The following is a 115343-nucleotide window of genomic DNA, read 5'->3' as shown; positions in this document are numbered from 1 at the left end:
CCAGCACTGCCTTGTTCAATTTCCGCAATTTGCTGTTTAATATCTTTCATTGTAGACAGTAACTTTTCTGCATATTGATAGAGCACTTCCCCAGTTTCAGTCAGCTCCCATTTTTGACGGTACCGATGAATTAGTATGGTACCAAGTTCTGTTTCCAATTTTTTTAGTTGCTGACTTAAGGGTGGTTGTGCAATATGAAGGACTTCTGCTGCTTTCGAAATACTTCCTTGATTCACAATTTCTCGGAAGTAATGAAGCTGTCTTATATCCATACTCATCTCTCCATTATATGTTTTTCATATGTCAACCCACTTTATTATATATTATTAGTATCAGAATTCCCATGATATGATGGATGTAGACAATTAACGAAAGTAGAGGTTTTATCACATCTATGAAAATCATCACAAAACGACTTACCCTATATATAATAGGGTTATTTTTATTATCGTTAGGAGTTAGCCTCTCTATTCAAGCAAGTCTTGGAGTTTCCCCAGTATCTTCATTGGCCTATGCTATTTCCTTATCATTTGGCTTATCTATAGGGATCACAACGATCCTCGCAAATATATTATTCATCACAGTTCAAGTAATTTTAAGTAAACGAATTAATTTACGAGAATTTGCTGTACAGCTGATTATCGTATTTTTATTCGGATTCTTTATGGATGGAACATTATTTTTAGTACAGTTGTTTCCTGCTCCTGAAAACCTTCTAATTAGATTTGTCTTGCTGGGTATTAGTTTCTTTATAATTGCAATCGGTGTATTGGCCTATTTCACAGCAAAATTACCCGTGATGCCATACGACGCATTAACATATGTCGTCAGTAACCGCTTCAAAATGAAATTCAGTAAAGCCAAAATCACCAGTGACTTGCTTAATGTCGCAGTTGCCGGCATCGTATGCTTAGTCTTTATTCATTCATTTGGCTCAATTGGAATTGGCACAATACTTGCGGCGTATTTTATTGGAAAAATTCTTGGTCCAATGATGCCACGTTTTCAACCATCGCTTCAACAATGGGTTTATAAAGGGAAAAAGGATTTGACAGTAGAAGAAAAGAAGTAGTAAGACCTTTCAAACAGAAAACTGAGAGGGATAGAAATGAAGGTGGAACAGTAAGTGAAGCTATAGGAAGAGGCACCAAATCGTTCAAGCTTAAACGATTTGGTGCCTCTTTGTTTAGATATGCAGGTTATTAACTTACAGAGCCTAAGTTTTTTTTGTGGACACTTGTAAAGGATGTTGACTTTTTCAGGTGGTCAAATCCGTTTTGTAATTCCAATAGATGTCCAATTCAAATGAAACAGTGACATAGGTGTAATCGAAATACAGTGATACTATAGTTGAACCGTCACCACAGTTGGCTACTTTACCAAAGTGGTTCTCCTAAATACTAGCGAAGAAGAATGACGAGACCCACAGTACAGTCAGTTTAAAGGATTTGAAAGGCAATTGTTTGTTGAGAAGCTGAAGAGAAAGAATGGATTTGCCTGTTACTTTATGTGGTGCAGTATCTTCTATACTGTTTAGGTTGTTAAGCAAGTTGCTCATGTAAGTGTAAGAGTCATTGATTGGCTTTTAATGGACATCTTCACTGTATGGGGTCCTTCGTAGAAACTGTATACACTTTGGATCCACACCAATGGATCTAATTATATAAGCATACACTTACCGCCAAAATAATCCTAAACGTTATCCTAAAGTCCCCTGAGGCTCTGGAATGTTATCTATGTCAAGGGCATTCATTTTACAGAAGTATTCCAAGAAACTTTTAACTTGATCGATTTGCGCTTCATCCGTTTTTAATGCAATGATATCTTTCAAGATTTGAGCAGTCCAAACGTTATCAAAATAACGGAACTTCCCGGAATTCCATGAAGTTCTTTCAGGATAGTTCTTATTTACATAGTATTTCCAGAAGAGCATTTGCTCGGCTTCTTCTTCCGAAAGCTCAATTTTAAATTCTGCATGAGAAGGTACCATTCCATCAGTGCCAAGTGTACCGGTGAACATTTCATTTATCATATAGAGTCCAAGAATCTTTCTAGCTGTTTCTGGTTGATCCGGCTCTCTCCAAGTCAGAAGACCTGCACTGTTCGGACGTAAACGAGCTACACTGTTTGGCTGACCTTTATTTTTACCACTTTGAACGTTGCCAGTCGATACTTGCCAGTCAGTGAAAATATCTTTTTGGTCTTCTTCGTCCAGCCAGAAAGCAATTTGTGAGCTTTCATGGATTTTATGATTTTTCAGTATCTCCAAACGTTGCTGTTCTAGCATCTGGATTTCTTTTTCTTCTTCACGTTCCCTTTCCAGTACTTCTTCTTCCTCTTTCCTTTTCAAAAATATTTCCTTTAAAGATTTAGCAGTTCTTTTATCCTTTAGTGTAATAAACTTTTCAAACGCATCTGGATAAACAAACTTTTTAATATCTTTATTAAAATCAATAGTGATGCTGGATTCCTCATGTTCTACAATATTTCCTTCACCAAACACTTTATGAGTTACTTCTTCATTTATTAAATTCACAAACACACGCTCCTCATATACATATTCCGTCAATTGTTACGATTACTATTATTCCCTAAAAGCCTTCTTTTAAAGAATTTTTTTGTCCGAATCCAATGAACAAAGTTTTAGATTCAAAATATGCACTCAATTCCTTTCCAAAAGATGTTGCTCATAACTATCGAATGCTGTCTCAATCACTGTTATAACTAAATAATACCGTATAATCTGAAATTTTACAAATTTTTGTTTGACAATGATTGATTGTTTATCATATAATGTAGGATTTTAATTTCCTTAATGCCTGTCAGGGAACTATCCAAGGAATGATAAAACCAAAATGGTAGGTAGCAGTTCTTATACACGGACTCCCCCCCTTTACCGAAACTGATAGTACTTATCGTTGAATTAGCTATATTAAATAGAGATCCTGAACCTTAAGTACAAGCGATGCATTGTCTTCTTTTTGTTTATTGTTAGATTTTCACACTTTGGGGAATATCTAAATTAGGCATCCGTATAATTACTCCAAGATCCCCTCATTTTCTCGTTGTTTAAACTATATAACTGCTAAAGAAATGTCATGGTATACTCAATTTTTATCCAACTAAATACGGATATAGTATGTTCAATCCCCTTTTGGAAAAACAGCATCTACCTCATTAAAATTGTCATATAATTCAACCATTTAGACTCTACACATCGGAACTGTTAAACGCTTCATGAAATTTTTTCACACGGATAGATAAAAAAGCGTTTCAATCATGTAGTATTTAAATTCGTGAACTGGAAGTTTGAAGTTTCTATTTCTTGTTTTCATCCTAAAGTTAATAATCCATCCATCAAGTACAACTATTCTCGATATGCAGAAAGGTGTTGTCCCCATGTCAACTCGTAAAACTGTACTCATCATTGGAGGCGGGCTCGGAGGTTTGTCCGCTGCCATCTCACTCGCTCAAAGCGGATATAAGGTTTCGTTGTATGAAAAAAATAACCACATAGGCGGTAAATTGAATCGTCTGGAACAAGATGGATTCGGCTTTGACCTTGGCCCTTCGATCTTGACAATGCCAAAGGTCTTTGAAAAATTGTTTGCCGGTAGCGGAAAACACATGAGTGATTACGTGAAGACAGTAAAACTGAATCACCAATGGCGCTCTTTTTTCCCTGACGGAAATGTCATTGACTTATATGAAAATCTTGAAGATATGGAAAATAAAAATCCTTCCCTCAAGAAAAAGGATATCCGGGAATTCAAGCAGTTACTCAACTATTCACAAAACCTATATAACACCATTGAAAAAGGGTACTTTAATAAAGGACTTGACAGTACGAAAGAAATTGGAGAATTCCACGGCGTAGCCAGTACGTTTAAAAACTTTGACTTATTTTCAACCGTTCACCAGGCAATTGATAAACGTATCAGCAACAAACAATTCCGAGATATGCTATCTTATTTCAGTAAATACGTTGGCTCTTCCCCCTACGATGCCCCTGCCCTGTTGAACATGATGATCTATATGCAGCAAGATCAGGGTGCTTGGTATGTACCTGGAGGTATGCATCATCTAGCCAAAGGCTTGGTCCAGCTTGCAGAAGAAATCGGTGTTACCTTTCATACTGGACAGGCTATTACACAACTATCTAAAAAAGACGGAGAAATTACTGGAGCAATTTTGAGCAATGGAACCCTATTGACTGCTGATTATTACATTGCCAATATGGAAGTTATTCCAGTCTATGAACATTTGCTTCGTGAGGACAAAAAGTATGTTAAAAAGCTAAAAAGGAAGTTTGAACCTTCTAGTTCAGGTCTGATCATGCACTTGGGTGTTAAGAAAAGTTATCCCCAGCTCAGCCATCACAATTTCTTTTTCGCGAAAAACCAAAAACGTCAAATGAAAAAGATATTCCATCATCACAAACTTCCAGACGATCCCGTGATCTATCTCGTAAACGTCAACAAAACAGATCCAGCTCAAGCGCCTGCAGGTCATGAGAATCTCAAGATCTTACCGCACATCCCCCACATCCAAGAAAACCCGTTTACACAACGGGATTACGATAAATTTGCTGAGCGAGTATTGATCAAGCTGGAGAAAATGGGCTTGACGGATTTGCGTAAGCATATCGTGACACAAGATATTTGGACACCCGAAGATATTAAGCAAACGTATTGGTCTGATCGGGGAGCAATCTACGGTACTCTTTCAGACCGTAAAATGAACAAAGGATTTAAGCATCCCAAACATAGTGAAAGATATAACAATCTCTATTTTGTAGGAGGGACAGTCAACCCAGGCGGTGGCATGCCTATGGTGACGTTAAGCGGACAGCAAGTTCGAGACAAGATTGTTGCGAGAGACAGAAGATTTGACTGACCAATAAGTGTAGCCGATAGAATGGTCTCATTAAAAATATGTTTTTGTATGATGACTATTCTTGAGAAAAAAATAATGCATTCTACGAAAAGAGGAGAAAATCATTGGGTAAAAAGGTGATTGTGGTCGGTGCGGGAGTGGCCGGCCTTGCCAGTGCAATCCGGTTACAGCATGCTGGATATCAGGTGGACTTATATGAAAAAGAATCGACTCCAGGTGGAAAAATGAATCAAATCGAAATGGATGGCTATCGATTTGATTTAGGTCCAAGCATTGTCATGATGCCCGATATATATCGGGAACTCTTTCAGCTTTGCGGGCGCAATCCAGATGATTATATTCCAATGGAAAAGTTGGATCCGATGTACCGGGTTTATTTTAGTAATGATCCAACCAACCCCATTAATGTTTCCAGCAATCTTGTTGAATGGACACGAACACTTGAATCTTTCGGTGAAGAGGAAGCCGCTGGTTTTTTAAATTATCTGAGTGAAATTTATAAAGGCTATACTGTTGCAATGGATAACATCATACAAAGACCTTTCCGTAAAAAGAGTGACTTTTATAATCTATCCATGTTAAAAAAAGGAATGAACATGAAGGTTAGTGGTAGTGCCACTCAATTTATAGGCAACTATATAAAAGATGAGCGATTAAAACAGATTATAAGCTTTCAAACGTTATACATAGGGATTTCGCCAATCAAAAGCCCTTCTTTTTACACGATGATTCCTATGATTCAATTTCTATATGGGATTTGGTTTATCAAAGGCGGTATGTATACGATGGCCACCTCAATGGAGCGGTTATTTCAAGAACTCGGTGGAACGGTTCATTACAACGCTCCTATTGACGAGATTCTAATAGAAAATAAACAAGCGATTGGGGTACGAATGGATGAGGAAACAATCAAAGCAGACTATGTTGTGTGCAATGCCGATTTCCCTTATGCGATGAAACACCTTATCCAAAACAAACAAGCAAAAGGTAAATACACAGACCACAAGATCGACAACATGAAATATTCTTGCTCCTGCATGGTGATGTACTTGGGGATGGACCGCAAATATGAGACAATTGAGCACCTTCATAACTTTGTGTTTGACGAAAACTTAGAAAAAAATATGCATGATATCTTTTCCGGAAACAAACTCACGAAGGCTTCGTTTTATGTCTACATCGCATCGAAATTGGATTCCTCACTCGCTCCGCCCGGTAAAGATGGGCTATACATCATGATGCCTGTTTCCAATGTGGCCACCGCCAACTATGAATGGAATGATAAAACAATTGCCGAATACCGCACTTATATTTTAAATACACTGAAATCCATAAAGGGATTCGAAAATATCGAGAATGAGATTGTCACTGAAAAGTGCTTTACTCCTCTCGATTTTGAGACAAAATTCAATGCTTATAACGGAGCCGCTTTCGGTTTGCTCCCCACCCTTACCCAAAGCAGTCACTTACGACCTCAAAGCAAGGCCAAAGACTGTTCGAACCTTTATTTTACGGGAAGTAGCACGCATCCCGGTGCGGGGGTTCCGATTGTATTAATGTCTGCTAGAATTACTGCTCAAGAACTCATGCATGATGAAAAAGGCATCCTTTTTGGTTATTAAAAATTATCACTTTAAAAACTAGATTCAGTTTGAGGGGAAATTTCTTTTTAGAGATTGATATGTCCACATGTATAGGAGGTCAAGATGACGATTTCAGATGGCATTAATCTTAGCATTGGCTTGCTGGCTATAGGGATTGGCATTCTTATGTTTTGGAAGTTGCCAGTTCCTTTGTCCCGTAAATCAGGTCAAATTCCACTGCCGCTGGTATCCATTATTATACCTGCACGAAATGAAGCCGGACGGATCAAACCGTTATTACGTTCCTTGCAGCAGCAAAACTTTCAGTCATTTGAGCTTTTGGTGGTGGATGATGATTCATCTGACGGTACGGCAGCCATTGCGACTGAGTACGGCGCAGAAGTGATTCGTAATCGAACTAAGAGTTCTGGCTCAGGCAAGTCGTTGGCGTGCTGGCATGGTGCAAAACAATCAAGGGGTCACTGGTTATTGTTTCTAGATGCAGATACGTTTTTTACAGATGAGGATAGCTTGGAAAGACTGTTACTCTTCTATCAGCGGAAAGGAGCTGCAGGGATTTTGTCATTGCAGCCTTATCATACCGTTTTTCGCTTGTATGAAAATCTATCGGCCGTATTTAATATCATTGTTATTGTGGGAATGAACCTCTTTACGGTTGGAAAACGACCATTTAAAACTGCTGGCTCATTTGGCCCTTGTATCGTATGTAACAAGGGTGATTACTTTTTGACGGGTGGACATAAAAAAATCCAAAGCGCTATTATGGATGATTTAGCCCTTGGTCAGGCTTTTCTAAACAAGAATCTCCCTGTTACTTGCTTTGGTGGAAAAGGGACCATTTCCTTTCGCATGTATCCTGAAGGGTTCAATAGTATGGTGGAGGGCTGGTGTAAGAGCTTTGCAATTGGATCCAAATCCACACATCCTGTCATTATGCTGATGGTCATTGTCTGGATTTCCGGCAGTTTCATCAGTGTTGGAGAACTAGTCTCTTCTATTGTTGTAGGAGATCCCGTACACATATTCCTGAGTGCATCGTTATATGCACTCTATGCTATACAAACAGGTTGGTTTTCACGCAGATGTGGTAGTTTTAAGTGGTGGATCTTTCTTTTCTACCCTGTTCTTTTTATATTTTTCACAGGGGTCTTTTTATATTCTTTGTTTCGCGTGCATATTTTACGTTCGGTCAAATGGAAAAATCGTAAAATTGATATTTGAAAACGTTGCACCCCTCTCCCTAAAATAGTGACCTTTAGAGAAAGTACAATTTCCCACAATTACTTCTGTTGCACTAATAATAGTTACATTTTTATCTAGGAAAACAATTAAAATAGGCCTCACCATTTATAATGTTTGGAGAACAGTGATAAACCATTTCTCCTACGCCAATCTACTCTTTAATTAATAACCCTTGGTAGCGGAATACATTTTCCGCGTTAACCAATTGAAACAACATCTCACATACTAGTTGAAGAGAACCTAATTCACAAAAAACAAAAAAGAGCACATCATCCGCTTTTGACGAATGATGTGCTCTTTTTTAAAATTAAAAACAAGGACTCCGACTCTTTGTTCGACAACCTCACCAGAAAGAAGGTTTGGCAACCATTAGATAGAGCATAATGAGAAGTAATCCTATGTACCGCCAAGATGTGTTCAGTAACTTCTTTAACAGTTCTTCCCGATTCTCGGGTTCTTTTGGGAACCGTTCCAAGACAACGGAAAAACCGCTAGCCAGAAATACAATCGATAGCATCATGATGCCCAGTGTGACAATCACCCAAGAAGTATACCAAGGCCATGGCCCAATTAAGATCAGGATAACACCAGAAACTACAAGCACGTGACCCGAATGCATCACAAAACGAATTGTCCATTTGAATAACGAAAGAAGAGTTGCTTCCTCACTCAAAACGGCTTTACGGACACGTGAAATAATCGGGAATAACAGAAATAGTGGACCTACTGAGGCTACTGCTGATAATACATGAATGTACACGATGACTGTATATAAGAAGCCCATATGAATTCCATCAATTCTTTACGGGAGAAAACTCATGCACCCATACTTTCATTGTTGGAATCCATTTCATTCCTTCATGCATATCAAGGATTGACTGTTTGTAACCGTCCAAATTCTCAAAACCTTCTTGGTGAGCATGTTCTTCTGTAACTTCACCAAGTGACTGCTGGTAAAGTGAATCCACTTTAAATTCTTTACCATTTAACTCCATAATTTCACCAGGATATGCGTAAACACCATTTCTTCGAGTTGACGTCTTTTTACCTTCCAATACTTTTTCTACGTCTGCAGGTACGGTGATAAGTCGTTCAACTGAACATGTTTTTTCTGGATAATTCATTATATAATACCCCATTTCATCAATTTCCTTAATTATATATGGTTCACGATGAAATTTCGAATCAGACACTCTATTTATTCAGAAATAGTTATCTTATGAGTTTCGTGCTCATGCAAACCTTCATCATTTTCCACATGCACGGTAACACTTGCTGTTCCAGCAGGTTTAAACGTCACTTCTCCTGTGTATTCGCCAGGTTTCTCTTCCGTTAACTTCACCCACTGTGCTTCATCACTTTTATCATTCACTACAACTTCAAGTCGTACGCGAGCCTTTTCAAGTGGATTTTCATCTTGTTGCAAGTGGACCATCATCATTGCAGGTTCATTCACTTTCACATTTTCAGGTTCCATGAAGTGCATTGAAAAGCCTTCTGTCGCATGATGACCATCATGATGGCCCTCATGACTTCCTTGATGCTGACTTTCATGACTTCCTTCATGATGACCCTCAGTAACCGCAGCTGCTTCACCCTCAGTAGTTCCTGCGCCAATTGTGATTTCTTTCATTGGCATGGTATGCATATCTCGCGCTGTAACGTGTACTTGAACATGGTACAAGCCATCATGCTCAAATTTAGCTTCTGCTTCGTAAACACCATCTGTTTTTTGATCAGATTTGACTATCCAGCTATCTTCTTTTTTTCCATCTTCCCAGATCTCATACTCTACATCATTAGCATCTGTTACTTTTTCATCGCCTTGTGTGACTGCAGCGGATAACTGTACCGCGGCATTAGCTTCCCCTGTTTCAGGAACAGTCAGGTCTACAGATATCGGTACTAACGAAACTTCCTCGTCTGTGCTCGCATTTGTATCCTCATCATTTTGCCCACATCCTGTTGCTAAGAGTGCCACAAGTGCTGTACTAATTGCCAAATGTCTTCTTTTCAATTGAACCTCGCTCCTTTTTGCTTAACGGTTTGACCGCTTTCAAGTATCATTAGCGTATAAGCATCATTGTACTAAGTAAATTCGAAGGAACTATGAAGTCTGGAAACTTCATGGAATGTTCACTTTTTTTTGAGAAACTTAGCAGATTATTGATGGATGAAATGAGGAAAGCAAATGACTTCGTATACAATTATGGTAATTGATGATGAAGCAGAAATGAGAAAACTAATCCGTACATTTTTAGAAGGTGACGGATATCGCGTTGTTGAAGCAACAGACGGAGTCCATGCGCTTTCGATTTTGCATGAAGTCCGTGTAGACTTATGTTTAGCTGATGTCATGATGCCTTATATGGATGGCTTCCTATTCGCGCAAGAAGTGAAACGGACCATCGATCTACCTATCATCTTCTTATCAGCAAAGGGGGATGAATTGGACAAAATCAAAGGCCTCAAGCATGGTGATGATTACATTGTGAAGCCATTTTTACCTGGGGAATTACTTGCAAGGGTTGCTTCCGTTTTACGCAGATCCTACCAAAGAAAAGAGTTGCACAGCGCACTGACATTTGGTCCGCTGGAAATCGATAAAGAAGCGCACCGCGCGACATTAAATGGAACCGCATTGTCACTTACGCTAAAAGAATTTGGTATTCTTTACGTTCTCGCTAAACATTCCGGTCGTGTTTACTCACGGGATGAACTACTCCAAATTGTTTGGGGAGGCGACCACGACAGTAGTGTTCGTACTGTTGATACACACATTAAAACGTTGAGGTTAAAGTTGGGGGACGAAGGACAAAAAATAGAAACTGTCTGGGGTATCGGCTACAAGTTCGAGGTCTAAGCCTATGAAATTGACATTGAGTAAAAAAATCTTATCTCTATTTTTCTTAAGCCTTGCATTTACGATTTTATTTTCTTTTTTCTTCATTCACTTTTTGTATTCAAAATTGTATTTGGAAAGCATTGAAAAATCGATTGTCTATCAAGGGAAACGAACCGCTGCTCATTACCACTTCGGAGAACTTAGCGATGATATTATCGAAAAGATTCAATGGTATAACGTGGTTTCTGAATATGAAATTGTCGTTGTGGATCAGTTGGACGACTTATCTTCTTACTTCCCTTATCAAGTGAACTACGAAAATTTAGTGGACAGTTCAGATCGTAAAATCCTTGAAAAAGGTTCATACGTTGTAAAAAAAGGATACGTGGAGGAATTTAATCGTGAAATTCTAGGGGCCATCTTCCCGATTCGCGGAAAAGATTCACTGATTGGTTTTATTTACATCTACGTGCCTCTTGCTGCAATCCAAGATGTCTTTAAGGAAAGCATTCCATTATTAATCGCTGCAGGCTCCGGTTTTTTCATAATCCTATTCTTGCTAATCAATCGAGTGTGGAGCACGCTATTCAGTCCTCTACGTCAATTAGAAGGGCTTGCCGCCAACATCTCTCATGGGGACTATTCAGGCAGAGTAAAAACTGAACGTTCCGATGAAATCGGACAGCTGGCTCGGACATTCAATACAATGAGCTCATCACTGGAAGCACAAGAAGAGAGAAAACGAGAATTTACGAGCAATTTAGCACACGAAATGCGGACACCTCTTACCTATATTAGTGGGTATACCCACGCTTTGAAACAAATTACTGAAACCCAAAATCCTGATCCGAATTCTGAGAACTACCTGAATACCATTGAAAAAGAAACAGCTCGACTCAGTAAATTGATCAACGATTTAACGGATTTAAACCATCTCCAAGAAGGTCTATTCACGGTTGAAACTCAACCTATCGTTGTTGCACAAGTGCTAGTCGATACGGTGGAATTGTTCCGTATCCATTTAGCTGATCGATCGATTCAGCTAAACCTCGATATAGAAGAAGATTTGATCATCCTTGGAGATCCTGATCGGATTCAACAAGTATTTTATAATACGATTGATAATGCGGTGAAGTACGTATCTGACGGTGGAGTAGTTCAAATTGGATTACGTGAGCATGGCAAAAGTATACGGTATGAAGTCCAAAACGAAGGACTAACAATATCCAAAGAAGATTTAAGCCGAATGGGAGAACGTTTCTTCCGCACTGACAAAGCTAGAACACGAACTACAGGCGGAACCGGTCTTGGATTGTCCATTGTAAAAGAAATCGTCCGATTGCATCACGGCACATTTAACATGGATAGTGATCCAGCTACTGGTACGACTGTCACAATAGACTTGCCAATGTTTACTGAAGAGGAGGAGGCAACATGAAAGCAGCTCGACTCGTCCCTATTATGATTGTCGTCATCGTTTTTCTGTCAGCCTGCTCTTCACCTAAACAACCGATCAGAGAAATCTCTTCTTTTAGTTTTATTGATCAGCAAGGAGACGCATTTGGATTCAATCAATTAGAAGATACAGTATGGATTGCAGATTTCATATTTACAAAGTGTGAAACCGTCTGCCCTCCAATGACATCCGAAATGGCAGATTTACAAAAAGAATTCAAGAAGCATAACTTAGATGTACAATTCGTTTCTTTTACGGTTGATCCAGACGTGGATACACCAGAAACATTAAAAGCGTACGCTAGACAATATACAGACGATACGAGTAATTGGCATTTCCTAACTGGCTACTCTCCTAACGAAATTACAAGATACGCTATGGAAAACTTCCAAACAATTATCCAGAAACCTGAAACATCTGACCAAGTCATTCATGGAACAAACTTTTACCTGATCGCAAAAAATGGTCAACTGGTCAGTGAATTTAATTATGTGGATGAGGATTATGTACATGATTTACTAAAAACAGTGAAAGACTATACGAAATAAAACGATTTAGGAGGGTTTTTTTGGACTCAGAAGCAATTGCAACCTTGTCCTATACGGTGCCACACAAGTCAGTGGGTTGGATTGAACAGACGGTTTCTACAGCAGTTTGCACACTAGCTCTGCATGAAAGCAAAATTGTCTCGCAGCAAAGTTCTTTTCCGATCCATGCGGTTCTTGACTGCTCCTATCGACCATTTTCAGATGGAAGTTGCTTGTTTTATCTTCATACAAATCAAGGCGTTCGGTCTTTTCATGTCAATGTCGATCCAACCTTTTTCTTAAAATCATTTAAACGCTTAAGAAATGATCTATATCTTTAATTCACCCCTTTGTCTTCGTTTTCTCGTAACTGTTTCCATCTCCATATTATAAATAATTGTTTAACCTGGTTGGAATGATGGTATACAAATACTAGAGCAACAAAGAAACAATTACTAATCTGTAAAAGCAATTACTAATTGGAGGGATTCACAAATGGTTGAAAAATTTTATGTAGAAAACGCAGTACAAGCAAAGGCAAAAGTAGATGAACTTGAAGCGAAAGGTTATACAAATGACGAAATTTATGTTTTCGCACATGACAAGAAACGCGGAGATCATATTACAGACGCATTGGATACTGAAAAAGCCGGGATGAAAGAACAAGGCTTCCTTGACTCCATGAAGAACATGTTCAGCTCACGCGGTGACGAACTTCGTAGCAAGATGCACGGCGCTGGACTCACTGAAGAGGACGCAGCAGCTGCAGAAAGCGAACTCGACAAAGGAAAACTTGTCGTTATTGCGAACAAATAAAACGAAATGTCATCCGCACAACCTCGGTCGTTCACGAGGTTGTGCTTTTTTTGTGTGCAGAGATATGTTATTTTCGGTATGATGGTGGATGGAAAGCAGGTGCAACGTATGGATCGGCAGTTAGGGAAAATTGGTTTGTTTACAGGACTATTGACGTTAGTACTCTTGATCGTCGGCGTCCGCACAATCAGTGGGGTAGAATTAGGATGGAAAAGTTATTTAGCCTTTTCGGTATTCGGGTTAACAGTTGGCCTCATTGCGTTTTTGCTATTGTTTTATAAATTGCGTATCGCGTTTTGGTTCTTTATGGCCGGGATGATCATCAGTTTCGAAGAATTCTTCCGGAGTATCCTTACGATTGAAGGAGAACTAGGTCAATCCATTGGCGTTCTATCTGTCTACATCTTCTCCTCATTCAGCCTAGGAATAGGCTTAATCATACAATTCGTTGTTATCCTCATAGGGAAGAATAAATAGAAGACCCAAAAAAGCAGAACGAGGAGTTAACACTTCCCGTTCTGCTTTTTATATGCAGGTTCAATAACTTACACTGCTTTTTCTTTCTTGATTTGCTTACTACGTAATTGTCCACATGCCGCATCGATATCGGTACCTTGCTCCATGCGAACCCCACAGTTAATGCCCTTCTTCTTAAGCGTCTCATAGAATTTTTTAATATTCGCAGTCTCACTTCTCGTATACTGGTCATGCTCATCGACAGGATTATAAGGAATCAGGTTAACATAAGACAAGTGACGTTTGTTGTAGAGCAACTTTGCAAGTTGTTCTGCTTCAGCAACATGATCGTTCACATCATTCAATAAGATGTACTCGAATGTGATTCGGCGATTTGTTGTCTCCAAGTAATAGTCAATGGCATCCATCAATTTTTCAATTGGGTACGCTCGATTGATTTTCATGACGCGTGTACGTAACTCATTATTTGGCGCATGCAATGAAACTGCCAAATTGATTTGGATGTTTTCATTGGCAAAGTCACGGATTTTAGGAGTAAGTCCACTTGTCGATACGGTAATATGACGTGCTCCAATCATTAAACCTTTTTGATCGTTTACAACACGCAAGAAGTCCATCAAGTTATCGTAGTTATCAAATGGTTCACCGATTCCCATAACAACGATGTGGCTTACGCGCTCTTCGTTGCCTTTCATATCTAAGTGATGTTGGACGTTCATGATTTGTTCAACAATTTCTCCTGAGTTCAAATCACGGTTCTTCTTCAACAATCCACTTGCACAGAAACTACAGCCGATGTTACAACCCACTTGTGTTGTTACACATACGGAATGTCCATACGGAAACTTCATCAATACAGTTTCAATCAAGTTACCATCTTGCATTTTAAATAGAAACTTAATTGTACCATCTTCAGATTCTTGTTTAACTTCCTGGACCAGTGACTGAATGACAAAGTTTTCTTCCAGTAGCTCCACACAGTCGCTGTTAATATTTTTCATCTCCGAAAACTGGGTAACCCGCTTTTTATATAACCAATCCCATACTTGTGCAGCACGGAATTTCTTTTGTCCATTTTCTATAAGCCAATCCGTAAGTTGTTCAAATGTAAGACCATATATTGATTTTTTCATTAGACATCCTCATTTCAGATAATGCATTTCATCCGTCCATTGTACAGGATTGTTTAACAACACACAACAGGTTTGCAAGATATTGGCCTAAGTTGAAAGAAAACAGATTTCTACTGAATCTTACGCTGGTGATGTATTTAAAGAAATTAATCAAGAAAAAAAAGACCAGAACAGAAGTCCGACATATGGAATTCAATCCTTTTCAATTCTTCTTAACCTCAATAACTCGGTAACAACGATTCCAATAATGATGTAGGCAACCATCCACCACATAAACTGCCGTTCAGATAATGGTGGTGTGAACTGGTTGAGCGTGAATGCAAGTAATACCCCAATTACTAAAAATGGCAAGCGAAATAGGACTTTTTTCTTCATACAACCACCTTTCCTTTTACACTATAATTATCTATTCCTCCCGAGTTGAGTTTTAAACTACGCTGTACTTTCCATCCATGTAAAAAAGAAAAAACAGCGCTCTATAGTAGAGTCGCTGTTCGTCACTTCGTTTGGTTCACTTTTTTCTCGATCTTCAGTTTTGCAATGAATGCGACAATATTTAGCACTGCCACAACGACTAATAGGATGGCAACCCCTGTATGACCATCAGCATATCGATTCCACGCAAAATAACCGAGTAGGACTGCAAAGATGATATCGACTGTTTTAGAGTTAAATATCTTCATAATCGATTAACCCTTCTTGACGAATTCGGATTTCAATTTCATCGCACCGAATCCAGTAATTTTACAATCAATGTTGTGATCGCCTTCTACAAGACGAATCCCTTTTACTTTTGTCCCGATTTTCAATACAGATGAACTGCCTTTCACCTTCAAGTCTTTGATGACTGTGATAGTATCACCATCTCGCAATGGATTTCCATTTGCATCTTTGATATCCAATTGCTCCGTTTGAACGAGTTCTTCACCTGCTGTCCACTCATACGCGCACTCTGGGCAGACGAACTGCAACCCATCTTCATACGTGTAAGGCGAACTACATTGAGGACAATTTGGTAGTTGTTCTGTCATCATATTTCCCCCATTCTCTATCTGACTCCACTATACCAAACAATAGGAGTGAAGTGAGAACTATTTCAGATGTCAATATACCGAACTTTTATCTGTCCACGCGTTGACTACGTCAAACAACTGCTGAAAGAACTGTTCCATTTCATCATCTGATCCGATGGTTATACGCAACCATTCTTCTGTCTCGGGTTTAGAAAAATGACGCACGAGAATTTGTTTGTCTTTTAAGCTTTTGTGTAGTTGTTTTGCTGGTATCTCCGGGTGATGGACAAATAAGAAGTTTGCTGCAGAAGGCAAGACAGTGAACCCAACGGATTCGAATACCTTTTTCGATTGTTCACGTGTCTGAATGATCGCGTCTACGATTGTGTTGAAGTACTTCGTATCCTTAACAGCAGCTACGCCAGCAGTTAACGCTAATTGGTCAATTGTATAGGAATTGAACGAGTTTTTAATACGATTCAGCGCTTCAATCGCCGTAGTTGAGCCGATTGCATAACCAATTCGGAGTCCTGCCAACGAACGCGATTTAGACATTGTACGGGTGACTAGCAAATTGTCAAAACGCGTGATGAGTGGAATGGCTGTTTTTCCGCCGAAATCGATGTAGGCTTCATCTACGATCACTATACGCCCCTCATTTTCGCTAACAATTCTTTCAACCGTTTCAAGCGGTAATACAATTCCAGTAGGTGCGTTCGGATTCGGGAAGATCACTCCCCCTTCGGACTTATAAAATGCTTTTTCATTCAATGTAAAGTCTTCTTGAAGAGGGATGGGGTCATATGCAATATTGAACAACGCTGCGTACGTTGGGTAAAAGGAATACGTGATGGCTGGAAACACAATCGGCTTACCTGGAGTAAAGAACGCCATGAACGAAAATGCCAGTACTTCATCAGATCCATTCCCGATGAACACTTGATCCGCAGACACTTGATGCAATTCAGCGAGAGCATATCGAAGCTTTTCAGGGTCGGATTCAGGGTACTTACGCAAATCGGATGTCAGTGCTTGCTGCAACGCTTTAAACACACGTGGACTTGGTGGATAGGGATTTTCATTTGTGTTTAATTTAATCCAATCTTCTCCATTTGCTTGTTCTCCTGGTGTATAAGGCTCAGTTCGTTGGACCATGTCACTCCATAACTCATTCACTGACTCCCCTCCTCTTGCAGTCTGCGCGACTTCAATATAGCTTTAACATTTTCGATTGGCAGACTCAATTCTTCCATCAACACTAGAATATGGTACGTCAAATCTGCGAGTTCATTTGCAGTTTCGTTCAAATCATTATTTTTAGCCCCAATTACTACTTCCGTGGTTTCCTCTCCGACCTTTTTCAAGATTTTATCGATTCCTTCACGGAACAGGTACGTGGTATACGAGCCTTCTTGGGGGTTATTTTTTCTAGTTTGGATTTGCTTGGCGACTTGCTGAACGATTGTACGACTTATTCGGATGTCTTCAGAATCTACACGAGAAAAACAGCTTTCCGTTCCTAAATGACACGCAGGTCCTACCGGATCGACTTGGATGAGAACGGTATCCTGGTCGCAATCGATGTCCACTTGTTTCACGATTTGTCGGTTACCCGATGTCTCTCCTTTGTTCCAAAGTTTGCTCCTCGATCGACTATAGAACCACGTTTCACCTGTCTCAATTGTTTTTTGGAAAGATTCCTCATTCATATAGCCAAGCATGAGGACAGTACCGGTCTTAGCGTCTTGGATGATAGCAGGGACTAGGCCTTCGCTGTTATAGCGAATTGAATTATTTTCCATAAGAGGCCTCTTTAGCAGCTTCTTGGAGGTCTTCTAAGGAGACGATTCCAAAGTGTAAAACAGATGCAACGAGCGCAGCTTGAGCTTTCGTTTGTTCGAACACTTCACGGATGTGCTCTGCACTACCTGCCCCCCCGCTTGCGACTACTGGTATTGACACAGAATCTGCAACCAATTTTGTCAGTTCAAGATTATACCCATTTCTCATCCCGTCTTCATCGATACAGTTTAAAACTATCTCCCCTGCACCAAGTTGCTCACCCTTTTTCGCCCATTCAATGGCGTCTATCCCCGTATCTTCCATACCTGCCTTTGCAAAAACGGTCCATTGTCCGGATCCAGATTGACTGACGTCCATGGACAACATGATTCTGCTAGAACTGTAGCGTTCAGATGATTCACGAAGTAAATTAGGATTCTTTAGAGCTCCACTATTTATAGAAACTTTGTCCGCTCCCGCTTCGATTGCAAGTTCAACATCAGAAAGTGTTTGGATTCCTCCTCCAACGATGAATGGAATTTCAATGCTCTCCCCAATCAGGCGAATCAAATCCAGAAACATGTCGCGTTGTTGAACAGAAGCAGAGATATCGTAAAATACTAATTCATCCGCACCTTCTGCTTCATACTTTTTTGCAAGCTCTAATGGGTCTGCAAGCTCTTTTACATCTTGGAACTTCTTCCCTTTCACAACACGTCGATTATCAATATCCAGGCACGCAATAATTTTTCGTTTTGTCATTTATAGGACCTCCATCATTTTTTGGAATCGTGATTCATTTTCATAGATTGCTTTTCCTACAATGGCTCCATAAAGGGAGTCCTGCCGAAGTTTCTCAATATCTTCTACAGTGGTAACTCCACCTGAGGCAATAATATCCATTTTAGATTCATCCTGTAACTTATGAAGTTCTTCGAAATTGGGTCCCATTAACATCCCGTCTTTCGCAATGTCTGTATAGATAATAGTTTGTACACCCATACGTTCCAGCTTGTTTACTAACGTCGACACATCGGTTGTTGAATCTTCTGTCCATCCAGCTGTCGTTGGCTTGCCATTTTTAGCATCTACAGAGACAGCAATCCGCTTGCCATATTGGGTAATCGCTTGTTGCAGTAAATCAGGATCTTCTATTGCAGAGGTCCCGAGAATGACTCGTTCTACTCCATTTGTTAAGTAATCTTTTATGGCTTCCATAGTACGAATTCCGCCACCGACTTGGATGGGTAGCTGCACGGTAGATGCCAGTCCGATAATCGCATCACGATTCACCGATTGTCCGGTTTTAGCACCATCCAGATCCACTATATGCAGCCAAGACGCACCTTGTGCTGCCCACATTTTCCCGACTTCTAGTGGGGAATCATGATAAATTGTTTCTTGTTTAAAATCTCCTTGCACTAAACGTACACATTTACCTTTTTGTATATCAATCGCTGGAAACAAAATCATTTGCTTTCTCTCCTATCCTTTTCCTTCGTTACAACATTCCTTTGGTTGAAGGAATTCCTTGACGATTAGTTTTAGCAATGGCAACACGGATTGCACGACCGAATCCTTTGAAAATGGATTCTAAAATATGGTGGCTATTTTTACCATACTGTAAATTGATATGTAACGTAACTCCTGCATGACGGGTAAATGCGAGAAAGAACTCTTCTGCTAGTTCAGTATCAAATACTCCTATTTTCTCCTTTAATCCCGAAACGTTATAAACGAGAAAGGATCTCCCGCTAATATCCATCGATACTGTAGCTAGCGCTTCATCCATCGGAACTGTTACAGATGCATACCGTTCAATGCTTTCCTTCGTACCAAGAGATTCTCTAAACGCAGTCCCTAGAGCGATTCCGACATCTTCTACACTGTGGTGTTGGTCCGTTTCAAGATCTCCTTTACACGTAACTTGTAAATCGAGACCGCCATGCATGGTTGTGAGAACGAGCATATGATCGAGAAACCCAACTCCAGTATGGATGTCACTCTTTCCTGATCCATCTAACGCTACTTTCATGGAGATTTCCGTTTCAGCAGTTTTCCGTTCAATTGTCGAAGTCCTCATCGTAATTCCTCCTCAGTCCTAACTCGAATAGCTTGTGCATGACCATTCAATTGTTCTGTTTTTGCAAGTTCGATTATTTGCTCCGAGACTTTTCCAAGTGCCTTCTGGCTATAGCGGATAATGCTTGTTTTTTTCATGAAATCATAGACTCCTAGAGGCGATGAAAACTTTGCAGTCCCGCTCGTTGGTAGCGTATGGTTTGGCCCTGCCATATAATCGCCAAGTGCTTCTGGCGAGTAAGCACCTAGAAAAATAGCACCAGCATGTTGAATATCGTCAAGTCTTCCTTCTGGGTCAACCGTCATGATTTCTAAATGCTCGGGTGCGAGGTCATTAATAATTTCAATCGCTTCGTCATCACATTCAACAACCGCAATCCAGCCATTTGTTTGAATGGATTGTTTCGCAATTTCTTTTCGGTCCATAAACTCCAATTGTCTGTAGATTTCTATAGAAAGTGCTTCAGCATACTCTATAGAAGGTACTAGACAACAAGCTGATGCATCTTCATCGTGTTCAGCCTGCGCTAGTAAATCTGCAGCAACAAACGCTAGATTCGATTGTTCGTCTGCCCAGATACAGACTTCGCTCGGCCCGGCAATCATATCAATTGAGACATCGCCATACACGAGTTTCTTAGCACATGCGACATAAGCATTTCCAGGGCCCGTGATTTTATGTACGGGTGGAATTGATTCAGTACCGTATGCTAGAGCTGCAATCGCTTGTGCTCCACCGACTTTGTAAATCTCATCTACCCCACAGAGATCCGCCGCCACAAGGACTGATGCATTAACGCAACCATCGGCTTGAGGTGGTGTGGTGAGGACGAGTCGTTTCACACCTGCTATCTTTGCAGGGATCGCATTCATCAACACTGTAGATGGATACGATGCCTTCCCACCAGGGATATAAATGCCTGCTGAAGTAAGCGCCCGGACTTGTTGCCCTAGATAGACACCTGCTTCCGGTTCCATCCGCCAACTTTCTTCCTTCTGCTGTTCGTGAAAACGTAGAATACGTTCTCTTGCGTCTTTTAGTGCTTGAAATAATGCGGGTGAAATTTCGTTATAGGCATCCTTGATTTCTCTTTTAGTTACGCGAAGCGTTTGTAGCTGAACGCCATCGAAACGTTCGGTTAACGCTAGAAGTTCCGCGTCTTTAAACTGTTTGACCCGGTCAAGAATTGTTCTGACTGCTGGCTCAACAGTCGACACGGTCGTCCGCCGTTCCATCCGATGTTTTAGCTGTTCACGTGTTGTGATAATCTGCACGGCGTTCATCCACTCCTTTCTTCAACAGCTCCATGCACTTCTTAACATTTCCTGTTTTCGTTGCATAGCTAGCTTTGTTCACGATGACGCGAGTGCTCACTTTTGCGATTTCCCGTAAGACGACCAAGCCATTATCCCGAAGGGTCGATCCAGTTTCGACGATATCCACGATGACATCTGAAAGCCCCGCTATCGGTGCTAGCTCAATCGATCCATTCAATCGACTAATTTCTGTACGAATACCGGCTTTATCGAAATAAGCTTTTGCTATAGCTGGATACTTGGTTGCAACCGTCAGTGATTTCGTATCTTCCGGGAAACTATCTGGGAAACCAGCAACGACCAGCTGACATTGCCCGAATCCTAAGTCTTGTAACTCATAGACGTCTTTACCATCTTCCATAATCGTATCTTTACCAACGATACCGATATCTGCTGCCCCTTTTTCAACGTAAGTCGGGACATCTGAGGCTTTGACAAATAGCAATTGAAAGTCCCCATCGTTACTCGAAATAACTAATTTCCGTTCGTCATACAGCGTATCCGGAAAAGAGATTCCACCTTCAGACAAAAGCTCTCTCGCTTTTTCTGCAATTCTACCTTTCGCGACTGCGATCTTCATTGGGTCCAAAATGGTTCATCCCCCTCCTTCAATTTGTCTTCAAACTGTTGTTTTTAGCTGTAAAAATCGCTTCCACATCACTCGCAAAACCAATCGCTGGTAACTGGGCTCCAAATTTTCGACTCACCTCGTCATAACGCCCTCCCATGAGCAAGGGCTTTCCAATGGTATTGCTGAATCCCTGGAATTGAATCCCTGAATAATAGTCCATGTCGTTGACCATCCCAAGGTCGACGGTCACATGACTCCCGTATCCTAATGCCACTACTCGTTCATAAACCTTTTCAATATGTTGAATGATAGAGGTCATTTTCTCGTTCAAAGGAGTTTCTCGTAGACGGTTGAAAACCGAAGTTGGTTCGCCATAAGAAAAGGCTGTTTCAAGTAGCAATTTCCTTGTTGTTTTGTCCACATTATTTTGTATTAGAAAACTTGCTAGCTCGCTGCTATTTTTCATTTGAATGAAAGACTTTACTTGAAGTTGTTCATCCTCTGTCAAATGAAGAAATCGATTCAGTTCTTGTAAAATTCCCGCATGCCCAAGTTCAATTTTAAAATCTTTAAGTCCTAACTCAGTAAGTGCTAGACAGGCAAGGACAATTACTTCCGCGTCATTTACCGCAGATTGTCTACTGAATAACTCAACACCTGCCTGCCTCCGTTCAGTGGGAATGGTGTGATCATCAGATTGACGGAAGACGGACTGCACATACCAGCACCTGAGTTCTTCACTTAAGTTTTTAGAAGACGTTGCAAGTTCACGCATAAGCGGTATCGTCACATCAGGTCGCAACACAAGAATATCTCCTGCATGATCGATTAGCTTCAAAAGACTTTTACGACTTTGATTGGACTGGAGCGATTCATATGTTTCATAACTTTCGAGGACTGGCAAATTGACTTCCCGATATCCTTTCGGTGAGAAGGAGTTTCGAAAGACTTCTCGTATTTCAAACTCTTCTTCCGCCGATTGAAATAGATTTCTCAAACTAGCACCTCTTCCACTTTATCGCTTTACTATGATGAAGTTATCTAGTACTATAAATAGATAATTAAGAAATGTCAACTAAAAAGGAGTTTGATAGGAATGTTCGATTATCACATGCACACATCATTTTCAGCCGATTGCGAAGTGCTCCCAGAGGAAATGGTTCGCGCTTCTATTCAAAAAGGGCTAACTGAAATTTGTTTTACAGATCATGTTGACTATGACTATCCCGATAAGAATTTCATTTTCGATTTTAATCAGCAAGCTTACAAAGAGTCAATTACACACTTACAAGACCGTTTCGGAAATGAGATTCGAGTGAAACGAGGAGTGGAAATTGGAGTTCAGCCTCACTTACTGGATACGTACAAAAAGCTAATTCAAGACGAAGAGTTCGATTTTGTAATTTGTTCGCTACATACTGTCGAAAAGAAAGATTTACACTTCGGAGCTATTTTTGAGAATCGAACAATTGACGAAGCATTCGATGCATACTTTCAGGAGTTGCTTCGCTGTATTCGTAAGTTTGGGGCCTACAGTGTTTTGGGTCATGTAGACCTAATAAAACGGTACGCCAAAAAAGCATCGTCCCATGATTTCCATGACTGTTTGAAAGAACTATTCGCAGAAATCATTCCTAGAGGAAAAGGAATAGAGATTAATACATCAGGTGTACGCTATGGGTTACCTACTGCAATGCCAAGTATAGATATCCTCAAACTTTATAAGTCAAGCGGTGGAGAAATTTTAACGATTGGCTCAGATGCCCACAAACCGCTTGAAGTCGGTTTCGACATTCGAAAGAATTTACAACTCGCTTCAGATATCGGATTCCGGTTCGTAGCGACTTATGACAAAGGAGATCCTCAATTCCATTCTATTGAGCAACTACTCCGCTAATTTGAAAAGGACCTTCCCACTTGCAGGAAGGTCCTTTCTACTATGCTTTCGTCGTAACGAGTTGCTTGTTCACAGCTGCATGGACTTCTGTTGGCAGCCCCCAAAGTTTAATGAATCCTACTGCTGCGGCTTGGTCGAATTCATCATCAGACGTATACGTCGCTAGCTTTTCATCGTATAGCGAGTTGTCTGACTTACGGCCTTCTACAATCGCATGCCCTTTAAATAGCTTCACACGCACCGTTCCATTTACAACTTGCTGAGTGTCTTTGATGAACGCTTCCAATGCACTACGTAAAGGAGAGAACCAAAGACCATTGTAGATCAGTTCACTCAACTTTTGAGAAACGATTGGCTTGAAATGAGCCGTCTCTTTAACAAGAGTAATATCCTCCAGCTCTTTATGTGCTTTTATTAATGTCATCGCACCAGGACATTCATATACTTCACGTGATTTAATGCCGACGAGACGATTTTCAACGTGGTCAATACGGCCAACGCCATGTTTTCCAGCAAGCTCATTCAAGTGAAGGATGAGCGCATCTAGCTCAAATGCCTCTCCATCTAAGCTCACGGGTACGCCTTGTTTGAAAGTGATCTCAACGATATCTGCTTGATCAGGTGCTTCTTCAATAGATGAAGTGAGTCCATATGCATCTTCAGGTGGTGCTGCCCACGGATCCTCTAGAATCCCACATTCATTACTACGTCCCCATAGGTTTTGGTCAATTGAATACGGACTATCTAGCACGATAGGAACTGGAATGTTATGCTCTTTCGCATAGGCAATTTCTTCCTCACGCGACCAACTCCACTCACGAACAGGTGCAATTACTTCCAACGTAGGATCCAGCGCTTTGATACCTACTTCAAAACGAACTTGGTCGTTTCCTTTTCCTGTGCAGCCATGGGCTACAGCTATTGCATTTTCCTTATGGGCAACTTCTACAAGTTTTTTTGCGATAAGTGGACGGGATAACGCAGAAATCAGTGGGTATTTTTCTTCATACATCGTACGTGCTTGAAGTGCTAACAGTGCATAATCTTTTGCGAATTCCGCTTTTGCATCAATAACATAGCTTTCGATAGCACCTACTTGAAGTGCTTTCTGTTGGATGAAATCCAGATCTTTTCCTTCTCCTACGTCCAAACAACATGCAACAACTGCATATCCCTGCTCTGTTAACCATTGAACCGCAACTGATGTATCGAGTCCTCCTGAATACGCCAATACCACTTTTTTCTTTGTCATTATAAAAACCCCTCTCGCAAGTTATGTATCTTTATACATTGTGAAGTATATTTATAATAACATGTTACCTAGTAATTGCAAGAGAAAATACTGACTCTTTAAATAGGTGAAATATTCAGTCTTAAATATCAAACACAACTAAGTTTTTGGGCAACAAAAAAGCACACCTTAAAAGATGTGCCTAGTGGTCTCCATTAACTTAACCCATGTGCTGCCATTGCATCTGCAACTTTCAAAAAGCCCGCTACATTTGCACCCATGATGAGGTTCCCTGGTTTACCAAAGCGATCTGCGGCATCTATGCAACTTTCATAGATCGAGCGCATCACTACTTTCAAACGCTCATCCACTTCTTCAGCAGTCCATCGGAGTCGCATGCTATTTTGGGACATCTCCATTGCTGAAACGGCCACGCCCCCTGCATTAGCAGCTTTAGCCGGAGCGAATAGGATCCCATGTTCCTGGAATATCGTAAGTGCTTCGTTTGTACAAGGCATGTTAGCGCCTTCACCAATTGCCGTCACGCCATTTTTAATCAAGAGATGAGCGCTTTCTTCATCGAGTTCATTTTGAGTAGCACAAGGAAGGGCAATGTCACAAGGAACTGTCCAGACACCTGAGCAATCTTCAAAATAACGAGCATCAGGGTATGTTTTTAAATACTCTTGAATTCGTTTGTTATCAACTTCTTTTAGTTGCTTCACACACTCCAAGTCAATGCCTTCTTCATCGACAATATATCCTGAAGAGTCACTGCATGCAATGACTTTTGCTCCTAATTGCTGAGCTTTCTCAATCGCATAGATGGAAACATTCCCTGAACCTGACACAATTACAGTCTTACCATTGAATGACATGCCATATTCCTTTAGCATTTCTTCCACGAAGTAAACCGTTCCATACCCTGTCGCTTCTTTTCGGCCTAGACTTCCACCATGACTCGGATCTTTACCGGTTAAAACTCCCGCTTCATATCCACCTTTTAACCGTTTGTATTGACCAAATAAGTAGCCAATTTCACGCTTTCCGACACCGATATCACCAGCAGGAACGTCAATATCTGGACCGATGTGGCGACTCAATTCCGTCATGAAACTTTGGCAAAAACGCATGATTTCACGATCTGACTTCCCCTTCGGATCAAAATCAGAGCCACCTTTTCCTGCACCAATCGGTTGACCTGTTAATGCATTTTTAAAAATCTGTTCAAACGCAAGGAATTTCATAATACTGCTGTTCACAGAAGGATGAAAACGCAGTCCACCTTTATAAGGTCCTAGCTCACTGCTAAATTGAACACGATACCCTCTATTTACGTGTACTTTACCAGCATCGTCTTCCCAAGCGACACGGAAGGTCACGATTCTTTCCGGTTCAGTCAGTCTTTCCAAAATTCCGCTCGTAATATATTCAGGATGTTGTGCGAATACGGGGCGGAGTGAATCGAATATTTCACGTGTTGCCTGGAGAAATTCAGTTTCATTTGCATTTCTTCGTTTAACTTGCTCATAAACTTGATGCACATAATCATTTGAACGCTTTTGTACATCCACATGTTCTACATTTAAATTCGTCATATTCTTCCTCCTTAAACCCGAATCATACGTGTTGTATTAAATTAGTATACGCTAGAATTAATATTTTTGAAAATACATTTTAATCTACAAACAAAAACAGAGGTTTAAATCACCTCTGTTTTCACGGCATATTATAGGAGGAAACTATTTTTTCACTATATTAAAATTACTCTCTAGCAGTAGCCAATTTTGAGGAAATGCTAAGCCTAACTTCCAGTACATGATGCCACGAAGACTGTATTTTTTCAATAAGTCGAACTTGGCTTGAATGCTTCTCGCGTCTTCAAACCAAACTTCATGTTGAACATTATTGTTGTCGATATACGTGAAAAATGGGGCTTGTGCAACATAGTCATAGGAAATGGCTTCGTTCTCACGTATTGCAAGTTCCGTTGCTTGTTTAGGACTCAGCGCTTTTGCTGGTTTCCCTCCTTGTGTAGGATAAGGTTTTGACCAGTCATAGCCGTATAAATTTTGTCCTAAAAAGATTTTGTTTCTAGGAATTTCTTGAACCGCATACTTTACCACTCGCTCCACTTGAGGCAATGGACTTACTGCTTGTGGCTCACTATATGTGTACCCCCACTCATAAGTCATAAGAGAAACGAAATCGACAATTTCCCCATGGGCTTTATAGTCATGAGCCCCATAAATACCTGTTTTGACATCACTCACTTTAGGCGCAAGTGCAGTGGAAAGCGTTAGTCCTGCTGGGTGGAAGCGATCTCTAGCTCTTCTTAGGAAGGCATTGTATAGCTGGCGATCCTCTGGGAACAATAACTCAAAATCGAAGTGAATATCTTTGTATCCCACTCGTTGGGCCACTTCCAAAATGTTTGTGAACAATAAATCTTGAACTCCTTTGCTCATGAAAATATCACGAGCGAGACCAGCACTAAATGCGAAATTCTCCAAGTTACTAATTACCATGGCGTTTACGGCGCCAGCATTAGCAGCAATCGTAGGCAGATTCGCAATGGAAGGTGCTTTCAGAGTACCGTCCCGTTGCACTTCATAACTGAACATGGCCAGATACGTTAATGCACCGACTCTTTTTTCTGTTTCAGTAATCATAACCTGTGTCACCGGTGTTCTTGGCTCTACGTAAAGTAATGATTGGGCTGGAGTTTTAGGAGCAGGTGGTATATATAATCGCTGACCAACCGTCAAAGGAGCAGAAAGAGAAATTTTGTTAATATTCGCCAGCTCTGAAATGGTCATCTTTTCTCGACGTGCGATCTCATATAAAGTATCCCCTGGCTGCACCCAATAATAACTTCCTACTATTGGAATTACAATTGCTTGACCAACAGCCAGTTTCCCTGCATTCCCCAATTCATTTGCGTCAGCAATTTCTTGCCATCCAATTCCATATTGTCTCCCGATTGTAAATAGGCTTTGACCTTTTTGAACAACATGTATTTGCACTATTATGCACACCTTTCCATACAAATTCGTAGTCCATTGTATGAAAACAACTCTTCCGCTATTCATACAAATCATTCCACTGGTTAGAAAGATAATGCAAGCACATACTACGCACGAACGAAAACACGATATGTTAGGGAGGAAAAAAATGACTACAAATCAAAATGGAGTGACCCATCAAAACATGAACACCGGTACGGTCCCACCATCCATGAAGCATGGCGGACATGAACTTTTCGATGTTCACGAAGTATTATCCAGCATGATTGGTGCCCTTAACCAGGCGATTTTGCTTCGCCCCCACGTGAAGGATCCTGAACTATTGGATATACTCGATCGACAATATCGATTCACATTGGACGAGTACAATATCACGGTCGAGAGCTTCAAATCCGGACATGATCCGTCCCATCCAACTCAAAGCTATAAAATGAAGGAAGGAAATGACTTCATCTATGGTATGAAGCCAGGACAACCGAAAAAGCCGATGATGAATGCTGCTGAAATAACGGATGAAATCATTTCAGGATTCTTATTAGGTTCCGCTAAAGCAGGAGCATCCATGAAAGCAATGGCTTCATGTGAAGTATGTAATCCAGTTGTCCGAAGGGTACTAGCTGATTCAGTTCCGAACTGCATTGAAATGGCATATGAATTAGCCATTTATCAGAACAAACATCATTACTATCAGGTACCTCAGCTCGATTCACAGGACATGAAAGAGTTGCTCAATGCATTTGCACCGGCACAAGGACAACCAGGTATGCCTCCTCTACAGTAATTCATGTTGTAACTAATGGTGTACTTAATAAACCTTGTATGCAATACCCCAGAAAAATAACCGCGAGCGCCTTTTGGCGCTTGCGGTTATTTTGACTTCTTATAAAAAGATGTCGGTGGATCTGATATGAAGGTATGTTGTTCCTTCGTTATTGGATGGATTATCGTTAACTTGACCGCGTGAAGACCCAAACGTTTAATTGGGTTTGTAGTGGCACCATATTTTTTGTCACCAACAACGGGATGCCCCATTTCTTCCATGTGTACACGGATCTGGTTTTTACGACCCGTTTCCAATCTCAATTCGAGCAATGAAAACTGGGCACTCGATTGAAGCAACTTATAACGCGTGATCGCTTTTTGCCCGCCATTATCGGTTGGGTTGGAATAGACTTTAAATGTTCTGGTTTCTTTTAACCAAGAAATGATTTCACCAGTTTCGTTTCGTACTTTCCCTTCAACAAGTGCTATATAGCCTCGTTCTTGAACGGATTCTTCCCAGTTATCTTGAAGAAGCTTCTTTACTTCTTCAGTTTTAGCAAAAAGCATAACTCCAGAAGTTTCACGGTCTAGACGATGGACAATGAACACACGACTGCTTCTATTCGCTTTCCGTATATACGTAGAAAGCTCACTGAATGCAGTCATTTCTTTTTTATCTTTTGCGGCCATTGACAATAAGCCTGCTTCTTTGTCGATCACGATGATGGCATCATCTTCATACATTATAGATAGACCTGTAAGCTCACTGTCACTTTTTGCTGCTTGATTGGTCATAATTTCAACCTTATCCCCGACATTCACTATTTGGTCATGTCGCGTAGTAGGTTTTCCATTGACAGACACTTGCCCTCTGGAAAGAATGCTCTTCACTGCATTTCTACTCTTCGATATAGATTGCAACAAAAAAGGAAGCAATTGCTGTTCCTGTACTACTTTATATACCGCTGCTTGTGGGGTTGTTGGTTTTGAGTTATCTCGCATAGTCACGTCTCCTTATTCATTCATTATGCGCAACCTTTAACGAAATATCAATCCTGATTTAAGACAATGCTTTTAGACCAATGACTCCAACGATTATCAATGCAAGACTTGCTATTCTTGCAAAGCTCTTCGATTCTCCAAAAAAGATCATATTCAGTAAGACTGCACCTGCTGTTCCGATTCCAATCCATACGGCATACGCTGTACTTACTTGCAAATATTGGAACGATGTATATAAAAATACAAACGATAATCCTAATCCACCATAATACAATAAGCCACTAGGAATAGTTTTCTTTTTACTATATTTGTTCAATCCGATGACTCCTGTAAATTCAAAACCGGCTGCTAATGCTACATATAACCACCCCATATTAACGTTTCCCTTCTGCTGCAATTTTTTCGTCGTGGCCATCCGCAAGTTTCAAACCGATGACTCCTGCTACTAAGATGACGATGAAGAGAATCTTCCCACCGCTCAATGTCTGTCCAAAGAAAAAAACGTCCATTAATGCAGTACCAATTGTTCCGATTGCTGCAAATATGGCATATACAGTGCCTGTTGGTAATGTCGCGCACGCTTTAGATAGGTAGTGAAAATCAACGAAGATGAATAGAACAATCGGAATCCAGTGCCACCATTCGGATGCTACATTAAAACCGAAAATCCATACAAGTTCAAAAAAACTAGTCGCTGCAACATAAAGCCATTCTTTTCTCATTAAAAATACTCCTTCTCTTAGGTGACTGACTGTCATTCATTTCATACCGTGATGGTTCGAACATAAAGGATCACACATCGACTACCAATACCTTGTTGGCTGTCGGTGTGAATCCTTACTTTCTCTTCACTTGCTTTGAATATCCAAGAGCATTGGTTAAAAACAAGAGTGTTTCCCGTTTTTGCTCTGATGCACGAATTTCTTGGTCAATCTCTTCATCGTATAAGTAAATCTGTTCTGCTGCTGATTCAGTCAATCCAATAATGAGTTTTGCTAATTGATCTGGATGACTGTCACCGCGGATGGCTCCTTGTTCCTGCCCCTTAGCAACAATTGAACTGACCCACTGATACATAGGAGCGTAAACACTTTCCCACTCTTTCAAGTGTTCCGTAGATGCCAGGCCTGAATAGATCATTGCTTGAATCTCGTGATGCTCCTCGCTCACTGCAAATATCGCATCCACAAACTGCTTCAGCTGCTCATCGAATGATGCGGATTCTTCCACAGCCTTTATGACCGATTTCAACGTTAGTTGTACCATCACTTCAGCAATTGCTGGCATGAGCGCTAATTTGGAAGGAAAGTATAGATAAAAAGTTCCTTGAGCAATCCCTGCTACTTTTACAATATGAGAGACTGTCGTTTTTTCCACGCCTTTTTCAGTAAACACTTGAATCGCAGACTGAACAATTCTTTCTTTCTTGTTCATATGATCCCTCCAGAAAATGACTGACTGTCATTCATGATACGATAATCAGCTGAGAATGACAAGTTCTTCAGCTAAGTTAACTCAATTATTACATGGTTTTTATTACTTCCATTCAAAAGGTGTCTGTTGGTATACATAGTAATTTAACCAATTTGAGAACAATAAATGCGTATGCGAGCGCCATGTATTCGGTGGTTTCAATGTAGTGTCATCGTTCGGAAAATAGTGTTTAGGGATATCAATATCAAGTCCTTTAGCAGCGTCACGATTATACTCTTCCTGCAACGTGTCTGCATCGTACTCCAAGTGGCCGGTAATCATAATGTTTTTAGCATCATTGGATAAGACAATGAAAGGACCCACTTCGTCAGAATATGCGAGTGTAGTCAACTTGTCATGAGCTTCGATTTCTTCTATTGAAACTCCAGTATGCCTTGAATGTGGAGCCGGAAACAGATCATTGAATCCTCTAGCAAGATTTACTGTTGGATCTGTCACGATATGATCAAAGATGCCAAAACACTTGGCAGATAGCTGATGTTTATTAACCCCATAGTAATGATAAAGTGCTGCCTGAGCGCCCCAACAGATGTGCATAGAAGAAGTAACGTGCTCCGCTGCCCAATCCAGAATCGCCTGCATTTCTCTCCAATATTCAACCTGTTCGAATTCCATTTGCTCAACAGGCGCACCGGTTACGATCATTCCATCAAACTTTTCGTTTTTCACTTGAGGAAATGTTTTATAAAATGTATCCAAATGATTTTTACTCACGTTTTTCGAGACATACGTTTCTGTATGTAAAAAAGTGACGTCTACTTGAAGTGGCGTGTTACCTAGTAAACGAAGAAGCTGAAGTTCCGTTTTTTCTTTTTGGGGCATTAAGTTCACCACTAGTATGCGCAATGGTCTGATATCTTGAGAAGTAGCCCGGTCTTCATCCATCACAAATATTTTTTCATGCTTTAGTAATTCACCTGCAGGCAATTGCTTAGGTATCGTAATTGGCACAATTCTCCACTCCTATTCAGCCCATCAAAAAACTTCCCCTCTCTCCGAAAGAGAAAGTGGAAGTTAGTAGCCGTTCCTCTTATCTCTCAAGACAAAGTCTTGTGGAAGTAGCACCTTCCTGATTCTGTCAGGGGTTGCTGAAACGTCATCGGGCCATTTCCCTCGGTTTCTCTTGATAAGCGTATTCAATTACTGAACAGTATACCATTTCTGAGTTGTTTGTATAGTCTAATCATAAACAAAAATGGTTTTCCTAACAGGCAAGCAATTCCTCAGTCGTCATATTGGGCTCTAGAAAAGCCTCGTCCTAGAATTTCTGATGCATTCAAGAAAATTACGAAAGACGTCGGCTCTTGTTCCTGTACAATCTTTTTAAAGTAAATCGCTTCGGATTGTTCTACGACACAGAGGATCATCGTTTTCTCCTGATTCGAGTAACCTCCTAGAGACTTCACTTTTGTCAACCCTCGATTGAGCTCACTACTAATGAGAGCTTGAACTTTTTCCTCATGGTCCGTAATAATCAGGATGAGCTTCGTAGGCGATGTTTGAAGCTGTACAAAATCGATTACTTTACTCGTCACATAGATTGCCATCATGGCATAAAGTGCGAGTTCCAAATCAAAGACAAAAGCCGAGATGATGACGACAGCACCGTCTACAATCAGCTGAGCAAATCCACTGGAAAAGTTGGTATATTTCTTCAGAACTTGAGCAATTAATGCCGTTCCACCAGTGGAGCCGTTCCCCCGATAAACGATTCCGAGACCGATACCAAGCATAATCCCACCATAAATAGAACTTAATAACGGGTTATGAATGGGAACGTTAATATCCGTCGTTAGGAAAATGAAAAATGGTACAAAAAATGTCCCCACAATAGTCCGCCAACTGAATTCTTTTCCCACAAGGACAATGCCTAAAATGAGTAAGGGTATGTTAATGAGCCACTGTACATACGCGGGGTTAAATCCGTACAGTTCATAAACAATCGTGCTTATTCCTGAAACACCACCTGCAGCTATTCGTGAAGGTAATAGGAAAATAGTAAATGCCAGTCCGACAAACGCCGAACCCACAATAATTTGTAGATAGTCAAAAATTGCTGATTTCTTAAATTGAGTAAAAGTCATCGTGTCCCTCCGTTCGTGCCAACTGTACTATTCTATCAAATTACACGTCAGTTGTGACGATCGACAAGAAAAAGAAGGAGAAGTTCATTCATTCTAAATATTCACCATTAATGAACTTTCGACAAAAAATCGACCATTTTTTTGCATTTCACTACATGTAATTGTATGATTATAGAAGAAATCAGGTACCATCGAAGGAGGTTCTCTTATGAGGAGCTTAGGAGTTGTAAGAAAAGTTGATCATCTAGGGAGAATAGTTATCCCAATTGAATTACGTGAGACAATGAAACTTCCTGAAGGACAACCACTTGAATTTTTTACGGAGGATGAGATCATTATTCTCAGAAGCTATAAAATCCGCGAAGCATGTGTGATTACCGGAGAAATCACTTCCGATAATTTTGAACTGTCAAACGGCATGTTCGTCAGCCCAGCAGGTGCAAAAATTATACTTGAAGAGGTAAAACAGGAATTCAGTATGTAAATGGAAAAGGTTGCTGCGATTGAAGTCTCTATGACCTCTCAAGCAGCAACCATTTTATTGTTCTTTTACGCTTCTGGATGATCCAGAAATGCGGTAATTTCTTCACGAGTTTTTCTATCCTTACTTACAAACCGTCCTTTTTCTTCACCACCGCTATAGACAAGAAAACTCGGAATACCAAAAATATCGTGTTCTGCACAAATGTCAATGAATTGATCACGATCTACATATATAAATTCATATTCCGGATAGTCTGCTTCAATTCCTGGTAGTAGTGGGTCGATGACTCGACAATCTGGACACCAATCTGCGGAGAACAAAAACACCGTGCGTTCCCCTTGTTTAAGTTCTTCAAATTGCTCTTCTGACTGTAATTTTTGCATCTAAATCTCCCCCTTATCGGATTTAGTATATCATTCTCTATGTAGTGACATGTCGATTTTGCTCGACTCACCTATAAAAAAGCAGCGAAGAATACAACATGTGCTCTTCGCTGCCCTAATATTTTTATTGGCTAATTTGGCCAATCCTACTTTTATTCTTTCGACTGTTGGCCATTTAAGTGCATGGGTGGGGGGAGAATCCATCCTTTTTCTTTATTTAGTTTCAATAACTTTGCACCAAACATGACTTTATCATTATGGAACTTGGCAAACATCATTGCAATGTCCTCACGCAAACATTGGCCCATCACTTGACTACAGGATACAAGCGCCTGACCAACGTTTATGGAGACTGCACCACTGATTTCAGGATCCATGAATCGTGCTCCAGGAGGGATATCATCAGCAGAACAAGTCGGACGGTCCGGAAGAGTTGGTGGAGGCATGATGCCATTTTCTTTCAATACTTCTTCGATTTGCTTATTGTGATCTCTCATCATATCCACCGCTTCTTGCAGTAGCTTTTTAAGCCCTTCATCGCCCGCATGGTTAATAAAGGTCTGATACCCGCTGATCAATCCTTTGTTCGCGCCCACATATGCCCAACAACCGATAACTTCTCCATAATGCATCGGCTGATCTTTCGGATTACCACTTAGAATTCCCAATCGTTTCTCCTCATTTCTTTGAATGTCTGTGTTCATTCTTAGGATGAGGAGAATTTGAAAAGTTATTCATTTGAATAACTAATAGGCACGACAAGCCTATTATTAAAAGATGTTTCTTTCCCAAAAGCGTTGTTTTGCTAACGCTGTTATATAGGCTTGGTTAAAGTCAGCCTCATTTTTCTCAACAATGATTCCTGGACCTTCATGGACAGATGTCTTCGGGATATACCGTGATCCATTTTTTGTAAAGGCAATCGGTTTGAAATGCTTCCATGGCTGTTCAATATAGTTTTGCATGTTACTGTCAAATTCTGCTGGATTACTCGATGAGCCACCGCCTACTAAAATACTGTCATACAAAACAGGGGATGTAGTTAAAAATGTCTGATTTGCAATAGCAGTTTTCCCTCCTGTACCTTTAACTGTACCTAGAGTTCCACTAACAATATCGATTGTGACGCCTGCGTTACGGAGTGATCTAGCAGCACTTCCAATGACTGTGCTATCAAATCCTTCACCTATCAAAATTGCTACTTTCAATGTTGCTGGAACGAAAACCGTGTTCTTCATGCTCAGTGCTGGAGATGATGCCGTCATATCAGTCGGGGTACATTCTGGACGTTTAACTCCTACAGCAGTTGCAATTGCGGCTGAGAGCCCACTATCGACGTTACAAAACATATCTACAACTTGTTGTCGCACAGATTGACTTTTCACTTTACCTACTTCGAAACTGAAGGCGTCAATGATATGTTGTTTCTCATAAGGCGCCATGCTGTTCCAGAATAACCTCGCTTGGGAGAAATGATCTTCAAACGTTGGACTGTTCGCACGGATGACATGCCCATCTACTTTTTCTTGATAATGTCCATATCCACCTTTTTCTACTGGCGTGGGGGATGGTGTATTATCCGCGAGGGAGTTTTTATGATAACTGACTTGACCAACGTCGATACGCTGTCTACTGAACCCATCTCTCTGATTGTTGTGAAATGGACATACTGGACGATTAATAGGAATTTCCGCGAAGTTTGGTCCGCCTAGGCGAAGTAATTGTGTATCAAGGTAGGAAAACAATCTACCTTGCAATAAAGGATCATTCGTAAAATCGATACCTGGCACCACGTTACCTGGATGAAATGCCACTTGCTCAGTCTCTGCAAATACGTTATCGACATTTCGATTCAACGTCATCGTACCGATCAATTGAACTGGCACGATTTCCTCTGGCCATAGTTTTGTTGCGTCTAAAATGTCAAAGTCAAACATGAACTCATCTTCTTCTCGTATAAGCTGGACGCCTAGATCATATTCAGGGTAGCTTCCGGCATTAATGGTGTCCCATAAGTCACGACGTTGAAAGTCTGGATCTTTGCCGCCAATTATTTGAGCTTCATCCCATACAAGCGAGTGCATACCTAATTTGGGTTTCCAATGAAACTTTACGAAATGCGCTTTCCCCTCAGCATTGACAAGACGGAAGGTGTGCACACCGAAGCCTTCCATTTTCCTTAAGTTTACAGGAATGGCCCGATCGGACATGAGCCACATAATCATATGAGCAGATTCTTGGTTGTTTGCAACAAAATCCCAAAAGGTATCATGGGCTGTTGCGGCTTGAGGTATTTCGTTTTGCGGTTCAGGTTTTGCTGCATGTATAAGATCAGGGAACTTTACTGCATCTTGTATAAAGAAAACGGGCATATTGTTACCAACTAGATCATAATTTCCTTCTTCTGTATAAAACTTCACAGCAAATCCTCTAACATCCCTTGCTGTATCAAGTGATCCTTTGCTCCCTACAACATTTGAAAATCGTGTAAAAAGGGGCGTTGTGTTGCCAACACCTTGCAAGAATTTCGCAGTCGTAAATTCTTTCATACATTTGTGTAACACAAATTCACCATGTGCAGCATAACCACGGGCATGAACAACACGCTCCGGAATCCGTTCATGGTCGAAATGAGTGATCTTCTCTCTAAGATGAAAGTCTTCCAACAAAGTTGGCCCACGTACTCCTGCTTTTAAAGACTGTTCGTCTCCTGATACTTTAAGACTCTGATTTGTTGTCAATGGTTTCCCCAAATTATTGACACGATATTCTTCTAATTGTCGCTGTTTAGCATTTTTGATATTCATGTCAGGCTGTTCACCATATGATTGTTTCACGAAATCCCCTTCCGTTCATTCGTTTCTCGCTCCTTGATAGTGTATGCAGCGAGACTCGGGCGGGTTACCTATCACATACCTGCATTCTTTTCTTGCTATACTAAGTAACAAGAAAGGAGAGTATACCTATGACACATTATTTTGCAGCTATCTCTGTTCCATTTGACCTTGTCAAAGAAAAAATCACTGCCAGTAGCTTACATTATGAATTATCTACCCATTATAAGGTCATTCCACATCCGGATGACTTACACATCACACTACTCTTTTTCGGCGCTCTCAACCATACCCAACTTGAATTTGTAAAACAAGAAATGCATGCAATAGCAACTAACACGGATGCATTCACGATAGCGTTAAACGGCGTATCATCTTTCGGAAATCCAGCTGGCCCTCGTGTTGTTTATCTTTCTGCTCAACCCACACTTTTGTTAACTGAACTTTATCAACAACTCTCAAAACGGCTGAAATCAGTTTTACAAAAACCGGCGTCCACAGCATACACTCCACACGTTACAATCGCTAAAAAGAAAAAGGATAATTGCTCAGTTCCAATTGAACAAGAACATTTTGAACCTTTGACTTTGGACGTATCCGCGATGATTCTCTATTCGATTACCCCTACAGAGTCTCCTAAGTATTCCCCTGAATCTACATTTTCATTTGTCCATTCTTCTCGTATCGTTGACTGAATTCTGCACATACTTCAGAGGATGAAACCAGATGAAAGGAGCATGATTATGGGACGCGATGAACATACAAAGGGTGGAAATAATGCGGCCTCTCTGCCTCAAACACCAAAAAACCAGAAACTCTCTGCTTCAGAAATGAGAGCAGAAATGGCACGTGAACTCGATAATATCGAGTCGTTAGTGAATCAACGTAAACCAAGTAAAAAACGCACTTAAAAAATCGGCCTCCTATTTAACTAGGAGGCCGATTTTGTTATACCGTAAACTGGTTCATATTTTGCTGCAACTTCTCCGCAAGTTCTGCAAGGACTTGCGCACTCGTTGAAATCTCTTCATTGACTGCAAGTTGTTCGGCTGAAGAGACTCGTGCAGATTCGGCTTCATCCGCAGCCTGTTGGGCTAACGCTTCAATTGAAGTTGCATGATCCACAACATTTTGAATCATGGACTTCATCGTGTCAATTGAAGTTGAAACCATACTTACACGCTCATCCACATCAGATGCGGCTCGTTCGATCTCTTTAAATACTTCACTCGTTCTGCTCGTTACATCGAGCCCTTCTTGCATCTGATTTGCGCTTACTTCTGTTTGTTCAACAGCTTGTTCCACATTTTCAATCATGACCGTAATAAGCTGATCGATTTGAGCTGATGATCGCTTCGATTGCTCTGCCAAGTTCCTGACTTCTTCAGCCACAACTGCAAATCCTTTTCCATGCTCTCCAGCACGTGCCGCTTCAATTGCTGCATTCAGTGCTAGTAGATTGGTTTGGTCCGCTAAAGCTGTAATCATAGATGTCACTCCACGGATATTCTCAGAGTGCCCTGCCATTTCCGTAATCGTTTGTGAGGAGTTCTTCATTAAAGAACTGATAGATATCATTTTAGTAGAGAACGTTGTCAAAGAAGCCGATCCTTCTTGTACTAATTTTGTTACTTGTTCAGAAGAACGTAGCATCTCTTCATTATCAGAAGAAATCGTATCTACAGTGTAAAGAACCTCGCCAATTGCTACATTCGATTCAGATACAAGTAATTGCTGGTCCGTACTGGCCTGGAGACTTTGCTTTGAGATACTTGCAACCGTTTCTGATGCTGCCAAGCTTTCTTCTGCTCCTGCAGATAGTTGTTCAGCTTGTGACGCAAGCTGATGTGCAGAATCTCTTACATGAGTCATAACGGATCTTAAATTGCTTGACATTCCATTAAATGCAGTTGCCATATCCCCAATTTCGTCTTTGTTTTTAACAGTTACCGGTTCAGCCGATAAATCACCTGATGCGATTTGCTGAAACGCTTCGGTCATTTTGCCAACAGGACGAGCAATCATCCGACTAATTATCCGTGCAATAACAATTCCAGCAACTACTGCGAGAACCGCCATTCCGATAATCAGAAGTTTTACTGTTTGAATGGATTTCTCTAATTCTAGCTCCGCCTTGCTGCGCGCTTTTTCTTGAGCAGTGATCAATTCAGAAATCTGGCCAGCCATCACATCCTGATAGAGGGAGGCTTGTGAAGAAATCTCGATTCCCCGCTCTTTTGACTCGACTTGATAGCCTTTTATGGCTTTATCCGTTAACTCATCATAACTTGTCGAGGAGCTAATGATATCCGCAAGCAGTTCTTTGTTTTTCTTGGTATGTAGCATCTTCTCTAGTGTTTCCGACTTCTCTTTAAACTCTTTAATGAGTGTTTCTCGGCTTTCTAAATACGAGAGCTGATCAAAAATCATATAACCACGAATTTCGTTTGACTTTTGACTTTGTATCGCATTCAGTTGTTCCAGTAGCATCACTTTCTGGATACGATCGTTAATAAGCACTTTATACTCACGATCCAAAGTGGTTAGCGCCCAAAAGCTAGCTGTTCCCATGAACGCCATAATGATCAATACAGCTAGAAAACCAAACCACAGTCTTTTCCCAACAGTCATTCTCATAATATATACCCACCCGCCTATAGTCGAATAGATTTAGTATATCGTACTTATAGATAGGCGTATAGGTCTACTTAGGAAAATGAAAAATAATTCATATAGTCCTAATTATATCATTTTTCTATAAACCACGGTATATCCTTCCTCACATGCTTGAATAGAAGTTCCAATCCAACCGGATTGTAAAAGTTTCTGCTGCTCTTCGTTTTCTCCCATTCCTACTTCAATTGAAGTGTCATCTGAAACCATCACTTCAGTAACTAGACTTTTCATCATAATATAACGGGTGAGCGTCTCGTATTTCACACTAAGGGCTGCAATATGCATCCCAAGTTCAAATTTGTCTTTAATGCTCGCAATATTGAAAGGGGCAACTGTCGTGCAGACAAACTTATACTGATTTGTATCGATTTCTTCCATCACGATTTTACCGAGCTGTCGCTGTAATCCGTTCCCTCGAAAAGCTGGATCGACATTCGTGATTTCTGAATACAGCACGGAACTCCACAGTTCATGTGGAATGCCTGCATCTTTTCCTAAGTGTTCTGGATCTTCACCTGGATCGAGTAGGGCGCGAAAAGCAATAAGATTTCCTTCAGCACGTACCCCGACAAGCACTCCGGTTCCTTCTAAAATATATTTAAAATCCTCGTTTGTTAGCGGTTGCAAAAATGTTTTCTCGGATAAATGCTCGATGACTTTCGTTTGCAACTGCGTGATTTCAGGTAAATCACTCTCCGTTAACTTGATGACTGGTAGTGAGGTTCCGTCTTTCAGTGTTACCTGTTTCATACTGACACCACTTTTTCACTGAACACAGTAAGTTCTGCCAACACTGATTCATCGATTTCAATACCGAGACCTGGCTGTTCGTTCAAACGAATGAATGGAACATCGTATTGTAGATTTCCAACATCTTTGCTAAATTTCAGAGGTCCCGTCAATTCAACACTGGACATCGCTTTTTGAGAGAATGCGACGTGGAACCCTGCTGCTGATCCGATAGATGACTCGACCATTGAGCCTACTTGACAATCGATTCCCGCCATTTCTGCCATGTGTGCGAGTTTCATAGCAGGATACATGCCACCACATTTCATCAACTTAATATTCACTTTGTCTGCTGCGCGTTTTGCGATGATTTCACGCATTTCACGTACGCCGCGTAGGCCTTCATCTGCCATCAATGGGGTTGCACACTTCGATTTCACTTCGACCAATCCATCGATATCATCTGCTTTAACGGGTTGTTCTAGCCAATCAAGATGACAATCTTCTAGTTGTTTCATCGCTTGAAGCGTCGTGGAACTGTTGACCCAACCTTGGTTCACATCCACTCGTATGGCGATAGAATCTCCAACGCGATCTCGAACTGCTTGAATGCGTTTCACGTCTTCGGATGGATTTGTTCCGACTTTCATTTTAAACGACTTATAACCCGCTTCCATGCGTTGAGCTGCCTCTTCCGCCATCACTTCAGGCTCTCCGATGCTTAACACGTGTGTAATTGGGAATTCCTTATGATAACGGCCACCAAGTAACTGATAGGCTGGTATTCCAAGATCTTTGCCAACGGCATCGAAACATGCGATGTCGATCGCCGCTTTCGCAGTGGGAACTCCGTAAATTTCTTTGTCCATCGCTTCATGAAGTCGTTCAAACTCACCCGGATTGAGTCCGATAACTGCTGGAGCTAGTGTATGACGGAGCACAGCAAACGTGCCTTCCCAACTCTCTCCTGTGACATGGTCATCCGCGACCGCCTCCCCATATCCAACAACTCCAGTGTCAGTCGTAAGTTTCACAATAATCGAAGGCATGTCATCATACGTTGCATAACTAATGACGAATGGTTCGTGAAGTGGCAGTCTAATAGCAAAAATCTCAATTTCTTTAATTTTCATATAAATTCCCCTTCCTGCTTGGCAAGTACTAGTTTTCATTGTATCATTGTCGTTAATTAGTCGCTAATTAAAAAGGTGGTAGAAGATGAGAACAAAAGTCGCGATATTTGGATCAGAAGAATTTTGCCAACGTGCTTTACAGTTTACCGAACAACGCAGTGATATCATTTTAGATTTGTATCCATATACCATTCCTAGTGAAGCACCTGACCTTTTGAAAAAGTTACTTCCTTGTGACGCTATCCTTTTTTCGGGATCTCTTCCTTATGTCGCTTCGACTGACGTCCTGCAATCGATTCCTGTACCTGCCATCTATCTCAAACAAGATGAAACTGAAATTACAACTACCTTACTTGCAATTTCAATACACCACTCGTTGGAACTAGAAAAAATGTCCATAGACGTGCGTGATTGTAGCGTTTTAGAGAACGTTTTAGCAGATATTAAGGCTGATGAACAACGCCCTCTAACTTATCAGTTAGAAAAAAATTATGTGCTAGAAGAAGTTGTACAATTCCATGCATCGGCTTATGCAAATTCCCCTTCAAATGTGGCTGTTACAAGTGTACACGCGGTTTACGATCGCTTAACTGAACAAGGAATTCCTGTTTTTAAAATGATCAGTGTGAAAAGTTCTTTTTTAAAAACGATTGACCGTGTTTGCCAAGAAGCACTTTTACAAAAAAGCGAGACGTCAAAAATCGCTGCAGGTATTTTAGATAATTCTATTCTGACAACTGAAGTGAAGGACATTTATAAAAGGCTCGCACAGGTGTTGCACGCTCATTGTATCCATTCAGAAGAGGGGTTCTTGTTTTACACAACTCAAGGTGCTATACAATCTGCGCTCCACACCCCTCTATTTCAACAGCTCGCTGTCCAAGTGAGCGGACAATTGGCTTTCGGTAGTGGCCGGACACTTACCGCTGCGAAGGAAAACGCTGTCAGTGCCCTCCGATATATGCAAACCGAACACAACGCTGGGCCCTATTTGTTGGATGAGAAGAAAGAGCTACATAATCTCATTCAAACCAATGGTAGCGCAATTGAATTGAGAGTGATTGAACCTATCCTCACCGAAATTGCTGAAAAAACAGCTCTAAGTCCGGCGGTCTTATCCAAACTTGTTACATTCGGACAAAGCCAGCAGTCTACTCAATTCACTGCTAACGATTTAGCGAGTCACCTTGGTGTTTCCCGTCGGACGGCAGAACGAACGATTAAAAAATTATTAACTAGTGAATATGTAAACACAGTCGGTGAAGAGATGACGTATCGTCAAGGGAGACCCCGCGCTGTCTATGAGCTGAACTTTCCGGTATATTAACGAAAAGGCTGTCCAGTGGATCAGTTATCACCTGATCTACTGGACAGCCTCTCTTTTTAAGAATGGACGGGCACTTGTTGCTCTTCTTCTAACGAATTCCCTTGTAATTTCTTTTCTTCCTCATCCACGCGTTGTCTTTCTTCTGCGGACATTTTCACAATAGAGAATCCAGTTAACGCATAAATAATGGACAGAATCGGTACGACAAAGTTAATGATTGCGTATGGTCCGTATTCTGTCACTCCAACACCCAATGTTCCGAGGATGAAGACACCACACGTGTTCCATGGGATGAATACAGACGTTAATGTTCCCCCATCTTCAAGTGCTCGGGATAAGTTTTTCGAACTGAGACCTTTGTCTTTATAGGCTTTACTGAACATACGTGAAGGGACAACAATCGAAATATATTGTTCAGAACACGTTGCATTCGTCATAACACATGCACCAATCGTTGAGATGATGAGGGATGATGTCGACTTCACAACTTTCATAAGCTGATCCATAATCGCTTTCAACATGCCGGAATACTCTAAGATTCCGCCGAACGTCATCGCAACAATAGTCATTGAAACGGTATACATCATCGAGTCCAAACCGCCACCGTCAAACAAATTATCTACAAGCTCATTCCCGGTTTTAATAGAGAACCCTTCTTGTAGAGCCACCAATGCTTCTGTAACTGATCCGCCTTGAATGAAGATTTGACTTACGAAGCCCATTACAATCCCGACGATCAAAGCTGGAACGGCTGGAACTTTTAACGCTACCATAACGATTACTGCGAGAGGTACGAGTAACAGCCAAGGTGAAATCAGAAAGCTCTCTTTCAAGACTTTAGAAGTTTGAGCGATTTTTTCCATATCAAGGTTTCCATCAGCAAAACGCCTGCCGAGCACAGTAAATACACCGAATGCAATAATGAGCGCAGGGATAGTTGTATACAACATGTGTTTAATATGATCAAAAAGATCCGTACCGGTAAGGCCGGAAGCTAAGTTTGTCGTATCTGAAAGCGGTGACATTTTATCACCGAAATAAGCACCTGAAATGACCGCTCCTGCAACCATACCCGCTGGAATTCCCATGCTGAGTCCGATTCCCATTCCTGCAACACCGATCGTCGCCATGGTAGACCAAGAACTTCCGATTGCGAGAGATACGATCGAACAAATAATCATGATTGCGACTAAGAACCAAGCAGGAGTAATTAACTTTAGTCCATAAAAAATCATCGTTGCGACGATTCCTCCACCCATCCAAGCACCGATTGTGAGTCCGACCAGCATGATGATAACGACTGCCGGAAGTGCTAGGCGAATTCCTTTATACATCATTTCCTCTATTTCTTTCCAATTGAAACCATATTTCCAAGCGACAAGTGATGCAATCGAAGTACCAACGATTAACGGCATATGAGGGCCTTGTTCGAGCCAAACCACTGTGACAAGCATAACGCCAATCATAATGACTAACGGTAGGATCGCCATCCAAAAATTAATCTCCCGTTTTTCTCTAGTTTTTCTCTGTTCCATTTGGAACCACCCCCAGTAAAATGTCAGACTAGCACTAACTGTCGCTTAATAGTCGTTAATGGAATAATAAACTCGCTTTTCTGCATTGTCAATAGTTTTTCTGTAAACGGTTACAATGGTATACTTATTAAATCAGAATGATTCTACACATATCCGCTCCCTCCTTCCCAGATATTGATAATAATCCGGGCACAACTCTATAGAACAAAGGTGGTTACTTCCTATGAAAAAGGAGCATAAAAAGGAGACATTCTGGCACTTTATACTTCGATATTTATTTATCGCGTTTGGCGCTGGCCTAGCCGCAGTTGCATTGGAACTATTTTTAATACCTAACTCTGTCATTGACGGTGGGATTATCGGGATTTCACTGATTATCAATTACTTAACTGATATCCCATTCGGAATTTTGATCCTAATTATTAACTTACCGTTTGTATTTTTCGGGTACAAGCATATCGGGAAAAACTTCTTCCTCTCTTCCACTTTTGCCATCGTATTTTTGGCAGTCATTGAATTTCCATTGAAAGCAGTCGGCCCCTTTGTGACAGACCCCCTACTTGCAACAGCATTTGGAGGAATACTTCTTGGCGCGGGTGTAGGAATTGTCATTCGAAATGGTGGTGCACTGGATGGAACTGAGATATTAGGGATTTTATTGACTAAAAAGATACCTTATTCTGTCGGAGAATTTGTAATGTTCCTGAACATCTTTATCTTCGGCTGGGCAGGTTTTGTTCTCGGGCCTGAAAAAGCAATGTACTCCATTTTGACTTATTACATAGCGGCTAAAGCAATCGACGCGGTAATTCAAGGATTTGACGAGACAAAAGCAGCCATTATCGTTTCGGATGAATTCGAAGAATTAGCTACTGCGATTGGTAAGCGTTTAGGACGGTCTGTGACAAAGTTGCACGGTAAAGGTGGATATAGTGATAACGAAAAAGATGTCATTTATGTAGTGGTGACTCGCCTTGAATTGACCAAGTTGAAAGAGATCGTACACGATATAGACCCTTCCGCATTTACGACCATTATGGATACGCAAGAGACTCACGGTTCCCGGTTTAAGTCCGCAATCCATTGATGCAAAAAAGGGCTGTTCCAAGAAGTCAGAGGAATGACTCTTGCGACAGCCCTTTTATTTTTTTCTACCTATATATAGCAAGTGAGAAGATATACCGAGAACATAAGGATCTGCTGCTCTATCTTTAATTAAAGTAACTATTTTTTCCACCTCTTCTTCCCCCTTATCTCTCCAGTAACTCCAGCTATCATTATTTAATATAGCCCCTACATTTGATCCTATTAATTCCAAAGTTTCAAATCCTTGTTCCTCCATGAAAGGATTAATGTCCTCAATATTAAAGTAGTATGCACCTGTAAAACGTCCTTCATCTGCGTGATTAAAGCAACCTGTCTGGGAAAATTGAATAATGCTATCCATGTTATCATTTGGTTTCCAGTTTAAAGGAGATAAAAGTGATGTAAGTATATGGCGAACTCTTGGCATAAAGGCGACAAAAACAAGTCCGTTCTTTTTTGTAACCCTTTTTAATTCTTTAACTGCTTTTATACGATCCATTTCTTTCTGTAAATGATACATAGGGCCAAGCATTAATGCCGCATCAAACTGTTCATTTTTAATCATATTTAGTTCTTTCGCATCTGCTACATAAAAACCATGAAATTGTCTTTCTAAATTGAGTTCTTTTGCCTTATGTTGTGCAATTTCAACTGACCTTGGTGTAAAATCGGTTAGAGTTACCTGATAACCTTCTTTAGCTAGCTCGATTGAGTATTTCCCTGGCCCAGCACCGTTATCCAGCACATGGCCCGTTTTAGGCATATATTTTTTTATAAATTGCCAGTTTACTTGGAATTCAATTGGTTCTCGATCCAGTCTTCCCCACTCATCAAATTGATTATAATAATTAATTATTTCACTCATAATTTCACTCCTATATTCAATGTTCTATTACTCCAATTCAATAATAAAGGGATAAGTCCTTCTTAATCAAAGTAGCCCTGAGTGAAGTTAAGCGCTTATCCATTAGACGCCCACGTTTCATAATATTAATTTTTATCAGCCAGTTACTTGAAGAATTATAGTACTTAAAATGAAAGCTTATAACACAGAAACTCAAAACTATGTACAGACTGATCACTTATTTATACAAGTGATCAGTCCTTTTCACTAGGCAACTCTTCTGCTTAACCATTGAAACACTAAGAAGTTGATCGTTAGAAATACGATTACTGTTACTGCTAATACACCTACTCCTGACTCAAACGAGAAGGCTGGATTAAACGCTTCTGCAGCAAGCGTTCCATTTAAAACACCATGAATATCTAAGTAGGTGAATGGATTGTATGGAGATGTCTTTAAGAGTATCCATCCAACTGCTGCGGTCCCCCCCGTCAACACCAATGTGCCAATAGCTGATTTTATAAGTAATGAGTAAAGCGTATACAACCCGAGCAAAACCAGCGTTAGTAATACTCCAAGAACAAGCGCTTTCAGAAAATAAGTTTGAAAAGGTATGAAGTGGAACAGATCCGTTTCTGGATTCAGAGCATTAAACTCACTGCCGAATGGATTTTCCTTACCACCTTCATACACAAGCACAGGAAACTGAAAACTTCCAATCCCTTTTGTTAAAAGACTACACAAAAATGGAAGTCCCGTAAGGAATAAAAAGAAACCGACAACCGATATAATTGCACTTCCATAGTTCGCCGTGAACAGCGTAGTTTTTCGTACAGGTTGGGTCATCGCGAAATGCAATCCCCGTTCTTTCCGATTCATCTGTGAGGAAAAACCATTTCCAAACACAAAACAGGAAATGAGCCCAAGCAACGGTAAGTAATATTTAGACATCATCGTATACGTAAAGCCAACGCCTGTTTCAGCATACCGTGTAGTGATTTTCTTCCACTCTTCCACAGCTTTTCCAGTGAACGTATCATAGATTGTCGGCAAATAGGCTGTATAAACTGTTTGTTGAATTAGTGGATCCAAATTCCTCTTCAGCAACCACTCTTTTTCTATCTTGGTTGCACGCAGTGTAAAGTCATTAATTGGTTGTTCCTCGATAATCGTACTTCCTTTTTCATTTATTGCGATCTCCAGGAAATCTAGATCTTGTTGGTAAATTCTTTTCCAGGAACGATTTTGAAAATCAGAAATCAGCTGCTCATAGTTCTCTTGAGATTTCTCCGCGCGGACAATTGCTTCTTTCAATCCCTTGACTGCGCTATCATCCCCTGTACGTTCTGATCGTGCTATTTCTGTACGCGCCTCTTCGGACATTGATGTGAATACGTTTTTGTACTGTTCTGCTTTCAGACTATTTACAGACCGGATGCTTTCAGCAGTATGATAGAAAAAGAGGTACAGAACGATAATTGCTGCTGAGGTTAAAATCGCTGCCGTCCATACCTTTCTTTTCCTAAACAGTTTTTTGCATTCGAACAAGAAGGTTTTCATGAGAGTGCCCTCCTTTTGTCTGCGATGCACGCAAGGATTGTTCCAACGATAGAAAGTCCAGATAGGATCAGTAAACTAATTGGAGAAAGGCTTTTTTGCTGCTCTGCTACCTGAATCGGCTGTTGGTACGTAAACGGATCCCAGACAGATATCACACCGACTGAGGTTACGATCCATCCTCCGATAAAAACCGCTGATACCAGTAGCACAGTTATAATAGCATTTCGCAACATGCTCCCAACAAGTAAAAAGATTGTAAATGAAAACAAGAGGAACAATACACTGTAGATACCTGAATTTACGAGGAGTCCACCTGCCTCATTGAACTGTCCATTAGAATTAGCAAATGGGTAACTGAACAATGACTGTTCTGTACGACCACCTGCATAAGGAAGAGAGAACGAAATCCCATAGATAATTATTAGCCAGACAAACGATGCGAGCCAGTAACTGAAGAGACGACCTATTATTCTCTCTGCCGATGAAACCGGGAGCACACGATTGAACTGCATTGATTTATCATCCCATTCTTTTGTGAAGGCATTACCAATCAGTAAGGTGGCTATTAAGAAGCCAACAGGGCTTAACAGCAAATGAGTCACCTTTTTCATGAACAACGGCTGGGCAATCGATAAATCAAAATCTTCTTTTATCAAGTTGCGCTTTTTTAATTCCTGATTGACTTGTGTGATGTGATCCATTTCTTTTTGGCTCAGAGAAAATGTTCCTAATGCTGATTTGTACTCCGTGGCTATTTGATACACGGTATTTTCGAAACTCAGTTCAGCATTTCCTTCCCTGTTTTCAATGGCATCTTGCAATTCTTTCAATGCTCCAACCAACGCCATACCAATCTCAAGACGCATTTTGGTTTCTGGATCTTCACTCTTTTGAAGAGTTTGCTGATCAGTATCATTTTGCTGGGAAACTTCTGTGAGAAACTTTGAGAAGTACTCAATCTTTTTCGCTGGAATCAAATCTTGTTGTACGACATTGTGTATATACATCCCGGTTATCAGTAAAAAAGTGGCTGCTGCCAATGCCACAAAAAGTTTAAGCCTTCGGATCTTTTTCCATTCAAACATACTGGTTTTCATACGGGTTCTCGTACGTTAAACAGTTCTGCATAACGTTTTTCAGTTCCTGAGATAACTTTTTGAATATCCTGTATACTGATTGTCGCGGCAGCAACTAGATTGAGTAAATCCTGAAATGAGTGGTGTGCCAGCTGAATGTCATACCCTTTGTCCACTTTTTCAAAAGGAAAACTAAATGTCTTCAGCCTTGTTTCCCACTCCTCATTTTGCAACATGGTGAACTGATAGGAGATCATTTCATAGTGTGCCATGTTCTCTTCTAGTAGTTTCCCATCTTTTAGAAACAGCACCTGTCGAGTAACCCGATCAATTTCACTCAAGTTATGCGATGAGAGGATGATTGTTGTACCTTGAGCAGCCAATTCCTTCAAAATATTTCTCACAAGAATCGCACTGGAAGGGTCGAGCCCATTCAAGGGTTCATCCATCAGTAAAATCTTAGGTTTGGAAAGGATGGAAGCCGCGAGCAGCAAATGCTGCTTCATACCAAGCGAATAACTACCCACTCGCTTCTTTAAATAACCTTCCATCCCGACGTAAGCTGCGGTTTCTGCAATTCGATTCTTTGGGAGTTTTTGGACATCACAGACATATTTCAAATGATCGTACCCCGTCAGATAGTCGAACAATACCGAGTTATCCTGTAAATAAGAAACCTCCTTAAAAATCCGATGATCCGTATTGGTTTTTCCAAATAACGTCACCTTTCCAGAACTCGGTTTCAGCAAATTCGCGACAATATTGAGTAATGTCGTCTTACCCGCTCCATTAGGCGCAACTAATGCCCAAATGCCAGCTTCATCAATTGTCAATGAAATCGAGTTTAGGACTACATGGCTTTTATAGGTTTTGGAGATATCCTTTATTACGATTCTGCTCAAATCTACACCCCTTCAATTATATTATTCTGAACATTCTACCTGCAATTATAACAAACCACTATTGTTAATCAATAGTCGATATTGAATAAAAAGGAAATACAAATAGGACTGACTATAAAATATAGCCAGTCTCATTTTCATTCATTGTAATTTTTCCGTATCATTCATGATTCAAATAATTGAATAAGAATTGTCCGATTGAAGAGAATATAAATAAATTTTATCGATAATCATCGTGATTAGGTATAAATAAATCTTCACTCCCATTTCTAACTACTGAAAAATTATCAACATTGTAATGCCCATGCAGGACTTCATTATGATGGTCGATAATCTGCTCGGCAGTGATAGATTGGGAATCTGTTGTTGAGTGACCATCTCCAACTAAGGTCACGTCGAAACCATTGACTGTTGCTGTTCTAATTGCTGTATCGATACAATGCTCCGTCTTGCAACCCATTACAACCAGGTGTTCAACCCTATTAACTTGTAAAAAACCCAATAATGGAGTGCCGTAAAACGAATTTGTTGCCTCTTTATCAAATATCTTTGCCCCTTTAGGTATATCAATATCGGGATGAATCTCGAATCCTTTCCCCTGGCCTTCTGCAACATCTTTATCACGTATGAAAACAACAATACTTTCCGAGACTAATGCCTTTTTCAACACTGAATTAATAGTATCCAACAGATTATCTTTATTGAAGACGCTCATCTCTTTTTCATTACCATCAATTAATTCTTGTTGTGCATCAATGACTAGTAAGGCTTGTTTCAATAAAAAGACTCCTTTTTTATTTAGTATTTTATTTCCACTTACTTTCAAGAATGTTCCCCTTTTACTGAATAGGCGCAATCGCTTATAAAGCTATTTCATCCATTGGTTAAAGAAGCAATTAAAATCAAAGGTGATATTTTCATTCAATTCGATAGTAAGCATCAATAAGCTTTTCTACTGGAACATCATCTATTTTCATACCTGTCACATCACTATTTTGTATTTCTACAATTCTAAGATTACTGTTACTAAATTTACTTCCTTCTAGGTCACACCTATCAAATGAGATTGGCATTTTTCCTTCTCCAAGATTTGTATCAATGAAATTAACCCCACCTAAAGTGCCAAAGATCATCTCACTGTTAGAAAAAAATTTAAATCGGCATATACTGAATTGCTTAGTTGTTTCGATACGTTTTGGTCTGGTTGCGTAATAAAGAAGAATATCAATTGACGATTTCATGTAGTTCAACAAGCGCTCCCATTTGTTGAGGCCTTATTTGAGTGAAGCTATCCGTTTGTAAAAAATATAAAATTAAATGTTTTTTTGCATCACTTATCTTAGACCTTAATTGTAGAAATGCTACTAACTCTTCTCCACTCGATAATAACCTCTGCAAAATACTGAGTTTTTCGGTTTAATGGCAATTAACAATGAATTTATGATATCAGATGCTGAGATTATTAAGTTTATCCAACTTACAAACAATAAAATCGATTTAATATTTCCTGATACAAAGACTGATACAATGGCAGGCATTACGGACAATGCAAAGAAGGGAAGGCTCATGAAGAACCAAAATCTCATTTTAGATAAGACTGCATTTGTATGTATCCAAAAGAATGTACCGCTAAATGTTAAGCTAATATCGCCTTTATTATTTATCACAAGAATGTGAAGGGATTCATGAATGATGAAAACAAAGAGACCTATTAAGATCAGAGAATACGTATCGATACGACTAACCCACGCATCAAGTAATAGAGACATCAGAAAAATAATTATCTGGAGTAAATAAACAAACTTCATATAGTACCTTCGAAACCACTTACTCTTTATGAAAGGAATCCATTCTACCATATCCATACTTATTTTCGGTAAGTGGCGAAACCATATTATCATAATTATCCACTCTCTCTTTTAGTTTGTTCCAACTCAAATTCCTTACCTTATTTTTTCATTCCCCTATGGATAGGTAACAATGAGACACATTAGAATTAAACAAACCGCTATTTTTCTAATTTTATATACACTCCGTAAATCTAACGGTTTGTATAACTTAATAGTTCATCATCCCAGTTAAATTGTATCAAATTCCCAATGAATCTCCTAACCTTATTCACAATATTTAATTTTCACCTTAAAAAACACTTTTGCTAATATGCGAATTGAGTAAAACAGTCTATCTTTTTATTAACACGCATAAGATATTGTATTAAATTTTCATCTCTGCAATAAATTACATTTAAGTTTAGAACCACATAATTACCTATGCTGCCATCTGTTTCAGATAAGCGCATATCTGAGGGATAGAATTTCAGCTCCTTGTATAGACGATCTTTTTGTTATGCATGCTACTAGCAATGCCTATCAGAATGGGGAGTTTCTATGGAAGATGTGAAAAGAATTGAAGGTTTTATTTCAGTTGGTTCGAATCGCTTGCTTTGGCTGCTGTTAGGAATGTCTCTATTCGATGCGCTGGCTACCGATTTCGGATTACGTTTTGAGCTGATTGAGGAAGCGAATCCAGTGATGGACTATGTGTATGAATATAGTGTTTTGGGATTTTATTTTGTAAAGGTTGTATTTCCATTAGTCCTATTTACTTTTCAACCGGTTGTTGCTCGTTCAAGGATCGTGCAAAGACTTCTTCAATTTACAGTTGGACTTTATGCAGTCCTATCTGGATTTCATGTTTTTTGGATATGGTTACACTTGCGATAAAAGACATTCCGTATTTCATCTGAAATCGTGTTGGTGCTATACTGTCCATACAACGACTTAGTGAAATGGCGGGTACATAGATGAAACAAACAATAGGAATTCTTGCGCATGTGGATGCGGGGAAAACAACTTTTTCAGAACAACTTCTTTTCTTGACGAAACAGATACGGGAACGTGGTCGGGTGGATCATCAAGATACTTTTTTGGATAATCATTCGATTGAACGCGCACGTGGAATTACTGTGTTTGCGGAACAGGCGGAGATTGAGTATGAGGGAAGCGCATTTACATTAATCGATACTCCGGGGCATACCGACTTCTCCCCTGAGATGGAACGCGCTGTTCAAGTAATGGACGCTGCGATTATATTAGTGAGTGCTGTTGACGGTGTCCAAGGGCATACAGAACGGGTCTGGCAATTGCTGCGAGATGCAAAGGTTCCCACATTTTTATTTATGAACAAGATGGATCGGGAAACAGCTGATGAAGCTGCCATTATGAACGAACTGCAAGAAGCGTTGTCTGTAAATTGTTTCGACTTGGGACAAATCGCAAATGATGGAACAATGTCTGAAGAATTGGTGGAATGGCTTGCGGAGCGAGATGAAGTGTTACTCAATCAATATTTAGAAACAGGCTATGATGAAACGATTTGGATGGAAACGTTGAAGACACAAGTACAGGACGGAAGAGTCTTTCCGACTGGTAAAGGCTCCGCATTAAAGGACATCGGCATCGAGCCTTTCTTTTCTTCTTTTGTAAATCTCATAGATCGACCAGATACGGACGATGATCGTAAGCCCTTTACCGCATCCGTCTATAAGATTCGCCATGATGAAAATGGACAACGTATTACGTATCTAAAAGTTTCAACCGGAACTCTACACGTACGAGATGAGTTAACGGTGGGTGGCCTTTCTGAAAAAGTGACACAAATCAGGGTGTATAGCGGATCTAAGTTTACAGCAATCTCTGAAGCAACTGCTGGTGATTTGGTTGCTGTAACAGGACTAACAAATGCAACTGCTGGTGACATGATTGGTCTTCAAGACGAACGAAATTCATTCAATTCGATTCCTGCACTTAAAGCCGCTGTCCAGCATGATTCATCCTATTCTAGTAAAGACGTTTGGAACGTATTCAACATGCTCGATGCTGAAGATCCAACACTACATGCGGTATGGAATGAGCATAGCCAAGAAATTGAAATCCGGGTTATGGGTGTGATCCAACTTGAAGTATTGCAACATATTGTCCTTGAACGGTTCAATATGAAAATTACGTTTGGAACTCCCACTATTCTTTATAAAGAAACAATAACTTCGACAGTCACAGGATACGGTCATTTTGAACCGCTAAAACATTATGCCGAAGTACACGTCAAAATGGAACCTGCTGAGCGCGGTTCAGGCATTCACTTTACGTCACGTTGCCATACGGACGCCCTATCCCCTGGTCACCAACGTGTGATTGAAAAGCATTTGTTTGAACGCGACCATCACGGGATCTTAACAGGTTCCCCCCTTACCGATATTTCGGTTACGTTATTAACAGGACGTTCCCATAATGAGCATACCTCTGGTGGCGATTTTAGAGAATCTCTGTTTCGTGCTCTTCGACAAGGTTTGGAACAAGCTGAGAATCTCCTTCTTGAACCTTATTATAAATTTAAGATGAAAATTGATAGTGATCATATTGGACGTGCATTGACAGACATTCAAACGGCTCATGGGAATTTTGATGCACCTGAAACTTCTGGGAACCATACGATTGTAACTGGTCGTGTCCCAGTTGCAACATTCATGAATTATAGTACAGAATTTGCTTCATACACTGGCGGCAAAGGAGTTCTTATTCTGACAATGGATGGATATGGCCATTGTCACAATCCAGAAGAAGTAGGAGAACGCATCGGGTACGACAAATCGGTCGATCCTGATTACTCGTCTTCATCGGTGTTTTGTGCAAAAGGCAAAGGGTACGCGGTCCCCTGGCGAGAAGCTAAAGATGCCATGCATTGTGAAGTCGAGTAGAAAGGAAGAGTTTTTATGAAACGAGTAATTGTTACTGGCTATAAACCCCATGAGCTTGGTATTTTCGATGCCAAGCACCCTGGCATTGCTATTATAAAAAGAGCATTAACAGACAGGCTTCAGGGGCTCGTTGAGAACGGATTGGAATGGGTTATTATTAGCGGTCAGCCTGGGTGTGAAACGTGGGCTGGACAAGTCGTGGATGAGTTAAGAGATACTTTTCCTAGTCTTCAACTAGCACTCATTACCCCCTTTTTAGAGCAGGATAAAAATTGGAATGATGTGAAAAAGCAAGATTACGAAGAGCTTCAGCTTATAGCAGACTATCAAGTGAGTTTGACGAAACGTCCTTATGAAGCGCCATGGCAATTCATCGAGCGGGATAAGTTTTTACTGAGAAATTCGGATGGTTTGCTTGTCGTTTACGACGAAGAGAACGATGGATCGCCGAAGTTCATGAAGCGGATGGCTGAACAATTTGCGGAGCAGCAACCGTATGAAGTCTTAACGATTTCTGCAGATGATTTGCAACTGATTGCAGAAGATATCCAGCGTGCTGAGCAAGATTCCTTTATGGATTTTTAACAAACACAAAAGGCAGAGCGCGTATGCACTCTGCCTTTTCTCTATCTAGTTAAAGAATTGAAGTAGTCATGAGGATCATGGACATGAAGAAAATGGTCATGTAATTGACGGAATATAGGAACAACCATTGTGCCCATTTGTAATCGTCTTTCATGAATAATCCTGCGAGAGCTAGGATGAAGAAACCGATGTTCATAACCGTAGTTAGCACGATGAAACCTGTGCCGAATGCTGCTAAGAAGAAAGGAAGTGGTAAAAGACACGCGGTATAGACGATCGACTGACGCTTGGTCATCGGAATTCCTTTAACTACCGGTAGCATCGCAACACCTGCTGCACGGTACTCATCCACTTTCTTAATCGCAATTGCGAATGTGTGCGGCATTTGCCAGATGAACAGCACAATTGCCAAAACAATCGGTACCATGTGATAAGACGGTCCTACCGCTGCCCATCCGATAAGCGGGGTGACCGCGCCTGATACACTCCCGATAACCGTATTTAGTGTGTACTTCCGCTTCGACCACATCGTATATAGGACGACATACGTAAACCAACCTATAAACCCATAAATGGCTGCGCTTGGTGCAGCAGCATATAACAGGAGTACACCTACTATCGATAACCCAATCCCGATTTTCAGAATGGTCGCCATAGAAATATTCCCGGTTACAGTAGGTCGATTTTGAGTACGAGCCATCACTCGGTCCAGGTCAACTTCGTACCAGTTATTTAACGTAAGTGCCCCGGCCATAAGCATCGTGCTGCCTGCCATTGTTAAGAAGAAAAGTGAAATGTATTCAGCAAATGTGCCACCATAGAAATAGATAGCAAGCCAAAACCCTGCAAAAACAGGAAGAATATTTGCAATTAACACAGGACCTTTAAATAAATATTTAAGATCATTAGCAAGCGTCGACGATTGCTGGTCTTTTTCGAGCGTTCGCTCCATTGTTTTTTGCATAAGTTCGCATCCTTTAAAGAATGATAAGAAGTGAGAAGACATATTTCCTTCATTCTACTATATCATCTTTTGGACAGAAACAGTAAGACATGAAATGAAGAAAATGTGACATTTCTCTAGAACCCCAGTATCCCCAAGGGGTTTGTAATATATTCCAAAGAATTTTTAGCGATAACTAAACGTTACTGTAATAGTTGCTTGGATTTCTAATGCCCCCGGATCAATTCGCGGAACAGCGCTCATTTTTGTCATTTGAACCGCGAATGGTCTAGCTTCACTTTTTATACCTTCATGGATATTCACAGGTATCTGATTCAGTACAACGTCAGCCGCTTGTGCTAACGCAAGAGCATGCGCTTGTGCATTATGGAACGCTTCACTTAGTGCCTGTTCATAAAGTTCTGATGAATTTTCAATTCCGAACTGAATAGAAGATACTTCAGTTGCACCTGATTGCACTGCAGCGTCAATGATTTCTCCGATTTTCGGAATATCCTTCACAATTACATGGAGCTGATGCTGGACTTCGTATTCTCGAAAACGCTGCTGTCCATCGACGTAATCATATTGGGGAGAAACTGTATAAGATGATGTCTGAATTTCGTTGTTTCGGATTCCTAATGTGGAAAGGTGATCTATTACTGACTGCGAGCGTTTAGTATTCTCAGCCTGGGCATCAGCTAATTGTTCTGCACGTGTCGTAATGCCTAGCTGAATCGTGACCAAATCTGGTTTCCCGGTTACATTTCCAGTCCCCGTGACAATCATTGTCTGACGTTGTTGTTCGCTCAGTTCTTTCACCCTTTCTGTTTCTGTGCTTATTTTCACCTTTCACCTTATCCTATTCATCTCAGGTAAGATCCGTTTTACCGTTTCGAATCAGCGAATAAGAACACAACTGGAAAAACCCTCCTTCAGCCCAACCCTCTTTTGTATTTCCAATTGCCTGGACTTCTTGATATGGATTGGTGGGGTATGCGAAGTATCGAGCAGAACTGCAAAAAATCCTGACTCCTTATGAACTCCAATTAGGATTAAACTATATATGCTCCTTTCTCTTTTTTAAATGGAACCTACGAGGAACTGCGCTTATTGAGATGACTGCTCTGTTTGCCAAGATCTCGTTAACCGCTTATGAATTTTACAAGGTTGACAAAGTGGCCGGAAAATTACTTATCCCTTACATGGGCTGGTTTTCGTTTACATGGACGTTGAATTATTCCATCTAGAAACTGAACAAACACTGAATCACAAGCTTTTTCTACTAGCAGGATACGTTCGCTCCAATTATGGGTATATAACGCTTAAGAACTACTGCACTCATTATTGAATACAAGGGGTTATGCTTATGAAATGGCGCGGACGCAGAGAAAGTACAAACGTTGAAGATCGACGCGGAAGAGGCGGAACAGCTATTGTCGGAGGAGGAATCGGAACCATTGTCATTGCACTCGTTGTTCTATTTCTAGGTGGCGATCCGTCTGAGTTACTAGGTTCAATCTCTGGGGAAGATACAGCTCAAACCCAACCTTATGAAGAAACGGCAGAGGAACGAGAGCTGGCAGACTTCGTCTCAGTTGTTCTTGCAGATACGGAAGATGTGTGGTCTGAAGTGTTTACAGAAGAAGGTATGACGTATGAAGACCCAACACTGGTCATGTATACGGGCAGTGTGCAATCTGCTTGTGGTTCAGCAAGTTCAGCAGTTGGCCCCTTCTATTGCCCAGGTGACGAGAAGTTATATATTGATTTAAGTTTTTATGATGAACTTAAATCGAATTTCCAAGCCCCTGGTGACTTTGCCATGGCTTACGTCATTGCTCATGAAATCGGGCACCACGTGCAAAAACAGCTTGGAACTAGCGATAAAATGAATGTATTACGCAACCGTTTGAGCAAAGAAGAATACAATAAATATTCCGTACGACTTGAATTGCAAGCTGATTACTATGCCGGCGTATGGGCAGGTCGTGCGAAGCAAAAGAATTTACTCGAAAAAGGTGACTTGCAAGAAGCGTTGACCGCAGCGAGTGCTGTCGGTGACGATACGATCCAAAAACGTTCCCAAGGATATGTTGTACCTGAAAGCTTTACACACGGAACTTCCAAACAGCGCCAAGATTGGTTTTATAAAGGTTTTGAAACTGGAACAATTGAAGGCGGCAATACATTCGCAGGATTGAATTTCTGAAATCTAACTAAAAAACGTTCGAACTAGTCATAATAATGACAGGTTCGAACGTTTTTTATCGACTCGGCCGGACAATGTGTGCGTATGGATTAGGCGTCCCGTCAAGTAAATCCTGAATGATTGAAGCACCTGCCATTGAATAACATGTCCCATTCCCTTCAAATCCAAGCAAATAGTAGACATTGTCTTGATGAGGCGAAGCCCCCATGAAAGGCAATCCATCTTTAGAAATACCAAATAACGAATTCCATGCATCGTCAATTTCCACATCTAACCTCGGAAACATTTCTTTAATCTCATCTAAAATTTCCTGACCTTTTCGTTGGATCAATTCTGGATCATCGTACAAGTCACTCGATTCTTCGTCTAATCCACCTGCAATCATTCTGCCTCCTGGTGCCGTTCTGAAATATAAATATGGCTTCTTGGTTTCCCACACCATCACATTATCTTTCCAAAACTCACCTTCTATCGGTTTTGTCGCAATCGCAAATGTCTGATTCATTTGCGCTTTGCCGTTCAGCTCGCTGTATAGCTTACTGTACCCTGTTGCGATTATAATCGATTCGAAGGAAACCTTCTTACCGCAATCCGTCATGATTGCGGTTTCAGTCAATGAGTCCATATCGACAGCAGTATGTTCAAAATACGTAACGCCCATTTTTAAGTTTTCTGCAGTCAACGCTTGTATGAATTGATAAGGGTTCACTTCAGCGTCGTGCCACGTACGCAATGCTGCTGGCTTTTCGATTCCATATTCCTCAAACAACTTTTGATGATCTAAATACTCTGCTGGAAAATCATATTTTTCTAAAAAACTGTATTCCCTTTTTAATTTATCCACATCATCGGGCGTAGACGCATAGTAAATACTGTCACGTAATCGATAACCTGTAGTTTCAGGTAATTTTGATGCAATTTCTGTTAATTCATCCATCGACTCCAGACACATTTTATAAAATAAGAACGCCTCTTTTTCACCAATCTTATCTACAAACTCAGAGAACATCGTGTCACTCGCATACTGAAGAAGCCCAGTATTGGCTGAGCTACTCCCTTTCCCCACTTCAGCACGGTCGATGACTGTTACTTTTTTTCCTGTAGATGCTAATTTAAATGCAGCTAGTGTTCCAGACATTCCACCTCCTATAATTAAAATATCTGAATGGTAGTCATTTTCAAGTGATGGAAAACTTGAAGTTGGTTTAACTGTTTTATCCCAATATGTTTGTCCTGTTGTCAGCTTCATAAGTATCTCCCTCTCGTTTCACGTTCAACTCTAACGACTATTCCCGTTAATGGAGTGAACACAAACATGGAAAGAAAAAGATTATAACTGATGCTTACTTCGTCGAAGAGACAATTGTTCCACGACAATTCCTACAATTGTTCCTGTAATTAACCCGTTAGATAATACAGAAGCAAGAACAGCTGGTAATTGAGCAAAGCTTGCTGAAGGGACAAACATAATTCCGACTCCCGTCATCAAACCAATCGCAACTGCTTTTCTCGCACGTTCTTTTTCTGGATCTTCATCAAGTTCTGAAAACGCCATAGACACCATCTTCGTGAATATCGCAAAGGTTACAGCATATGCAACAGGTGCTGGCAACGCAGCAAAAACAGCCATAATAGCTGGGAAAAACGTAATCACAACAATCAATGCACTTCCAACGATGAAAGGCAGGATAGAGACAATACCAGTTGTTCCAACAAAACCTGCAGCTCCTGAAATCGGAACCGGACCAATTGCAGAGAATACCCCAGATAGTAAATGGTTGATACCTGAAACAAAAGAACCTTGGCGAACACGATCCTCCACTTTTATGGAAAACTTCTGTTTAAGTAAATTTTCCATGACCCGAATAGACGCTAACATATTTGCGATTAACAACAGTGTTATGAAAACAGTAGTCACTGCAACACCGCTATCCCAAACAGGCGGGCCGTAGACAAACATTTTGGGTAGTGCAATGATAGAATCGGAGATGCTTCCTACACTAGGTGCACGTCCAAGAACTGCAAAAATTGCCCAACCTAAAACAATGGATAGCAATACAGCGTATTTAGATATCCATTTTCTTTTGTTGCCCATCGCACCAAATGTGATAATTAGTACAAGTAAGCTACCCGTTACAACACGAAGGTCGATCACATCTTCTGCATTTTCCACACCTACCATGCCTTTTATAAATGTTCCGCTCAATTGCAAAATCAGCAACATTAAATACGTGAACGTAATAGCGGGCGTAAACAGTTTCTTCATTTTTGTTATGACCCCTGCCGCTGAAAGGATAATAAACAATATCCCACTGTATAGCATGCCACTTTGAAGTGCCTGTAACGCATCATGGGGAGTGCTATAAAATACACCCACCATTCCCGCATATACGACGAAGATTCCCCACCACAAACCAGCAGGGCCTTCATTGATCGGCAACTTATGGCCGAAGAATGCCTGTAACAGACAGGCAACTCCTAATACAAAAATGGTCCGTTGTAAAAACAGGGCAGTATCCCCCGAATCCATTCCAAATACATGCGCGATTGCAATCGGTGCAGCGATGGATGAAGCCATTAAAAATACTGCCCATTGAATGCCTCCTGCAAGTTGTTTCATATGCAATTCCTCCAATAAATCCGCTCGAATTTTTCGTTTCTTAGTATACCATGCAATTTACCATTGCGTTAGGTACACTTTAGATAGGTATAGGGAGGTACCGCTTGAAGTGAAGCGGTTGTGGGTACAAGATAAGTACAGAACATTTGAGAGAGGATGTGCGCTCATGGGATCCCAGTTTGACGAAATGCGCCAGCGACTTCAACACATTGGTAATTTGTCCAATTACATTGAAGAGCTATTTACAAAACTTCCCGGGAATTTAATTTCCGAGAAACAACGGAAGAAAATGATGGAAATCATGATGGATGATGACGAACTACAGAACTTGTTGGATGGACTTAAAAATCCACGTCCCCCGCGTTTTGTGTTAGTCGGCAGGACAGGCGTTGGAAAAAGCAGTCTTATTAACGCACTGAGTGGTCGCTATCTTGCTGAAGTGAGCGAAGTGGAGATTGGCACGAAGGAAGCAAAGCGCTATACCTACGAGGCTGAAGGGCATGTTTACTTTGAAGTGATTGACACACGAGGTATAGGGGAATCGGAAACGTTCGATACAAAAGCAGAGGATACATTGAAAGACGTTATTCAGTCGTTCGAGCCGGATGCGGTGCTATTCTTACAAAAAGCGACGGAACGGGCTCATATCGATAAAGATGTTGCTGTGACGAAAAAGATTATGAAAAAAGCAGCGGAAGGACTTCCTTTGATAGCTGTCATTACACAAGTGGATGACTTGAACCCCTCTCGTGTGAAAGAGCCTGAAAACTATCCTGCTGGCAAAGTTCAATTGATCACCGAAAAGATAGAGCAGCTAAAACGAATCTTTGAACAGAATGATTTGGATGCGTCCGCGTTTCTGCCTGTGTCATCTTACATTGAATGGTCTAATGAAGAAGATTCCAATCGCTCCATCGAGTTTGATGGTCGATATGGGATCGAGGAACTGATCGATTTTTTAGAAGGTAGCCTGGACATCCGGGCGGCGATACATCTCGGGTTATCGATCCGACTAAACACCATTTCCGAACGAATTGCCTTGCGCTTCATAAAAGTCTTCACAGCGTTAGCTGGAACAGTCGCACTGAGTCCATTAATCGCCACGGACATTGCGGCTTTACTTGCACTACAATCTATTTTGCTCATGATTATCGCGTATTTGTCAGGTCGTGAACTTGACTTCAAAACGGCACGCGAAGTTCTCGTTTCTTTAGGAGGTATCGGTGCAACCGGTTTTACATTGCGTATGATTGCTCAGCAAGGGAGTAAATTTGCGAACCTCGTCATTCCAGGTGCCGGATCCGCAATTAGCGCAAGTATCGCAAGTGGCGGAACGTATGCAATTGGAAAAGCTGCGATAGCCTACTTTTTACGTGGAGCTGATGAAAAAGAGTTAAAGGCCATCGTGAAAGATGCACGGAATGAATATGAAAAAGAACTATAAAAAAGGATGAGCATTATGCTCATCCTTTTTTGTTAAAATGTAATGGTTTGAGGTTCTTCACCTTTTTTGTTCATCACTCGAATGGAATCCGGTACCACTTTTAAAATGACGAAGTCCGGATCTTCCGGACCCTCGAACCACGGTTTCATATGATCGTTCCAAACCTTTTCCTTAAGCCGCTTTTCATCCGAAATTGTGACGGTTCCTGCTATTTCTAAAAAAGCATCTCCAAATCCTTCGTCATTGTATCCAAGTAAAATATGAGTGTTTGGATTTTTCTCGAGTTCGTCCACTTTTTCAGTTTTTTTAGATGTCGCGGTATACAGAGTGAACTCCTCATGAACAAATGTCATATATCTGCTAAAAGGCTTGTTTGCCTCTACAGTTGACATCGTTCCAACACGACTATTGTCCAGAATACTTTGTGCAGTTTCTTTTGCATTCATGATACCCTCTCCTTTTTGTTTAGCTAACGTTAGTCTTCCTTCAAACGACCAAAACTAAACATGGAGTGGTAGCAGTTGTTACTGTTTTGAGGTTGATGCTGGTGCTATTAAAGTGATGACATAACCGATCCCAGCACCAATAATTGCGGGTAAAAGCCAGCCAATTTGTTGCTCATGCAATGGTAAATGTTGAAGGATGTTAACAACTGGTTCGATCACGATTCCGCCACCTGCAAGACCATCAAATATACTTACGAGTGCAGTTCCGAGTAACGCAAGCACGTAAACAATCGGTTTTCTGCCAAATGCGTTATCTACGAAAGATAACAGCATGAGTACAATGGCAAGTGGATAGATCATCAAAAGAACTGGGATAGAAAGTGAAATCAATTGCGTCAGCCCAACGTTCGCAACCACCGTACTGAACACAGCAAAAATCACGACAAATTTTTTATACGATAGAGCCGGCACAATTTGCGTGAAAAATTGAGCACAAGCAGATACGAGACCCACTGAAGTGGTCAAACAAGCGAAAAGAATTGTAATTGCTAATATAATGGGACCAAAGGAGCCATACAACAATTCTGAAGCAAGGGATAAGACAATCCCCCCATTTTCCTGAAGACCAATTTTCTCAAGGCTTGTCGCCCCAATGAATCCTAAAGATATGTAAACAAAGCTTAAGCCGATAGCAGCCACACTTCCAGCTACAACCATGGACTTCATAAGACCTTTTGATGTTTTTACACCCTCAGCTTGAATGGCCGTTGTAATAACACTACCAAAAATTAGTGCAGCTATGACATCCATCGTTAAATATCCTTCAACAAAGCTCTTGAAGAAAGGATGGGCGCCAAATGTTTCATCTGGACGATTAATGTCTCCAATCGGATCTACAAAGCTCTTGATGGCAAGGAGTGCAATTACTAAAAAAAGAACCGGGGTTAAAAACTTTCCAATACGGTCCACGAGTTTTGCAGGATTGAGAGCCAACCCTATAGTAATCGCAAAAAACAGAATACTGAACACAATAAGTGGCCATTGCGCATTGGCTACTTCACCAGACAAAAATGGTGAGATTCCAATTTCGTACGAAACAGTTGCTGTCCGTGGAATTCCAAAAAACGGACCAATTGCCATATACACAATCATACTGAATATTAGTCCAAAAACTGGGTGAACACGATCTGCAATTGAGCGTAAGTCACCTCCAGCGTGCGCTATCGCTAAAATTGCTAAAAGGGGTAAGCCAACACCAGTAATTAAGAAGCCAAACATCGCTACCCCCAAGTCACTTCCTGCGAGTTGACCTAGTTTCGGTGGAAAAATAATATTTCCAGCGCCTAGGAATAATGCAAACAGCATAAGACCGATAATGAAATTCTTTTTAAACGTCAATACAGTTACAACTCCTCAAAAAACGTTAAATAAATGGATTAGACCTTAATTTTCTCACTTTAGAGCTTAACAAACATTGTTCGAATTATAAAGGACTTTGTCGATTTCTTTTTGGGTAAAGCTAAAGTGGAACCAATTTAGTTGCCTTCTAGAACCAGGCTCGTTAAAATGCATAATTGGGAAAACTATTATGGAGGTCATTTAAAATGAAAAAATTACTACTAGTAGGTGCATTGTCGATCATTCTCTCGGGTTGTACGAGTAATGAACCTGCACAAGAGCCAGATGCACCTGACGAGGACACGAATTCCTTGGAAGAGAACTCGGCAAACACCGCTCCAGAGGACAATAGCGAAGCGGAAGAACAAGCTTCTGAAACAGATGCAGAGAGTAGTGAGCTTGCAACTTACGAGGAGTACAGCACGATCACAGAAGTTGCGGATGTTGACCGTCTGAACGGAATCGTAGAGACTGATAACCCAGGAACGCGTGTCATTCTTTTTGAAGATGAAAGCGGGAAAAAGACCGTGAAAAGCGTCTATGTGAAAAAAGAAAATCGTTTAAAAGTGATTTCTTTAGATGACGATGGATTGTTATATAATGACATCCTGAAATAATAAATAGTGAAGCCCATTCGCTCTAAAGTGCGAATGGGCTTTTTGCATCCTTTTTCAAATACCTTCGAGCTCCTGAGAATTCACTACGATATGGCTCTGCATCTATCGATAGGATTTCGACAGTTTTCTTTGGATTTGGGGAATGAATCATTTTCCCATTTCCAATATACATTCCGACGTGGTGTACGGACCCTTTACCTTTATTGTAAGCAAAGAACAGTAGGTCACCAGGTTGAAGTTCACTCTTTTTCACAGCTCTTCCGTGTGTAGCCTGGACACTCGCATCTCTAGGAATATCGATACCATGCTGTCTATAGACCGAATATGTGAATCCAGAGCAATCCAATCCAAACCCAGAAGTACCGGCCCATAAGTATGCCAACCCATTAAATTGTTTGGCAGTTGTCAAAATATCCTGTGTTGTTGGAGTAGGAATTTTACTCCCTTTTTGAAGCACATTCACGTCTTGCTTCCGTACATATTTAACTCCATCAGTTGCAGTCTGCACTTTGACCCAATCCCCTTGTTCATCGAGTACCGGCAAAATCGTGTTGAAACTGATTTCCATAAACGGTCTAGCTGTTGTCTCAGCATTGTACAATTTTGCAATCGGCGCTTTCACCATTGCAGTTGAACATTGGCCATAATCCGAATACGACTGTTTAATATGGGATGCTGGAACCCATCCTGGATAGCCTGATTTGTTTTTAGGAGAATACTGATCTTTCACAGCTACTTGCATCCAGTTTCCAGAAGTCTTCAGCACAACTACTTCCTGTCCATAAAGTGCTTGAGTTTCTGTTTTACCGACTAACCATTGTTTTTGTGGAATGGTCATCGTTTTCGTCCATTTACGAATATCAGTTGGTGCTGAAATAGCAGGTCTATCAATGACTCTAGCTACATTAGGTGTTGTCCATAGAGTTGTAACTGCAACATTCACATGATATGACTTCTTTGCTACAGGGTCAAAACATGTTAATGCTTCACGAAACTCCGGATTCAGAATTCGCGAGAGAAAAATCCCAAAATGGGCACGCGTTAGTGTCATCGAAGGCTTGAACGTATGATCCGGGTAGCCGAATGTAATGTTGTTTGCAAATAGAATACTGATTGACGGTGCAGCAAAGCTTTTCACATTCACATCTACAAAATGAAACTTATTTGCATTTACAGGCTGTTGTAAATCGAATGCACGAACTAAGATTGCCGCCATTTCAGCCCGTGTTAACAATGCCTTTGGATTAAATTCTTTTTTCAAATTACCTACCATAATGTTCTCATCTACGATAGTTGCAATGATGTCATAGCCAACGGAACCTTTTTTTACATCTACTACTTGTGGGTCAGGACGATTTGTTGTGTCGAGTTTCAGCGCACGAACTAGCATTTCAGAAGCTTCTAATCGTGAAATAGATTGATTGATACCATAAGCAATAGATGGACCTGAAGTCACAATACCTTGTTCAGCTAGAAATTCAAGTTCAGCCTTTGCTGTATACTGCTCACCAACATCACTAAATATTTTTCCTGCTGAAGCTGGATTTGCGATTGAAAATATGAGTGCAACGATAAGAAATGGGAATAAAATTTTCTTGATCATTTAGAAGCCTCCTGATAGGTTTTATACCTATACCGTACATGAACCAGAGGCTTCTGTATAGACATTTTTCAGAAAATAATCATTTCATTTTTCATTCTAAAATTGCAAGCAGACGATTCACTTCTCTTACTCCGATTTCCTGCCATTTGGATTTGTCTGTAATTCTTCCGTCCTTATCGAGAGGCTCTTGAAATTGGTTGAACGTAGATGTCAAAAGTGAATTTGCTTCCGAGTCAAATCCGATGTTGACAACATGTTTTATAATGTAGGGAGTTTTAAATTGGATGGATGCATTGTCTTGATCCAACATGCCGGCAATGACGTCAAATGGTGCACGGATATAAATGGTCTCCCCTTCTTCTTGATTCAAGACCCTGTCAAAGTAACCGGTGTGGTAGTCCCAGTTTCCTCCGAGATGGTAGCCGCATTCTTCAAGACGGTCTTGCATGACACCAAATTGTGTTTTTCTACCTTCTAGCCCTGTCTTTAAACGGATCATTATGAGCACTCCTTTTTTCGCAAGTTCCTCTTAGTGTCACCTTCTCGCTCCATTTCATACTCACGATGGAACTGTAAAAAGAATCTGTGCTATAATTATTTTGTGACCAGGTATTGATACTGACTGCTAACTAAAAAAATTATAATAGAACCATTTCAAGGGGGCCTCTGAATAATGGAAGATTTGTTGAAACTTAAAGGGAAAAACATTGTTGTCATGGGTGTAGCAAACGAGCGTAGTCTCGCTTGGGGAATTGCGAAAACACTATATGCAGTAGGTGCAAACGTTATTTTCACGTACCGTAAAGAGCGTTCTCTTGCAAAACTTGAAAAGGCACTAGAAAAGAATGAATTGACAGCTCGTTTAGTTGCAGAATGTGATGTGAACGAAGACGAAAGCATTCGTTCTGCATTTGAGAAGATCGGTTCTGAAGTGGGCGTCATTCATGGTGTCGTTCACTCTGTCGCATTTGCACACGCGGAAGATCTGCATAATGATTTTGTGGAAACTTCACGTGACGGCTATGCGTTTGCACAAGATACGAGTTCGTATTCACTTGTTGCAACTGCTCGTGAAGCGCGTCGTTATATGACGGAGGGCGGTTCAATTATTACGATGAGCTATCTTGGAGCTGAACGAGTTCTGGATGGCTATAATGTGATGGGTGTTGCTAAAGCAGCGCTTGAAGCGTCTATGCGTTATTTAGCACACGATCTTGGAAAAGAGAACATTCGTGTGAATGCGGTGTCCGCTGGAGCGGTTCGCACTTTGTCAGCAAAAGGTGTCCCATCGTTTAACACGATTCTTCATACGATCGAAGAGAAAGCTCCGCTGAGACGTAATATTACGTTAGAAGAAGTAGCGAAGATGAGTATGGTGATGTTGAGTGATTTGTCTAGTGGTGTGACTGGCGAAGTGGTTTATGTGGATGCCGGTTATAACATTATGGGATAATCTAGAAATTAAAAAGGCTGTTCAGATGTCAGTTTTACTGATTCCTGGACAGCCTTTTTCTTAAAAAGAGTAAAATTAGACGGTATTGATTTCCGTTACAGGTGGACGCGGGCCTGCAGGATGCAGGTCATGCAACCGTTGCCGCACGATGCGGCGAACTTAGGTTGTTTCCATTTGAAGTCCCTCCGGAGTCGCCACCTTTCACTCCAATCAACGGAGTGTTAGAGAAATCATCTAGTTCATTATCACTTCAAAGAGGGCATGAAGATAAACTCATTGACCCACTTTCATAAATTTCTTTGTGCCTTTGTTTAGGATTTCGTCGTAGTCGATGTAGGCGTATAGGTCTTGGTCTAGGGAATCGCTGAAGTTTTTTAGTTCGGCAAGGGTTAGTTCTTCGATGCCTTTTTTCTCTTGTTCGCAATAGATGATAAGGCGTCCGACGATGCTGTGGGCGTCTCGGAATGGTGTGCCTTTGCTGACGAGGTAGTCGGCGACTTCTGTTGCGTTCAGGAATCCGGCTTTAACGGCGTTGCGCATTTGTTCCGCATTGACTTGCATTGTGTCGATAATACTAGACATGATATCTATGCAATCGATGACGGTGTCCACTGCATCGAAGAACTGTTCCTTGTCTTCTTGCATATCTTTGTTATAGGCAAGTGGTAATCCTTTAAGTGTTGTTAATAACGCAAATAGTGAGCCATAGACACGACCTGTTTTTCCTCGGATCAATTCAGCTGCGTCTGGATTCTTCTTCTGGGGCATGATGCTGCTGCCTGTTGAAAATGCATCGGACATGGTGACGAACTTGAATTCTTGGCTGCTCCAAAGAATCAGTTCTTCGCTTAAGCGGCTTAAGTGCATCATGATAATGGAGAAATCAGACATTAGTTCTAATAGATAGTCTCTGTCACTTACGCCATCGATATAATTGTCCACTGGCTTTGCAAAGTGAAGTAGTGCTGTGGTTACATCACGGTCGATTTCATGTGTTGTTCCAGCTAATGCACCACAACCTAGCGGGTTTTCATCCATAAGCTCTGCAGCGTTTTCAATCCGTTTCTTATCACGTGAAAACATTTGGACATACGCCCCTACATGATGACTAAATGTAATCACTTGAGCCCGTTGGAGATGTGTATATCCAGGCATAATGACGTCATTTGCTCGTCCCTTTGCAGCCAAGGAATCCATTAAGTTTTGAAGCAGATCTGAGACTTCTTTCGCTTTAGCTTTTGCATACAATCTCATATCGACTGCAACTTGGTCATTCCGGCTTCGTGCGGTATGCAGCTTCTTCCCCGTTTCTCCTATACGTTCTGTTAGCTGTACCTCAACGAAAGAATGTACATCTTCATAATCCCCTTCCACTAGTAACTTTCCAGTAGCGATATCATTTTGAATATCTTCCAACCCATTAATAAGAAGTTCTCCTTCTTCGGGTGTCAACAAATCACTGTGCACAAGCATTGCCACATGGGCAAGACTCCCAGCGATATCTTGTTCAATCAATCGGTTGTCTACAGGCAATGACGTATTAAACTGTTCCATGAGCTCGTGTTCTTTAGAAGAAAACCTTCCACCCCAAAGTTTCATGTAGTTCATCCTCCATCATTATGTATATTTATTATATTGCATGAATTATAATGCATTATAACGCTTTTTGCAATCTTCTCTACCCAGCTTCTCAGCTTGTATTGTGTTTGTCAAAGAGGTATACTTATTGGTACGCAACTACTGTGAAGCGAGTGATAGCTATGTATACTATGATGATAAATGACCAATCCTATAAATTTTCAATCCAAACCCCTGACAAAACTACGTCAGGGGTTTTTGTTTCCTCTCTGCAACTTTATAAATTGGAGGTTATCTGCTCATGACAAACACAAAACACTCTTTGTCGTCCCTCATTGCAATCTGGGTTAGTCTCATTAGCAACATCTTTCTCACCATCATGAAAATCATTGTCGGTTATCTTTTCCACAGTCCAGTTTTACTTGCAGATGGATTTCACAACGCCGGCGATGTGGTAGCTTCCGCTGCAGCGTTGACTTCGATGAGATTTTCCAAACGTCCGCCCGATGAGGATCATCCATATGGACACGGTAAAGCAGAAGTTATCAGTTCTGCGCTCGTTGGACTCATTTTAGGTGCAGCTGCCATTTATATTGCAATAGAAGCCATTTTTGCGATTTTTGAACAGCCCGCTAAAGCAAGCGTCCTTGCATTGCTCACCGCAATTATTTCAATGATTTGGAAGCAAGCCCTTTATTTCTATACGATGCGAATCGGCAGACTAGAAAACAGTAAAGGCCTTATTGCAACGGCTTATGATCATTTAGCTGATGTCTATGCTTCCTTAGCTGCAGTTATCGGTATTGGACTCGGATTAATCGGTTTTCACTTCGACATCCCTATTCTCTTATATGGGGATCCGCTTGCTGGACTAATTGTTGCGATTCTCGTTATGCGGCTTGCGATTCATATCGGAAAAGAAGCGCTAGATATTTTGATGGAAAAGACCGTTAGTGAAGAACGATTGCTGGCGTTTAAACAATTAATCGAAGAAATTCCCGATGTCAAACGGGTTGACCGGTTACGCGCGCGTGAGCATGGACATTACGTTCTAGTGGATATTCGTATCAGTATTCCTGCGGAGCTCACGATTCAACAAGGCCATGACGTAACAAGTACACTTAGAAATGCTATCAAGCAAGCAAATCCTGATGTCGGTGAAGTCTTGATCCATCTAAATCCATGGTACGAGGAGATCGAGTGACTGGCAGTGTTCATATAAGGTATACTGAAAGGTATTGAAGGAGTTGGATTGAATGATTACTAAATGGATGAAAAATTATATCGCAGAACACGAGTCACAAGAAGGACTTCCGTTAAATCCACAGCAAAAGGAATTTCTAGAGAAGAAAGAGTTGCTTTCACCAGATATGAAAGTAATTGAAGCTCAGGCTTTCTCACCGATGTATAGTCTATCGAACAAAGAAACAGATGAGCCACTAGAAACACCTGCAAATACAGGGGATCTCGCTGTATCGTTAGTGAAGACTCAACCTACTTCTTATCTATTTGCCGAAGACCCATTATTTGCGACAATTGGGATTGATGGCGTTGTTCTTGAAATGGATGATGTCTTCGAAACCGTCACTGCATTATTTGGACTCCAGGTTCAGAAAAAGCATGGTGAATGGCTTAAGAAGTATATTGATGCACAACTCGGAACAGCACCTGGAACGCGCAGCCTGATGTTTTCAGCGGATGATGGACTTTGGGATGTAAATATCGCACTTGACTATGTAGATGGATTTTCCGATACGAACACATTCGACGAAACGCTGGCACTTGTTTACAATTTCGTGTTCACGATGCTCGTTGCATTAGAGGATGAAGCATAATCATGGATCAAGCGAAACATTTATATACGTTTAGTCGGCATGACGATGAGTACGAGTTATGCCGTCTTGAAATGCGTTCTTTTTTTGAAACGGATACGGATGCGAATTTCATTAGCAGCAATGTGGAAATAGATCCTAGCAGAAGTGCATTCATGAAAGAACGGCTTGATGTTTTAATCGAATGTGATTCCATTGAAGAAGTCGCAACCTTCGTTTCAACATTTGAAGAGGATGGACGAAGTTTCTTGATTCGCTGCCTCAATACGATGTCACTAGGCGGCACCGCTAAGATTGCCCATCCAGATCGTAGAAAGATTGAACGGCAAATTGGACTCGTTATGCCCGGTTACGCGGATTTGGCACAACCCGAAATTTTGTATGGCATTGTTCAGCTTGGCCAGAAATATCTTTTTGGGCATTTGACAGAAAGTATTTCCGTATGGAGACAACACGTGAAAAAGCCAGAAATGTATTCCACTGCTCTCAGCACACGTGTCGCTCGAGCGGTTTCGAATATCGCTGTTCCTCATCCTGAAGGTATAAAAGCCATTGACCCGTGCTGTGGTATTGGCAACGTGCTAGTTGAAGCGATTTCTATGGGTATCGATATGGATGGCCGCGATATTAACCCGCTCGCTGTTCTGGGATCCCGGAAAAATCTCGAACATTTCGGACTAACCGGAACCGTAACGCCAGGACCTATAGAAGAAGCGCCAGGACATTATGACGCTGCAGTAATCGACATGCCTTATAACTTGTACACCCACGTCACCCGCGAGCAACAGGCCTCTATTTTACAGGCAGCCCGCACATTGACAGACAAGCTCGTCATCGTGACGATTGAATCAATGGATGATTTACTGATAGATGCAGGTTTTGAAATCCTGGATCGATGTATTGCGAAAAAAGCACACTTTGAGCGGGAAGTTGTTGTGTGTCGGTAAGACAAGATGCAGTTATAATATCGGATAAAGGTAAAAACGAGCACACCTGATAATTTCCAGGTGTGCTCGTTTTTTGTTTTATGAAAGAGGAGATGATTCATTCACATTAAAATCCTCATCCACTAATGGCTTCCCATCCGGCCCTTGCATAACCGTTAACCCCAGACCATATCCGGCACTGTGGGATAGATACAGCACGCCAGTCTGATTATCACGGATCACTTGAAATACTTCCATCTTTCCCTGCTTCTCAATCACTTCAAATCGTTTTTCCTTCATTGTTTCACTCCCTTTTAATTACTTCAACCAATGTCAGCAATTTAATGACAGAAGTTAGATTATGCTGTTTGGCCATCTTATTCCATTGCCCCGCGCTTCAGCCATTTAGCCGTCAACGTATCTGCATGCATCATTTGTTCAGGTGTTCCTTCAAAAAGTACATGCCCTCCTTTTTTCCCTCCTTCAGGCCCCATTTCAATTACCCAATCACTAGCTCCGATAAAGTCGAGATTGTGTTCGACGATTATTACAGAATTCCCTTTGTCTACAAGGTTCTCGAATACAGCTAATAGTTTGTCGTTGTCCCTTGTGTGTAATCCTAACGAAGGCTCGTCTAACAGATAAATCTGGCCTTCATTTTTTAAGTAACTCGCTAATTTCAGACGCTGCACTTCGCCCCCGCTTAGAGAACTTGTTGTCTGACCTAATGTTAAATACTCCAATCCAACATCTTTTAACGTGTTCACCTTTTTCACGATTTTCGGCATGTCAAAAAAGGTGTTTGTTTCATCAATGGTGAGTTCTAACATCTCTACAATATTTTTCCCTTCATATTTATAAGAGAGGGCTTCGTCTGAATATCTCGTTCCGCCACATGATTCACAAGTGACAGTTACTGGATCTGCAAATGCGACGTCCGGTGTTGTGACGCCTTTTCCGTCACATACCGGGCAGGCTCCCAATGAGTTAAAGCTAAATAATCCTGGTGGCTGTCCTGTTGCTTTCGAGAAAATCTTACGAATATCATCCATGATTCCCATATAGGTAGCGAGTGTGGAACGGCTTGATGTTCCAATACTGCCTTGTCCAACCGCAATCGTCTCGGGATACTTTTTGGAGAAGGCTTCAAATAGTAAAGAACTCTTACCCGAACCAGAGACACCGCATACAGACACTAAAACATTTTGGGGAATCTCAACAGTTACATGTTTAAGGTTATTATTTGCGGCATCTTTTATCAAGAAATAATTCTCTGCGGCTCTTGGATTTTTATTAATCGTAAGCTTATGGTCCAGTCTAGTTATGCTTGAAGCACATTTCAAACCTGATAATTCTCCCTGATAGATCACTTCCCCGCCTTGCACACCAGCCCCTGGTCCCATTTCTATTATTTCATCCGCCACTTTAATTACAGCTAAATTGTGTTCAATTACAACAACAGTATTATGATTCTCTTTTAAGCTTTCTAGCATCTGTATTAACATGCTGATTTCTTCAGGGTGAAGTCCTGCGCTTGGTTCATCGAAGATGTATGTGATGTTATTGAGACTGCTTCCTAAATGACGCGCAATTTTTACCCGCTGGGCTTCTCCGCCAGAAAGGGTACCCATTTTCCTTGATAAACTCAAATAGCCCAAGCCTAAGTCAACAAGCTGTTGCACATTTGGAATCGCCTGTTGTGCAATGGACTTTCCGACAGGGTCTTTAATTTTCTTCAGTTCGGTAAGTAATTCTGTCAGTTCTAACTGATCGTATTCTGCGATATTAAAACCGTTAATTTTACAATCCAACACTTTTGGATTCAAGCCAGACCCATGGCAAGTCGGACATAATGTATGAGTAGACATGGCCAGGACATCTTCTTGTGATGTTTGTTTTAACTTGGATACATCTCTATTTATATAAAGACGTGTAAATCTTGGCAGTAATCCATCCCATTCATGATCATGCGGACCGTCTTTTGTATGGAATGGCGCAAATACTCGTTCACCTTCAGGGGGACCGTATACCAACAGGTCATATTGTTCTTTCGAATAGTCTTTGATTGGCTTATCAGGATCAAATAATCCGCCAGTCATCATCCAATTCCCTTGCCATCCTGACGGAGATAGAGGCTTAAAACGTACCGCATACTCCCGAAGTGACTTATCAAAGTCAATCATTTTATTCTTATCAGGGGCAATCACTTCCCCATACCCGTTACATTCAGGACATTTGCCAAATGAACTCTGACTTGAAAAGTCTGTAGCTGATCCTATCGGCGGGCTTCCAATCCTAGAAAACAAAAGACGTATTAAAGGATGAATATCCATATAAGTGCCTACGGTTGAACGCGAGTTGCCGCCAACTGGCTTTTGTTCCACTACCACAACAGGACTCAAGTGCTGCATCAAATCAGCATTCGGCCGTTCGTATCTTGGCATTTGGTTTCTGACGTATAGCGGATAGTTCATTGTCATTTGACGTCTGCTCTCTGTTGCTAATGTATCAAAGACCACCGAGCTTTTTCCTGATCCTGATAGTCCAGTAAAGACATTAATCTTTTCTTTCGGTATGTTTAAATCGATATTTTTTAAATTATTTTCTCGCAGTCCTCGTAAAATGATCTCATCTTTAGTTTCTTTCATAACAGGAACCTCCCTAACTCATATATGTATGAATTGCCTTCCAACCTACATTAACGGTTTTTCTGCATTCAATGAAGGTGAACTTCTTCTAGTAAAGGTTTTCCCTGTTTTCAAAAAATCACACCGAGAAAATTAAAAACTACTACTTCAAGTTGTAAGGCGATTCTATTTTTCACCCTGGATTCAATAAAATAAAAACCCACTTTGATAAAGTATCAAAATGGACTTTTATATAGAATGCTCAATTAGTTACGTAAAATTTTCTCCATCGCTTTCCCTTTTGCCAATTCATCAATCAGCTTATCTAAGTAACGAATTTCCCGCATTGTCGGTTCTTCGATATCTTCTACTCTGACTCCGCACACAACGCCTTTGATCAATGTACGTGATGGATTAAGCTGTGGTGCATGAGCGAGGAATGTCTCAAAGTCTGTCTGATTCTCCAGTTCCTTCTCTAGTTCTTGTTGGTTAAATCCAGTCATCCAGCAAATGATTTCATCTACTTCTTCTTTTAAACGACCTTTTCTCTTTGCCTTATTCACATACAGTGGATAGACTTTTGCAAAGCTCATCGTATAGATCTTATGGTTAGTCATTAAAATCTCTCCTTTCTTTTACATGGAGAAAATATGGGTCCTCACACGTTTACACTTTTTTAGGGACACTTAATTTTCCTATTCTGAAAAACTCCCATACCCCACAGATACACAATAAAGCGCCAAAAATCGTAATAAAGACCACTGGCGAAATAATTTTAACAAAGCTAAAACCGATCATCATGAAGCCGACAATCATATAATGGTGAACCGCGTGTAAATGGTACGTGTCCTGTTCAGAGTGCCAGGCTCGGAAGTACCCCTGCAATACTCCAAGTATGACCTGCAATGGCAGTACAACGTATGGAAGGTATTCATACGAATTTTTAATGAATCCGATCACGATGTACACGACTCCCATGCCTACAAAAATCATAAATAGCAGAGAGCGCTCCTTATTCTTTTTGGTCTGATAGATCCGATATCCCCAAGCAGCCGCAAAAGAAAAAGCTGCAAAGAACCAGGCAAACAACGTGAATGTTAACGATACTTGCTTCAGCCAAATTATATAATAAGGGAAAATTACAACTTGCCCAACTGTGACAACAAGCGGCAAATACCTAGTACTGTTAAACTTCATAATGCGCACCTTCACTTTACGTAATACTCATAGAACATATTTTGGAAGACATGATTCGGATCCTTCCGTAACTTTTCTTCCTGAAAGTCTTGCCAATTAGGATAGGAACTTTTAAATTGTTCTTTTGTCTGATATCGGTAATACGGCAAATAATAAGTTCCTCCATGCTCAAGTGTTAAATTAGTCCAACTTTGAATTAATGATTCAGCATTCGTAATATCTTCTTCTTTTAATCCATGCTGGATCAAAACAACTAAACCTAACATGTCCTCTTTGGCATAGTTCAACGTTGTAAAGTTATCTTTAGCGGCGTATCGAACGGTTATATTATGAACTTTAAAATCATGTCTTTTATCATTAGCCGGGATAATGTCCTTTAAATCAGTTAAGTATTCATCATAGGAATCGACCGGGACAAAAAACTCTTGCAAGACTTCAACTCGCCCCGGCTTGGTGTATTCCATGAACGTGGATTCTGAACGCATCGCATTATTCCGGGTAATTTCTTTTCGATTGAGTGAAGCAATGTATCGCTTTTGAGCTGCCCAGAACAGGTTTTCTAAAGTTCCCCCTTTGCGTCCTGCGTCAAGCGCCATCTTGGATATACGAACACCTTCTTCTTTTTTCAGAACCGATTTATGATCTGTGTTTTCTGTGTGATCGTAATTAATAACAACCATTTCATCTAAAAATGAGCTTGGTGCGACGCTCACTCTCGCATAGTGCATCGCTGTATCTGGTTGTTTTAAAACTCGATTAAAATAAGACGCGTATTCGTTTGTTTTCAATTTTTCTGTATGGATTGTGTACAAGTCATTATCGGTCAGTTCAAGCCTCACATCTAAAATCACTCCGAACAGTCCATATCCGCCAAACACGTATTTCATCCATTCATCGGAGTCATCCCGATTTACTTTCTTTATTTCGCCTTCAGGAGTTAATAACGTTATTTCTTTTACGGTTTCTGCCATCGAGCCGAATCGGATATCACGCCCGTGCGCGTTTACCGAAAGAGAGCCGCCTATTGTAAAAATGGATTGGGATTGAGTCACTTTCAAGGCTAACCCGTGAGGCTGTATTGCTTCTTGAACATCTTCCCAGGTTGCGCCCGCTTCCACACGTATCGTTTTTTCCTGTTCATCAATATCCAGTATTCGGTTGAATGTCCTCATATCGAGAACAACACCATTTTTGTAATAGGTGTGACCTCCCTGCGAATGTTGTAATCCAGCAATCGAGATCTTCTGTCCGTTCTCGTTTGCTTGTTTTACAATTCTTTGCAGATCGTTTCGATTTTCCGCTGTAACGACGCGTTCTATGTGTTCGGGAAGAAGTCCCGTGTAGTCTGTAACTAAACTCCCTTGAGAGAGTCCATATTTTCTTTTCTCGATTGGAATGTTCCACATGACGACAGCCATAAAAATAATAACCAGACAGCCTAGAAACCACGGATTTTTCACTAGTTTTGTTATAGAATCCATATGTACTCCCTTTTTATAATCGTAGTGTTAAGTAAAAGTGCAATGCCTCTAGTATACAATGTGGATACAGGAAAACATCAATCTTTTTATATTTTCTATCTAAAAAAAGGACACCTCTATAGATTTTGAGTGTCCTATGTCGGGCTAAATGATTCAGTTCTCTTTGTAGAACTCGTGATTTAACTCACTAATAAGTAGTAATAATATTTCGCATCGTGCAAAAAACGACTTAACTTAATTGCTGCTTCAAACGCAAAATAACATGCAAGTGAACTTGCAAGCACAATAGTCATGATACTGATGCCTTTCAGCAACTCTCTCTTTTTCTTGTATAAGATAGATGTAATTATAACTACTACTAGTAAATAAGAGAGTGCTATCACCAATGTGGCCAGTTCTAATTGGCTGTTGTTGACACTGTTCATGAACTTCTCTAGATCCTTTTCATTTTCCGAATTCTCTTCCAGGAGTATATGTTCTCTTTTATAACGAAGATCCCAAGAGATTGTTTCCCCTTCTTTAACCACAATGTACTGATAGCCCATAGCTGCTCCACTGCCAATGACTCCTGAGTAGCCTTCTGCTTTTTCTTTATCACCTGTAGAACAAGCAGTTAAAAGTAACACCGCAGTGAGTAGTATAAAAAGAAAATACTTTTTCATTTAACCTTCATGCTCCTTTCAATATTTTTAAAAATTCCGCACCCCATGCGGAGCTGTATTAGGCTCAAGTTTTTTACTAAGGCAGTAGTTTTAGCAGAGCACCAATTGTATAGTCAATTAATACAAGTAGCAGTAACAAGCGGACTCCTGCAATATCGACATAGCAATGTAGATAGAAGCAGGATACCCAAAAGCGCTAGATACTTGTTCATTCGAATTCTAAAATCCGAGACTGCTGGTTCTTTTTCGTACTCCAATCTATGGAAGAGTATCAAGCTTCTTTCAAGAAAAATAAATACCAAAATTAAAATTACATAAAGAATGATAAGAAGGTGATTGGCCATATTTCAGCACATACCTTATGCGAGAAATACCTCCGATTATGTAAGCTTTCATCTGTTGTTATCAGTCAATTCTTCAATAACTCTTTAATTTCTTCATTTTGCGTTGTACCTTTTCTTAGTTGAGTGTAGATTGTCCATAGGGAAATTATTTTAATAGAAAAACCTATAAAAAAACCCACTACAATTTCCTCGTCTATACTTTAACGATCAATTTAGCCCTTTTGTTGAATGTTTGGGAATTTATGTTCTAGAATTGCCCCCGAATTTGGATTACCGTTAAACCCGTTCGCTGTAGAATACATTTTATAACTGCAAGTTCATAGTAACTGTCCTGATCTTAAAACCCATTTTTTCGTACAATTTAATAGCTTTATTACCTGAAAAAGCACTAAGGCGCACTTCTGTGTATCCATCTTGTCGTAAATGTTCAATAGCTTCTTCGATTAGCTTTTTGGAGATTCCATTTCCTCTAAATTCTTTAATGACAAAGAGTTCATAGAGAAATCCATTCAATATATCAGTAAACTGATCTTTATTCACTCCTAACAGGATCCACCCCAGTATCCTTTCGTTTTCTACAGCAATTAAGTAATAGCTTCCGTTCTCGAGCAAAGGTTTCACTAGTTGGTCAATTTTTTCATCAGTCGGACTTACTTCGCCCAATGTACCATCAAAAATTGCTTTAGGAGAAAGAGCTAAAACCTTTTTAAGTTCCAAATCCGTTGGCTTCCGTATATCCATTTCTTGATCCAATCCCTTCTAGATCGATATTATACTTTTCAAACTAACCTAATGGCGGTATAGACTCAATCGCTTACAAAGTAATTGCCTTTATAATTGAACATACTTCGTTCATTCTTCAAGGTTGTTATTAGATTTATTAATTTTCAGATGGTTCAAACCAATCAACACTTTAATCAACAACCTAAAAATTAAATAAAAGAATACACAATTAAACAAAAAACCCAGCCACTTAAAACTAAAACCACCATACTTGTATAGACCTAACCACTCCGCCGGAAATCCAAGAAAACGAGAACCTTCCTCGATTCTGAATCCAATGTTAGGGACGAATGAGATAGCTATAACACTTATAATACTTAAAATTAAAAGTAGCTTTCTATTCTTATTTTCGTTCATAGAATTACTCACTCCCTAAAAATTCCACAACCTAATCTGGCTCTATTTTAGATCATGGCTGTGATTCAAGTTCAAATTCTTGAAGTAGTGACAATGTCGCCTCTTAGAATTGAATACATATATAAATCATCGAATTTACCACAAGTAAATTCATAATGTCTTAATAACCCTTCTTTTTTAAATCCTTTTTTATCCAACAATTTCAATGATGCTGAATTAGCAGGTTCGACTAATGCTTCAATTCGTTCTAATTGCAAGTGTTGAAACCCATATTTAATTACCGCTTCCAATACTTCGCTCGCAATACCTTTTCCCTAATACTCTTTGCTTAATTCATAACCGATTTCAGTTTTAGAATGCCTGGACTGCATATTTAGAAAACCACAACTTCCTATAACCCTTCCATCATCCTTGTTTGTAATCCCCCATCTAATTCCTGTACCATCTTTATAGATCTTTTGGTACCATTCTATTTCTTCGAGCACCTCTTTCTCTGTCTGAAAAGGTTCTAAACCCATATGTTTCACAACATCTTTGTCAGATAAATATGTGAACATATCATTTGAATCCTCATTTTGTACCTCTCTTAAAATCAATCTATCCGTTTCAATAAGCGGGAATTTCATTTTCACTATGGATCTCCGCCTTCTTAAGTTTTATAGCTCTCCCAAGAATGATTTCACTAGTAGTTTATGTAAGTAAATGGCCAGATTGAAGATGAAGCTTTTATAATAATATGCTCCGTTGCTTGGAATGGGTTGGAAAGCAGCCGTATTTAGCGTCAGTTATTTGCTACTTATCATTCATCGCTTTTTTAATACAAGGTTCGATTCAAAGAATAGTGTTTGGGCAATAATGAATAATTCCGAGTTAGATAACACTTGAGGTCATGCGCATAATTTTCTTAATAAGTCTAATTTGCCCCCGGTGGTTCAATTCATCCTCCATGACATGAAACCATTTGAAATAGTTGTTTGCGGGTTCCCCGTCCCAAAATGGAGCTTGTTCGAATAGCCAAGTGTCCGGTAATTTGCTGAACGTCTCGATTGTCTTTTCTCTGGTTTGTTCCAATTGCTCTAAATAGAATTCAATAGGATTCCCTTTAATCTGCTGCCTTGCTGCTTCCCCCAGTTCCAGCCCGGGATTAAGCACCTGAATGTCCTCTTCCGTGTATTCACGTTTCTCAAATGTATCGATCTGATAGGCCTTTTCAACAGAATTCATATGCTCTAGCAGCATACCAATGGAATTTGCATCTTCATTCACTAAGAAATCCAGTTGTTCTGCCGTTAAGTTTTTCACTTCTGCTACTGTGGTCATTCTTGTATAATCCATCATGGAAACTAACTTGCCAAACTCCCCATTCATACCTTCTTTTTTATCGATTAAATATAACCCCTTGCTTCCCATTATTAATTCCCCCTTATAGTTTCTATTCTTTCAATTAAATCAGATTTTTCTACCATTAGTTTCATTGTAACATTTTTCCGCAGACAAATTAGCTATTATTACCATTCTTTAAAGAATTTAATTTAATTTTTCCTATATAGATGACGCCGCAACTATCCTCTTCTGCACTCTCTTAAATAACTAGAGAAAGTAAAAACGCATTGCTTTAAGCAATGCGTTTCGGCCAAACTTCTAATTGTACTTACTTTGAAATCTCTGAGACGAAATCCGCCAGCAAACGCGCGCCATAGCCTGTTGCTGTCTTTGGATAGTAGCCTGAGTTTGATGTTTTTTGCATCATTCCTGCCATATCCACGTGTAACCAGCGTGAATCTTTAGATACGAAACGGCGTAAGAAAAGTGCCGCGGTAATCGATCCGGCAAAGCTGAGGGAGCTGATGTTATTGAAATCTGCATAATCACTTTGCAGCGTTTCGTCATAAGCATCGACTAACGGCATTGGCCAAACTGCATCTCCATTTTTCGCTCCGATTGCTTTCATCTTGCTTGCGAGTTCTTCATCTCCGAAAACACCAGCGAGTTCAGAACCTAGTGCATTTTCAATAGATCCAGTCAAAGTTGCAATGTCCACTACATAGTCTGCTTTTAGTTCACCAGCCCGAAGCAGTCCATCAGCTAAAATCAAACGGCCCTCTGCATCCGTATTGCCGACCTGCACGGTGTGCCCATTTTTGTACTGAATGACTTCTCCTGGAAGTACAGCCGTATTATCCGGCGTATTTTCAACCATGGGGATCAACGCCACAACGTTGACATCAGCTCCACTTTCTACGAGCAGCTTCATTGCCCCTGCAACTGCTGCTGATCCACCCATATCCATACGCATATCACTTAAATCTTTACCGCTTTTTAAACTAATACCGCCTGTATCGAACGTGACACCTTTACCTACAAGCGCAACGAGCGGTTTTGATGGATTTTTGCTGTAGGAAACTTCTACGAAAGAAGGAGCATAGCGACTGCCTCGTCCTACAGTGAGAACGCCATTCATCTTCATCTCTTCCAGTTTTGCCTTGTCGTGAACGATAACTGTTGCATCTGTATCTTTAAACACGTCTTTCAAACGTTCCGGATAGGATTCTGGATTCAATACATCCGACAATTCGTTCATAAGATCACGTGAATAAGAGACAGCTTCCGCCCGTTGTTCACCGGTTTGAACTGCTTTTTCAGATGCACCTTCAATTGTCAATTTCGTGCAGAATGGTTCAGATTTAGATTTGTATGTCAGGAACTGATAGGCTCCTAAATGCCAACCTTCTACAAATGCAGTGACTGCTTCTTCTGGGGATACGTCTGGAAAACCATTATTGAGCGCATGAACATCCAATGTTGCCGAAGATACTTTACCGCGGCTCAATTCTCTAGCTGCAGTACCGGCCATAGCACGAACCGTTTCCAGACAACCTGTTTTCCCAACTTTCTCAGCCATCACATACCACTGACGTCCTTCTGAATAGACTGAAGCTCCTGACCCCGCTTGTAATTGCTTAATAAACGTTTTTAAATCCTCATTTTGTTGAATTGCAGCGTCTTGCGTAAATAGCAACTTCACTTCTGTCATATTCGTTCTCCCCATTCTTCTATAAGTTCGTTATGTAACTAGTCAACCTTCACTAGTGTACCATGTGAAAATAGAGGATTCGAATAATTGAAAGCACAAAAAAACCATTCCGAGTACAGGAATGGTTTAGCTGTTAATGGAGCCCATTGATCCGGAGTCCTGAGCATTTTCAAAGTTTCCAGAACCTGTGCGCTTCTTGATTTCTTCTTCTGATAGAGGCTGTGACACTTTCCCTTGCTTCACGGGGGTTTCATCCAAATAATGTGTTTTCTCTAATGCACGGTTTTTTGCATCCATTTGACGACCATACTTTTCCGCTTCTTCCACAGTCATCTGACTATTTTCTGGGGTATTCACATTCCCTCTCCTCTCTTCAGTCACCATATTTTTCTATAAGTATTCCCTAGAGTAGATGAAACAAACATCCATAGTCTTGAAAAAATGATTTTTAACAGGTGGCTGTGATACGCTCTAATTAAGTGGGGTGATAGAATGATGAAAATATTAGTCGATGCGGATGGATGTCCAGTCGTTGACATTACGATTCGTACTGCTAAGTCCTATGAAATCCCTTGTTTCCTGATTTGTGACACTGCACATGAAATGGTGCGTGATGGAGCAGAAACCATCGTAGTTTCAAAAGGGGCAGATGCGGTGGATTTTGTACTAGTCAACAAGATCCAATCAGACGATGTTGTCGTCACGCAAGATTATGGTCTTGCTGCGATGGCACTTGCTAAAGGGGGACGTCCGATTGACCAAAATGGAAGATGGTATACAGATGCAAACATTGATCAGCTACTGTATTCCCGCCACTTTGCACAAAAGGTGCGTCAAGCGGGCGGACGTTTGAAAGGACCTAAAAAACGCTCCGTTGAACAGAACGAAGCGTTTCAAAGCAGTCTAACGAAACTCCTATCGCAGTAAATGATTATGCATTTCGTTATAGCTTGTACTCATATTACACATGTTCGCTGCATATCCTAATTTCGTTACGGTGTAATTTGGAAGACACAAATATCGGTATCGGTTTCTGCAAACAAACTATGTTTTTCATAAGGTGCCATGTGAAGGATATTTTCTTCTGAAACCGTAACCGGAGTGCCTTCCACTGTAAATCGAACTTTTCCTTTTTTAACGATGATCAGAACTTCTTTGTCTGAGTCATGCTCGGCTACTTCCTCTCCGGCACGCAGTTGAATATTCAGTACGTTGGCATTTGGAATTGCACATACTTGCTCTACCGATTTCGCTTTACTGTTTAGTTGGCTTGGCGTTTCAATAAGCTTCATGATAATCCTCTCCTTTTGTTTGATTTGGTCAGACCGACACCCACAACGTTTTTAATTTGCAGGTAAGTCTTATTGAATCAAGTGTACAAGACTCTTATATGTTTTACTTGTTTATTGCTTGATAACGTTTACATTTACTTGTTTTAGGAAATTAGTGAACTAACGACAATAGGAGGTCCGCGCATGCCCCAAATTCTATCCGTGAGCACTCATTTACCACCAAATCTTATTAAACAAGAAGAAGCTGTTGAACTATCACGTTCCGTTTTCAGTGGACGTTTCAAAGATATTGAACGGCTGTTAACTGTGTTTCAAAATGGCGATATCGAACAGCGTAATGTCTGCATGCCGCTCGAGTGGTATGGGCAAGCCCACGATTTCGAAGAACGTAACGAGTTGTACATAACACGTGCGATTGAGTATGGAACTGCCGCAGTCACTGCGTGTCTAGAATCTGCTATGTTAGATCAAAAAGTCGACTACAAAGATATCGATGCCATTATTTTTGTCTCAAGTACAGGCATTGCAACCCCTAGTATTGATGCACGCATTATGAATAATCTCCCCTTCCGAGATGATGTAAAACGCATTCCCCTTTGGGGCCTTGGGTGTGCGGGCGGTGCTTCAGGGTTAAGTCGGGCCAACGAATTCTGTATGGCTTATCCGGAAGCAAATGTACTCGTCCTTGCGATTGAGCTATGCAGCCTCACGTTCCAGAAAGATGATTATTCTAAGAGTAATCTTGTTGGGGTCTCGTTATTTTCAGACGGAGTTGCCTGTGCTTTAGTTGCTGGTGACCATTCTAAATTACGCTCCAAGCAGGTACGACCTTCAATTGTTGCAACGACATCCAAGCTAATGCCTGATTCTGAAGATGTCATGGGATGGGATGTGAAAAATAGCGGTTTGTACGTTGTTTTCTCTAAAAGCATTCCAGTCATCATTAGCGATTGGCTCGGTCCGTTTGTCCACCAATTTTTAAACAAGTATGACCTGACAGACCAAGATATTTCCCATTTTGTCGCCCACCCTGGAGGAAAAAAGGTGTTAGAAGCGTATGAAGAAGCGCTTAACTTCAACAGTTCAATGACGGAGATTTCAAGGAATGTATTACGGATGAACGGAAACATGTCGTCTCCAACGGTCCTTTATGTTTTGAAAGAATTCATGGAAGCGAAGCCTTCAAAAGGAGAATACGGTGTACTTGCTGCACTGGGGCCAGGATTTTGCGGAGAACTTCAACTGTTGAAATGGGAATGAGGTGGCTAAATTGTTCTTCTGGATTGTAATTTCAATTGTCATCCTTCAACGACTTGCAGAATTAGTCATTGCTAAAAACAACGAGAAACGAATGAAATCCCAAGGTGCCTTCGAAGCTGGTGCACGTCACTATCCGGCAATTGTACTTCTGCATACGGCTTTCTTTGTCTCCTTACTACTCGAAGTACTCATTCGAAAACCTGCACTGTCTCCAATCTGGGCTGTGTTATTGACGATATTCCTACTCACACAAGTGCTGCGTGTTTGGTGTCTCGCCTCCCTCGGAAAGTATTGGAATACCAAGATTATCATTCTACCTGGTGCGGATGTTGTCATGAAAGGGCCTTATAAATTCATCCGACATCCTAACTATGTTATTGTTGCGACAGAAATCCTCGTCCTGCCTATGATATTCGGCGCCTATATCACAGCCATTGTCTTCACGTTGCTGAATGCCTGGATGATGTCAGTCCGAATCCCTCAAGAAGAACAAGCATTAAAAGACGCAACCAATTATAAAGAGAAGTTTGCATTGAAATGAACAAAAGCAGTGGCCCATGTTTTTCGGGCCACTGCTTTTGTATGTTAAGAATGGGGTTCTTTTGCTGAGTCTTCATACGTCAATGTTTTACCAAACAGGCTGAACAAAACTGTCAAGATCGGTGAGAACAAACAGAAGAAGGCAAATCCGAAGTAATCGCCTACAGGCACGCCAAGAACACCCGAAATGAATATCCCGCATACACTCCATGGAACGAGCGGATTGACGACGGTCCCTGCATCTTCCATCACGCGGCTCAAGTTTTTACTCGCAAGACCTAACTTTTTAAACTGCCCTTGGAATGCTTGACCTGTTAGCAGGATTGATAAGTATTGTTCACCAATAAGGACATTAATGCTAATCGCCGTTAACGCTGAAGCCCCGATTACAGAACTTGCTGAACGTAAGGATTGTTCGACTTTGGAAAGTAATGTTTGGACGATCCCTAACTTAAACAGCAATCCCCCCATCGTAAGAGCTAAGATGACAAGTGTGATTGTAAAGAACATACTGCTAATTCCACCGCGACTTAGTAAACTATCTACAGCTTCTACACCTGTCTCCGATTTGAATCCCTCGAATAGAATTCCAAATACTTGAGAAACGCTGTATACGTGTAACGCACAGCCGATCACGACTGCTGAAGCTGTGCTTGCAGCAAGTGTCAATAGTGCAGGAACTTTCATCAGCGTTAATACAATTAGTATGACTAACGGCAGAAATGATATCCAGTGAACCAGACCGGTTTCTGCCAGTGCTTCACGAAATGATTGGATTGTATCTAATTTCGCATCCCCCTCCGATGGAGAAAGTATCGCAAAGATCCCAAAGGACAGGACAAATGCCGGAACCGTCGTCCACATCATATTGCGAATGTGGACGAACAGATCCACGCCAACGATGGATGATGCCAAGTTCGTCGTATCAGATAAAGGAGACATCTTATCTCCAAAGAATGCACCTGAAACGATAGCGCCTGCAGCAATCGCTGGTGATAGACCGAGGACGCCTGACATACTGAGCAATGCTACGCCTACCGTAGCAACAGTTGTCAACGAACTACCGATCGATATACCGATAATTGCTGTTACGGTGAACGCAATTGCATAAAAGTAAGATGGGGTAATGAGCAGAAAACCAGCATTGATCAAACTTGGAATGGTTCCACTCATCATCCAGCTGCTAATGAGCATGCCAATGAAGAAGAACAAAAATACTGCGCCCATTCCTGCACCGGAACCTTCTGTCATTCCGTCTTGGAGATCTTTGTAGGAAATCTTTTTGAGCAGTCCATATCCAATGAGAAGCAAAATGGATGCCAAAATCGGTAAATGTGGTACAGCTCCAAATCCGATAATACTTGCACTAATCATCCCAACAATCAAGAGAATCAATGAAATGGACTCTAAGAATGTGGGCTTGAGTAACGATTGAATGTGAAACATGGCGGTGTCCTCCTCGACTTTTGCGTACAAAAAAAACTCCATTCGTTCCCTATAACAGGGACGAAGGAGTTCTCCGCGGTACCACCCATGTTGATAAGCTGGCATCGCTTATCCACTTCATTGGATTCAAAGAGTGCTTGTTGACGTAATTCATGAACGAAGTGCCTGGACTTACACCATCTATCCAGTCTCTGGTTGCTGCTTGCTTCGTTCACTACTGCATCATCACTTTGAATGATTATTTACTTTTCGGTTTGAATGATTATTGAAATCTTACCATGACTTTAAGGTTTGTCAAGTCATCCAATATATTTATCTAGGTTCACAAGCCACTCCGTCTTTATCTCCGTCCATTCGCTCGCTATAGGCGGGGTGACCTTTTTTTACCCCCGTTGGATATACCTTCCGGAGCTCTGTACAATTAGCAAACTGTTCCGTTGTGTTCGAAGCAGGCTTTTTTGTATTCGTTTTTGAAGAAGTATCTCCTTTTATCGGATATGTGTCGCTGTCGAATCCACGATCGGTTGCATAATCTTCTAATGTCCAAATTCCGACACCTTTTTTCTTCGCTACGTTTTGAACTTTTTCATATTCATCCAGATGACGGGTGTTTGGTGGATACACATAAGCAACGCGGGCAAGCCCTTCTGCCAATAATTTCTCTTGTACGCTTTCTCCGTCTATGTAAATATAAGCAAGTAATCGATTGTATTTATCGTATTTTTGGCCGATATCGAACTCAATCTCGAGTTTTCCACTATTCATCAATTCCTGGTTCCGTCTCTTCGCTTCTTCCCCGAATGGTTGCTTCCCAAGTCTCGGATGATTGGTCTCTGGTGTATCGATGAGTAAATATCGGACATTCGTTTCTTTCCCTTCATACATAATCTTAATCGTATCGCCATCAATTGTTTTGACTAATTCAACAGGAATGAGACCGTCCCGTGTTGGCGCTGTGTCTTCCTCTTGAAAGAAAAGATAATACGCGCCTGCTAGCAATACCGCTATGATCAGTGCGGATAGACTCCCTTTTCCCTTGCCTTTTTTACTCGTTCGTTGTGCCATTATTATTCAGTCCCCACTCATTTGTTCATTCTTCCTAGTTTATCAGGTTGTTAGACGAAAGAAAAGCAGCTGCCTCTTGGACAGCTGCTGGTACTCATTTCATCGATCCCAATGGCGGTGCTCTGCCACTGCATTTACAAATTCTTGTGCGAAACTAGTATTCTTCGCCGATATCACACCCGCAGTCTCTTTCACATTTGAGTCATCTGCGAATACTTTACCTTTTGATAAAATACCAATCGGTTTAAAATGTTTATATGCTTCGTTGAGGAAATCAATCGTGTCCATTTTGAATTTTTGAGGATTTTCAGCTTCTCCCCCGGCTACAACAATTGCGTCATATAAGACAGCATGCATGGTCAAGAACGTTTCATCCACGTCTGCTTCCAACCCGCTGACACCAGTAACTGTGCCATACTTTTCGCTAATCAAGTCTACGTTCATCCCTGCATTCAAACACGCTTCTACGATTGTTTCCACTTCAGAATCATCGAATTGGTTACCAATGAGTACACCAACGTTTCGCGTGTCTGGCAACTTCGCTTTGTGCTCTTGGCTCAATGCAGGTGAACTTTTCGTAACCGTGCTTTCTTCACTAGCATTTGGTGCGTGTACACCTACAGCATGAGCAACAGCAGAAGCCAATCCATTATCAACGTGACCGAACATGTCCACCACTTGCTGGCGAATGTCCTTGTTTTTCACTTTACCAACTTCAAAGCTGAACGCATCGATAATATGCTTCTTCTCTACAATCGACATACTGTTCCAGAACAATTTCGCTTGAGAGAAATGATCTTTGAAGGAATCACTGCGAGCTGCGACTTTGCGTCCATCCACTTTCTCTTGATAATGAACGTATCCGCCCTCTTCTTCTGTTGAAGTTGATGGTGTATTATCAGCTAATGAATTTTTGTGATAGGCTACCTGGCCTGTATTGATCGTCTGACGTCCATAACCATCTCTCTGATTATTATGGAATGGGCAAACAGGACGATTTATCGGCAACTCATGGAAGTTCGGTCCACCTAAACGGATTAGTTGTGTATCTGTGTACGAAAATAGGCGGCCTTGCAATAATGGATCATTTGAGAAGTCTATTCCCGGCACTACATGGCCTGGGTGGAAGGCTACTTGTTCAGTTTCCGAGAAGACATTATCTACATTTCGGTTCAATGTCATTTTTCCGATGATCTTTACAGGAATGTCTTCTTCCGGCCAGAGTTTAGTAGGATCGAGAATGTCGAAGTCGAAATCAAATTCCTGCGATTCCTCAATGAGTTGAACCCCGAGTTCCCATTCAGCAAAGTCCCCATTTTCGATTGCTTCCCATAAGTCTCTTCTATGGAAATCAGGATCTTTTCCACTGATTTTCTGGGCTTCATCCCAAACGAGCGAATTTACGCCTAATTTCGGTTTCCAGTGGAATTTCACGAAATGTGATTTTCCTTCTGCGTTCACAAAACGGTAAGTATGTACCCCGAAACCTTCCATCATGCGTAAGCTGCGGGGAATTGCACGGTCAGACATATGCCACATAATCATATGTGCAGACTCTTGGTTATTGGCAACAAAGTCCCAAAATGTATCATGGGCGGAAGCGGCTTGCGGCATTTCGTTATGAGGCTCTGGTTTAACAGCGTGAACTAAATCCGGAAACTTAATGGCATCCTGTATAAAGAAAACCGGCATATTGTTTCCAACTAAGTCATAATTCCCTTCGTCTGTATAGAACTTCACTGCAAATCCGCGAACATCCCGCACTGTTTCTGCAGAACCCTTGCTGCCTGCCACTGTTGAAAATCGTGTAAAAAGAGGTGTTTTCTTGCCAGGTGTTTGTAAGAAATCTGCTTTTGTATATGCACTCATTGATTCATATAATTCAAATTCTCCATGAGCTGCATACCCTCTTGCATGGACAACCCGTTCTGGAATCCGCTCATGGTCAAAATGCGTCATTTTTTCACGAAAATGGAAGTCTTCCATAAGTGTAGGACCGCGATTGCCGGATTTTAACGAATGTTCATCCTCAGATACTTTAAGACCTTGGTTCGTTGTTAAAGATTTGTTTTTGTCTTCTGTTCTAAAAGTCTCAAGTTGACGGTGTTTTTTGTTTTGAGTTTCATTTTCGTTATGCACGGTTATCCGCCTCCATTCAAGAATATCAGTCACAAGTCTATTCCCGAACAGATGCTTATTAAACTGTTACACTAGAAAAACGATCCGCTAATATAGCCTGCGTATACAAATACAATGCCCAAAATGACCGAACCGATCATGTATCCACCGGCTTTCACCATTTGTTGAAGACGCGCCATCCCCAATACTTCCTTTAACCAAGTAGAAAACGTCGTCAGTGCTCCCGCAACTCCAAATACTAGGAAAAAGGTTAAGGGCGTAGACAGCTCTAAGCCAAATACAAGGCCAATGAGCAGACAACCAAGCATATTGACCAGCAGCGTTCCATATGGAATTTGTGCATTTGTGTTCAACTTTACAGATGCAAGATAACGAATAATTGCCCCTATGAAACCGCCTGCTGCAACAGCTATTATATCGATCCATGTCATGTGTTCTGCCTCCTTCCGCCAAGGCTAAATCCAAATGCACCCGCTAGTAATCCAATTACTAAACTGCTGCCTCCATACAGGAACGCCATTCCAATATCTGTCTGCAAGAGTGTAAATGTTTCATAACCGAATGAAGAAAACGTAGTAAATGCACCTAAAAATCCAACCGTTATGGCATCATACGTGGTTTTGTTCACTAGGGTCCATTGGAGAGTTTTTTCGACAAGAAAACACAAAATGAATGTACCAGCGATGTTCGCGACAAACGTTCCAACAGGGAATCCACCTGAAACAGGAACGAGTATGACAAGTAGTGTACGTGCCAACGCACCAAACGCCCCAGCTATACCTATCGCTAAGATTGTTTTCATAGCTCTGCCACCTCCAACATTCGCTTTTCAAGGACAGGTTGTAATGCCAATCGCTTCGTAGCTGAAGCAAATCGGATTTCGATGGACTCCGTGCTCACTTCGATGATTTCTCCTTTACCAAAAACACGATGTTTAACAAGTGTACCCGTTGTTAACCGTTTTAGATCTCCAATTCCATTTGGATTAATTGCAACCGATTTTGGTGCCTTTTTTGCCAAGCTACTCGCTTGTTTTGAAGAATCTTTGCGCTTCGGCAACAAAATCCCTCTCACTTCGTTCACAAACTTAGAATCTTCCTTCGACTTACCGTCCTCAGAAGAGTACGACAGCAATTCTAGCCGTTGTTTCGCTCGTGTCATGCCTACATAAAACAATCGCCTTGCTTCTTCCAACATTTGAGGATCTGTAAGGTCTTCTTCAGAAGGGATAGTCCCTTTGACGAGGTCGATCATAAACACCCGTTTAAACTCCAATCCTTTCGCACTATGGAAAGTCGAAAGCGTAACGGCTTGTTCAACAGGCTCTTGTTTTGCTTCTTGCACAGCTTCTTCAAGAGTTTTCAGCTGTTCTGCAAACTCGATCATTGTCCTCGTCTGTTCGGCAATGCCTTCTAACGTCTCTAAAATGCCTTTTAAACTATCCGAGCGGTAGCCGAACTTCGTAGACATGCTCACTAGACTTTCTTCGTATCCGAGTTCGTAGCGAATCATGCGGATAATTTGAGCCGGTCTCATCTCAGGTATCTTTTTGTACACATCGCTATACGCTTCGAGCTTCCTCACTTGGCTGTCTTTTAACACCGCCATCTCTTGGAATGCTTCAAACACATTCCCTTCAATCGTACTCCGTTCAAACTGTTGTAACGACGACTTCGATACAAATAACTGCATTTTCCCAGCAACCTTCGCAAAAATATCTTTTCGCTCCAGATTGAAACTAAGCCTCATGAAATTGAGAATATCTTGTACGACCCAATGGGAAAAAAACTTATCATCCGCATCTTTCATGTAAAATGGAATCCCCCTACGATGGAGTTCGTTCACAAAAACGGTAGAGGATGCATTATTCCGGAACAGAATCGCCACTTCACTTAAATCCTCTTCAGCAAGAAGTTCGTACGTCACATACTCCAGTTGCTGCTTTGGATTATTTAATCGTCGTAACTGGATCGCTCCTTTTGTACCGTTTTCCGTATGCATCTCCTTGTCCCAACGATTTTTGTTTCGTTTAATGAATTCAGCTGATGCTGTCACGATTTCAGACGAAGATCGATAGTTTTGTTCCATATATAAAAGCTTGGCTTCCGGATATACGAGCTTGAAGTCCATTAAATAATCCGGATCCGCGCCTCTCCATCCATAGATCGATTGGTCATCATCTGCAACGACACAGAGATTTCCATGCATCGCTGTTAAATGCTCCACAATTTTGTGCTGGACGAGCGACGTATCCTGACTCTCATCAGTTAAGATATAGTCATATTTGGATTGGAATTCCGCTCCGAGCTCTTCATCGGTTCGCATAGCTTGTTCAGCTGCTAATAACAGATCGTCAAAGTCAAGCAGTGTAGTTTCGACAGACTCATTCTTTACAAATTCATAATGGCGTGCGATTTTTGCTGCTTGTTCGAATGGTTCATCTTTTTCCGACCATTTTTCAGTAACAATCATTTGGTTCTTCATGAGACTGATATAAGTGGAAAGCGTATTTAGCTGATCTTCCGTCGCATTTTCTTTCAATACATGACGGCATGCAGCTTTCAATGCATTTTGTTTCGGGTATCCTTCCAGCAACGTAAATTGGCGACCTTGCTTGGCTAGCCACTTTTTAGAAATCGTAAAGGCTAAACTGTGAATCGTGGAAAAATCCGCAGTTGGTAAGTCCGTAAACAACATAGAGAATCGTTTTTGCATGTCCCTTGCTGAGGCTTTACTGAACGTAATCGCTTTGATACGTCTTGGTTTGGCACCAAGTTCTTCTATTAAATAACCGATGCGCATAATGATGGTCGTTGTCTTACCAGAGCCTGGGCATGCAAGAAGTAGTAAAGGACCTTCTGTTGTTACAACCGCTTGTTTTTGTACATCGTTCAATTGGATATTCAGTTGTCTTTTTTTACGATCAAAAAAATCTTCCATCCACATCAAATCTCCCTTAAGAATACGTTCCTTTAAATTTATCATAAAATGAGGTTCATGAAGACTAGATCGAAGTAAAAAACCTCCGCATAAATTCTGCAGAGGTTTAGTAGATGATTTGTAATAATACTAAAAGCCACCTGTTTCCAGACGATCATTTTGCAAATCGACTTTCTTTTTAACACTTCCCGTATATGCAGTCGACGCGACTTCATTGGTTCGGCGCTGATCATCGGTGTACTCCGTTCCAGCCATACTCCCTGGTTGTTGAATAGCTCGTTGTTCTTTGGCTGTTTGTTTTTCTGACATGGCTATCACTCCTCATCTAAGGTGTCTATCGATAGCATGTCTCAAAAACATCAGACGTAGTCAGGTGAAATTTACCTGTTCAAGACAACCGCTCACTTCGGATTCCCGATTTCATTAAAAGGATAAAAACGGAACTTCACTTTCCCAACGACAGAGTCCTCTTCAATACTTCCAAAAATCCGGCTGTCCATACTGTTTGCACGGTTATCTCCCATAACGAACAGTTGACCTTCGGGAACACTTACTTCGAAGTCCTGTGTCAATTTCTGTCCTTCAGGAAGTGCAGCTTTGTTTGAATCCAAATAAGATTCTTTGTATTTTTTCCCATTAATAGTAAGTTCATCATTTTCCATTGTGATTGTATCACCTGGCAAACCAATTACCCGCTTAATGTAGTCTTCATCAGCGTTCGGCGCATGAAAAACAATTTTGTCAAAGTGCTCAAGTGTTGAAATTTTTGAAATGACAACTCGATTATGATCGTGGTATGTCGGCTCCATTGACTCTCCTGAAACTATGACGGGTGTAAATAAGAACTGTCTAACGATAAATGCTATAAGAACTGCGACAATCAGGGATTTCCCCCATGACCAAAACTCTTTCTTTGACTCTGCTTCCATAGTTGACCCTCCGTTTATCAATTTTCAATCACATATCCAAGTGAACGTAATACATTGTCTATGAACGATTTTGTATATAAAAAGACCTCATCACGTTCTGGTTCATGGTAGATGTCATGATATAAATGCCGCCATTCTTTATACTGAAATTCACTTAGTTTTTGACGTTTCATCCACTTCTTCGTCTCACCTGTATCTGTCATTCGATCCTCTCCACCAGTTTGAACAAGCATCGGTACATCCTGTATCGATTTCTCTGTCTGAAGAGTGCTTTTCATGAACGATGTGAGTTCTTTGTACCAACGCCCAGTTACAATCGATCTTACGTCGGATGCGATACGAGTTTTAGGAAGCTCTTCTGGGTTTTTCGTTAGCATGTCATAAGTGACTCCATGATCTAATTTCATAGAAGATGCTAGTCGTGTCAACATCGATGAAAACTTAGGTGGATGGTGGATCAGTGAAAGCCAAGGTGAACTGATGATAAGACCTGCGCATTCAATACGTTGTCTCTGAAGTAAATGGATCATAACTGTAGCACCTAATCCATGCGCTAAGACGATGACGGGAACACTTTCTTTTAACCCTGCATCGATCATCTTTTTTGCAAACTCTACATAGGACTCGAATGTCTCATCGTGAGGTTTGCCTTTATCATCCGGACCGTGACCAGGTAAATCTCCTGTAATGACGTCAAATCCCGAAATTCTTAATCGTTGAGTTAGCCATGCATACCGCTGATGGTCTTCGTACGCGTTATGTACAATGACAATGACTGCTTTTGCTTGTCCGTCTGCTTCCCATTTCCACATAGCGCTTCCCTCCATTCATCCTACTGCTTTAAGCTCCTTTTTGTACAAGTCCTAAAACTTTGATAGGATTATTATACATCAATGCACAACAAGGAGGGCACTTTCATGATTGTTCCGTATAAGGATGTTTGGCCAGACATCGATGAAACCGTTTTTATAGCCGATTTCGCTATTATCAGTGGGGATGTCACAATTGGCACTGATTCTTCAGTTTGGTTCAGTACCGTCATCCGTGGAGACGTTGCACCCACCCGGATAGGTAAACGCGTCAGCATTCAGGATTTATCTTGTCTCCATCAAAGTCCTAACAACCCGTTAGTCATAGAAGATGACGTCACAATTGGTCATAAGGTTACGTTACATAGCTGTACGATAAAAAAAGGAGCGCTTGTCGGAATGGGTTCAATTATTCTCGATGGTGCAGTAGTCGGAGAAGGTGCATTTGTAGGGGCAGGCAGTTTAGTTCCCCCAGGTAAAGTTATTCCACCCGGAATGTTAGCACTCGGATCCCCCGCAAAAGTCGTTCGTGAAGTAACAGACGAAGACAGGGCCGATATGGCTAGAATCGTCGAAAGCTACGTGGAAAAAGGTAAGCATTACAAACAACATCAAAACTAAGGTGTCAAATAGGAAAAGCAAGGGCGCTAAATCAGCTCCCTTGCTTTTTTGTGCTTATCCTTTAAGTTGAGAAACTTCTTCTTTCAATGCAGAAGCCTTGTCTGTACGTTCCCAAGGTAGATCGATATCCGTCCTGCCGAAGTGACCATAAGCAGCTGTCTGCTTATAAATCGGACGACGTAGGTCGAGCATCTTAATAATCCCCGCAGGGCGCAGATCGAAATGGTTTCTGACAAGCTCAACAAGACGACTTTCAGAAACATCACTTGTACCAAATGTATCCACAGAAATCGAAACAGGCTTAGCTACACCGATTGCGTATGCTAGCTGTACTTCACAGCGATCCGCAAGACCGGCAGCGACAATGTTCTTCGCTACGTAACGTGCTGCATAAGATGCCGAGCGATCCACTTTCGTTGCATCTTTACCAGAGAACGCTCCACCACCATGACGTGCATAACCGCCATACGTGTCGACGATGATTTTACGTCCTGTAAGACCCGCATCCCCTTGAGGACCACCGATGACAAAGCGCCCTGATGGGTTGATGAAGTATTTAGTTTCATCATCCAGCAAGTTCTTTGGTACAACCGTGTCAATCACATGCTGTTTCACTTCACGCTGTAATTGCTCAAGTGTTACTTCTGGGTGATGTTGCGTAGAAATGACAATGGTATCTACACGGATCGGTTCGTTTTGTTCATTATATTCAATCGTTACTTGTGTTTTTCCATCTGGACGTAAGTAGTCGAGTGTCTCGTCTTTCCGTACTTTCGTTAGTTGACGAGAGAGTTTGTGTGCAAGGCTGATTGGTAAAGGCATCAATTCCTCTGTTTCGTTGCATGCATATCCAAACATGAGTCCTTGGTCGCCAGCTCCAATAGCTTCTAGTTCTTCATCATCCATCAAGCCTTCGCGTGCTTCAAGTGCACGATCGACACTTGCTGCGATGTCAGGCGATTGTTCATCAATAGATGTGAGGACGGAAGACGTTTCGTAATCGAACCCGTATTTCGCTCGTACATAACCAATTTCCTTTACGGTTTCTCGAACCACTTTCGGAATATCGACATATGTAGTCGTTGTAATTTCACCGATTACGAGAACCAATCCAGTTGTAATGGTTGTTTCACACGCAACGCGTGCATTTGGATCTTCCTCAATAATCGCATCCAGAATCGCATCCGAAATTTGGTCGCACATCTTATCAGGATGGCCTTCTGTTACCGACTCAGATGTAAACAGTCGTCGATTTGTCATATGATTTCCTCCTTCAGCCGCAAGTTTCCTTACAGCGAACTCGTGATACGGTACTCTCGTTTTCCCAGTTTTCGTCCCGCGCCTGAAGAGAAGCGACGTTCAACGTTCACAAGGATAAAGGCAAACAATAGAAAAAGCCCTCCACTCACGTATTGCATACATGAGGAAAGGCATGAGTTTCATAGGCACCTTTCACTCTTATCGTCCAGGGTTTCCCCCTGCTTCAGGTTTGGCACCTTTTCATAGACAAGGACGTCCATGCAGGTTGCCGGGCATCATAGGGCCTGTCCCTCCGCCGACTCGGGATAAGAGTATCCGTTCATCTATCTATGCTACGAGAAAACAGAGTTCTTGTCAAATATATTTGTGGTTCTCACTTGAGTTTTGAATTAGTATAGTTTATTATTCTTAATGTGTTATACTAATTCAAAATAAGACAGCCCCAACAAGGGCAATCATGAAAAGGACGGTATGTACCTATGATTTCAGTGAAAATAGATAATGGACTCAAAGAACTTCTTTCTGGAACTAATATTACATTACAGCCATCTGTACCTGTATTAGTCGAAAAAGCAGTTTCCCGCGGTGAGGCGAAGCTTTCATCAGATGGAGCCGTTACAGCGCAAACAGGGAAGTATACCGGCCGTTCCCCTAAAGACCGATACATAACTGAAGAAGCCACTTCAAAAGATAAGATTGACTGGGGTTCTGTTAATCGACCGATTTCAGAAGTTCACTTCGACAATCTATATAAGAAGGTTTTGAACCACCTTCAAGCAAAAGAGGAACTATTTGTATTTAAAGGTTTTGCTGGTGCAGACAAAGCTTCACAATTATCCATCCAAGTCATCAACGAGTTTGCTTGGCAAAACCTATTCGTTCATCAGCTCTTCATCCGACCTTCTAAGGAAGAATTGAAGATGCATGAAGCACAATTCACAGTTCTAGCTGCCCCATCTTTCAAAGCAGACCCAGCTGTTGACGGAACGGATACTGAAACATTCGTGATCATCTCTCTAGAAAAACGTATTGTCTTGATAGGTGGAACTGAATACGCAGGAGAAATGAAGAAATCGATTTTCTCTGTGATGAACTACTTGCTTCCTGAAAATGGAATCCTATCGATGCATTGTTCAGCAAACGTTGGTGAAAAAGGCGATGCTGCACTCTTCTTCGGATTATCAGGTACTGGTAAAACAACGCTTTCTGCTGATGCAAACCGTAAGCTGATTGGTGACGATGAGCATGGTTGGTCAGATCATGGAATCTTTAACATCGAAGGTGGATGTTACGCGAAGTGCATCAACTTATCACCAGAAAAAGAACCTGAGATTTTCGGTGCCATTCAATTTGGGACAGTTCTAGAAAACGTGGTACTCGATACGGAGTCACATGTTCCTGATTATGATGATACAACTTTAACTGAAAACACACGTGCAGCGTATCCTATCGAGAATATTGACAACATCATTCTGCCTTCAGTTGCTGGACATCCCGAAACAATCATCTTCCTAACAGCTGATGCATTCGGCGTGTTGCCTCCAATCTCGAAATTGACGAAAGAACAAGCAATGTATCACTTCCTTAGCGGTTTTACATCGAAACTTGCGGGTACGGAGCGTGGAATTACGTCTCCTGAAGCGACATTCTCAACATGCTTCGGTTCCCCTTTCTTACCACTACCTGCAACGGTCTACGCAGATATGCTCGGTAAGAAAATCGACGAGCACGGTTCACGCGTATTCCTCGTGAATACTGGTTGGACTGGTGGCGTCTATGGCGTTGGTAAACGGATGGACTTAAAACACACTCGTACAATGGTCCGCGCAGCGCTATCTGGAGAATTGGATAACGTAGAAACAGAAACATCAGCAACATTCGGACTTCAGATTCCGAAATATATCGAAGGTGTACCAAGTGAAGTATTGAACCCACGTAACGCTTGGAGCGATGCATCCGAGTACGATGCTAAAGCAAAAGAACTTTCACAACTATTCAAAGACAACTTTAAAAAATTCGATCATGTTTCTGAAGAGATTCTTCAAAAGGGCGGTCCAATTATTTAATAGCAATACAAAAGCAATCGCACCAAGTCATCTTCAGACTTGGTGCGATTGCTTTTTAATAACGTCAATTTCAATGTGTTAATAAACCGTGTCAATTTACGTTACAAGCGGACACTTTCCAAGGGGCTTTGTTGCGGTCTCCTCGGTTCTTTTCGCTCCCTGCGTGGGTCTTTTCAACCTGCGTTTATCCCTCTGGTTTCGCCGCACTCACTACAATCAACGAATTTAACCATATATAGGTTCATCGTGGTTATTAAGACAATAGTTTTTACGGTTGTGCTCTCATCCACTTGGTCAGATCCCTAACAATTTGTGCATTGTGCCAAGATGGGAAGTGATGGGTATAATCTTGGAAATACCACGTTTCTGTTGCTTTCTGATGTTCCCGAAGTGCGTCTTCTAGCAAGATAGCTTGTTCAAAAGACACGTTTTCGTCTTTCATTCCATGAATGATGAGTACGGGAGCGTCGATTTCTTCAACTCTGAACAGCGCTGTTCGTTCCCGATATGCATCAGGTGCACTATTCGGGGAGCCGCCAATCACACGCTTCATCATCCGTCGCATATCTTCACGCTCTTTATACGTAAAGACAACATCAGACACACCCGCCCAATGGACGGTGGACGTAATATCATCCCGTAAAATTGCAGTCCAGAGCGCCATGATACCACCGCGTGAAAACGAAAACAAATGAACCCGGCCATCTTTCCATTTGCGACTTTGTTTCAACACATCGACCGCATTCACTGCGTCTTGAAGGTCTGCACCCGCAAACTCATCACGTCCTTCTCCTCCGCGATTCCCACGATAATAAGGAGCAAACACGACAAATCCCTGAGTAGCGAATTGTGCAATGCGCGCAGGACGAGCCATTCCTATGTGTTGAATGCCACCTCTCATATAAATGAGTCCTTCGTAACTTCCAGCTTCTTTCGGTTCAGCAAGCATTCCTTTTACTTTTAACCCACCACTTATATATGTGATTTCAGTGAGTTCTATCAAAGGATTCGGAGACGGATAAGCCCGCTTCGAGACGATTTGAGCATCAGTGTGCATGCTGCTCCACCCAACTTCTCAATTGGTTCATCCCTTTATCCTTCATATGAAAGCTAAGTGTGTCACATTGACTTAATTGTTCATCCGTAAGCCATAGTGCGCCTTCCGTTTCAAATTGTTCCGCATTTTCATCAATATCAACAACAGTTGCTGTAAATACCGCTTTGCAAAACGGAGGTTCCGTATACACGACATATTCGGCAAACTTCACCAAGTTCGTGACGGTTACTCCTGTCTCCTCCATCATTTCCCGAATCGCTGCATCTTCGATCGTTTCTCCAGGTTCCGCTTTCCCCCCCGGAAATTCCACACCTCGAATTTTGTGAGTGGTCAACAACCACTTTCCCTGGTGCTTTAGCACAACAAGGACGTGACGTGCTTCTAATTCTTGTTCGCCAAAGACGAGCTCAACACGGCTTCCTTTCAGGTCATCAAAAGTTAACATCGCTTGCACACCCTATCTAGCTGATCCACCCACTTACAAGTTCCCAGCACCTTTATGACTCACAACCGGTTGGCGGAAAAATGGTAGTTGTTCAATGAATGCCTTAGATTCATCATCCGTGAATTCATGGATGAGCGCATACATTTTATATAGACGAAGATCTACGTTGTGATTATTACGATCATAGTGATAAGGTACATATGGTAAATGGGCTCTCAGAAAGTTGAAAAACTCTAATTCATTAGTCTGATCAAACAAGTGGTGAAAAATCTCGATATAATCCTTTGGAATATTCACTACGTATTCATGTGGTGAATCATGCTTATGGATATTGATTTGCTGGTGAGCAACTGACACATACATGGTATATTTTCCATCTGCCATAGTAATCCCATCCTTTTTTCAGTAGTATGGACTACTTTAGCATGTGTATGTGCAGGGATTTACAGACTGTTTAAATTAGCTACCTTTTCAACAGCATCTGCGACATTTTGATGGACATTCGGATCTAATGGATGCGGCACGAGGTCTCCATGTTTTGTGGAATCCAAAATCGCAAGAGCAGCTGCAATGAGCATGTCATACGTAATCTTCTTCGTTTTCGCATTTAGTGCTCCTCGGAAAATCCCAGGGAAACCAAGTACATTATTGACAAGGCGTCCATCCGCCGCAAATGCAGCCCCTGCTTCAAGTGCAACCTCAGGTTGAATTTCAGCATGTGGATTTGATAGTGCCAAAATAATTTGACCTGGACGCACCATTTCAGGTTTGATCAACCCTTGTACACCTGTCGTTGCAATAACGATATCACTTGTTGCCATGATTTCTTCCAATGATTCTGCCGTTGTACCGCCGTATTGAAGAAGGCGCTCCAACGCTTGTTCATTCATATCGATGCCTTGCATCTTTTTAACACCGTAAGCCATCATCATTCGGCTGATCGCAAGTCCAGCTGCGCCCAATCCGATTTGACCGACGACTGAGTCTGCCAACTTCACCCCTGCTTGACGACACGCAGAAAGGGTTGAAGCTAGTGCAACGACCGCTGTCCCATGCTGATCATCGTGCATGACAGGAATGTCTAGCTCGGCTTTCAATCGTTCTTCAATTTCGAAGCAATGAGGCGAACCGATATCCTCTAAAAGAATGCCGCCAAATCCTTGATGGATATGCTTAATAGTTTCTACAACCTGATCAGGATCACTCGTATCAAGTAAAATTGGAATCCCGCTGATACCCGCAAATTGATCGAACAATACAGCTTTACCTTCCATTACTGGCATTCCTGCTACAGGTCCGATATTGCCTAGTCCTAAAATAGCCGTTCCATCAGTTACGATAGCTACGGTATTTGAAATCCCTGTGAAAAACTGTGCTTGTTGTGGATCTTTTTCAATCACTTTGCAGACGTTCGCAACTCCTGGAGTATAGACACGCCGAAGATCGCCGAGCGACCGGATTTCAACTTTGCCCTTCATATGTATCTTTCCGCCTTCATGTGCTCGTAACACATCATCGGAAATCGCTTGTACTTGAATCTCATCACCTATTGCATTGATAGCCTCAACAATTTTATCTAGTTGCTCGACATCGTTACACTGGACAGAAACGTCACGGATTGTAGTCAATGTGCCGACTTTTATAGTTTGGATATCACCTATATCGCCCTCCAGTTGACCAATCGCATATGCGACTTTTGCAAAGTTACCAGGTTTTGAAGGGGTTTCAATAATTAAATTCCGTAAATAGGGTGTATTTGTCATACTAACTTCTCCTTTTTCTCAATCGAATAGTCACGTTTTAGTCACAGACCTATTTTACACATCAGCTATCCGTTGTTCAATGAAATAGAAAAAAAACAATGCGTCTTCCCTAAACGGGCGACGCATTGTCAGTTAAGCTTTGATATCTACTGCTGAACCTTTAAAAGGATGAGCGGCTTCAGGCATAGATTGCAACATCTCAGTCGCAGCAGATGCATTGGTAGTCATCGCTTTGTCCAAAATCGTTAGTTGTACAGTCGATTGGAGACTCCGCAATTGACTAGCCATGATGGATGAAATATCCAAAACAATCAGCTCCTCTCCCCCTACTTATCGGCATGCATTGTAGGTCATGAAGGATTATTTCTTAATTGTTATCTTCGCCAAGAAATGCATTGAGCATCCATTGGTGCTTTTCAATACCCTGATAGATCGCATTCAACAAATCCTCAGTCATGAAGTCGCCAGCATCTCCAGCTAATTTCATACCCGTTTTCAATGATTTCATGATCTCATTAAAGTCTTTAACGATCGTTGCCACCATTTGCTCAGCTTTTTCACTGCCATCCGCTTCTTTAACAACAGAATCCGCTAAATGTTCTTTCATTGTAGCAGTCGGTTTTCCGCCAAGTGTCAGAATACGTTCTGCAATATCATCCATATGTTGTGTAGCTTCGTCATAGAGTTCTTCAAATTTAGCGTGCAATGTGAAGAATTGCTTTCCTTTTACATACCAGTGATAGTTATGTAATTTTGTATACATGACCGACCACGTAGATACTTGTGTGTTCAATTCTTTGATTAATTGTGTTGACATAATAAAGGACCTCTTTTCCATGAATTTTGTCTAATACATCTCTCTGTTATTTTACCACGTAACAGTATAAACTAAACCTACAATACTTTAGGAGCGGTTCACATGAAAAAGGTTGTTTTGTTGCTTATACGCTTTTATCAAAAAATGATTTCCCCACTTACTCCTCCCTCCTGTAGATTTTATCCTACTTGCTCTCATTATGGAGTAGAAGCAGTTGAAACGCATGGAGTCATTAAGGGATTGTTTCTTACGATTGTTCGGATTTCTAAATGCCATCCTTTTCACGAAGGTGGATTTGACCCTGTTCCTGCGAAGAAAGAAAAAGTCTAATAACTCTTTCAGTTGTCAAGTACTTCTCCTTCTAGTATGATAGGGAAGTACTTTTTAAATCGTAATGATTACGTATTGGAGGATTTAGGCAAATGAAACGAAAACAACTACTAATAGGGATTCTTCTTCTTACACTTGTACTTGGTGCTTGTGGGAAAAAGGAAAAAGCAGATGAGAGTAAATCAGACGATGGAAAACTCGACGTATACACAACGGTTTATCCACTACAATATTTTGCAGAACGTATTGGTGGTGACACGGTTTCTGTAAAATCGATCTATCCAGCAGGAACGGATGAGCATACATTCGATCCGACTCAAAAAGAAATGATGAATTTGGCAGACGCTGATTTGTTTTTCTATGTGGGGTTAGGACTAGAAGGTTTTGTAGATAACGCAAAAAAGACATTAAAGAACCAACACGTCAAGCTACTTGCAACAGGGGATTCACTTGACCCTTCCAAGCTGATGGAAGGTCATCATCATGATGAAGATGACGATGAACATGGCCATGAAGGTGAAGATCATTCTGAAGGACACATTGATCCACACGTTTGGATTTCCCCTGTAATTAGCATGGATTTAGCTGCAGCTGTTCGTGACGGACTCACAGAACAGGCACCAGAGAATAAAGAATTGTATGAGAAAAATTTTGAAGCGTTGAAAAGTGATTTAGAAGCATTGGATAAAGAATTTGCGGCAATGGCTGATCAAGCTTCTTCTAAGACATTCTTTGTGTCACATGCAGCTTTCGGCTACCTCGCTCACCAATATGGGTTAGAGCAAATTTCCATTGCAGGACTCAATACACAAAACGAGCCCTCTCAAAAAGAACTTGCGCATATTGTGGAAGAAGCGAAAGACAAGCACGTGAAGACGATTCTTTTTGAACAGAATGTAAGCTCGAAATTGACAAAGGTCGTTCAAAATGAGATTGGGGCAGATTCCGCCATTCTTCATAACTTATCTGTTTTAACGAAAGAAGATCTTGCAAACAAAGAAGATTATTTCTCTTTGATGAAACGCAATATACAAGTATTATCTAAAGCACTTAATTAAAAAGCTAGAGGATGGAAGTGGACCTTGTTCCCTTTCCCCTCTAGCTTTTTTACTTTTAATAATCCATCGTTAATCTTTCCCGAAGTTCCTTACGCATTAATTTGTTCGAAGCGTTGCGAGGCAATTCATCTACGAAGTGAAATGTCTTCGGAACTTTATAGGATGCTAACCGTATTTGGCAAAACTCACGTAGCGTTTCCTCTTCAACAGTAGACCGCGTTACAACGAACGCTGCGGGAACTGCACCCCATTTGTCGCTCGGCATTGCACATACGCCGGCCTCCAGCACCTGTGGATGTTCTACAAGTACAGCCTCAATCTCTGCTGGATAAATATTTTCCCCGCCTGAGATGATTAAGTCTGAACGTCGATCTGCTACAAACAAAAAGCCTTCATCATCGAAATAACCGATATCTCCTGAATGGAGCCAACCATTTTGCAAGGCTTGCGTGGCTGTGTGCTTTCCTATATATCCCTTTGTCACATGGGGACCTTTAATAAGAATTTCTCCTTTTTCAAATGGTTCATCCGCTCCGTCAATTTGGATGTCTGTGAAGAAAAGTGGCTTCCCTGCTGAGCCGGGTTTCCGCAAAGCATCTTCAGCTGATAACGTTGCGGTCTGGGAACTTGTTTCGGTCATGCCATACGTTTGCAATACAGGAAGTCCGCATTGCTCTGCACGTTTTAAATAGCTGATAGGTACGGGACCACCACCTGCAAGTAGTGTGCGGAATTTAGGGGGTACTGATATCCCGTCGTTCTCAATGACTGTCAGCAACCGTTCAAGCGTGACTGCCACAACAGACATTCCCGACACGCGTCCGTTTGTAATTTCTTCAGCAGCTCTTACTGCATCAAACTTATCAAACAACCGCACTTCAGATCCATATAAAACGGCTCTTGCTAAAATGGAGAAGCCGCTAATATGAAATAGAGGCATCATGTGAAGCCACGCATCACCATCATGCAATCCACTGTTTAACACCGCTGAGAGCGCACTCGATGTATGGTTTTCTGCAGTTTGACGGACGCCTTTTGGAAATCCTGTTGTTCCGGATGTATACATAATCGTTAAGGTTCTGTCCTCTTCCCACATTTGCTCCAGTTGCAACGACTCCCCCTCAAGCTGTAGAAATTCATCATAAACCATATTGCGACAAACCTGTTGCTCGGCTTTTGTGCGGAATGCTTTTTCATACACGAGCAGTTGCGTTTCAGAATCTATTAGCTGATACTCAATTTCTTCTGATGACAATCTTGAGTTCACCATCACCATTTCTATTCCTGCAAGCAGACAGCCATGGATTAAAATAGCCATCTCAGCAGACGTTCCACCAAGTAATGCAATACGACTTCCACTTTCAAGTCCGAGTGAACGGAGTTTCCCTGCTCTGTCCAATGCGTCCTCTTTCAGATGAAGATAAGACCATGTCCGACCTTGAAAGGATAATGCAGGCGCATGAGGTGTCAATGCTGCGCGTTTCAATAACCAGTTGGGAATCATCATTGTACCTCCTTTCCATAAAGAAAAAACTGCCGAATAGGCAGTCTTTTCGTTTCGTAATCATTAAGGGAATCGTGGGAATTGCCCAAAGTCCGGCTTGCGCTTTTCTTTGAACGCATCGCGGCCTTCTTTTGCTTCGTCCGAAGTGTAGTATAACAATGTAGCATCGCCAGCCAATTGCTGAAGTCCAGCCAGTCCGTCAGTATCCGCATTCATTGCTGCTTTCAAGAAACGAAGTGCAGTTGGACTCATGGATAGCATTTCTTCACACCATTGAACGGTCTCATCTTCAAGTTGCTCATAAGGGACAACTGTGTTGACTAATCCCATATCCAATGCATCTTTCGCACTGTATTGACGGCACAAGTACCAAATTTCACGTGCTTTCTTATGTCCGATAATACGTGCAAGGTAACCTGAACCGTATCCAGCATCGAACGAACCGACTTTAGGTCCTGTTTGACCAAAGATCGCATTGTCTGCAGCAATCGTTAAATCACATACGACGTGAAGGACGTGTCCTCCACCAATTGCGTATCCCGCAACCATTGCGACAACTGGTTTCGGAATCACACGGATTAGACGTTGAAGATCTAGAACGTTCAAACGAGGAATCTCATCGTCCCCAACGTAACCGCCATGACCGCGTACTTTCTGGTCTCCACCAGAACAGAATGCTTTTTCGCCTTCTCCTGTTAAAACGATAACTCCAATACTCTCATCGTCACGTGCACGAGAAAAAGCATCAATCATTTCCATTACCGTTTTTGGACGGAATGCATTGCGTACTTCTGGACGATTGATCGTCACTTTCGCAATACCATTGTACTTCTCATACTTAATGTCTTCATATGTATGAAGTGTTTCCCATTGTCTTGTCATGGTAGTCCTCCTAGAAATCATTTTTGTTTTACAATCTCATCTATTATTGTAGCAAATTCTTCAGGTTTTTCCACGTGTATTGCATGACCTGCATTTTCTACACGGTAATGGTAGCTATCTGGCAGTAGGTTCTTCATATCTAAAGCAATCGTTTCGAACTTTGAATCGAGTGATCCCGTAATCAGAGTCACGGGGTACAACTGTTTAGAAAGTACTTCCCAGTAAGAGGGCTGGCTACCTGTCCCGATTCCGAGCAGACTATTTGCAAGTCCTCGCGCGTCTTGACTTAGCCGTTCTTTACGTACTTCATTTTTTTGTTCAACAGTCATTAACTTCTGAGAGTCAAATAAGGCTAGGTTCTCCCAGAAATCCACGAAATCCTCCAAAGGGTCCTGTAGGAGTCGGTCAGCTAGTTTGGCATCTCGTTGCTTACGGTCAGAACGCTCTGCTTCCGTTTTAAGTCCCGGAGAAGCACTTTCCAACACAAGCCTTTTAATTCGCTCAGGGAAAGATGTAGCGTACCCTAAGGCGGTTCGCCCACCCATGGAATAACCGACTAATGTGAACTTTGTAAGCTCCATCTGGCTGAACAACTGCTCTAAATCTTTCGTTTGTTGCACCATTGAGTAATCGGAACTGCTTTCAGGTTTGTCTGAAAGCCCATGCCCCCACAAATCGATTGCAACAGCATGAACCTTCCCTTCAAGAAGTGAGATAATTGTGCTCCACGTAGATATGCTTCCCGTAAATCCATGAAGGAATACCACAACAGGAAGAGATGGGTCGCCGGTCCGTTGCACATGCATCGAATGTCCATTTGCTATGAGCCATTCAGAACCCATTATGGTCGAGCTCCTCTCCTATCGCATTCCACATTTCACGATGTGCCTGTAAATTTTGTTCACGAATTGAAATCATCTCGATAATCCGCAATGGAGCTGTCTTTTCTTCCCCTAATTGACTTTCTAGCTGTTCTATTGATGAAGCCGAGTCATATTGTATGCCATACATTTCTGCGAGCGGTGCAAATGACAAACCAGTTGGCGTGCCAAAGAGCTGTTCAAAATGATTGGGAATCGATGCTTGAGGCAAGTAAGAGAAAATACCGCCACCATCATTGTTGCTCACAATAATTGTTAAGTCCACCGTCTGCATACGTGAAATGAGTAACCCATTCACATCATGCATGAACGACAAATCTCCAATTAACAGCCAAGACGGTCGCTTCCGGGCTGTTTGAATTCCAAGAGCAGTTGAAACGACTCCGTCGATCCCATTCACTCCGCGATTCGAGAAAATCGCAATGTCCCGCTCCGTCTTTTGGAAATACGTGTCCAAATCTCGGATTGGCATACTGCTACCACTAATCAGATCGCTCCCGTCCGGTAACGAGGCGAGTAATGTACGAACGTAGTCACCCTCATGAACTTCTTTACTCCGATAACTCCTAGTCAGTTCTGCAGCCACATCATTCGCTGTACTCCACATTTCTGTAAAAGATGCCTCCTGATGAGTACTAGCTTCAACTGACAGCACGTCCATTGCATTCACTTGCAAATGATGAGTGGCAATACCGAGCGGATCACGGAAAATCGGGGATTCATCTACAATCATAAATGTTTGTGGTCGTACTCTTTTTAAAAATAACGTTAATGGCTTAGATACTGGGTTTGGCCCAATCCGAATGACTGTATCAGGTCCTGCCTGAGCTGCAAAGGTTTCGTTTTTCAGTAAAGCATCATACGAGTCAATACATAAGTGACGACAAGCATCTGGAACTTCCGATCTTAAATTGGATATTGGATCGCAAATTACCGGCCAGTTCATTCTCTCTGCAAATGCCCAAACCTGTCCTTTATCAAATCCAGGAAGACATTCACCCATTACTAACAATCCGCGTGTTGCAGAACTGATTAAGTCGCACACTTGGTTCTTTTGCCCGGTTGTAAATGTTGTCCCGCCAGCAATTCGTTCCATAAACGTAACAGTCGGAAGCTCTTGTTCGAAGTCAATTAGTAGGGGCTCCCGAAAAGGTGCGTTGAGATGGACAGGTCCTTTAGGTTCAGTCACCGACATTCCAACAGCACGGGCAATTTGCCGATCTAAATAGTCATCGACTGCAGCCGATTCCTCAGGTATTGGTAAATCTACATCATATTTAATGTGCTGACCAAACATACCCATTTGACGGATCGCTTGCGGCGCACCGACATCACGTAATTCGTGGGGCCGATCCGCAGTGATCACAATTAATGGCACCCGAGCATAAAACGCTTCCGTCACTGCTGGATGATAGTTAGACGCAGCTGTGCCTGATGTGCATAACAAAACGACTGGTTGCTGCGTCGCCTTAGCCAACCCCAGTGCAAAGAATCCTGCAGAACGTTCATCTACATGTAAATGGGCATCTACAAGTTCTGTGGAAGCAAGGGCATATGCAAGCGGCGTTGAACGTGATCCAGGACTAATGACAGCATGCCCCACTCCCATTCTTACAAGACTTTCTGCCATTCTTCTCACGTGATTTGTTAGTGTTTTACGATTATCCATTTAACGAACCTCCAAGTGCCCGTAACATCGGTCTAAATTTCACCCAAGTCTCTTCGTATTCCTCTGTGGGATCTGAGTCTGCAACAATCCCCCCACCAGCGTATAACCAGGCATTTTCCTGTTCTAATAATGCTGAGCGTATCGCGACCGCAAATTCACCATTACCTGAAGTATCTGTCCACCCTACTGGAGCGGCGTAGTATCCACGATCGAGATCTTCTTCCTGACGGATGAGTTCCATCGCAATAGGTGCAGGAACACCTCCAAGCGCAGGAGTCGGATGTAACGCTTTAACAAATTGAAATATACTACTTTCTTCGCCTAACTGACCTTGAACAGGTGTATGCAAATGTTGAATATCTCGCACTTTCATTAGCTTCGGTCGTGTTGAAGATGTATAGGAAGCACAAAGTGATTCGAATACACCCGTAATCATATCAACAACGTATTGGTGCTCTTCCCGGTTCTTTTTGTCACCGAGTAGTTCTTTACCTAACTGCTGGTCCTCGTCGGCACTGCTTCCTCGCTTAATGGAACCTGCAACACAGGCAGAAAAAGCTTGTCCGTCTTTTATTTCGATCAACCGTTCAGGCGTTGCACCGAAAAAGAACTGTGAGCCATTCTCCAGTCCGAAATTATAACTATCTCGTTGCTCGTTTGAAACGGATTGAAGTGCAGATACAGGTAGGATCGGTTGCTCAAATTGCAGAGCTAATTTCCGAGCAATAACTACTTTTTCGGCTTCTCCCGTTTGAATCTTCTCTGTAATTTGTTTTACGGCTTTCAGATAGTGTTCTTTACGTAGCTCTTTCATTAATACCAGTGCTGGCTTTTCTGTAGATATAGTTTCTTGGACTTGGGCTATATGGATAAGTTGGTCCCGCTGCTTGCGAAGTGCTTCAAATTGAAGAACCGTCTCAGATTCCTCTGAGATGAAGTTGACAGCAACGAGAGTTTTCCCATTTTCAATCTTCAACTGAAACGTAGGCACAGCAAAAAGTGCATTCGGAAAACTTTCCCACTCTGAAGGAGTAGATGAGCGTTTTTCATCAAAAGAAAATCCGCCGAACAACACGGGATCCATGTCTTTGTCTTCTTTAATAAGTGCATCACAATAGTGTTTCCATTTGGATTCAATTGTATCAAATCGATCGGATCCAGCTTCATCAGTCAACGTCAACGCATGTCCAATTCCAACAAGCGTCATCGTTTTAGATGCATTTTCCCAGTAAAAACGATGAGAATCCTGGATGAACGCCCCTGCCTCAAAAAAAGACAGCGGTGATATTCCGCCCGCCTCAATAGTTTCTGTAAAGAAGCGGACATGCGGCATAGCTGCCGGTTTTTCTCGGCTAGGCAAGTCCGTAAGCTTCCGATTCATAATATTCTCTCCTCATGTGGCAAACTCTTGGTGCCAATTCTACTTCCATTATAGCGGAAATTGGGCTACTGCGCATTTTTAAGAACTTGAAGGATTCCGTAATTGTGCCGAATAGAGTACAATAAGACTTGTATGTTTAAAAGAAGGAGAGAACGAAATGCAAGATACAATTAAAATTGAAACAGGCTGGAGAATGTGGTGGCAACTAACACGTCCACATACATTGACCGCAGCTTTTGCTCCTGTGTTCCTAGGTACAATGTTAGCATTGCCTTTTGGAAAACTGGACTTCTTATTATTCGCCGCAATGTTAATTGCAAGTGTATTCATCCAAATGGCGACGAATATGTTCAATGAGTATTATGATTTTAAACGGGGTCTTGACACGGCAGATTCTGTCGGTATTGGTGGAACCATAGTACGCAATAAAGTCAATCCGAAAACGATTTTAAATCTGGCGCTTCTTCTATACGGGGTATCGGTTCTACTAGGTGTCTATATCTGCATGATGACATCCTGGTGGCTTGCATTAGTCGGCCTAATTTCAATGGCGATCGGTTACTTCTATACTGGTGGACCATATCCAATCGCCTACACACCACTTGGTGAATTGTTCTCTGGCGTCGTGATGGGAATGCTGTTAGTGCTGATTGCATTCTATATCCAGACGGGTACAGTAACTGAACGCTCTGTCTTACTGTCAATTCCAAGCGTATTACTCGTTGCCGCAATCATGATGGCGAACAATATCCGTGATTTGGAAGGCGATAAGATCGGTGGCAGAAAAACACTAGCCATTTTGTTAGGACGAGCTAATGCCATACGCATTCAAATCGGATTCTTCACCATCGCTTTTGTCTGGATTATTGCGTTAGTTCTTTTTGGCGGATTAACACCGTGGGCTCTTCTTGTAATCCTTTGTGTTAAGAAACCTGTCAGCGCTATTAAAATCTTTAAGAAGTATGAGCTCCCTTTACAAGTAGTGCCTGCAATGAAATATACAGCACAAACAAACACGTTCTTTTGTCTGTTACTTGCAATTGGGTTACTCATTGGGCATCTTACAACTAACTAACAACACCTTAAAAGAGGCTGCACAGAAAGTCAGGTAAAACTGATTTCTGCTTCAGTCTCTTTTTTTGTTGAAATACTCGTTTAATAATGACAATGAAATTTGAGTAGAATTTTTATCTCTTATCTCATTTAACTTCCCTTTATTGTTGAGTAGTCAAATCTCAAGGTTGAAATTCACATTTTACAAAAGCTAGAAGAACAAACAAAAGGTTTAACAACTCAGCAGAAAAGGAATTCAAGGATTAACAGCTGAAGCACTAGTAATTTTGCTGTTCTGAATCATACTAGAACGTAAATCCATAAAGGACGTGAACGTAATGTTAACTAAAGAACAAACGACATCTTTAAAAAAAGAGCTACTTCGTCTACAGGACGAGCTAACCATGACCGAGGAGAGAACAAAGGTTGAAGAAAGTCCACAAGAAGAAATCGGTGAGCTATCCGCTTACGATAACCACCCTGCAGATATGGGTACGGAGTTATATGACCGAGAAAAGGACCGAGCACTGAATGTACATGCAAGCGAAGAGCTGGAGAAAGTCCATAAAGCGTTAGAAAATATGAAAGACAGTTCATATGGAGTATGTGAAAAATGCGGTAAAGAAATCCCTTATGAACGGTTAGAGGCAGTACCCTATACAACATTTTGTGTTGACGACGCTGTTCAAGAAGTTCCTGATGACCGCCCTGTAGAAGACGATCTGTTGAAGATGGCGAATCCGAATACTTTTGCGGATAGACGAGAAGGTGCATTTAAAGATCCAATCGACAGTTTTGAAGCAATCGCAAAATCGGGCACTTCTGAAACCCCCTCCGACTTTACCGGGGACCATGATGACTACGAATCGTTATACGACACAGCGATTGGAGACGAAAGTACAGAAGATATTGATGTGATTGCGACGAGTAACTTAGAGGGCGAACCTTCTGGAATTGTTCGTGGAGACACCACATTAGCCTATGAAGAGGAATTGGATGAAGAAGGATTGGAATCAGAACTAGGTGATATTCCATATCGACGTAAAGACAGTTACACCGATAAATAAACACAAAAAAAGTTCCTAGATGCGATTCGCATCTAGGAACTTTTATGTATGACCCCTACGGGATTCGAACCCGTGTTACCGCCGTGAAAGGGCGGTGTCTTAACCGCTTGACCAAGGGGCCAAACAAATATGGCGGAGAAGGAGGGATTCGAACCCTCGCACCGCTTTCGCGATCTACACCCTTAGCAGGGGCGCCTCTTGAGCCGCTTGAGTACTTCCCCGTAATAAATGGCTCCGCAGGTAGGACTCGAACCTACGACCGATCGATTAACAGTCGATTGCTCTACCACTGAGCTACTGCGGAATAGTGGGCCTAAGTGGACTCGAACCACCGACCTCACGCTTATCAGGCGTGCGCTCTAACCAGCTGAGCTATAGGCCCAAATGGAGCGGGTGAAGGGAATCGAACCCTCATCATCAGCTTGGAAGGCTGAGGTTTTACCACTAAACTACACCCGCATAATAATGGTGGCTCAGGACGGAATCGAACCGCCGACACAAGGATTTTCAGTCCTTTGCTCTACCGACTGAGCTACTGAGCCACATAGTGTTCATAGACTATGTATTAAAAGAAATGGCGGTCCCGACCGGGATCGAACCGGCGATCTCCTGCGTGACAGGCAGGCATGTTAACCGCTACACCACGGGACCATTTGGTTGCGGGGACAGGATTTGAACCTGTGACCTTCGGGTTATGAGCCCGACGAGCTACCACTGCTCCACCCCGCGATAATAATATTCAATTGCTACTAGAAGTAAAAATGGAGGAGGTAGAGGGATTCGAACCCCCGCGGGTTTTGACACCCCTGTCGGTTTTCAAGACCGATCCCTTCAGCCGAACTTGGGTATACCTCCGTACAATAAAAGCAATACTGGTGGACCTTGCAGGACTCGAACCTGCGACCGGACGGTTATGAGCCGTCTGCTCTAACCAACTGAGCTAAAGGTCCTTTGGATGGCGGCAGAGGGGATCGAACCCCCGACCTCACGGGTATGAACCGTACGCTCTAGCCAGCTGAGCTACGCCGCCAAGAAAAGATTGTATGAATTTGGTGGAGCCTAGCGGGATCGAACCGCTGACCTCCTGCGTGCAAGGCAGGCGCTCTCCCAGCTGAGCTAAGGCCCCTCTTTAAAAGATGGTCGGGAAGACAGGATTCGAACCTGCGACCCCTTGGTCCCAAACCAAGTGCTCTACCAAGCTGAGCTACTTCCCGAGTCTAAATCTAACGTTTATAAAATGGCGCGCCCGGCAGAAGTCGAATCCACAACCTTCTGATCCGTAGTCAGACGCTCTATCCAATTGAGCTACGGGCGCATATATGATACTTATAAGGTATGCTTAGTGAATTACAGTGGAGCGGAAGACGGGATTCGAACCCGCGACCCCGACCTTGGCAAGGTCGTATTCTACCACTGAACTACTTCCGCATAGGTGATGCGGGTGAAGGGACTTGAACCCCCACGCCCGAAGGCACTAGATCCTAAGTCTAGCGCGTCTGCCAATTCCGCCACACCCGCATATTATTGTAGTTCTCTAAACGTTAAAATAAATGGTGAGCCATGCAGGATTCGAACCTGCGACCCTCTGATTAAAAGTCAGATGCTCTACCAACTGAGCTAATGGCTCGTACTAAGTGGTGCCGGCGAAAGGACTTGAACCCTCAACCTACTGATTACAAGTCAGTTGCTCTACCAGTTGAGCTACACCGGCACAAAATATGGTGGAGGATGACGGGCTCGAACCGCCGACCCTCTGCTTGTAAGGCAGATGCTCTCCCAGCTGAGCTAATCCTCCATATATCACGCATTACTGCGCTTGCCTGGCAACGTCCTACTCTCACAGGGGGAAGCCCCCTACTACCATCGGCGCTGAAGAACTTAACTTCCGTGTTCGGTATGGGAACGGGTGTGACCTCTTCGCCATCATTACCAGACAAGTGTGCTTGTCCTGTTTCAAGGACATTTACTATTATATACTACATACCATATAGAATGCAATACTTTTTTGAAAGAACTTTTGTTCATTCAAAACTGGATAAAACCAACATTGAAACTCAAAATAATCTTGCAATTCTTTAACTTATGCGGTCGCTGCAATCCAGCTGCGACTTCCTGATGCTCTAGATCATAAGTCAACTCGCCTACGTGGCAAAGATCGCCACTTCGTCGATTCGTCTTATGCTTGTCGCATCAAAACGGTCGTCTCCGCTTTTTGGATAAGTCCTCGATCGATTAGTATCTGTCAGCTCCACATGTCGCCATGCTTCCACACCAGACCTATCCACCTCATCATCTTTGAGGGATCTTACTTACTTGCGTAATGGGAAATCTCATCTCGAGGGGGG

The 115343-nt window shown here is 41.4% G+C and carries 118 protein-coding genes, 19 tRNA genes, 2 rRNA genes, 1 pseudogene and 2 riboswitches (1 of these 142 running past the window's edge); of the genes and pseudogenes, 37 read left to right on the top strand and 103 right to left on the bottom strand.

Going from position 1 to position 115343, the window contains the following annotated elements:
- Positions 1-272 carry the beginning of a LysR family transcriptional regulator gene (locus DVB69_RS12295; RefSeq protein WP_116019400.1) on the bottom strand. 610 nt of this gene lie to the left of the window's left edge, so only the first 272 of its 882 coding nucleotides appear in the window; its start codon is at positions 270-272; the stop codon falls past the left edge of the window.
- A 122-nt stretch (positions 273-394) separates the two neighbouring features.
- On the opposite strand from DVB69_RS12295, the gene DVB69_RS12290 reads away from it, so the two are divergent.
- The gene (locus DVB69_RS12290) at positions 395-1072 is read left to right on the top strand and encodes a YczE/YyaS/YitT family protein (RefSeq protein WP_116019399.1); all 678 of its coding nucleotides are present in this window, start codon (positions 395-397) and stop codon (positions 1070-1072) included.
- Positions 1073-1699: 627 nt separating this feature from the next.
- Here DVB69_RS12290 and DVB69_RS12285 read toward each other — a convergent pair.
- The gene (locus tag DVB69_RS12285; protein WP_116019398.1) at positions 1700-2536 is read right to left on the bottom strand and encodes a malate synthase; all 837 of its coding nucleotides are present in this window, start codon (positions 2534-2536) and stop codon (positions 1700-1702) included.
- An 863-nt stretch (positions 2537-3399) separates the two neighbouring features.
- Between DVB69_RS12285 and DVB69_RS12280 the strand changes: the two genes are divergently transcribed.
- The 3 genes from DVB69_RS12280 to DVB69_RS12270 all read left to right on the top strand — a co-directional run bounded on the left by DVB69_RS12280 (position 3400) and on the right by DVB69_RS12270 (position 7721).
- Positions 3400-4896, top strand: a complete 1497-nt coding sequence (locus DVB69_RS12280) for a phytoene desaturase family protein (protein WP_116019397.1) — start codon at positions 3400-3402, stop codon at positions 4894-4896.
- Positions 4897-5000: 104 nt separating this feature from the next.
- Positions 5001-6518: a phytoene desaturase family protein gene (locus DVB69_RS12275; RefSeq protein WP_116019396.1), complete on the top strand. Its 1518-nt coding sequence runs from the start codon at positions 5001-5003 to the stop codon at positions 6516-6518.
- A gap of 84 nt (positions 6519-6602) precedes the next feature.
- Entirely contained in the window at positions 6603-7721 is a 1119-nt protein-coding gene (locus DVB69_RS12270; RefSeq protein ID WP_116019395.1) for a glycosyltransferase family 2 protein, read from the top strand.
- A gap of 364 nt (positions 7722-8085) precedes the next feature.
- On the opposite strand, the gene DVB69_RS12265 is transcribed toward DVB69_RS12270, so the two are convergent.
- From DVB69_RS12265 to DVB69_RS12255, 3 genes are all read right to left on the bottom strand, one after another.
- Positions 8086-8526, bottom strand: coding sequence for a DUF2269 family protein (locus DVB69_RS12265; RefSeq protein WP_116019394.1), 441 nt, complete (start codon positions 8524-8526; stop codon positions 8086-8088).
- 10 nt (positions 8527-8536) lie between these two features.
- Positions 8537-8866 (bottom strand): ASCH domain-containing protein, encoded by a 330-nt coding sequence (locus DVB69_RS12260; RefSeq protein WP_233505392.1) that lies wholly within the window; start codon positions 8864-8866, stop codon positions 8537-8539.
- A gap of 74 nt (positions 8867-8940) precedes the next feature.
- Positions 8941-9759 carry a FixH family protein gene (locus tag DVB69_RS12255; protein ID WP_116019392.1) on the bottom strand — a complete coding sequence of 273 codons (819 nt, stop codon included), beginning with the start codon at positions 9757-9759 and terminating at the stop codon, positions 8941-8943.
- 174 nt (positions 9760-9933) lie between these two features.
- Here DVB69_RS12255 and DVB69_RS12250 point away from each other — a divergent pair, with 174 nt between their 5' ends.
- The 6 genes from DVB69_RS12250 to DVB69_RS12225 all read left to right on the top strand — a co-directional run bounded on the left by DVB69_RS12250 (position 9934) and on the right by DVB69_RS12225 (position 13863).
- Complete coding sequence (locus DVB69_RS12250) at positions 9934-10605, top strand: response regulator transcription factor (protein ID WP_116019391.1); 672 nt, start codon at positions 9934-9936, stop codon at positions 10603-10605.
- Between the two features lie 4 nt (positions 10606-10609).
- Positions 10610-12025: a sensor histidine kinase gene (locus DVB69_RS12245; protein ID WP_116019390.1), complete on the top strand. Its 1416-nt coding sequence runs from the start codon at positions 10610-10612 to the stop codon at positions 12023-12025.
- Complete coding sequence (locus tag DVB69_RS12240) at positions 12022-12591, top strand: SCO family protein (protein ID WP_116019389.1); 570 nt, start codon at positions 12022-12024, stop codon at positions 12589-12591. Before DVB69_RS12245 ends, DVB69_RS12240 begins: the two co-directional genes overlap by 4 nt.
- A gap of 20 nt (positions 12592-12611) precedes the next feature.
- The gene (locus tag DVB69_RS12235) at positions 12612-12911 is read left to right on the top strand and encodes a hypothetical protein (RefSeq protein ID WP_116019388.1); all 300 of its coding nucleotides are present in this window, start codon (positions 12612-12614) and stop codon (positions 12909-12911) included.
- Positions 12912-13065: 154 nt separating this feature from the next.
- Positions 13066-13386 (top strand): YflT domain-containing protein, encoded by a 321-nt coding sequence (locus tag DVB69_RS12230; protein WP_116019387.1) that lies wholly within the window; start codon positions 13066-13068, stop codon positions 13384-13386.
- A gap of 108 nt (positions 13387-13494) precedes the next feature.
- The gene (locus DVB69_RS12225) at positions 13495-13863 is read left to right on the top strand and encodes a hypothetical protein (RefSeq protein ID WP_116019386.1); all 369 of its coding nucleotides are present in this window, start codon (positions 13495-13497) and stop codon (positions 13861-13863) included.
- Between the two features lie 68 nt (positions 13864-13931).
- On the opposite strand, the gene rlmN is transcribed toward DVB69_RS12225, so the two are convergent.
- The 12 genes from rlmN to DVB69_RS12165 all read right to left on the bottom strand — a co-directional run bounded on the left by rlmN (position 13932) and on the right by DVB69_RS12165 (position 22758).
- Complete coding sequence (gene rlmN / locus DVB69_RS12220) at positions 13932-14996, bottom strand: dual-specificity RNA methyltransferase RlmN (RefSeq protein WP_116019385.1); 1065 nt, start codon at positions 14994-14996, stop codon at positions 13932-13934.
- Positions 14997-15188: 192 nt separating this feature from the next.
- On the bottom strand, positions 15189-15371 hold the full coding sequence (locus DVB69_RS12215) for a hypothetical protein (protein ID WP_116019384.1): 183 nt from the start codon (positions 15369-15371) through the stop codon (positions 15189-15191).
- Positions 15372-15493: 122 nt separating this feature from the next.
- Entirely contained in the window at positions 15494-15679 is a 186-nt protein-coding gene (locus DVB69_RS12210; protein WP_116019383.1) for a hypothetical protein, read from the bottom strand.
- 6 nt (positions 15680-15685) lie between these two features.
- The gene (locus tag DVB69_RS12205; RefSeq protein ID WP_116019382.1) at positions 15686-16027 is read right to left on the bottom strand and encodes a zinc ribbon domain-containing protein YjdM; all 342 of its coding nucleotides are present in this window, start codon (positions 16025-16027) and stop codon (positions 15686-15688) included.
- A 72-nt stretch (positions 16028-16099) separates the two neighbouring features.
- Complete coding sequence (hisC, locus tag DVB69_RS12200; RefSeq protein ID WP_116019381.1) at positions 16100-17185, bottom strand: histidinol-phosphate transaminase; 1086 nt, start codon at positions 17183-17185, stop codon at positions 16100-16102.
- The gene (gene hisIE, locus DVB69_RS12195; RefSeq protein WP_116019380.1) at positions 17182-17811 is read right to left on the bottom strand and encodes a bifunctional phosphoribosyl-AMP cyclohydrolase/phosphoribosyl-ATP diphosphatase HisIE; all 630 of its coding nucleotides are present in this window, start codon (positions 17809-17811) and stop codon (positions 17182-17184) included. Before hisIE ends, hisC begins: the two co-directional genes overlap by 4 nt.
- A complete protein-coding gene (gene hisF, locus DVB69_RS12190; protein ID WP_116019379.1) occupies positions 17801-18553 on the bottom strand; it encodes an imidazole glycerol phosphate synthase subunit HisF in 753 nt (250 codons plus the stop codon). Before hisF ends, hisIE begins: the two co-directional genes overlap by 11 nt.
- Positions 18554-19264: a 1-(5-phosphoribosyl)-5-[(5-phosphoribosylamino)methylideneamino]imidazole-4-carboxamide isomerase gene (gene hisA, locus DVB69_RS12185; RefSeq protein WP_116019378.1), complete on the bottom strand. Its 711-nt coding sequence runs from the start codon at positions 19262-19264 to the stop codon at positions 18554-18556. It lies immediately after the preceding gene.
- A gap of 28 nt (positions 19265-19292) precedes the next feature.
- Entirely contained in the window at positions 19293-19874 is a 582-nt protein-coding gene (gene hisB / locus DVB69_RS12180) for an imidazoleglycerol-phosphate dehydratase HisB (RefSeq protein ID WP_116019377.1), read from the bottom strand.
- Positions 19871-21157 carry a histidinol dehydrogenase gene (gene hisD / locus DVB69_RS12175; protein ID WP_116019376.1) on the bottom strand — a complete coding sequence of 429 codons (1287 nt, stop codon included), beginning with the start codon at positions 21155-21157 and terminating at the stop codon, positions 19871-19873. Before hisD ends, hisB begins: the two co-directional genes overlap by 4 nt.
- Positions 21126-21770 (bottom strand): ATP phosphoribosyltransferase, encoded by a 645-nt coding sequence (gene hisG / locus DVB69_RS12170; protein WP_199562864.1) that lies wholly within the window; start codon positions 21768-21770, stop codon positions 21126-21128. Before hisG ends, hisD begins: the two co-directional genes overlap by 32 nt.
- Before the next feature lie 28 nt (positions 21771-21798).
- On the bottom strand, positions 21799-22758 hold the full coding sequence (locus DVB69_RS12165; RefSeq protein WP_116019374.1) for an ATP phosphoribosyltransferase regulatory subunit: 960 nt from the start codon (positions 22756-22758) through the stop codon (positions 21799-21801).
- 99 nt (positions 22759-22857) lie between these two features.
- On the opposite strand from DVB69_RS12165, the gene DVB69_RS12160 reads away from it, so the two are divergent.
- On the top strand, positions 22858-23658 hold the full coding sequence (locus DVB69_RS12160) for a histidinol-phosphatase HisJ family protein (protein WP_116019373.1): 801 nt from the start codon (positions 22858-22860) through the stop codon (positions 23656-23658).
- Positions 23659-23698: 40 nt separating this feature from the next.
- On the opposite strand, the gene DVB69_RS12155 is transcribed toward DVB69_RS12160, so the two are convergent.
- The 3 genes from DVB69_RS12155 to DVB69_RS12145 form a co-directional block, all read right to left on the bottom strand.
- Positions 23699-24913, bottom strand: a complete 1215-nt coding sequence (locus tag DVB69_RS12155) for an argininosuccinate synthase (protein WP_304466159.1) — start codon at positions 24911-24913, stop codon at positions 23699-23701.
- A 191-nt stretch (positions 24914-25104) separates the two neighbouring features.
- Positions 25105-26487 carry an NADP-specific glutamate dehydrogenase gene (gdhA, locus tag DVB69_RS12150; RefSeq protein WP_116019371.1) on the bottom strand — a complete coding sequence of 461 codons (1383 nt, stop codon included), beginning with the start codon at positions 26485-26487 and terminating at the stop codon, positions 25105-25107.
- A gap of 144 nt (positions 26488-26631) precedes the next feature.
- Complete coding sequence (locus DVB69_RS12145; RefSeq protein WP_116019370.1) at positions 26632-27915, bottom strand: glycoside hydrolase family 18 protein; 1284 nt, start codon at positions 27913-27915, stop codon at positions 26632-26634.
- 148 nt (positions 27916-28063) lie between these two features.
- On the opposite strand from DVB69_RS12145, the gene DVB69_RS12140 reads away from it, so the two are divergent.
- On the top strand, positions 28064-28696 hold the full coding sequence (locus DVB69_RS12140; RefSeq protein WP_116019369.1) for a spore coat protein: 633 nt from the start codon (positions 28064-28066) through the stop codon (positions 28694-28696).
- An 86-nt stretch (positions 28697-28782) separates the two neighbouring features.
- Here the strand turns inward: DVB69_RS12140 and DVB69_RS12135 are convergent, their stop codons facing one another.
- The 6 genes from DVB69_RS12135 to DVB69_RS12110 form a co-directional block, all read right to left on the bottom strand.
- Positions 28783-29679, bottom strand: coding sequence for an RluA family pseudouridine synthase (locus tag DVB69_RS12135; protein ID WP_116019368.1), 897 nt, complete (start codon positions 29677-29679; stop codon positions 28783-28785).
- 58 nt (positions 29680-29737) lie between these two features.
- Positions 29738-30052, bottom strand: coding sequence for a DMT family transporter (locus DVB69_RS12130; protein WP_116019367.1), 315 nt, complete (start codon positions 30050-30052; stop codon positions 29738-29740).
- Between the two features lies 1 nt (position 30053).
- Positions 30054-30401, bottom strand: a complete 348-nt coding sequence (locus tag DVB69_RS12125) for a DMT family transporter (protein WP_116019366.1) — start codon at positions 30399-30401, stop codon at positions 30054-30056.
- 115 nt (positions 30402-30516) lie between these two features.
- A complete protein-coding gene (locus DVB69_RS12120; RefSeq protein ID WP_116019365.1) occupies positions 30517-31113 on the bottom strand; it encodes a TetR/AcrR family transcriptional regulator in 597 nt (198 codons plus the stop codon).
- A 102-nt stretch (positions 31114-31215) separates the two neighbouring features.
- On the bottom strand, positions 31216-32124 hold the full coding sequence (gene metA, locus DVB69_RS12115; protein ID WP_116019364.1) for a homoserine O-acetyltransferase MetA: 909 nt from the start codon (positions 32122-32124) through the stop codon (positions 31216-31218).
- A gap of 76 nt (positions 32125-32200) precedes the next feature.
- Positions 32201-32306: riboswitch (SAM riboswitch) on the bottom strand.
- Between the two features lie 90 nt (positions 32307-32396).
- Positions 32397-33257, bottom strand: a complete 861-nt coding sequence (locus DVB69_RS12110) for a YitT family protein (protein ID WP_116019363.1) — start codon at positions 33255-33257, stop codon at positions 32397-32399.
- Positions 33258-33465: 208 nt separating this feature from the next.
- Here DVB69_RS12110 and DVB69_RS12105 point away from each other — a divergent pair, with 208 nt between their 5' ends.
- Positions 33466-33741, top strand: coding sequence for an AbrB/MazE/SpoVT family DNA-binding domain-containing protein (locus DVB69_RS12105; RefSeq protein WP_116019362.1), 276 nt, complete (start codon positions 33466-33468; stop codon positions 33739-33741).
- 65 nt (positions 33742-33806) lie between these two features.
- Here the strand turns inward: DVB69_RS12105 and DVB69_RS12100 are convergent, their stop codons facing one another.
- The 3 genes from DVB69_RS12100 to DVB69_RS12090 all read right to left on the bottom strand — a co-directional run bounded on the left by DVB69_RS12100 (position 33807) and on the right by DVB69_RS12090 (position 36931).
- The gene (locus DVB69_RS12100) at positions 33807-34124 is read right to left on the bottom strand and encodes a thioredoxin family protein (protein WP_116019361.1); all 318 of its coding nucleotides are present in this window, start codon (positions 34122-34124) and stop codon (positions 33807-33809) included.
- A 152-nt stretch (positions 34125-34276) separates the two neighbouring features.
- The gene (locus tag DVB69_RS12095; RefSeq protein WP_116019360.1) at positions 34277-34792 is read right to left on the bottom strand and encodes a DUF3231 family protein; all 516 of its coding nucleotides are present in this window, start codon (positions 34790-34792) and stop codon (positions 34277-34279) included.
- A gap of 102 nt (positions 34793-34894) precedes the next feature.
- Positions 34895-36931 (bottom strand): catalase, encoded by a 2037-nt coding sequence (locus DVB69_RS12090; RefSeq protein ID WP_116019554.1) that lies wholly within the window; start codon positions 36929-36931, stop codon positions 34895-34897.
- Positions 36932-37089: 158 nt separating this feature from the next.
- Between DVB69_RS12090 and thpR the strand changes: the two genes are divergently transcribed.
- The gene (gene thpR, locus DVB69_RS12085; protein ID WP_116019359.1) at positions 37090-37653 is read left to right on the top strand and encodes an RNA 2',3'-cyclic phosphodiesterase; all 564 of its coding nucleotides are present in this window, start codon (positions 37090-37092) and stop codon (positions 37651-37653) included.
- A gap of 48 nt (positions 37654-37701) precedes the next feature.
- Positions 37702-37869 carry a hypothetical protein gene (locus tag DVB69_RS17705; protein ID WP_199562859.1) on the top strand — a complete coding sequence of 56 codons (168 nt, stop codon included), beginning with the start codon at positions 37702-37704 and terminating at the stop codon, positions 37867-37869.
- 37 nt (positions 37870-37906) lie between these two features.
- Here DVB69_RS17705 and DVB69_RS12080 read toward each other — a convergent pair whose 3' ends face one another.
- From DVB69_RS12080 to DVB69_RS12070, 3 genes are all read right to left on the bottom strand, one after another.
- Positions 37907-39595 carry a methyl-accepting chemotaxis protein gene (locus tag DVB69_RS12080; RefSeq protein ID WP_116019358.1) on the bottom strand — a complete coding sequence of 563 codons (1689 nt, stop codon included), beginning with the start codon at positions 39593-39595 and terminating at the stop codon, positions 37907-37909.
- Between the two features lie 105 nt (positions 39596-39700).
- On the bottom strand, positions 39701-40384 hold the full coding sequence (locus DVB69_RS12075; protein WP_116019357.1) for a GNAT family N-acetyltransferase: 684 nt from the start codon (positions 40382-40384) through the stop codon (positions 39701-39703).
- Complete coding sequence (locus DVB69_RS12070; RefSeq protein WP_116019356.1) at positions 40381-41496, bottom strand: mandelate racemase/muconate lactonizing enzyme family protein; 1116 nt, start codon at positions 41494-41496, stop codon at positions 40381-40383. The genes DVB69_RS12075 and DVB69_RS12070 overlap by 4 nt, the downstream gene beginning before the upstream one ends.
- Positions 41497-41581: 85 nt before the next feature.
- Here DVB69_RS12070 and DVB69_RS12065 point away from each other — a divergent pair, with 85 nt between their 5' ends.
- Positions 41582-42823 carry an HTH domain-containing protein gene (locus tag DVB69_RS12065; RefSeq protein ID WP_116019355.1) on the top strand — a complete coding sequence of 414 codons (1242 nt, stop codon included), beginning with the start codon at positions 41582-41584 and terminating at the stop codon, positions 42821-42823.
- Between the two features lie 56 nt (positions 42824-42879).
- On the opposite strand, the gene nhaC (DVB69_RS12060) is transcribed toward DVB69_RS12065, so the two are convergent.
- Complete coding sequence (gene nhaC / locus DVB69_RS12060; RefSeq protein ID WP_116019354.1) at positions 42880-44358, bottom strand: Na+/H+ antiporter NhaC; 1479 nt, start codon at positions 44356-44358, stop codon at positions 42880-42882.
- A 223-nt stretch (positions 44359-44581) separates the two neighbouring features.
- On the opposite strand from nhaC (DVB69_RS12060), the gene DVB69_RS12055 reads away from it, so the two are divergent.
- On the top strand, positions 44582-45445 hold the full coding sequence (locus DVB69_RS12055; RefSeq protein ID WP_116019353.1) for a YitT family protein: 864 nt from the start codon (positions 44582-44584) through the stop codon (positions 45443-45445).
- A 54-nt stretch (positions 45446-45499) separates the two neighbouring features.
- On the opposite strand, the gene DVB69_RS12050 is transcribed toward DVB69_RS12055, so the two are convergent.
- The 7 genes from DVB69_RS12050 to DVB69_RS12020 form a co-directional block, all read right to left on the bottom strand.
- Positions 45500-46309 carry a class I SAM-dependent methyltransferase gene (locus tag DVB69_RS12050; protein WP_116019352.1) on the bottom strand — a complete coding sequence of 270 codons (810 nt, stop codon included), beginning with the start codon at positions 46307-46309 and terminating at the stop codon, positions 45500-45502.
- 246 nt (positions 46310-46555) lie between these two features.
- Entirely contained in the window at positions 46556-47848 is a 1293-nt protein-coding gene (locus tag DVB69_RS12045; RefSeq protein ID WP_116019351.1) for an ABC transporter permease, read from the bottom strand.
- Positions 47845-48945 (bottom strand): ABC transporter permease, encoded by a 1101-nt coding sequence (locus DVB69_RS12040; RefSeq protein WP_116019350.1) that lies wholly within the window; start codon positions 48943-48945, stop codon positions 47845-47847. The genes DVB69_RS12045 and DVB69_RS12040 overlap by 4 nt, the downstream gene beginning before the upstream one ends.
- A complete protein-coding gene (locus tag DVB69_RS12035) occupies positions 48942-49826 on the bottom strand; it encodes an ABC transporter ATP-binding protein (RefSeq protein WP_116019349.1) in 885 nt (294 codons plus the stop codon). Before DVB69_RS12035 ends, DVB69_RS12040 begins: the two co-directional genes overlap by 4 nt.
- Before the next feature lie 220 nt (positions 49827-50046).
- Complete coding sequence (locus DVB69_RS12030) at positions 50047-50604, bottom strand: isochorismatase family protein (RefSeq protein ID WP_116019553.1); 558 nt, start codon at positions 50602-50604, stop codon at positions 50047-50049.
- A gap of 139 nt (positions 50605-50743) precedes the next feature.
- Positions 50744-51067 carry a pentapeptide repeat-containing protein gene (locus DVB69_RS12025; RefSeq protein ID WP_370452972.1) on the bottom strand — a complete coding sequence of 108 codons (324 nt, stop codon included), beginning with the start codon at positions 51065-51067 and terminating at the stop codon, positions 50744-50746.
- Positions 51068-51190: 123 nt separating this feature from the next.
- Positions 51191-51733, bottom strand: a complete 543-nt coding sequence (locus tag DVB69_RS12020; protein ID WP_116019348.1) for a DUF3267 domain-containing protein — start codon at positions 51731-51733, stop codon at positions 51191-51193.
- Between the two features lie 480 nt (positions 51734-52213).
- Here DVB69_RS12020 and DVB69_RS12015 point away from each other — a divergent pair, with 480 nt between their 5' ends.
- The 3 genes from DVB69_RS12015 (at position 52214) to DVB69_RS12005 (ending at position 55167) form a co-directional block, all read left to right on the top strand.
- Complete coding sequence (locus DVB69_RS12015; protein ID WP_116019347.1) at positions 52214-52549, top strand: DUF5658 family protein; 336 nt, start codon at positions 52214-52216, stop codon at positions 52547-52549.
- Between the two features lie 80 nt (positions 52550-52629).
- Positions 52630-54582 (top strand): elongation factor G, encoded by a 1953-nt coding sequence (locus DVB69_RS12010; protein WP_116019346.1) that lies wholly within the window; start codon positions 52630-52632, stop codon positions 54580-54582.
- A 15-nt stretch (positions 54583-54597) separates the two neighbouring features.
- The gene (locus DVB69_RS12005) at positions 54598-55167 is read left to right on the top strand and encodes an SLOG family protein (RefSeq protein ID WP_116019345.1); all 570 of its coding nucleotides are present in this window, start codon (positions 54598-54600) and stop codon (positions 55165-55167) included.
- A gap of 49 nt (positions 55168-55216) precedes the next feature.
- Here DVB69_RS12005 and cyoE read toward each other — a convergent pair whose 3' ends face one another.
- Both cyoE and DVB69_RS11995 read right to left on the bottom strand, forming a co-directional pair.
- Positions 55217-56131, bottom strand: coding sequence for a heme o synthase (gene cyoE / locus DVB69_RS12000; RefSeq protein WP_116019344.1), 915 nt, complete (start codon positions 56129-56131; stop codon positions 55217-55219).
- A 165-nt stretch (positions 56132-56296) separates the two neighbouring features.
- Positions 56297-56959 carry an SIMPL domain-containing protein gene (locus DVB69_RS11995; protein WP_116019343.1) on the bottom strand — a complete coding sequence of 221 codons (663 nt, stop codon included), beginning with the start codon at positions 56957-56959 and terminating at the stop codon, positions 56297-56299.
- A gap of 140 nt (positions 56960-57099) precedes the next feature.
- Between DVB69_RS11995 and DVB69_RS17960 the strand changes: the two genes are divergently transcribed.
- On the top strand, positions 57100-57360 hold the full coding sequence (locus DVB69_RS17960) for a TspO/MBR family protein (RefSeq protein ID WP_158541088.1): 261 nt from the start codon (positions 57100-57102) through the stop codon (positions 57358-57360).
- Between the two features lie 119 nt (positions 57361-57479).
- Positions 57480-58322 carry a KPN_02809 family neutral zinc metallopeptidase gene (gene ypfJ / locus DVB69_RS11985; protein WP_116019341.1) on the top strand — a complete coding sequence of 281 codons (843 nt, stop codon included), beginning with the start codon at positions 57480-57482 and terminating at the stop codon, positions 58320-58322.
- A 55-nt stretch (positions 58323-58377) separates the two neighbouring features.
- Here the strand turns inward: ypfJ and DVB69_RS11980 are convergent, their stop codons facing one another.
- Positions 58378-59571, bottom strand: a complete 1194-nt coding sequence (locus tag DVB69_RS11980; protein WP_116019340.1) for an NAD(P)/FAD-dependent oxidoreductase — start codon at positions 59569-59571, stop codon at positions 58378-58380.
- Between the two features lie 81 nt (positions 59572-59652).
- Positions 59653-60942: a purine/pyrimidine permease gene (locus DVB69_RS11975; protein ID WP_116019339.1), complete on the bottom strand. Its 1290-nt coding sequence runs from the start codon at positions 60940-60942 to the stop codon at positions 59653-59655.
- A gap of 166 nt (positions 60943-61108) precedes the next feature.
- Here DVB69_RS11975 and DVB69_RS11970 point away from each other — a divergent pair, with 166 nt between their 5' ends.
- Entirely contained in the window at positions 61109-62386 is a 1278-nt protein-coding gene (locus tag DVB69_RS11970; RefSeq protein WP_158541087.1) for a GTPase, read from the top strand.
- Positions 62387-62418: 32 nt separating this feature from the next.
- Here DVB69_RS11970 and DVB69_RS11965 read toward each other — a convergent pair whose 3' ends face one another.
- Together DVB69_RS11965 and brnQ are read right to left on the bottom strand one after the other, a co-directional pair.
- Positions 62419-62832: a pyridoxamine 5'-phosphate oxidase family protein gene (locus DVB69_RS11965; RefSeq protein ID WP_116019337.1), complete on the bottom strand. Its 414-nt coding sequence runs from the start codon at positions 62830-62832 to the stop codon at positions 62419-62421.
- Positions 62833-62910: 78 nt separating this feature from the next.
- Positions 62911-64230, bottom strand: a complete 1320-nt coding sequence (gene brnQ, locus DVB69_RS11960; protein ID WP_255415318.1) for a branched-chain amino acid transport system II carrier protein — start codon at positions 64228-64230, stop codon at positions 62911-62913.
- Between the two features lie 206 nt (positions 64231-64436).
- Here brnQ and DVB69_RS11955 point away from each other — a divergent pair, with 206 nt between their 5' ends.
- Positions 64437-64847 (top strand): hypothetical protein, encoded by a 411-nt coding sequence (locus DVB69_RS11955; protein WP_116019336.1) that lies wholly within the window; start codon positions 64437-64439, stop codon positions 64845-64847.
- A gap of 22 nt (positions 64848-64869) precedes the next feature.
- Here the strand turns inward: DVB69_RS11955 and DVB69_RS11950 are convergent, their stop codons facing one another.
- Positions 64870-66450, bottom strand: a complete 1581-nt coding sequence (locus DVB69_RS11950; protein ID WP_116019335.1) for an NlpC/P60 family protein — start codon at positions 66448-66450, stop codon at positions 64870-64872.
- 91 nt (positions 66451-66541) lie between these two features.
- Entirely contained in the window at positions 66542-66949 is a 408-nt protein-coding gene (locus tag DVB69_RS11945) for a YugN family protein (protein ID WP_116019334.1), read from the bottom strand.
- A gap of 174 nt (positions 66950-67123) precedes the next feature.
- Between DVB69_RS11945 and DVB69_RS11940 the strand changes: the two genes are divergently transcribed.
- A complete protein-coding gene (locus DVB69_RS11940) occupies positions 67124-67903 on the top strand; it encodes an enoyl-ACP reductase FabI (protein WP_116019333.1) in 780 nt (259 codons plus the stop codon).
- A 273-nt stretch (positions 67904-68176) separates the two neighbouring features.
- On the opposite strand, the gene argH is transcribed toward DVB69_RS11940, so the two are convergent.
- A complete protein-coding gene (gene argH / locus DVB69_RS11935; protein WP_116019332.1) occupies positions 68177-69502 on the bottom strand; it encodes an argininosuccinate lyase in 1326 nt (441 codons plus the stop codon).
- Between the two features lie 280 nt (positions 69503-69782).
- Here argH and DVB69_RS11930 point away from each other — a divergent pair, with 280 nt between their 5' ends.
- Genes DVB69_RS11930 through DVB69_RS11920 form a run of 3 tightly spaced genes read left to right on the top strand, consistent with a single transcriptional unit; the run spans position 69783 to position 72260 of the window.
- Complete coding sequence (locus DVB69_RS11930) at positions 69783-70685, top strand: cation diffusion facilitator family transporter (protein WP_116019331.1); 903 nt, start codon at positions 69783-69785, stop codon at positions 70683-70685.
- A 52-nt stretch (positions 70686-70737) separates the two neighbouring features.
- Positions 70738-71316, top strand: a complete 579-nt coding sequence (locus DVB69_RS11925; protein WP_116019330.1) for a hypothetical protein — start codon at positions 70738-70740, stop codon at positions 71314-71316.
- Positions 71317-71318: 2 nt separating this feature from the next.
- On the top strand, positions 71319-72260 hold the full coding sequence (locus DVB69_RS11920; RefSeq protein WP_116019329.1) for a TRM11 family SAM-dependent methyltransferase: 942 nt from the start codon (positions 71319-71321) through the stop codon (positions 72258-72260).
- 78 nt (positions 72261-72338) lie between these two features.
- On the opposite strand, the gene DVB69_RS11915 is transcribed toward DVB69_RS11920, so the two are convergent.
- The 11 genes and pseudogenes from DVB69_RS11915 to DVB69_RS11860 form a co-directional block, all read right to left on the bottom strand.
- Positions 72339-72539: a DUF6440 family protein gene (locus DVB69_RS11915; RefSeq protein WP_116019328.1), complete on the bottom strand. Its 201-nt coding sequence runs from the start codon at positions 72537-72539 to the stop codon at positions 72339-72341.
- A gap of 77 nt (positions 72540-72616) precedes the next feature.
- Complete coding sequence (locus tag DVB69_RS11910) at positions 72617-74887, bottom strand: ATP-binding cassette domain-containing protein (RefSeq protein ID WP_116019327.1); 2271 nt, start codon at positions 74885-74887, stop codon at positions 72617-72619.
- A 245-nt stretch (positions 74888-75132) separates the two neighbouring features.
- Complete coding sequence (locus DVB69_RS11905) at positions 75133-75483, bottom strand: DUF2200 domain-containing protein (protein WP_116019326.1); 351 nt, start codon at positions 75481-75483, stop codon at positions 75133-75135.
- 49 nt (positions 75484-75532) lie between these two features.
- A complete protein-coding gene (locus DVB69_RS11900; RefSeq protein WP_116019325.1) occupies positions 75533-76063 on the bottom strand; it encodes a hypothetical protein in 531 nt (176 codons plus the stop codon).
- An 11-nt stretch (positions 76064-76074) separates the two neighbouring features.
- Complete coding sequence (locus tag DVB69_RS11895; RefSeq protein ID WP_116019324.1) at positions 76075-77544, bottom strand: FAD-binding oxidoreductase; 1470 nt, start codon at positions 77542-77544, stop codon at positions 76075-76077.
- Between the two features lie 179 nt (positions 77545-77723).
- Positions 77724-78206, bottom strand: coding sequence for a lipoprotein (locus tag DVB69_RS11890; protein WP_116019323.1), 483 nt, complete (start codon positions 78204-78206; stop codon positions 77724-77726).
- A gap of 647 nt (positions 78207-78853) precedes the next feature.
- Positions 78854-79291, bottom strand: a complete 438-nt coding sequence (locus DVB69_RS11885) for a GNAT family N-acetyltransferase (RefSeq protein ID WP_116019550.1) — start codon at positions 79289-79291, stop codon at positions 78854-78856.
- A 470-nt stretch (positions 79292-79761) separates the two neighbouring features.
- A pseudogene (locus DVB69_RS11875) lies at positions 79762-80316 on the bottom strand (GNAT family N-acetyltransferase).
- Between the two features lie 244 nt (positions 80317-80560).
- Entirely contained in the window at positions 80561-81100 is a 540-nt protein-coding gene (locus DVB69_RS11870) for a DinB family protein (protein WP_233505389.1), read from the bottom strand.
- A gap of 241 nt (positions 81101-81341) precedes the next feature.
- Complete coding sequence (locus DVB69_RS11865) at positions 81342-82724, bottom strand: leucyl aminopeptidase family protein (protein ID WP_116019321.1); 1383 nt, start codon at positions 82722-82724, stop codon at positions 81342-81344.
- A 126-nt stretch (positions 82725-82850) separates the two neighbouring features.
- Complete coding sequence (locus DVB69_RS11860) at positions 82851-83081, bottom strand: hypothetical protein (protein WP_116019320.1); 231 nt, start codon at positions 83079-83081, stop codon at positions 82851-82853.
- A gap of 135 nt (positions 83082-83216) precedes the next feature.
- Here DVB69_RS11860 and DVB69_RS11855 point away from each other — a divergent pair, with 135 nt between their 5' ends.
- Positions 83217-83651, top strand: a complete 435-nt coding sequence (locus tag DVB69_RS11855) for a YaiI/YqxD family protein (RefSeq protein WP_116019319.1) — start codon at positions 83217-83219, stop codon at positions 83649-83651.
- Positions 83652-83716: 65 nt separating this feature from the next.
- Here the strand turns inward: DVB69_RS11855 and DVB69_RS11850 are convergent, their stop codons facing one another.
- Entirely contained in the window at positions 83717-84016 is a 300-nt protein-coding gene (locus tag DVB69_RS11850; RefSeq protein ID WP_116019318.1) for an AraC family ligand binding domain-containing protein, read from the bottom strand.
- Between the two features lie 183 nt (positions 84017-84199).
- On the opposite strand from DVB69_RS11850, the gene DVB69_RS11845 reads away from it, so the two are divergent.
- Positions 84200-85276 carry a type III polyketide synthase gene (locus DVB69_RS11845; protein ID WP_116019317.1) on the top strand — a complete coding sequence of 359 codons (1077 nt, stop codon included), beginning with the start codon at positions 84200-84202 and terminating at the stop codon, positions 85274-85276.
- A 10-nt stretch (positions 85277-85286) separates the two neighbouring features.
- Positions 85287-85817, top strand: coding sequence for an isoprenylcysteine carboxyl methyltransferase family protein (locus tag DVB69_RS11840; RefSeq protein WP_116019316.1), 531 nt, complete (start codon positions 85287-85289; stop codon positions 85815-85817).
- A 44-nt stretch (positions 85818-85861) separates the two neighbouring features.
- Here DVB69_RS11840 and nhaC (DVB69_RS11835) read toward each other — a convergent pair whose 3' ends face one another.
- The 9 genes from nhaC (DVB69_RS11835) to DVB69_RS11795 all read right to left on the bottom strand — a co-directional run bounded on the left by nhaC (DVB69_RS11835) (position 85862) and on the right by DVB69_RS11795 (position 95147).
- Positions 85862-87262, bottom strand: coding sequence for a Na+/H+ antiporter NhaC (nhaC, locus tag DVB69_RS11835; protein ID WP_116019315.1), 1401 nt, complete (start codon positions 87260-87262; stop codon positions 85862-85864).
- A 312-nt stretch (positions 87263-87574) separates the two neighbouring features.
- The gene (locus DVB69_RS11830) at positions 87575-88327 is read right to left on the bottom strand and encodes a thermonuclease family protein (protein ID WP_116019314.1); all 753 of its coding nucleotides are present in this window, start codon (positions 88325-88327) and stop codon (positions 87575-87577) included.
- Between the two features lie 99 nt (positions 88328-88426).
- Entirely contained in the window at positions 88427-90466 is a 2040-nt protein-coding gene (locus DVB69_RS11825; protein WP_116019313.1) for a catalase, read from the bottom strand.
- Positions 90467-90537: 71 nt separating this feature from the next.
- Positions 90538-90897: a fluoride efflux transporter FluC gene (locus DVB69_RS11820; RefSeq protein WP_116019312.1), complete on the bottom strand. Its 360-nt coding sequence runs from the start codon at positions 90895-90897 to the stop codon at positions 90538-90540.
- Entirely contained in the window at positions 90894-91268 is a 375-nt protein-coding gene (locus tag DVB69_RS11815) for a fluoride efflux transporter FluC (protein ID WP_116019311.1), read from the bottom strand. The genes DVB69_RS11820 and DVB69_RS11815 overlap by 4 nt, the downstream gene beginning before the upstream one ends.
- Positions 91265-93406: an ATP-dependent helicase gene (locus tag DVB69_RS11810; protein WP_116019310.1), complete on the bottom strand. Its 2142-nt coding sequence runs from the start codon at positions 93404-93406 to the stop codon at positions 91265-91267. Before DVB69_RS11810 ends, DVB69_RS11815 begins: the two co-directional genes overlap by 4 nt.
- A 129-nt stretch (positions 93407-93535) precedes the next feature.
- Entirely contained in the window at positions 93536-93715 is a 180-nt protein-coding gene (locus DVB69_RS11805) for a hypothetical protein (protein WP_116019309.1), read from the bottom strand.
- Positions 93716-93807: 92 nt separating this feature from the next.
- Positions 93808-94335, bottom strand: a complete 528-nt coding sequence (gene lepB / locus DVB69_RS11800; protein ID WP_116019308.1) for a signal peptidase I — start codon at positions 94333-94335, stop codon at positions 93808-93810.
- A gap of 17 nt (positions 94336-94352) precedes the next feature.
- Positions 94353-95147 carry an alpha/beta hydrolase gene (locus DVB69_RS11795; RefSeq protein WP_233505388.1) on the bottom strand — a complete coding sequence of 265 codons (795 nt, stop codon included), beginning with the start codon at positions 95145-95147 and terminating at the stop codon, positions 94353-94355.
- Positions 95148-95252: 105 nt separating this feature from the next.
- On the opposite strand from DVB69_RS11795, the gene DVB69_RS11790 reads away from it, so the two are divergent.
- Complete coding sequence (locus tag DVB69_RS11790; protein WP_116019306.1) at positions 95253-95765, top strand: gamma carbonic anhydrase; 513 nt, start codon at positions 95253-95255, stop codon at positions 95763-95765.
- 54 nt (positions 95766-95819) lie between these two features.
- Here the strand turns inward: DVB69_RS11790 and metK are convergent, their stop codons facing one another.
- The gene (metK, locus tag DVB69_RS11785; protein ID WP_116019305.1) at positions 95820-97025 is read right to left on the bottom strand and encodes a methionine adenosyltransferase; all 1206 of its coding nucleotides are present in this window, start codon (positions 97023-97025) and stop codon (positions 95820-95822) included.
- A 195-nt stretch (positions 97026-97220) separates the two neighbouring features.
- Positions 97221-97337: riboswitch (SAM riboswitch) on the bottom strand.
- Positions 97338-97504: 167 nt separating this feature from the next.
- Here metK and pckA point away from each other — a divergent pair.
- Positions 97505-99091 (top strand): phosphoenolpyruvate carboxykinase (ATP), encoded by a 1587-nt coding sequence (gene pckA / locus DVB69_RS11780; RefSeq protein ID WP_116019304.1) that lies wholly within the window; start codon positions 97505-97507, stop codon positions 99089-99091.
- Positions 99092-99359: 268 nt separating this feature from the next.
- Here the strand turns inward: pckA and DVB69_RS11775 are convergent, their stop codons facing one another.
- The 6 genes from DVB69_RS11775 to DVB69_RS11750 form a co-directional block, all read right to left on the bottom strand.
- Entirely contained in the window at positions 99360-100148 is a 789-nt protein-coding gene (locus tag DVB69_RS11775; RefSeq protein WP_116019303.1) for an alpha/beta hydrolase family protein, read from the bottom strand.
- Entirely contained in the window at positions 100138-100593 is a 456-nt protein-coding gene (locus DVB69_RS11770) for an NUDIX domain-containing protein (RefSeq protein ID WP_116019302.1), read from the bottom strand. Before DVB69_RS11770 ends, DVB69_RS11775 begins: the two co-directional genes overlap by 11 nt.
- Positions 100594-100626: 33 nt before the next feature.
- Positions 100627-100977: a transposase gene (locus DVB69_RS11765; RefSeq protein ID WP_116019301.1), complete on the bottom strand. Its 351-nt coding sequence runs from the start codon at positions 100975-100977 to the stop codon at positions 100627-100629.
- 59 nt (positions 100978-101036) lie between these two features.
- The gene (locus tag DVB69_RS11760) at positions 101037-102356 is read right to left on the bottom strand and encodes an NAD-dependent malic enzyme (protein WP_116019300.1); all 1320 of its coding nucleotides are present in this window, start codon (positions 102354-102356) and stop codon (positions 101037-101039) included.
- A gap of 132 nt (positions 102357-102488) precedes the next feature.
- Positions 102489-102662 (bottom strand): putative motility protein, encoded by a 174-nt coding sequence (locus DVB69_RS11755; RefSeq protein WP_116019299.1) that lies wholly within the window; start codon positions 102660-102662, stop codon positions 102489-102491.
- Positions 102663-102723: 61 nt separating this feature from the next.
- Positions 102724-103173, bottom strand: coding sequence for a Dps family protein (locus DVB69_RS11750; RefSeq protein ID WP_116019298.1), 450 nt, complete (start codon positions 103171-103173; stop codon positions 102724-102726).
- 102 nt (positions 103174-103275) lie between these two features.
- Here DVB69_RS11750 and yidD point away from each other — a divergent pair, with 102 nt between their 5' ends.
- Both yidD and DVB69_RS11740 read left to right on the top strand, forming a co-directional pair.
- Positions 103276-103503, top strand: a complete 228-nt coding sequence (yidD, locus tag DVB69_RS11745; protein WP_116019297.1) for a membrane protein insertion efficiency factor YidD — start codon at positions 103276-103278, stop codon at positions 103501-103503.
- A gap of 92 nt (positions 103504-103595) precedes the next feature.
- Complete coding sequence (locus DVB69_RS11740) at positions 103596-104561, top strand: metal ABC transporter solute-binding protein, Zn/Mn family (protein ID WP_116019296.1); 966 nt, start codon at positions 103596-103598, stop codon at positions 104559-104561.
- A 55-nt stretch (positions 104562-104616) separates the two neighbouring features.
- Here DVB69_RS11740 and DVB69_RS11735 read toward each other — a convergent pair whose 3' ends face one another.
- From DVB69_RS11735 to DVB69_RS11715, 5 genes are all read right to left on the bottom strand, one after another.
- Complete coding sequence (locus DVB69_RS11735; protein ID WP_370452971.1) at positions 104617-106065, bottom strand: o-succinylbenzoate--CoA ligase; 1449 nt, start codon at positions 106063-106065, stop codon at positions 104617-104619.
- A 63-nt stretch (positions 106066-106128) separates the two neighbouring features.
- Positions 106129-106947 (bottom strand): 1,4-dihydroxy-2-naphthoyl-CoA synthase, encoded by an 819-nt coding sequence (gene menB, locus DVB69_RS11730; protein WP_116019294.1) that lies wholly within the window; start codon positions 106945-106947, stop codon positions 106129-106131.
- Between the two features lie 17 nt (positions 106948-106964).
- Entirely contained in the window at positions 106965-107789 is an 825-nt protein-coding gene (gene menH / locus DVB69_RS11725) for a 2-succinyl-6-hydroxy-2,4-cyclohexadiene-1-carboxylate synthase (RefSeq protein WP_116019293.1), read from the bottom strand.
- Positions 107779-109497, bottom strand: a complete 1719-nt coding sequence (menD, locus tag DVB69_RS11720; protein WP_116019292.1) for a 2-succinyl-5-enolpyruvyl-6-hydroxy-3-cyclohexene-1-carboxylic-acid synthase — start codon at positions 109495-109497, stop codon at positions 107779-107781. Before menD ends, menH begins: the two co-directional genes overlap by 11 nt.
- Positions 109490-110878: an isochorismate synthase gene (locus tag DVB69_RS11715; RefSeq protein ID WP_116019291.1), complete on the bottom strand. Its 1389-nt coding sequence runs from the start codon at positions 110876-110878 to the stop codon at positions 109490-109492. Before DVB69_RS11715 ends, menD begins: the two co-directional genes overlap by 8 nt.
- A gap of 157 nt (positions 110879-111035) precedes the next feature.
- Here DVB69_RS11715 and DVB69_RS11710 point away from each other — a divergent pair, with 157 nt between their 5' ends.
- Positions 111036-111953 carry a 1,4-dihydroxy-2-naphthoate polyprenyltransferase gene (locus tag DVB69_RS11710; protein ID WP_116019290.1) on the top strand — a complete coding sequence of 306 codons (918 nt, stop codon included), beginning with the start codon at positions 111036-111038 and terminating at the stop codon, positions 111951-111953.
- A gap of 316 nt (positions 111954-112269) precedes the next feature.
- Positions 112270-112998 (top strand): TraR/DksA C4-type zinc finger protein, encoded by a 729-nt coding sequence (locus DVB69_RS11705; protein WP_116019289.1) that lies wholly within the window; start codon positions 112270-112272, stop codon positions 112996-112998.
- A gap of 49 nt (positions 112999-113047) precedes the next feature.
- Here DVB69_RS11705 and DVB69_RS11700 read toward each other — a convergent pair.
- From DVB69_RS11700 to DVB69_RS11600, 21 genes are all read right to left on the bottom strand, one after another.
- Positions 113048-113119: transfer RNA gene (locus tag DVB69_RS11700), tRNA-Glu, on the bottom strand.
- 9 nt (positions 113120-113128) lie between these two features.
- Positions 113129-113219 (bottom strand) — tRNA-Ser (locus DVB69_RS11695).
- Positions 113220-113227: 8 nt separating this feature from the next.
- Positions 113228-113302: transfer RNA gene (locus DVB69_RS11690), tRNA-Asn, on the bottom strand.
- Positions 113303-113306: 4 nt separating this feature from the next.
- A tRNA-Ile gene (locus DVB69_RS11685) sits at positions 113307-113380 on the bottom strand.
- A 3-nt stretch (positions 113381-113383) separates the two neighbouring features.
- Positions 113384-113457: transfer RNA gene (locus DVB69_RS11680), tRNA-Gly, on the bottom strand.
- Between the two features lie 7 nt (positions 113458-113464).
- Positions 113465-113540 (bottom strand) — tRNA-Phe (locus tag DVB69_RS11675).
- Positions 113541-113573: 33 nt separating this feature from the next.
- Positions 113574-113649, bottom strand: a tRNA-Asp gene (locus tag DVB69_RS11670).
- Positions 113650-113652: 3 nt separating this feature from the next.
- A tRNA-Met gene (locus tag DVB69_RS11665) sits at positions 113653-113727 on the bottom strand.
- A gap of 33 nt (positions 113728-113760) precedes the next feature.
- Positions 113761-113853 (bottom strand) — tRNA-Ser (locus tag DVB69_RS11660).
- An 18-nt stretch (positions 113854-113871) separates the two neighbouring features.
- Positions 113872-113948: transfer RNA gene (locus DVB69_RS11655), tRNA-Ile, on the bottom strand.
- Between the two features lie 6 nt (positions 113949-113954).
- Positions 113955-114028 (bottom strand) — tRNA-Met (locus tag DVB69_RS11650).
- Between the two features lie 20 nt (positions 114029-114048).
- A tRNA-Ala gene (locus tag DVB69_RS11645) sits at positions 114049-114124 on the bottom strand.
- 11 nt (positions 114125-114135) lie between these two features.
- Positions 114136-114212: transfer RNA gene (locus DVB69_RS11640), tRNA-Pro, on the bottom strand.
- Positions 114213-114236: 24 nt separating this feature from the next.
- Positions 114237-114313: transfer RNA gene (locus DVB69_RS11635), tRNA-Arg, on the bottom strand.
- 38 nt (positions 114314-114351) lie between these two features.
- Positions 114352-114426: transfer RNA gene (locus DVB69_RS11630), tRNA-Gly, on the bottom strand.
- 8 nt (positions 114427-114434) lie between these two features.
- Positions 114435-114516: transfer RNA gene (locus DVB69_RS11625), tRNA-Leu, on the bottom strand.
- 33 nt (positions 114517-114549) lie between these two features.
- A tRNA-Lys gene (locus tag DVB69_RS11620) sits at positions 114550-114625 on the bottom strand.
- 8 nt (positions 114626-114633) lie between these two features.
- Positions 114634-114709: transfer RNA gene (locus tag DVB69_RS11615), tRNA-Thr, on the bottom strand.
- An 8-nt stretch (positions 114710-114717) separates the two neighbouring features.
- Positions 114718-114793 (bottom strand) — tRNA-Val (locus DVB69_RS11610).
- Between the two features lie 23 nt (positions 114794-114816).
- A 5S ribosomal RNA gene (gene rrf, locus DVB69_RS11605) occupies positions 114817-114932 on the bottom strand.
- A gap of 278 nt (positions 114933-115210) precedes the next feature.
- A 23S ribosomal RNA gene (locus tag DVB69_RS11600) occupies positions 115211-115343 on the bottom strand; the annotation flags it as partial.

It is taken from the genome of Sporosarcina sp. BI001-red (genome assembly GCF_003384035.1).
In the GTDB taxonomy this organism is placed as follows: domain Bacteria; phylum Bacillota; class Bacilli; order Bacillales_A; family Planococcaceae; genus Sporosarcina.
This window is presented reverse-complemented; position numbering and strand designations above follow the sequence as displayed.

Excerpts from the sequence above, each read along its gene's own strand:
- DVB69_RS11815 (WP_116019311.1), bottom strand. The coding sequence starts at position 91,268 with ATGAAAACAATCTTAGCGATAGGTATAGCTGGGGCGTTTGGTGCGTTG.
- hisF (WP_116019379.1), bottom strand. The coding sequence starts at position 18,553 with ATGACAAAACGAAAAATTATTGCGTGCCTGGATATTGATAATCGACGT.
- DVB69_RS12005 (WP_116019345.1), top strand. The coding sequence starts at position 54,598 with ATGAAACGAGTAATTGTTACTGGCTATAAACCCCATGAGCTTGGTATT.
- DVB69_RS12105 (WP_116019362.1), top strand. The coding sequence starts at position 33,466 with ATGAGGAGCTTAGGAGTTGTAAGAAAAGTTGATCATCTAGGGAGAATA.
- DVB69_RS12065 (WP_116019355.1), top strand. The coding sequence starts at position 41,582 with ATGAGAACAAAAGTCGCGATATTTGGATCAGAAGAATTTTGCCAACGT.
- DVB69_RS12120 (WP_116019365.1), bottom strand. The coding sequence starts at position 31,113 with ATGAACAAGAAAGAAAGAATTGTTCAGTCTGCGATTCAAGTGTTTACT.
- menD (WP_116019292.1), bottom strand. The coding sequence starts at position 109,497 with ATGGATAATCGTAAAACACTAACAAATCACGTGAGAAGAATGGCAGAA.
- DVB69_RS11965 (WP_116019337.1), bottom strand. The coding sequence starts at position 62,832 with ATGAATGCAAAAGAAACTGCACAAAGTATTCTGGACAATAGTCGTGTT.
- DVB69_RS11740 (WP_116019296.1), top strand. The coding sequence starts at position 103,596 with ATGAAACGAAAACAACTACTAATAGGGATTCTTCTTCTTACACTTGTA.
- hisA (WP_116019378.1), bottom strand. The coding sequence starts at position 19,264 with ATGATTTTGTTTCCAGCGATTGATATACAAAAAGGTAAATGTGTACGT.
- DVB69_RS12100 (WP_116019361.1), bottom strand. The coding sequence starts at position 34,124 with ATGCAAAAATTACAGTCAGAAGAGCAATTTGAAGAACTTAAACAAGGG.
- DVB69_RS12040 (WP_116019350.1), bottom strand. The coding sequence starts at position 48,945 with ATGAAAACCAGTATGTTTGAATGGAAAAAGATCCGAAGGCTTAAACTT.
- DVB69_RS11845 (WP_116019317.1), top strand. The coding sequence starts at position 84,200 with ATGCCCCAAATTCTATCCGTGAGCACTCATTTACCACCAAATCTTATT.
- lepB (WP_116019308.1), bottom strand. The coding sequence starts at position 94,335 with ATGGAAGCAGAGTCAAAGAAAGAGTTTTGGTCATGGGGGAAATCCCTG.
- DVB69_RS11920 (WP_116019329.1), top strand. The coding sequence starts at position 71,319 with ATGGATCAAGCGAAACATTTATATACGTTTAGTCGGCATGACGATGAG.
- DVB69_RS11765 (WP_116019301.1), bottom strand. The coding sequence starts at position 100,977 with ATGGCAGATGGAAAATATACCATGTATGTGTCAGTTGCTCACCAGCAA.
- DVB69_RS11770 (WP_116019302.1), bottom strand. The coding sequence starts at position 100,593 with ATGTTAACTTTTGATGACCTGAAAGGAAGCCGTGTTGAGCTCGTCTTT.
- DVB69_RS12015 (WP_116019347.1), top strand. The coding sequence starts at position 52,214 with ATGGAAGATGTGAAAAGAATTGAAGGTTTTATTTCAGTTGGTTCGAAT.
- DVB69_RS11955 (WP_116019336.1), top strand. The coding sequence starts at position 64,437 with ATGAAAAAATTACTACTAGTAGGTGCATTGTCGATCATTCTCTCGGGT.
- DVB69_RS11830 (WP_116019314.1), bottom strand. The coding sequence starts at position 88,327 with ATGGCACAACGAACGAGTAAAAAAGGCAAGGGAAAAGGGAGTCTATCC.
- DVB69_RS11950 (WP_116019335.1), bottom strand. The coding sequence starts at position 66,450 with ATGATCAAGAAAATTTTATTCCCATTTCTTATCGTTGCACTCATATTT.
- menB (WP_116019294.1), bottom strand. The coding sequence starts at position 106,947 with ATGACAAGACAATGGGAAACACTTCATACATATGAAGACATTAAGTAT.
- DVB69_RS12090 (WP_116019554.1), bottom strand. The coding sequence starts at position 36,931 with ATGAATATCAAAAATGCTAAACAGCGACAATTAGAAGAATATCGTGTC.
- DVB69_RS11900 (WP_116019325.1), bottom strand. The coding sequence starts at position 76,063 with ATGAAGTTTAACAGTACTAGGTATTTGCCGCTTGTTGTCACAGTTGGG.
- hisD (WP_116019376.1), bottom strand. The coding sequence starts at position 21,157 with ATGAACGCCGTGCAGATTATCACAACACGTGAACAGCTAAAACATCGG.
- DVB69_RS11890 (WP_116019323.1), bottom strand. The coding sequence starts at position 78,206 with ATGAAAAAGTATTTTCTTTTTATACTACTCACTGCGGTGTTACTTTTA.
- DVB69_RS17705 (WP_199562859.1), top strand. The coding sequence starts at position 37,702 with ATGGGACGCGATGAACATACAAAGGGTGGAAATAATGCGGCCTCTCTG.
- DVB69_RS12250 (WP_116019391.1), top strand. The coding sequence starts at position 9,934 with ATGACTTCGTATACAATTATGGTAATTGATGATGAAGCAGAAATGAGA.
- DVB69_RS11925 (WP_116019330.1), top strand. The coding sequence starts at position 70,738 with ATGATTACTAAATGGATGAAAAATTATATCGCAGAACACGAGTCACAA.
- DVB69_RS12140 (WP_116019369.1), top strand. The coding sequence starts at position 28,064 with ATGACTACAAATCAAAATGGAGTGACCCATCAAAACATGAACACCGGT.
- DVB69_RS11980 (WP_116019340.1), bottom strand. The coding sequence starts at position 59,571 with ATGAAGCTGACAACAGGACAAACATATTGGGATAAAACAGTTAAACCA.
- DVB69_RS12045 (WP_116019351.1), bottom strand. The coding sequence starts at position 47,848 with ATGAAAACCTTCTTGTTCGAATGCAAAAAACTGTTTAGGAAAAGAAAG.
- DVB69_RS11715 (WP_116019291.1), bottom strand. The coding sequence starts at position 110,878 with ATGAATCGGAAGCTTACGGACTTGCCTAGCCGAGAAAAACCGGCAGCT.
- DVB69_RS11905 (WP_116019326.1), bottom strand. The coding sequence starts at position 75,483 with ATGACTAACCATAAGATCTATACGATGAGCTTTGCAAAAGTCTATCCA.
- DVB69_RS12245 (WP_116019390.1), top strand. The coding sequence starts at position 10,610 with ATGAAATTGACATTGAGTAAAAAAATCTTATCTCTATTTTTCTTAAGC.
- DVB69_RS12215 (WP_116019384.1), bottom strand. The coding sequence starts at position 15,371 with ATGAAGAAAAAAGTCCTATTTCGCTTGCCATTTTTAGTAATTGGGGTA.
- DVB69_RS12055 (WP_116019353.1), top strand. The coding sequence starts at position 44,582 with ATGAAAAAGGAGCATAAAAAGGAGACATTCTGGCACTTTATACTTCGA.
- DVB69_RS12110 (WP_116019363.1), bottom strand. The coding sequence starts at position 33,257 with ATGACTTTTACTCAATTTAAGAAATCAGCAATTTTTGACTATCTACAA.
- DVB69_RS11750 (WP_116019298.1), bottom strand. The coding sequence starts at position 103,173 with ATGTCAACACAATTAATCAAAGAATTGAACACACAAGTATCTACGTGG.
- hisG (WP_199562864.1), bottom strand. The coding sequence starts at position 21,770 with ATGAAGATCGCAGTCGCGAAAGGTAGAATTGCAGAAAAAGCGAGAGAG.
- DVB69_RS11940 (WP_116019333.1), top strand. The coding sequence starts at position 67,124 with ATGGAAGATTTGTTGAAACTTAAAGGGAAAAACATTGTTGTCATGGGT.
- DVB69_RS12265 (WP_116019394.1), bottom strand. The coding sequence starts at position 8,526 with ATGGGCTTCTTATATACAGTCATCGTGTACATTCATGTATTATCAGCA.
- pckA (WP_116019304.1), top strand. The coding sequence starts at position 97,505 with ATGATTTCAGTGAAAATAGATAATGGACTCAAAGAACTTCTTTCTGGA.
- DVB69_RS11870 (WP_233505389.1), bottom strand. The coding sequence starts at position 81,100 with ATGGGAAGCAAGGGGTTATATTTAATCGATAAAAAAGAAGGTATGAAT.
- menH (WP_116019293.1), bottom strand. The coding sequence starts at position 107,789 with ATGGGTTCTGAATGGCTCATAGCAAATGGACATTCGATGCATGTGCAA.
- DVB69_RS11735 (WP_370452971.1), bottom strand. The coding sequence starts at position 106,065 with ATGATTCCCAACTGGTTATTGAAACGCGCAGCATTGACACCTCATGCG.
- DVB69_RS12240 (WP_116019389.1), top strand. The coding sequence starts at position 12,022 with ATGAAAGCAGCTCGACTCGTCCCTATTATGATTGTCGTCATCGTTTTT.
- gdhA (WP_116019371.1), bottom strand. The coding sequence starts at position 26,487 with ATGACGAATTTAAATGTAGAACATGTGGATGTACAAAAGCGTTCAAAT.
- DVB69_RS11930 (WP_116019331.1), top strand. The coding sequence starts at position 69,783 with ATGACAAACACAAAACACTCTTTGTCGTCCCTCATTGCAATCTGGGTT.
- DVB69_RS11795 (WP_233505388.1), bottom strand. The coding sequence starts at position 95,147 with ATGTGGAAATGGGAAGCAGACGGACAAGCAAAAGCAGTCATTGTCATT.
- rlmN (WP_116019385.1), bottom strand. The coding sequence starts at position 14,996 with ATGAAAAAATCAATATATGGTCTTACATTTGAACAACTTACGGATTGG.
- metK (WP_116019305.1), bottom strand. The coding sequence starts at position 97,025 with ATGACAAATCGACGACTGTTTACATCTGAGTCGGTAACAGAAGGCCAT.
- DVB69_RS11915 (WP_116019328.1), bottom strand. The coding sequence starts at position 72,539 with ATGAAGGAAAAACGATTTGAAGTGATTGAGAAGCAGGGAAAGATGGAA.
- cyoE (WP_116019344.1), bottom strand. The coding sequence starts at position 56,131 with ATGCAAAAAACAATGGAGCGAACGCTCGAAAAAGACCAGCAATCGTCG.
- argH (WP_116019332.1), bottom strand. The coding sequence starts at position 69,502 with ATGAAACTTTGGGGTGGAAGGTTTTCTTCTAAAGAACACGAGCTCATG.
- DVB69_RS11710 (WP_116019290.1), top strand. The coding sequence starts at position 111,036 with ATGCAAGATACAATTAAAATTGAAACAGGCTGGAGAATGTGGTGGCAA.
- yidD (WP_116019297.1), top strand. The coding sequence starts at position 103,276 with ATGAAAAAGGTTGTTTTGTTGCTTATACGCTTTTATCAAAAAATGATT.
- thpR (WP_116019359.1), top strand. The coding sequence starts at position 37,090 with ATGACACATTATTTTGCAGCTATCTCTGTTCCATTTGACCTTGTCAAA.
- DVB69_RS11790 (WP_116019306.1), top strand. The coding sequence starts at position 95,253 with ATGATTGTTCCGTATAAGGATGTTTGGCCAGACATCGATGAAACCGTT.
- DVB69_RS11945 (WP_116019334.1), bottom strand. The coding sequence starts at position 66,949 with ATGATCCGTTTAAAGACAGGGCTAGAAGGTAGAAAAACACAATTTGGT.
- DVB69_RS12260 (WP_233505392.1), bottom strand. The coding sequence starts at position 8,866 with ATGAATTATCCAGAAAAAACATGTTCAGTTGAACGACTTATCACCGTA.
- DVB69_RS12010 (WP_116019346.1), top strand. The coding sequence starts at position 52,630 with ATGAAACAAACAATAGGAATTCTTGCGCATGTGGATGCGGGGAAAACA.
- DVB69_RS12130 (WP_116019367.1), bottom strand. The coding sequence starts at position 30,052 with ATGGGGTGGTTATATGTAGCATTAGCAGCCGGTTTTGAATTTACAGGA.
- nhaC (WP_116019354.1), bottom strand. The coding sequence starts at position 44,358 with ATGGAACAGAGAAAAACTAGAGAAAAACGGGAGATTAATTTTTGGATG.
- DVB69_RS12230 (WP_116019387.1), top strand. The coding sequence starts at position 13,066 with ATGGTTGAAAAATTTTATGTAGAAAACGCAGTACAAGCAAAGGCAAAA.
- DVB69_RS11855 (WP_116019319.1), top strand. The coding sequence starts at position 83,217 with ATGATGAAAATATTAGTCGATGCGGATGGATGTCCAGTCGTTGACATT.
- nhaC (WP_116019315.1), bottom strand. The coding sequence starts at position 87,262 with ATGTTTCACATTCAATCGTTACTCAAGCCCACATTCTTAGAGTCCATT.
- ypfJ (WP_116019341.1), top strand. The coding sequence starts at position 57,480 with ATGAAATGGCGCGGACGCAGAGAAAGTACAAACGTTGAAGATCGACGC.
- DVB69_RS12290 (WP_116019399.1), top strand. The coding sequence starts at position 395 with ATGAAAATCATCACAAAACGACTTACCCTATATATAATAGGGTTATTT.
- DVB69_RS12225 (WP_116019386.1), top strand. The coding sequence starts at position 13,495 with ATGGATCGGCAGTTAGGGAAAATTGGTTTGTTTACAGGACTATTGACG.
- DVB69_RS12205 (WP_116019382.1), bottom strand. The coding sequence starts at position 16,027 with ATGACAGAACAACTACCAAATTGTCCTCAATGTAGTTCGCCTTACACG.
- DVB69_RS12025 (WP_370452972.1), bottom strand. The coding sequence starts at position 51,067 with ATGAAATCGTCAATTGATATTCTTCTTTATTACGCAACCAGACCAAAA.
- DVB69_RS11775 (WP_116019303.1), bottom strand. The coding sequence starts at position 100,148 with ATGCACACTGATGCTCAAATCGTCTCGAAGCGGGCTTATCCGTCTCCG.
- DVB69_RS11885 (WP_116019550.1), bottom strand. The coding sequence starts at position 79,291 with ATGGATATACGGAAGCCAACGGATTTGGAACTTAAAAAGGTTTTAGCT.
- DVB69_RS11865 (WP_116019321.1), bottom strand. The coding sequence starts at position 82,724 with ATGACAGAAGTGAAGTTGCTATTTACGCAAGACGCTGCAATTCAACAA.
- DVB69_RS11820 (WP_116019312.1), bottom strand. The coding sequence starts at position 90,897 with ATGACATGGATCGATATAATAGCTGTTGCAGCAGGCGGTTTCATAGGG.
- hisB (WP_116019377.1), bottom strand. The coding sequence starts at position 19,874 with ATGAGGACTTCGACAATTGAACGGAAAACTGCTGAAACGGAAATCTCC.
- DVB69_RS11810 (WP_116019310.1), bottom strand. The coding sequence starts at position 93,406 with ATGGAAGATTTTTTTGATCGTAAAAAAAGACAACTGAATATCCAATTG.
- DVB69_RS12210 (WP_116019383.1), bottom strand. The coding sequence starts at position 15,679 with ATGAAGATATTTAACTCTAAAACAGTCGATATCATCTTTGCAGTCCTA.
- DVB69_RS11970 (WP_158541087.1), top strand. The coding sequence starts at position 61,109 with ATGGGATCCCAGTTTGACGAAATGCGCCAGCGACTTCAACACATTGGT.
- DVB69_RS12135 (WP_116019368.1), bottom strand. The coding sequence starts at position 29,679 with ATGCGAGATAACTCAAAACCAACAACCCCACAAGCAGCGGTATATAAA.
- DVB69_RS11895 (WP_116019324.1), bottom strand. The coding sequence starts at position 77,544 with ATGGATTCTATAACAAAACTAGTGAAAAATCCGTGGTTTCTAGGCTGT.
- DVB69_RS11805 (WP_116019309.1), bottom strand. The coding sequence starts at position 93,715 with ATGTCAGAAAAACAAACAGCCAAAGAACAACGAGCTATTCAACAACCA.
- DVB69_RS12080 (WP_116019358.1), bottom strand. The coding sequence starts at position 39,595 with ATGAGAATGACTGTTGGGAAAAGACTGTGGTTTGGTTTTCTAGCTGTA.
- DVB69_RS12070 (WP_116019356.1), bottom strand. The coding sequence starts at position 41,496 with ATGAAAATTAAAGAAATTGAGATTTTTGCTATTAGACTGCCACTTCAC.
- DVB69_RS11910 (WP_116019327.1), bottom strand. The coding sequence starts at position 74,887 with ATGAAAGAAACTAAAGATGAGATCATTTTACGAGGACTGCGAGAAAAT.
- DVB69_RS11760 (WP_116019300.1), bottom strand. The coding sequence starts at position 102,356 with ATGACAAATACACCCTATTTACGGAATTTAATTATTGAAACCCCTTCA.
- hisIE (WP_116019380.1), bottom strand. The coding sequence starts at position 17,811 with ATGGAAAATAATTCAATTCGCTATAACAGCGAAGGCCTAGTCCCTGCT.
- DVB69_RS12160 (WP_116019373.1), top strand. The coding sequence starts at position 22,858 with ATGTTCGATTATCACATGCACACATCATTTTCAGCCGATTGCGAAGTG.
- DVB69_RS12270 (WP_116019395.1), top strand. The coding sequence starts at position 6,603 with ATGACGATTTCAGATGGCATTAATCTTAGCATTGGCTTGCTGGCTATA.
- DVB69_RS11850 (WP_116019318.1), bottom strand. The coding sequence starts at position 84,016 with ATGAAGCTTATTGAAACGCCAAGCCAACTAAACAGTAAAGCGAAATCG.
- DVB69_RS11705 (WP_116019289.1), top strand. The coding sequence starts at position 112,270 with ATGTTAACTAAAGAACAAACGACATCTTTAAAAAAAGAGCTACTTCGT.
- DVB69_RS12125 (WP_116019366.1), bottom strand. The coding sequence starts at position 30,401 with ATGAGAAAAGAATGGCTTTATGTTGCAGCGACTAGTTTTTTTGAACTT.
- DVB69_RS12280 (WP_116019397.1), top strand. The coding sequence starts at position 3,400 with ATGTCAACTCGTAAAACTGTACTCATCATTGGAGGCGGGCTCGGAGGT.
- DVB69_RS12075 (WP_116019357.1), bottom strand. The coding sequence starts at position 40,384 with ATGAAACAGGTAACACTGAAAGACGGAACCTCACTACCAGTCATCAAG.
- DVB69_RS12050 (WP_116019352.1), bottom strand. The coding sequence starts at position 46,309 with ATGAGTGAAATAATTAATTATTATAATCAATTTGATGAGTGGGGAAGA.
- DVB69_RS11975 (WP_116019339.1), bottom strand. The coding sequence starts at position 60,942 with ATGAAACAACTTGCAGGAGGCATTCAATGGGCAGTATTTTTAATGGCT.